The sequence below is a fragment of the Enterobacter cloacae complex sp. P16RS2 genome, from assembly GCF_014982155.1.
In the GTDB taxonomy this organism is placed as follows: Bacteria; Pseudomonadota; Gammaproteobacteria; order Enterobacterales; family Enterobacteriaceae; genus Enterobacter; species Enterobacter cloacae_M.
Genome location: NZ_JADCKW010000015.1, coordinates 1 through 114843 on the forward strand (window position 1 = coordinate 1; position 114843 = coordinate 114843).

The 114843-nt window shown below is 56.7% G+C and carries 112 protein-coding genes (1 of these 112 only partly in view); 54 read left to right on the forward strand and 58 right to left on the reverse strand.

Annotated features, from left to right (window positions below; genetic code table 11):
* Positions 1-136 precede the first annotated feature (136 nt).
* Positions 137-1090, forward strand: a complete 954-nt coding sequence (locus INF68_RS11175) for a nickel/cobalt transporter (protein WP_109846201.1) — start codon at positions 137-139, stop codon at positions 1088-1090.
* 33 nt (positions 1091-1123) lie between these two features.
* On the opposite strand, the gene proP is transcribed toward INF68_RS11175, so the two are convergent.
* Positions 1124-2626 carry a glycine betaine/L-proline transporter ProP gene (proP, locus tag INF68_RS11180; protein ID WP_045355283.1) on the reverse strand — a complete coding sequence of 501 codons (1503 nt, stop codon included), beginning with the start codon at positions 2624-2626 and terminating at the stop codon, positions 1124-1126.
* A gap of 648 nt (positions 2627-3274) precedes the next feature.
* Between proP and kdgT the strand changes: the two genes are divergently transcribed.
* A complete protein-coding gene (gene kdgT, locus INF68_RS11185) occupies positions 3275-4267 on the forward strand; it encodes a 2-keto-3-deoxygluconate transporter (protein WP_126787103.1) in 993 nt (330 codons plus the stop codon).
* Between the two features lie 44 nt (positions 4268-4311).
* Here the strand turns inward: kdgT and INF68_RS11190 are convergent, their stop codons facing one another.
* Both INF68_RS11190 and crfC read right to left on the reverse strand, forming a co-directional pair.
* On the reverse strand, positions 4312-5187 hold the full coding sequence (locus INF68_RS11190) for a diguanylate cyclase regulator RdcB family protein (RefSeq protein WP_126787104.1): 876 nt from the start codon (positions 5185-5187) through the stop codon (positions 4312-4314).
* The gene (gene crfC / locus INF68_RS11195) at positions 5184-7529 is read right to left on the reverse strand and encodes a clamp-binding protein CrfC (RefSeq protein ID WP_126787105.1); all 2346 of its coding nucleotides are present in this window, start codon (positions 7527-7529) and stop codon (positions 5184-5186) included. Before crfC ends, INF68_RS11190 begins: the two co-directional genes overlap by 4 nt.
* Before the next feature lie 595 nt (positions 7530-8124).
* On the opposite strand from crfC, the gene INF68_RS11200 reads away from it, so the two are divergent.
* From INF68_RS11200 to phnP, 16 genes are all read left to right on the forward strand, one after another.
* Entirely contained in the window at positions 8125-8460 is a 336-nt protein-coding gene (locus INF68_RS11200) for a zinc ribbon domain-containing protein YjdM (protein ID WP_023310096.1), read from the forward strand.
* Between the two features lie 80 nt (positions 8461-8540).
* Complete coding sequence (yjdN, locus tag INF68_RS11205; protein WP_033144440.1) at positions 8541-8978, forward strand: VOC family metalloprotein YjdN; 438 nt, start codon at positions 8541-8543, stop codon at positions 8976-8978.
* Between the two features lie 136 nt (positions 8979-9114).
* On the forward strand, positions 9115-9903 hold the full coding sequence (phnC, locus tag INF68_RS11210; protein WP_109846206.1) for a phosphonate ABC transporter ATP-binding protein: 789 nt from the start codon (positions 9115-9117) through the stop codon (positions 9901-9903).
* 24 nt (positions 9904-9927) lie between these two features.
* A complete protein-coding gene (phnD, locus tag INF68_RS11215; RefSeq protein ID WP_109846207.1) occupies positions 9928-10944 on the forward strand; it encodes a phosphonate ABC transporter substrate-binding protein in 1017 nt (338 codons plus the stop codon).
* Positions 10945-11060: 116 nt separating this feature from the next.
* Positions 11061-11840 (forward strand): phosphonate ABC transporter, permease protein PhnE, encoded by a 780-nt coding sequence (gene phnE, locus INF68_RS11220; RefSeq protein ID WP_023334213.1) that lies wholly within the window; start codon positions 11061-11063, stop codon positions 11838-11840.
* Positions 11841-11860: 20 nt separating this feature from the next.
* The gene (gene phnF / locus INF68_RS11225) at positions 11861-12586 is read left to right on the forward strand and encodes a phosphonate metabolism transcriptional regulator PhnF (protein ID WP_023310091.1); all 726 of its coding nucleotides are present in this window, start codon (positions 11861-11863) and stop codon (positions 12584-12586) included.
* On the forward strand, positions 12587-13039 hold the full coding sequence (gene phnG, locus INF68_RS11230; protein ID WP_109846208.1) for a phosphonate C-P lyase system protein PhnG: 453 nt from the start codon (positions 12587-12589) through the stop codon (positions 13037-13039).
* A complete protein-coding gene (gene phnH, locus INF68_RS11235) occupies positions 13036-13620 on the forward strand; it encodes a phosphonate C-P lyase system protein PhnH (RefSeq protein ID WP_109846209.1) in 585 nt (194 codons plus the stop codon). The genes phnG and phnH overlap by 4 nt, the downstream gene beginning before the upstream one ends.
* On the forward strand, positions 13620-14684 hold the full coding sequence (locus INF68_RS11240) for a carbon-phosphorus lyase complex subunit PhnI (protein WP_126787106.1): 1065 nt from the start codon (positions 13620-13622) through the stop codon (positions 14682-14684). The genes phnH and INF68_RS11240 overlap by 1 nt, the downstream gene beginning before the upstream one ends.
* On the forward strand, positions 14677-15522 hold the full coding sequence (gene phnJ / locus INF68_RS11245; RefSeq protein ID WP_023310087.1) for an alpha-D-ribose 1-methylphosphonate 5-phosphate C-P-lyase PhnJ: 846 nt from the start codon (positions 14677-14679) through the stop codon (positions 15520-15522). The genes INF68_RS11240 and phnJ overlap by 8 nt, the downstream gene beginning before the upstream one ends.
* A complete protein-coding gene (phnK, locus tag INF68_RS11250; protein ID WP_126787107.1) occupies positions 15519-16274 on the forward strand; it encodes a phosphonate C-P lyase system protein PhnK in 756 nt (251 codons plus the stop codon). The genes phnJ and phnK overlap by 4 nt, the downstream gene beginning before the upstream one ends.
* 9 nt (positions 16275-16283) lie before the next feature.
* Positions 16284-16964 (forward strand): phosphonate C-P lyase system protein PhnL, encoded by a 681-nt coding sequence (gene phnL / locus INF68_RS11255; protein ID WP_109846211.1) that lies wholly within the window; start codon positions 16284-16286, stop codon positions 16962-16964.
* Positions 16961-18097 carry an alpha-D-ribose 1-methylphosphonate 5-triphosphate diphosphatase gene (phnM, locus tag INF68_RS11260; RefSeq protein WP_109846212.1) on the forward strand — a complete coding sequence of 379 codons (1137 nt, stop codon included), beginning with the start codon at positions 16961-16963 and terminating at the stop codon, positions 18095-18097. Before phnL ends, phnM begins: the two co-directional genes overlap by 4 nt.
* Positions 18094-18645, forward strand: a complete 552-nt coding sequence (gene phnN, locus INF68_RS11265; protein WP_115504024.1) for a ribose 1,5-bisphosphokinase — start codon at positions 18094-18096, stop codon at positions 18643-18645. The genes phnM and phnN overlap by 4 nt, the downstream gene beginning before the upstream one ends.
* The gene (gene phnO / locus INF68_RS11270) at positions 18638-19072 is read left to right on the forward strand and encodes an aminoalkylphosphonate N-acetyltransferase (protein WP_024906746.1); all 435 of its coding nucleotides are present in this window, start codon (positions 18638-18640) and stop codon (positions 19070-19072) included. The genes phnN and phnO overlap by 8 nt, the downstream gene beginning before the upstream one ends.
* A gap of 9 nt (positions 19073-19081) precedes the next feature.
* The gene (gene phnP, locus INF68_RS11275) at positions 19082-19840 is read left to right on the forward strand and encodes a phosphonate metabolism protein PhnP (protein WP_045355270.1); all 759 of its coding nucleotides are present in this window, start codon (positions 19082-19084) and stop codon (positions 19838-19840) included.
* A 52-nt stretch (positions 19841-19892) separates the two neighbouring features.
* On the opposite strand, the gene yjdP is transcribed toward phnP, so the two are convergent.
* A complete protein-coding gene (gene yjdP, locus INF68_RS11280; RefSeq protein WP_033144428.1) occupies positions 19893-20216 on the reverse strand; it encodes a DDRRRQL repeat protein YjdP in 324 nt (107 codons plus the stop codon).
* A 69-nt stretch (positions 20217-20285) separates the two neighbouring features.
* A complete protein-coding gene (locus INF68_RS11285; RefSeq protein ID WP_126787108.1) occupies positions 20286-22568 on the reverse strand; it encodes an ATP-binding protein in 2283 nt (760 codons plus the stop codon).
* Positions 22569-22749: 181 nt separating this feature from the next.
* Between INF68_RS11285 and INF68_RS11290 the strand changes: the two genes are divergently transcribed.
* The 7 genes from INF68_RS11290 to lpxO all read left to right on the forward strand — a co-directional run bounded on the left by INF68_RS11290 (position 22750) and on the right by lpxO (position 29976).
* Positions 22750-24270, forward strand: a complete 1521-nt coding sequence (locus INF68_RS11290; protein WP_126787109.1) for a sugar ABC transporter ATP-binding protein — start codon at positions 22750-22752, stop codon at positions 24268-24270.
* The gene (locus INF68_RS11295; protein ID WP_048030254.1) at positions 24267-25262 is read left to right on the forward strand and encodes a ribose ABC transporter permease; all 996 of its coding nucleotides are present in this window, start codon (positions 24267-24269) and stop codon (positions 25260-25262) included. The genes INF68_RS11290 and INF68_RS11295 overlap by 4 nt, the downstream gene beginning before the upstream one ends.
* Before the next feature lie 32 nt (positions 25263-25294).
* Positions 25295-26236 (forward strand): ABC transporter substrate-binding protein, encoded by a 942-nt coding sequence (locus INF68_RS11300; protein ID WP_021242935.1) that lies wholly within the window; start codon positions 25295-25297, stop codon positions 26234-26236.
* 126 nt (positions 26237-26362) lie between these two features.
* On the forward strand, positions 26363-27049 hold the full coding sequence (locus INF68_RS11305) for a D-lyxose/D-mannose family sugar isomerase (RefSeq protein WP_047653084.1): 687 nt from the start codon (positions 26363-26365) through the stop codon (positions 27047-27049).
* A 10-nt stretch (positions 27050-27059) separates the two neighbouring features.
* Positions 27060-27920 carry a ketose 1,6-bisphosphate aldolase gene (locus INF68_RS11310; RefSeq protein WP_109846215.1) on the forward strand — a complete coding sequence of 287 codons (861 nt, stop codon included), beginning with the start codon at positions 27060-27062 and terminating at the stop codon, positions 27918-27920.
* The gene (locus INF68_RS11315) at positions 27920-28924 is read left to right on the forward strand and encodes a carbohydrate kinase family protein (protein ID WP_126787110.1); all 1005 of its coding nucleotides are present in this window, start codon (positions 27920-27922) and stop codon (positions 28922-28924) included. Before INF68_RS11310 ends, INF68_RS11315 begins: the two co-directional genes overlap by 1 nt.
* Before the next feature lie 143 nt (positions 28925-29067).
* Entirely contained in the window at positions 29068-29976 is a 909-nt protein-coding gene (gene lpxO, locus INF68_RS11320) for a lipid A hydroxylase LpxO (protein ID WP_126787111.1), read from the forward strand.
* Between the two features lie 3 nt (positions 29977-29979).
* Here the strand turns inward: lpxO and INF68_RS11325 are convergent, their stop codons facing one another.
* Positions 29980-30711: a response regulator gene (locus INF68_RS11325; RefSeq protein WP_126787112.1), complete on the reverse strand. Its 732-nt coding sequence runs from the start codon at positions 30709-30711 to the stop codon at positions 29980-29982.
* A gap of 256 nt (positions 30712-30967) precedes the next feature.
* Here INF68_RS11325 and fdhF point away from each other — a divergent pair, with 256 nt between their 5' ends.
* The 4 genes from fdhF (at position 30968) to INF68_RS11345 (ending at position 35832) form a co-directional block, all read left to right on the forward strand.
* Entirely contained in the window at positions 30968-33115 is a 2148-nt protein-coding gene (gene fdhF, locus INF68_RS11330) for a formate dehydrogenase subunit alpha (RefSeq protein ID WP_126787113.1), read from the forward strand.
* 297 nt (positions 33116-33412) lie between these two features.
* Positions 33413-34782, forward strand: a protein-coding gene (locus INF68_RS11335; RefSeq protein ID WP_085949440.1) for an IS3-like element ISKpn8 family transposase whose coding sequence is annotated in 2 segments (ribosomal slippage) — positions 33413-33893 and positions 33893-34782 — 1371 coding nt in all. Because the reading frame shifts where the segments join, the coding sequence is not laid out codon by codon here.
* A gap of 101 nt (positions 34783-34883) precedes the next feature.
* Complete coding sequence (locus INF68_RS11340) at positions 34884-35036, forward strand: Hok/Gef family protein (RefSeq protein ID WP_023299102.1); 153 nt, start codon at positions 34884-34886, stop codon at positions 35034-35036.
* Between the two features lie 121 nt (positions 35037-35157).
* Positions 35158-35832: a tetratricopeptide repeat protein gene (locus INF68_RS11345; RefSeq protein ID WP_126787114.1), complete on the forward strand. Its 675-nt coding sequence runs from the start codon at positions 35158-35160 to the stop codon at positions 35830-35832.
* A gap of 80 nt (positions 35833-35912) precedes the next feature.
* Here the strand turns inward: INF68_RS11345 and gltP are convergent, their stop codons facing one another.
* On the reverse strand, positions 35913-37226 hold the full coding sequence (gltP, locus tag INF68_RS11350) for a glutamate/aspartate:proton symporter GltP (protein ID WP_023310067.1): 1314 nt from the start codon (positions 37224-37226) through the stop codon (positions 35913-35915).
* Positions 37227-37649: 423 nt separating this feature from the next.
* Between gltP and acs the strand changes: the two genes are divergently transcribed.
* The 3 genes from acs (at position 37650) to actP (ending at position 41704) form a co-directional block, all read left to right on the forward strand.
* Positions 37650-39608 carry an acetate--CoA ligase gene (gene acs, locus INF68_RS11355; RefSeq protein ID WP_126787115.1) on the forward strand — a complete coding sequence of 653 codons (1959 nt, stop codon included), beginning with the start codon at positions 37650-37652 and terminating at the stop codon, positions 39606-39608.
* A 135-nt stretch (positions 39609-39743) separates the two neighbouring features.
* Complete coding sequence (locus INF68_RS11360) at positions 39744-40058, forward strand: DUF485 domain-containing protein (protein ID WP_023310065.1); 315 nt, start codon at positions 39744-39746, stop codon at positions 40056-40058.
* The gene (gene actP, locus INF68_RS11365; protein WP_032662568.1) at positions 40055-41704 is read left to right on the forward strand and encodes a cation/acetate symporter ActP; all 1650 of its coding nucleotides are present in this window, start codon (positions 40055-40057) and stop codon (positions 41702-41704) included. Before INF68_RS11360 ends, actP begins: the two co-directional genes overlap by 4 nt.
* A gap of 32 nt (positions 41705-41736) precedes the next feature.
* On the opposite strand, the gene INF68_RS11370 is transcribed toward actP, so the two are convergent.
* Both INF68_RS11370 and INF68_RS11375 read right to left on the reverse strand, forming a co-directional pair.
* Positions 41737-42426 (reverse strand): LrgB family protein, encoded by a 690-nt coding sequence (locus INF68_RS11370; RefSeq protein WP_023310063.1) that lies wholly within the window; start codon positions 42424-42426, stop codon positions 41737-41739.
* Positions 42419-42829, reverse strand: coding sequence for a CidA/LrgA family protein (locus INF68_RS11375; protein WP_021242769.1), 411 nt, complete (start codon positions 42827-42829; stop codon positions 42419-42421). The genes INF68_RS11370 and INF68_RS11375 overlap by 8 nt, the downstream gene beginning before the upstream one ends.
* A gap of 102 nt (positions 42830-42931) precedes the next feature.
* On the opposite strand from INF68_RS11375, the gene INF68_RS11380 reads away from it, so the two are divergent.
* Entirely contained in the window at positions 42932-43813 is an 882-nt protein-coding gene (locus INF68_RS11380) for a LysR family transcriptional regulator (protein WP_126787116.1), read from the forward strand.
* A gap of 509 nt (positions 43814-44322) precedes the next feature.
* Here INF68_RS11380 and INF68_RS11385 read toward each other — a convergent pair.
* The 4 genes from INF68_RS11385 to soxR all read right to left on the reverse strand — a co-directional run bounded on the left by INF68_RS11385 (position 44323) and on the right by soxR (position 49187).
* On the reverse strand, positions 44323-45969 hold the full coding sequence (locus tag INF68_RS11385; protein ID WP_023310060.1) for a Na+/H+ antiporter: 1647 nt from the start codon (positions 45967-45969) through the stop codon (positions 44323-44325).
* 150 nt (positions 45970-46119) lie between these two features.
* Positions 46120-47469, reverse strand: coding sequence for a guanine/hypoxanthine transporter GhxP (ghxP, locus tag INF68_RS11390; protein WP_023310059.1), 1350 nt, complete (start codon positions 47467-47469; stop codon positions 46120-46122).
* A 294-nt stretch (positions 47470-47763) separates the two neighbouring features.
* Complete coding sequence (locus tag INF68_RS11395; RefSeq protein WP_126787117.1) at positions 47764-48435, reverse strand: glutathione S-transferase family protein; 672 nt, start codon at positions 48433-48435, stop codon at positions 47764-47766.
* 293 nt (positions 48436-48728) lie between these two features.
* Entirely contained in the window at positions 48729-49187 is a 459-nt protein-coding gene (gene soxR / locus INF68_RS11400; protein ID WP_023331806.1) for a redox-sensitive transcriptional activator SoxR, read from the reverse strand.
* Positions 49188-49285: 98 nt separating this feature from the next.
* Here soxR and soxS point away from each other — a divergent pair, with 98 nt between their 5' ends.
* Complete coding sequence (gene soxS, locus INF68_RS11405; protein WP_013095071.1) at positions 49286-49612, forward strand: superoxide response transcriptional regulator SoxS; 327 nt, start codon at positions 49286-49288, stop codon at positions 49610-49612.
* Positions 49613-49618: 6 nt separating this feature from the next.
* On the opposite strand, the gene INF68_RS11410 is transcribed toward soxS, so the two are convergent.
* Positions 49619-51184 (reverse strand): EAL domain-containing protein, encoded by a 1566-nt coding sequence (locus INF68_RS11410; RefSeq protein WP_032662576.1) that lies wholly within the window; start codon positions 51182-51184, stop codon positions 49619-49621.
* Positions 51185-51830: 646 nt separating this feature from the next.
* Here INF68_RS11410 and INF68_RS11415 point away from each other — a divergent pair.
* Entirely contained in the window at positions 51831-52112 is a 282-nt protein-coding gene (locus INF68_RS11415) for a YjcB family protein (RefSeq protein ID WP_109846226.1), read from the forward strand.
* Between the two features lie 62 nt (positions 52113-52174).
* On the opposite strand, the gene ssb1 is transcribed toward INF68_RS11415, so the two are convergent.
* Positions 52175-52705, reverse strand: coding sequence for a single-stranded DNA-binding protein SSB1 (ssb1, locus tag INF68_RS11420; protein ID WP_023310055.1), 531 nt, complete (start codon positions 52703-52705; stop codon positions 52175-52177).
* Between the two features lie 251 nt (positions 52706-52956).
* Between ssb1 and uvrA the strand changes: the two genes are divergently transcribed.
* Positions 52957-55779 carry an excinuclease ABC subunit UvrA gene (gene uvrA, locus INF68_RS11425; RefSeq protein WP_042718374.1) on the forward strand — a complete coding sequence of 941 codons (2823 nt, stop codon included), beginning with the start codon at positions 52957-52959 and terminating at the stop codon, positions 55777-55779.
* A gap of 3 nt (positions 55780-55782) precedes the next feature.
* Here the strand turns inward: uvrA and INF68_RS11430 are convergent, their stop codons facing one another.
* The 4 genes from INF68_RS11430 to tyrB form a co-directional block, all read right to left on the reverse strand.
* On the reverse strand, positions 55783-56136 hold the full coding sequence (locus INF68_RS11430) for an MmcQ/YjbR family DNA-binding protein (RefSeq protein WP_023310053.1): 354 nt from the start codon (positions 56134-56136) through the stop codon (positions 55783-55785).
* 2 nt (positions 56137-56138) lie between these two features.
* Positions 56139-56555, reverse strand: a complete 417-nt coding sequence (locus INF68_RS11435) for a secondary thiamine-phosphate synthase enzyme YjbQ (protein WP_023310052.1) — start codon at positions 56553-56555, stop codon at positions 56139-56141.
* Positions 56556-56668: 113 nt separating this feature from the next.
* Positions 56669-57382 carry an acid phosphatase AphA gene (gene aphA, locus INF68_RS11440; RefSeq protein ID WP_032662578.1) on the reverse strand — a complete coding sequence of 238 codons (714 nt, stop codon included), beginning with the start codon at positions 57380-57382 and terminating at the stop codon, positions 56669-56671.
* A gap of 319 nt (positions 57383-57701) precedes the next feature.
* Positions 57702-58895, reverse strand: a complete 1194-nt coding sequence (tyrB, locus tag INF68_RS11445; protein WP_126787118.1) for an aromatic amino acid transaminase — start codon at positions 58893-58895, stop codon at positions 57702-57704.
* 206 nt (positions 58896-59101) lie between these two features.
* Between tyrB and INF68_RS11450 the strand changes: the two genes are divergently transcribed.
* The 6 genes from INF68_RS11450 (at position 59102) to INF68_RS11475 (ending at position 62041) form a co-directional block, all read left to right on the forward strand.
* Positions 59102-59659, forward strand: a complete 558-nt coding sequence (locus INF68_RS11450; protein ID WP_063408997.1) for a DUF2589 domain-containing protein — start codon at positions 59102-59104, stop codon at positions 59657-59659.
* A 74-nt stretch (positions 59660-59733) separates the two neighbouring features.
* The gene (locus INF68_RS11455; RefSeq protein WP_109846230.1) at positions 59734-60327 is read left to right on the forward strand and encodes a DUF2589 domain-containing protein; all 594 of its coding nucleotides are present in this window, start codon (positions 59734-59736) and stop codon (positions 60325-60327) included.
* Entirely contained in the window at positions 60327-60776 is a 450-nt protein-coding gene (locus INF68_RS11460; RefSeq protein ID WP_047059578.1) for a lysozyme, read from the forward strand. The genes INF68_RS11455 and INF68_RS11460 overlap by 1 nt, the downstream gene beginning before the upstream one ends.
* An 18-nt stretch (positions 60777-60794) precedes the next feature.
* Positions 60795-61277 (forward strand): ribonuclease domain-containing protein, encoded by a 483-nt coding sequence (locus tag INF68_RS11465; protein WP_109846232.1) that lies wholly within the window; start codon positions 60795-60797, stop codon positions 61275-61277.
* Positions 61278-61342: 65 nt separating this feature from the next.
* Positions 61343-61750, forward strand: a complete 408-nt coding sequence (locus tag INF68_RS11470) for a hypothetical protein (RefSeq protein WP_126787119.1) — start codon at positions 61343-61345, stop codon at positions 61748-61750.
* Positions 61751-62041, forward strand: coding sequence for a hypothetical protein (locus INF68_RS11475; protein ID WP_032662594.1), 291 nt, complete (start codon positions 61751-61753; stop codon positions 62039-62041).
* Between the two features lie 86 nt (positions 62042-62127).
* Here the strand turns inward: INF68_RS11475 and INF68_RS11480 are convergent, their stop codons facing one another.
* Positions 62128-62721 (reverse strand): response regulator transcription factor, encoded by a 594-nt coding sequence (locus tag INF68_RS11480; protein ID WP_233441382.1) that lies wholly within the window; start codon positions 62719-62721, stop codon positions 62128-62130.
* 316 nt (positions 62722-63037) lie between these two features.
* On the opposite strand from INF68_RS11480, the gene INF68_RS11485 reads away from it, so the two are divergent.
* Complete coding sequence (locus tag INF68_RS11485; RefSeq protein WP_126787121.1) at positions 63038-64168, forward strand: hypothetical protein; 1131 nt, start codon at positions 63038-63040, stop codon at positions 64166-64168.
* Between the two features lie 51 nt (positions 64169-64219).
* Here INF68_RS11485 and alr read toward each other — a convergent pair whose 3' ends face one another.
* Together alr and dnaB are read right to left on the reverse strand one after the other, a co-directional pair.
* A complete protein-coding gene (gene alr / locus INF68_RS11490) occupies positions 64220-65299 on the reverse strand; it encodes an alanine racemase (RefSeq protein ID WP_029740224.1) in 1080 nt (359 codons plus the stop codon).
* 16 nt (positions 65300-65315) lie between these two features.
* Positions 65316-66728: a replicative DNA helicase gene (dnaB, locus tag INF68_RS11495; RefSeq protein WP_023310046.1), complete on the reverse strand. Its 1413-nt coding sequence runs from the start codon at positions 66726-66728 to the stop codon at positions 65316-65318.
* Between the two features lie 66 nt (positions 66729-66794).
* Here dnaB and INF68_RS11500 point away from each other — a divergent pair, with 66 nt between their 5' ends.
* A complete protein-coding gene (locus tag INF68_RS11500) occupies positions 66795-67778 on the forward strand; it encodes a quinone oxidoreductase (RefSeq protein WP_126787122.1) in 984 nt (327 codons plus the stop codon).
* A 184-nt stretch (positions 67779-67962) separates the two neighbouring features.
* On the opposite strand, the gene pspG is transcribed toward INF68_RS11500, so the two are convergent.
* The 4 genes from pspG to INF68_RS11520 form a co-directional block, all read right to left on the reverse strand.
* Positions 67963-68205 (reverse strand): envelope stress response protein PspG, encoded by a 243-nt coding sequence (pspG, locus tag INF68_RS11505; RefSeq protein WP_023310044.1) that lies wholly within the window; start codon positions 68203-68205, stop codon positions 67963-67965.
* A gap of 136 nt (positions 68206-68341) precedes the next feature.
* A complete protein-coding gene (gene dusA, locus INF68_RS11510) occupies positions 68342-69337 on the reverse strand; it encodes a tRNA dihydrouridine(20/20a) synthase DusA (RefSeq protein ID WP_109846238.1) in 996 nt (331 codons plus the stop codon).
* A gap of 82 nt (positions 69338-69419) precedes the next feature.
* Positions 69420-70730 carry a conjugal transfer protein TraF gene (locus INF68_RS11515; RefSeq protein WP_126787123.1) on the reverse strand — a complete coding sequence of 437 codons (1311 nt, stop codon included), beginning with the start codon at positions 70728-70730 and terminating at the stop codon, positions 69420-69422.
* 172 nt (positions 70731-70902) lie between these two features.
* Positions 70903-71391: a cupin domain-containing protein gene (locus INF68_RS11520; RefSeq protein WP_023310041.1), complete on the reverse strand. Its 489-nt coding sequence runs from the start codon at positions 71389-71391 to the stop codon at positions 70903-70905.
* A 115-nt stretch (positions 71392-71506) separates the two neighbouring features.
* Here INF68_RS11520 and zur point away from each other — a divergent pair, with 115 nt between their 5' ends.
* Positions 71507-72019, forward strand: coding sequence for a zinc uptake transcriptional repressor Zur (zur, locus tag INF68_RS11525; RefSeq protein WP_109846239.1), 513 nt, complete (start codon positions 71507-71509; stop codon positions 72017-72019).
* A 69-nt stretch (positions 72020-72088) separates the two neighbouring features.
* Here zur and INF68_RS11530 read toward each other — a convergent pair whose 3' ends face one another.
* The 4 genes from INF68_RS11530 to INF68_RS11545 form a co-directional block, all read right to left on the reverse strand.
* On the reverse strand, positions 72089-72298 hold the full coding sequence (locus INF68_RS11530) for a CsbD family protein (protein ID WP_014830284.1): 210 nt from the start codon (positions 72296-72298) through the stop codon (positions 72089-72091).
* Between the two features lie 120 nt (positions 72299-72418).
* The gene (gene dinF, locus INF68_RS11535; protein WP_126787125.1) at positions 72419-73756 is read right to left on the reverse strand and encodes an MATE family efflux transporter DinF; all 1338 of its coding nucleotides are present in this window, start codon (positions 73754-73756) and stop codon (positions 72419-72421) included.
* Between the two features lie 63 nt (positions 73757-73819).
* Complete coding sequence (lexA, locus tag INF68_RS11540) at positions 73820-74428, reverse strand: transcriptional repressor LexA (protein WP_045909165.1); 609 nt, start codon at positions 74426-74428, stop codon at positions 73820-73822.
* 108 nt (positions 74429-74536) lie between these two features.
* Positions 74537-74905: a diacylglycerol kinase gene (locus INF68_RS11545; protein ID WP_023334158.1), complete on the reverse strand. Its 369-nt coding sequence runs from the start codon at positions 74903-74905 to the stop codon at positions 74537-74539.
* A gap of 154 nt (positions 74906-75059) precedes the next feature.
* Here INF68_RS11545 and plsB point away from each other — a divergent pair, with 154 nt between their 5' ends.
* Positions 75060-77480, forward strand: coding sequence for a glycerol-3-phosphate 1-O-acyltransferase PlsB (gene plsB / locus INF68_RS11550; protein WP_109846241.1), 2421 nt, complete (start codon positions 75060-75062; stop codon positions 77478-77480).
* 118 nt (positions 77481-77598) lie between these two features.
* On the opposite strand, the gene gntU is transcribed toward plsB, so the two are convergent.
* The 5 genes from gntU to INF68_RS11575 all read right to left on the reverse strand — a co-directional run bounded on the left by gntU (position 77599) and on the right by INF68_RS11575 (position 82550).
* On the reverse strand, positions 77599-78939 hold the full coding sequence (gntU, locus tag INF68_RS11555) for a gluconate transporter (RefSeq protein ID WP_010436459.1): 1341 nt from the start codon (positions 78937-78939) through the stop codon (positions 77599-77601).
* A gap of 3 nt (positions 78940-78942) precedes the next feature.
* Entirely contained in the window at positions 78943-79470 is a 528-nt protein-coding gene (gntK, locus tag INF68_RS11560; RefSeq protein WP_008503362.1) for a gluconokinase, read from the reverse strand.
* 126 nt (positions 79471-79596) lie between these two features.
* Positions 79597-80592 (reverse strand): gluconate operon transcriptional repressor GntR, encoded by a 996-nt coding sequence (gntR, locus tag INF68_RS11565; RefSeq protein WP_021242747.1) that lies wholly within the window; start codon positions 80590-80592, stop codon positions 79597-79599.
* A gap of 101 nt (positions 80593-80693) precedes the next feature.
* A complete protein-coding gene (locus INF68_RS11570) occupies positions 80694-81389 on the reverse strand; it encodes a pirin family protein (protein ID WP_003861565.1) in 696 nt (231 codons plus the stop codon).
* 123 nt (positions 81390-81512) lie between these two features.
* Complete coding sequence (locus tag INF68_RS11575) at positions 81513-82550, reverse strand: oxidoreductase (protein WP_126787126.1); 1038 nt, start codon at positions 82548-82550, stop codon at positions 81513-81515.
* A 256-nt stretch (positions 82551-82806) separates the two neighbouring features.
* On the opposite strand from INF68_RS11575, the gene yhhY reads away from it, so the two are divergent.
* Complete coding sequence (gene yhhY / locus INF68_RS11580; protein WP_032664702.1) at positions 82807-83295, forward strand: N-acetyltransferase; 489 nt, start codon at positions 82807-82809, stop codon at positions 83293-83295.
* Positions 83296-83383: 88 nt separating this feature from the next.
* On the opposite strand, the gene ggt is transcribed toward yhhY, so the two are convergent.
* The gene (ggt, locus tag INF68_RS11585; protein WP_185874203.1) at positions 83384-85129 is read right to left on the reverse strand and encodes a gamma-glutamyltransferase; all 1746 of its coding nucleotides are present in this window, start codon (positions 85127-85129) and stop codon (positions 83384-83386) included.
* 123 nt (positions 85130-85252) lie between these two features.
* Here ggt and INF68_RS11590 point away from each other — a divergent pair, with 123 nt between their 5' ends.
* Complete coding sequence (locus INF68_RS11590; RefSeq protein ID WP_126787127.1) at positions 85253-85630, forward strand: DUF2756 family protein; 378 nt, start codon at positions 85253-85255, stop codon at positions 85628-85630.
* On the opposite strand, the gene ugpQ is transcribed toward INF68_RS11590, so the two are convergent.
* The 10 genes from ugpQ to livK form a co-directional block, all read right to left on the reverse strand.
* Positions 85614-86360: a glycerophosphodiester phosphodiesterase gene (gene ugpQ, locus INF68_RS11595; RefSeq protein WP_126787128.1), complete on the reverse strand. Its 747-nt coding sequence runs from the start codon at positions 86358-86360 to the stop codon at positions 85614-85616. The two genes, INF68_RS11590 and ugpQ, sit on opposite strands and share 17 nt — an antisense overlap.
* A complete protein-coding gene (locus tag INF68_RS11600) occupies positions 86357-87427 on the reverse strand; it encodes a sn-glycerol-3-phosphate import ATP-binding protein UgpC (protein ID WP_063440725.1) in 1071 nt (356 codons plus the stop codon). The genes ugpQ and INF68_RS11600 overlap by 4 nt, the downstream gene beginning before the upstream one ends.
* Before the next feature lies 1 nt (position 87428).
* Positions 87429-88274, reverse strand: coding sequence for a sn-glycerol-3-phosphate ABC transporter permease UgpE (gene ugpE / locus INF68_RS11605; protein ID WP_109846244.1), 846 nt, complete (start codon positions 88272-88274; stop codon positions 87429-87431).
* A complete protein-coding gene (ugpA, locus tag INF68_RS11610; RefSeq protein ID WP_023310026.1) occupies positions 88271-89158 on the reverse strand; it encodes a sn-glycerol-3-phosphate ABC transporter permease UgpA in 888 nt (295 codons plus the stop codon). The genes ugpE and ugpA overlap by 4 nt, the downstream gene beginning before the upstream one ends.
* Before the next feature lie 120 nt (positions 89159-89278).
* Positions 89279-90595 carry a sn-glycerol-3-phosphate ABC transporter substrate-binding protein UgpB gene (gene ugpB, locus INF68_RS11615; RefSeq protein WP_126787129.1) on the reverse strand — a complete coding sequence of 439 codons (1317 nt, stop codon included), beginning with the start codon at positions 90593-90595 and terminating at the stop codon, positions 89279-89281.
* 439 nt (positions 90596-91034) lie between these two features.
* Positions 91035-91748 (reverse strand): high-affinity branched-chain amino acid ABC transporter ATP-binding protein LivF, encoded by a 714-nt coding sequence (gene livF / locus INF68_RS11620; protein WP_126787130.1) that lies wholly within the window; start codon positions 91746-91748, stop codon positions 91035-91037.
* A gap of 1 nt (position 91749) precedes the next feature.
* Positions 91750-92517 carry a high-affinity branched-chain amino acid ABC transporter ATP-binding protein LivG gene (gene livG, locus INF68_RS11625; protein ID WP_023310024.1) on the reverse strand — a complete coding sequence of 256 codons (768 nt, stop codon included), beginning with the start codon at positions 92515-92517 and terminating at the stop codon, positions 91750-91752.
* Positions 92514-93791 carry a branched chain amino acid ABC transporter permease LivM gene (gene livM, locus INF68_RS11630; protein ID WP_126787131.1) on the reverse strand — a complete coding sequence of 426 codons (1278 nt, stop codon included), beginning with the start codon at positions 93789-93791 and terminating at the stop codon, positions 92514-92516. Before livM ends, livG begins: the two co-directional genes overlap by 4 nt.
* Complete coding sequence (gene livH, locus INF68_RS11635) at positions 93788-94714, reverse strand: high-affinity branched-chain amino acid ABC transporter permease LivH (RefSeq protein ID WP_008500099.1); 927 nt, start codon at positions 94712-94714, stop codon at positions 93788-93790. Before livH ends, livM begins: the two co-directional genes overlap by 4 nt.
* Before the next feature lie 46 nt (positions 94715-94760).
* Complete coding sequence (gene livK, locus INF68_RS11640; protein WP_039264148.1) at positions 94761-95870, reverse strand: high-affinity branched-chain amino acid ABC transporter substrate-binding protein LivK; 1110 nt, start codon at positions 95868-95870, stop codon at positions 94761-94763.
* A 424-nt stretch (positions 95871-96294) separates the two neighbouring features.
* Between livK and panM the strand changes: the two genes are divergently transcribed.
* The gene (gene panM, locus INF68_RS11645; RefSeq protein ID WP_121426223.1) at positions 96295-96684 is read left to right on the forward strand and encodes an aspartate 1-decarboxylase autocleavage activator PanM; all 390 of its coding nucleotides are present in this window, start codon (positions 96295-96297) and stop codon (positions 96682-96684) included.
* Positions 96685-96793: 109 nt separating this feature from the next.
* Here the strand turns inward: panM and livJ are convergent, their stop codons facing one another.
* The 6 genes from livJ to ftsY all read right to left on the reverse strand — a co-directional run bounded on the left by livJ (position 96794) and on the right by ftsY (position 103779).
* Positions 96794-97894, reverse strand: a complete 1101-nt coding sequence (livJ, locus tag INF68_RS11650) for a branched chain amino acid ABC transporter substrate-binding protein LivJ (protein ID WP_146198314.1) — start codon at positions 97892-97894, stop codon at positions 96794-96796.
* Positions 97895-98091: 197 nt separating this feature from the next.
* Complete coding sequence (locus INF68_RS11655; RefSeq protein WP_193525320.1) at positions 98092-99357, reverse strand: 4-aminobutyrate--2-oxoglutarate transaminase; 1266 nt, start codon at positions 99355-99357, stop codon at positions 98092-98094.
* A 136-nt stretch (positions 99358-99493) separates the two neighbouring features.
* Positions 99494-100351, reverse strand: coding sequence for an RNA polymerase sigma factor RpoH (gene rpoH, locus INF68_RS11660; protein WP_023310018.1), 858 nt, complete (start codon positions 100349-100351; stop codon positions 99494-99496).
* 251 nt (positions 100352-100602) lie between these two features.
* A complete protein-coding gene (gene ftsX, locus INF68_RS11665; RefSeq protein WP_126787133.1) occupies positions 100603-101658 on the reverse strand; it encodes a permease-like cell division protein FtsX in 1056 nt (351 codons plus the stop codon).
* Positions 101645-102316, reverse strand: a complete 672-nt coding sequence (ftsE, locus tag INF68_RS11670; RefSeq protein ID WP_023310016.1) for a cell division ATP-binding protein FtsE — start codon at positions 102314-102316, stop codon at positions 101645-101647. The genes ftsX and ftsE overlap by 14 nt, the downstream gene beginning before the upstream one ends.
* Positions 102317-102318: 2 nt before the next feature.
* The gene (gene ftsY, locus INF68_RS11675; RefSeq protein ID WP_045355222.1) at positions 102319-103779 is read right to left on the reverse strand and encodes a signal recognition particle-docking protein FtsY; all 1461 of its coding nucleotides are present in this window, start codon (positions 103777-103779) and stop codon (positions 102319-102321) included.
* Between the two features lie 127 nt (positions 103780-103906).
* Here ftsY and rsmD point away from each other — a divergent pair, with 127 nt between their 5' ends.
* Both rsmD and INF68_RS11685 read left to right on the forward strand, forming a co-directional pair.
* Positions 103907-104509: a 16S rRNA (guanine(966)-N(2))-methyltransferase gene (gene rsmD, locus INF68_RS11680; protein WP_109846250.1), complete on the forward strand. Its 603-nt coding sequence runs from the start codon at positions 103907-103909 to the stop codon at positions 104507-104509.
* Positions 104493-104774, forward strand: a complete 282-nt coding sequence (locus tag INF68_RS11685) for a DUF1145 family protein (protein WP_010436509.1) — start codon at positions 104493-104495, stop codon at positions 104772-104774. Before rsmD ends, INF68_RS11685 begins: the two co-directional genes overlap by 17 nt.
* A 95-nt stretch (positions 104775-104869) precedes the next feature.
* Here the strand turns inward: INF68_RS11685 and INF68_RS11690 are convergent, their stop codons facing one another.
* Positions 104870-105229, reverse strand: a complete 360-nt coding sequence (locus INF68_RS11690) for a DUF2500 domain-containing protein (protein WP_109846251.1) — start codon at positions 105227-105229, stop codon at positions 104870-104872.
* A gap of 129 nt (positions 105230-105358) precedes the next feature.
* Here INF68_RS11690 and INF68_RS11695 point away from each other — a divergent pair, with 129 nt between their 5' ends.
* A complete protein-coding gene (locus tag INF68_RS11695; protein ID WP_023310011.1) occupies positions 105359-105985 on the forward strand; it encodes a lysoplasmalogenase in 627 nt (208 codons plus the stop codon).
* Positions 105986-106061: 76 nt separating this feature from the next.
* On the forward strand, positions 106062-108233 hold the full coding sequence (gene zntA / locus INF68_RS11700; protein ID WP_126787134.1) for a Zn(II)/Cd(II)/Pb(II) translocating P-type ATPase ZntA: 2172 nt from the start codon (positions 106062-106064) through the stop codon (positions 108231-108233).
* Positions 108234-108320: 87 nt separating this feature from the next.
* Here zntA and ubiA read toward each other — a convergent pair whose 3' ends face one another.
* The 5 genes from ubiA to malK all read right to left on the reverse strand — a co-directional run bounded on the left by ubiA (position 108321) and on the right by malK (position 113440).
* Entirely contained in the window at positions 108321-109190 is an 870-nt protein-coding gene (gene ubiA, locus INF68_RS11705) for a 4-hydroxybenzoate octaprenyltransferase (protein WP_032662636.1), read from the reverse strand.
* Between the two features lie 12 nt (positions 109191-109202).
* On the reverse strand, positions 109203-109700 hold the full coding sequence (ubiC, locus tag INF68_RS11710) for a chorismate lyase (RefSeq protein WP_045355219.1): 498 nt from the start codon (positions 109698-109700) through the stop codon (positions 109203-109205).
* A 180-nt stretch (positions 109701-109880) separates the two neighbouring features.
* Positions 109881-110834, reverse strand: a complete 954-nt coding sequence (malM, locus tag INF68_RS11715; RefSeq protein ID WP_045355218.1) for a maltose operon protein MalM — start codon at positions 110832-110834, stop codon at positions 109881-109883.
* Between the two features lie 114 nt (positions 110835-110948).
* Positions 110949-112259 (reverse strand): maltoporin, encoded by a 1311-nt coding sequence (locus INF68_RS11720; RefSeq protein WP_023310006.1) that lies wholly within the window; start codon positions 112257-112259, stop codon positions 110949-110951.
* Positions 112260-112330: 71 nt separating this feature from the next.
* Positions 112331-113440, reverse strand: a complete 1110-nt coding sequence (malK, locus tag INF68_RS11725) for a maltose/maltodextrin ABC transporter ATP-binding protein MalK (protein ID WP_023310005.1) — start codon at positions 113438-113440, stop codon at positions 112331-112333.
* Positions 113441-113810: 370 nt separating this feature from the next.
* Between malK and malE the strand changes: the two genes are divergently transcribed.
* Positions 113811-114843 carry the 5' portion of a maltose/maltodextrin ABC transporter substrate-binding protein MalE gene (malE, locus tag INF68_RS11730; RefSeq protein ID WP_126787135.1) on the forward strand. The gene runs 158 nt beyond the window's last position, so only the first 1033 of its 1191 coding nucleotides appear in the window; its start codon is at positions 113811-113813; its stop codon lies off the right edge, out of view.

Sequence of the window (114843 nt, forward strand, 5' to 3'; positions counted from 1 at the left end):
GCAAAACCCCGCCTTATACCCTTTTATGCACAAAGTTATCCACAATCATGAGCGGATCGCGATGCGATCCCACGAATTGAGCGAGAAGATCAACTATACTAGCGGCAAATATTCTCCTCAGTGCAGGCCCACCCTCATGACCACACAACGCCTCGCCCGCGACTGGCGTCTCCCTACAGCAGGGGTGATGCTGCTGGCACTCCTCTTTGCCGGTTTTACCCTGCATGCGCACTGGAACGCCTTTATCCAGTGGTGCCTCGCCACGCAAATTACGCTGCACCGCTATCTGGTGATGTATCTGCTGCAGCTTAATAACCACCAGTACAGCGGCGGATTATGGCTGTTAACGGGGGCTTTCCTTTATGGTGTCCTTCACGCCATCGGACCCGGGCACGGAAAGTTCATCGTGACGACCTATCTGACCACCAATAAGGAAAGCGAGCTGGCCGCCCGGGTTGTCCCCTTCCTGGGTAGCCTGATGCAGGGCGTCAGCGCCATTCTGTTTGTCTTTATTCTGGCGGTGGGGTTTAACCTCGCCTCGGGGGATATCAGTACCAGCCGCTGGTACGTGGAGAAGATAAGCGCTGTGCTTATTGGCGCATTTGGTGCATTCGTTATTTACCGGGCGCTGAAGAGCCTGCGCCCGCGCAGGATGACTATCTCCGCCATCAAGCCTCTTCATCAGCACGATGAACACTGTGGCTGCGGCCATCACGGCGTAGGTACAGACCTGACGCAGGGCGACTGGAAAACCCGTCTGGGCGTGATTCTGGCAATTGGCGCACGCCCGTGCAGCGGGGCGATCATGATTCTGATGTTTTCGAACGCGCTGGGCATTGTCACCTGGGGAGTGGCCGCGGTCATGACCATGTCTTTGGGCACCGCACTTTCCATTGTGGGGCTTTCCCTGGCTGTACGGTACGCCCGTGAGCGCACGGTGACCTGGTTCGGAGAAAGCGCCTCACTAAGATGGCTGGTGCCAGCAGTCAAAATAGCCGGAGGGATAGTCCTGATCCTGTTTGCGACGGTGCTGTTCCTGACGGTGATCCCCGTCAGCGCCAATGGCGACTACATCGCTGCCGGATGCTAATAAAAGAAAACCCGCCGTTGGCGGGTTTCTTTATTACTCGTTGATGCGTGGATGCTGGTCCACCAGTCGGGAGCGTTTTTTCTGCAGCTCTTCAATCTCTGCGTCAATATCCTCAATCTTCTGCTCTACGTTATCGTAGTGCTCGCGCAGGATCTCTTTCGCTTCCTGGATGTCAGACGCCGCAGGCGTTGCGCCTTTCAGAGGGCGATTCGCCGTCTCCTTCATGGTAAGACCGGTAATCAGACCAATCACCGCAATCACCATCAGGTAATAAGCCGGCATCATCAGGTTCTGCGTGCTCTCGACCAGCGAGGCGGCAAGCGTCGGGGTCAGACCGGCAATCAGCACCGAGATGTTAAAGGCCGCGGCCAGCGCGCTGTAGCGAATATGCGTCGGGAACATCGCGGGCAACGTTGAGGCCATCACCCCGATAAAGCAGTTAAGGATCACCGCCAGCATCAGCAGACCGGCAAAAATCAGCCCCAGCACATCACTGTTAATCAGAATGAATGCCGGAATTGCCAGAGCAAACAGCGCAACGCTTCCCAGAATAATGAACGGTCGACGACCAAAACGGTCACTCAACAGACCCATAATCGGCTGCACAAACAGCATACCCACCATGATGGCGATAATAATCAGCACACCGTGATCTTCCGAGTAGTGCAGGTTATGCGACAGATAGCTCGGCATGTAGGTCAAGAGCATGTAGTAGGTCACGTTGGTCGAAATCACCAGACCAATACAGGTCAGCAGGCTGCGCCAGTGTTTAGTGGCAATCTCTTTGAACGACACCTTCGGACCATCCTGCAGCCCTTCGCGGTCACCCTGCTCAAGTTTATCGACGTGCTGCTGGAAGGCAGGCGTCTCTTCCAGCGCATGACGCAGGTAGAGGCCAATAATCCCCAGCGGCAATGCCAGGAAGAACGGAATACGCCAGCCCCAGTCGAGGAAGTTATCTTCACCCACCACGGTTGAAATCAACACCACGACGCCCGCCCCCAGGACAAACCCGGCAATCGAGCCGAAGTCCAGCCAGCTTCCCATAAAACCGCGCTTACGGTCCGGGGAATACTCGGCGACGAAGATCGAGGCACCGGTATATTCACCGCCTACAGAGAAGCCCTGCGCCATCTTACAAATCAGCAAGAGAATGGGTGCCCAAATGCCGATGGTGGCGTAAGACGGTATAAGGCCGATACAGAATGTACTGATCGACATAATGACGATGGTGATGGCCAGGATCTTCTGACGACCATATTTATCGCCGAGCATACCGAAGAACAGACCGCCCAGCGGGCGAATCAGGAAGGGAACGGAGAACGTACCCAGTGCGGCGATCATCTGCAGGCTGGGATCGGCCCCGGGGAAAAACACTTTACCTAACGCATAGGCCACAAAGCCGTAGACACCAAAATCGAACCATTCCATCGCATTACCGAGCGAGGCTGCGGTAATGGCTTTACGCAGCTTTGCGTCATCAATAATGGTGACGTCGCGAAGCGTGATGGGTTTAATCTTTTTCCTTCTCAGCATAGCTATCCTCGTTGACTCGGCCCTGTCTGTTTCACAGTCCAGTTAGCGTTCTGTGAACCATGGGATCCGCTCCATGCGAATCGCCTTATTCAAGCGTAGCAGGTTTACTTACATTGACGTTTTACGTCGATACAACCGAACCTGTTGACGCCTGCCTGGGCAGTTAATGACCTTTTTACCCTACCAGCGTTTATATTTGTGATCAACTTCACACATATTTTCGCGTCTCGTCAACTCAGTCCAATTTTTGTCAAGGAGTGCAAATAAGCACTTCCTTACCCCACCTAAAGGACATCCTCCCGCGCGTCATTATTTCTTTCTTAACGGAAAAACAAACCACGTTAATTCACATCAGGTTTACATAAATTTTCATCAACAGGAACCGACCTCAGGTTTTACATTGAATATGTGATGGATATAACTAAAACAGTGTTTTATTTTCATTGAATCAATATTCCAATGATCGCATCATAAATCCGAATTCAGCGTTTTATGTGTTTAAGAAAAAGGTTAATTGAGAGCACGCATTTAATTTTGTTGCAGGGCTTTCGAAAAAACACCGCAAGCAATACGAGCAATCTATTGAATTTATTGACTAATTTCTAACACCTATCACCCGTCCTGCGGGTTCCGATGTGAGGTTTGTCTATGAAGATTAAAGCCACGATAGAACGTATACCCGGCGGCATGATGCTGGTTCCGCTGGTGCTGGGCGCCATCCTGAATACTCTTGCTCCCGATACCGGAGCCTATTTCGGTGGTTTCACAAAAGGCATGATAACAGGCACGGTTCCCATTCTTGCCGTCTGGTTTTTTTGTATCGGCGCATCCATTAATTTGCGGGCAACGGGGACAGTATTACGGAAATCCGGGACGCTGGTGATAACCAAAATAGCGGTAGCCTGGGCGGTGGCAATGATATGCGCGATGTTCATTCCGGAGAATGGAATTCAGACCGGGTTCTTTGCGGGTTTATCGGTCCTGGCGATTGTCTCGGCAATGGATATGACCAACGGCGGATTGTACGCCAGCCTGATGAACCAGTACGGAACGAAAGAAGAGTCCGGCGCATTTGTGCTGATGTCTCTGGAGTCCGGCCCATTGATGACGATGCTGATCCTGGGGTCTGCTGGCCTGGCCTCGTTTGAACCGCACCACTTTGTCGGCGCAATCCTGCCCTTCCTGGTCGGTTTCGCCCTTGGCAATCTCGACCGCGATCTGCGTGATTTCTTCAGCAAAGCCACGCCGGTGCTAATCCCGTTCTTCGGTTTCGCACTGGGGAACACCATCAACCTGAAGGTCATTCTCGATACCGGCCTGCTGGGCATTGTGCTGGGTGTCGCCGTGATCGTCATCACCGGTATTCCGCTGATTATTGCCGACCGCGTAATCGGAGGAGGAAACGGCACGGCCGGTGTCGCCGCCTCTTCAGCCGCGGGGGCTGCTGTTGCAAACCCGGTGATTATCGCCCAAATTAACCCGGCCTTCGAACCGGTCGCCGCTTCAGCGACGGCGCTGGTTGCCGCGAGCGTAATTGTCACCGCGATTCTGGTCCCCATCATCACGGCGCTGTATGCGAAACGCTACGGGAATATGCAAGTGTCCCTGCCTGAACCAAAGCCGATAGAAATGAATCATTAACACACCGCACCATTCCCTCTCCCAACGGGGAGAGGGTGAGGGATTTACCCAAAAATCTCTTCCACCATCCCGTCCACCAGCCGTTTTGCCGAACAAAGCCTCGGCATACCCAGCGCGACGGTCTGCCAGTTTTGCGTCACTGACCAGCTCACCGGATGTTGATCCGCCTGACACCAGTCCCCCAGCCAGCCCAGCATGTCTTTATGATCGATTAAACCCGGAGAGGCTGGCGTTGTCAGCCACTGGTGATAGAAATGGCGGGTCGTGGGGGACGCATTGATGCCCTGTGCCAGATAGTTAGCCGCCATGCTGCGCAGGTTATCCTTAAGCATTGCCGCCACATCTTCATTCGCGAGGCGGCATGCGTCACCAAATGCCCCCCAGCGCAGCTCTTCCAGGACGATAAAACAACGCCCGGCCAGCGACCAGCCATCATAATGCCCGGCCCGCCAGCGGGTAAAAATCTGCTCGCTGTGCTCACCCGCCTGCACCGTCAGCCCGCGCTGGGTTAGCGCCTTCTCTTTATATGCGGTGCGTTGGGTAAAATGAGAGGCGAGTTCAGCGTACTGCTGCATCAGCCCCGGGGACTGCTGGGCGCGCGGGTGAGTCTGCTGGCGCAAAGCAATCAGTTTCTCTGCCATCAGCGTCAGCGCGAGATGACCCGGGTCAAGCATGCCGGCCAGTTTTTCCGCCAGCCCCAGGCGCAGCGCTGCATTTTCATTGAGCATACCCGCCATCGCCCAGGGGCGTAGCCGGGTATGCGTCATGATTTCCTGAGTCAAACGCTCACGAAACTGAAGCTGTTGTGGTCCCAGGTGAGGATGGCGCGCCGCGTCCACTCCCTGCACCAGATCGACCATAAATTTTGGATTAATACACTCCAGCGTTCGCCCGGGACCGTCCAGTAGTGGTGTTGTCATGGTTGCTCTGCCGCGAATAGAGTTTGAATATCATCGCGTAACAGTCGGGTATCTTCCTGTATCCACGTCGCAGTCGTAATACTTTGCTTCAACAGCTGGCAGAGCGCTCGGGTTGAATGCTCATTCTGTTGACGTACTGCGAGGCTATCACGCAAGCTTTCCTGTAACCCGGTCAGGCACAGCGAAAATTCTGCAAAGAACGTCGCCATTCCTGCCGTAACAGAGACATCGACCTGCGCGGACAAAGCTTTACGTATTTGTTCACAAAACAGCTCAATATGTTGCTTAAATTTGTCATGCAGCTGCGCAATATCGATAACATAGCGCGTGCGCGTTTCCACATACTCATCCCAGCCCCAGCCCGGATTATTGAGCCAGCGAGAGACCGTTTCTCGCATGCTGCTCCCGCCTGATGACGGGCCTGCCTGGCTGTCATCCTGCGCTATCGCATCGTTAAACAGCCCCCGCGTATTGAAGTTGAGCTGGTGAGCCTGAAACGCCGGGAAACTGATTCGCGCCCGAAAACCCGCATGGCTCAGATGCTCTTTAATACGCGTTTCGATGGGGCGCATGGCCTCGTTCAGGGAACGCGCCAGCGTAGATTCAAGCTGGTCGAAGCGTAACGCCAGCTCCCGGCAGATTTTCGTCTGTTCATCCAGCATCACCCGTTCGCAGGAGGAGCGGATTTTACTCAGCGCGATCTGCGCCTTCCCTTCATCGTCCAGAACCAGTTGCTTCAGCTCGTCACCGTGAGGGTTCTGCCGATCGATGCCTGCCAAATCAAGAATATGCTGAGCGCTGAACACCTCGCCAATCGCCTGGTTAAGCGCGATTTTTTGCGCTCCCATAAAGTCCGCGGTGGCGTTCAGCGCCTCCTCAACTTCATGTTTCACCTCATCACTCACCACGCTCTGACGTGTCTGGAGAAGCGCCATGTCCTCTTCCAGACGTGCGATATTCAGTTCCAGCGCCTCAAAGGCAACCGTCAGCCCCTGATAGCGGAAGTCGAGGTACTCCCGGGCATTTTGTGCGTAGTTGAGCAGCTTGTGCGAGGCCGAACGCAGCGCGTAAAGCGAGGAATTGGCATAGGCGGCGTAGATCAGCTTGCGTATCGGTTGTTCGAAAAGCGAATCTTCCCAGAGCAAATCGGCAGCATGACGAATATGGTCGATATCGTCCAGGTCCTCCGTACGCCAGCGCCGCCCAAGCGCCGCTTCGGCAAAGTCCTGCACCCAGGGTTGCTCCTGATGATCCGGCAATTGTCCGTGGTTACTCATCTCGTAGCGAGCGCGGTTTGCCAGATAGGCCCACATGGACGAAACGGGGTAGATCTGGCCAGGCGAAATATTGCCTTTCATTAAGGTGCCGGAGATCATCGCCCGGATCTGCTCTTCATCGTCGCTATTGCGATCTTTCTGATCGAACTTATTGACCAGCGCATACAGCGGCACGGATTTTCCCGCCGCAGAAATGGCCTGGCGGACTTCTTCATCAGAGATAGATTTAAGCTGGGTATAATCCATCACGGCCAGCACCGCCGACGCGCGGGACAACTGCTCGCTGAGCATTTTTTGCAGATGCGGCTGTCCGGCCTCATTCGGCCCGGGCGTATCGAGCAGAGTCAGCTGTCCGAGGTGAGCATCCAGACCCGCAAGATGCACGAACTCCACTTCAATCACCGGAATATGTTCGATGGCGGCGTATTCAGAGAAGGGAAACTCCACGCCTAACGCCTGGGAAAGTCTCACCAGGTCGTTGAGGCTTTTCAGACAATAAAATATCGGCTGCGCGCCCAGGTGATGCTTCTCAAAAGCCTCTCCTTTTTCAATGCGCTCCAGCAGCGTATTCATGTCTTTATCAATTTCCAGATGCTGAGCGAGCTTTCCGCGATCGTAATCGCATAGCTTTTTCTGTAGCAGTTGGATCAATTCATCAATGGGCGAGGCATGTGAGAAATGCAGCACCGGCTCCTTCTGACCCGGCGTGTGGCGAATCAGAGTAGGGAGCGCCGTCATCGGACGATTGCGGTTCGGCAACACTTCGGTCCCCACAATCGCATTAATGGTCGTCGATTTCCCCGCTTTCATAGTGCCCACAATAGCCAGGACCATTTCCAGCCGGGTTATTTTTCGTAATTCATTATTCAGCATCGCCTGCTGCGCGTCGACACCGCGCGCACTAAAATGCAAAGGTAAAACGTTGTTCTTTTCACCCGTAATAGCAGCCGCGGTGCTCTCCAGCATCGCAGTCGGCATTGATTTCAAGGTATCAAGGTTTTGCAGGGCGAGCTGTAACAAACGCTCAGCTTCCTGGCTTAATTCAAAAATGGTCTGTGTGTGCATGATAAAAGCCTTTCCTTAACGCAAATTTATTACTTTTATTAAGCCACTGGTATTAATTATGTTGTTCAGGCTTATATGATTACGTGTGGAAAACATGTTCGCCGAAATATAACTGATTGATGATAATCAGAAATATTTCGCTATCCTTGCATGGCGTGTATAGCTCCCCTCCTGGCCTGACGGCCAAAGGAAAAAAGCGTAGCCCAATTTTAAGAAACTTCAGGATATATCATCATTATTTACCCACCTAAAAAGAGAGGTAATACGCCCCTGCCAAAAGATATGGATGGCAGCGAAGTCAGGAGATAAATAACGATGTGTCGCTTCACCTTATCCGAAATGAAGGAGCGTAGCAATTTGCTGCAATAAAATATTCGATATATTTAGCGTCATTTCTTCCCAACGTGTTAATGAGGTAAGCATCGCTTAACTGACTGACAGGAAGTGTCACTCCCGATAGGCTTTTTGCATTTTTTTAATTCACAATGTCACCGACAAACGTGTGGATTTGCGCTATACTTGCCGCCTTTTTCGGCACGCTGCCGTCATTTAGCTGGCACTTTCCAGCGCGTTTACACTTTTTGAGGATACCGATATGTCACTCCCACACTGCCCAAAATGCAATTCTGAATACACCTATGAAGATAATGGCATGTTCATCTGCCCGGAATGCGCTCACGAATGGAACGATGCCGAACCATCACACGATGCTGATGCACTTGTCGTCAAAGATGCGAACGGCAATCTGCTGGCGGACGGCGACAGCGTAACCGTGATTAAAGATCTGAAAGTGAAAGGCAGTTCTTCCATGCTGAAGATCGGCACCAAAGTGAAGAATATCCGTCTGGTTGAAGGCGATCATAATATCGACTGCAAAATTGACGGCTTCGGTCCGATGAAGCTGAAATCAGAGTTCGTGAAAAAGAACTGATTTACCCGCCCGGTGGCGCTTCGCTTACCGGGTTTTCGGGAACTACACTTAACGAGCTTTTCTTACGTGAGGTAAAGATTATGCCGTTAAGTCCCTACATCTCGTTCGCCGGCAATTGTGCAGAAGCCACTTCTTTCTACCAGCAAGCCGTCGGCGCAGAGCTTCTCTATAAAATCACCTTCGGCGAAATGCCAAAAAGCGATAACAGCGAAGAAGGCTGTCCGTCCGGTATGCAATTTCCGGATTCGGCTATCGCTCACTCCAACGTCCGCATTGCGGGCAGCGATATCATGATGAGCGACGGGATGCCGCCGGGCAGCAACGCGCAGTACGCGGGCTTCACGCTGGTACTCGACACTCAGGACGTTAATGAAGGCAAGCGCTGGTTCGACAACCTCGCCGCGGGCGGGAATATCGACATGGCCTGGCAGGAAACCTTCTGGGCACACGGTTTCGGTAAAGTCACCGATAAATACGGCGTGCCGTGGATGATTAACGTCGTTAAGCAACAGCACTAATTTTCGGGCGGTGGGCGGTCTGCCTCCGCCTGTCATCAAACTCCGCTCAACTCTTCAAACTCCCGCAACCCAGACTTAACCCAAATGTCACATTGATGCGCCAGCATGAGGCCACATTTATCGTGAGGCCCAGCACATGCAAACCGTCATCCGCGTCGAGAAACTGAGCAAGACCTTCAATCACAATAAGGCTCTGCATGCCGTTGATCTGACCGTCCAGCAGGGCGACATGGTGGCGCTTCTCGGGCCTTCTGGCTCGGGTAAATCTACCCTACTGCGTCATTTAAGCGGCCTTATCACCTGCGATAAAACGCCGGAAAGCCACGTCGAGCTGCTGGGCAATACCGTGCAGCGCGCGGGGCGTCTCGCCAGCGATATCCGCAAGAGCCGCGCCCAGACGGGCTACATCTTCCAGCAGTTCAACCTGGTGAACCGCCTGACGGTGCTGGAGAACGTCCTGATTGGCGCGCTCGGCAGCACCCCGTTCTGGCGCACCTGTCTGCGCTGGTTCTCTCCTTCGCAAAAACAGGAAGCCTTGCAGGCGCTGACCCGCGTCGGCATGGCGCATTTTGCCCACCAGCGCGTCTCCACCCTGTCCGGTGGACAACAGCAGCGCGTAGCGATTGCCCGCGCCCTAATGCAAAAAGCGCAAATCATTCTCGCTGACGAACCCATTGCCTCGCTGGACCCGGAGTCCGCCCGCATCGTGATGGAAACCCTGCGCGACATTAACCAGAACGACGGCATCACCGTGGTGGTCACGCTGCATCAGGTGGATTACGCCCTGCGCTACTGCGAACGCATTGTCGCCCTGCGTCAGGGACATGTGTTCTTTGATGGCGCGAGCCATCAGTTTGATAACGAACGTTTTGACCATCTCTACCGCAGCATTAACCGCGTCGAAGAGAACGCGCAGGCTGCTTAATTAAACCCGATCCGAGGAAAGTACATGAGCTACAAAGCCGTTGCCGCGCTGGCCTTTACCAGCATGTTCAGCCTCAGCACCCTGTTAAGCCCGGCGTATGCACAAGAGCAGGAAAAAGCGCTGAACTTCGGCATTATTTCGACGGAATCACAGCAGAACCTGAAGCCTCAGTGGGAACCCTTCCTGAAAGATATGGAAACCAGGCTGGGAATCAAAGTGAACGCCTTCTTCGCCCCGGACTACGCGGGCATCATCCAGGGGATGCGCTTTAATAAAGTGGACATCGCCTGGTACGGCAACCTCTCCGCAATGGAAGCGGTGGACCGCGCGAACGGTCAGGTATTTGCCCAGACCGTTGCGGCAGATGGCTCCCCGGGCTACTGGAGCGTGCTGATCGTCAACAAAGACAGCCCGATCAACAACCTCAACGACATGCTCGCCAAACGCAAAGAGCTGACCTTCGGCAACGGCGACCCGAACTCCACCTCCGGCTACCTTGTCCCCGGCTACTACGTCTTCGCCAAAAACAACGCCTCCGCCAGCGACTTCAAGCGCACGGTGAACGCCAGCCATGAAACCAACGCTCTGGCCGTGGCCAACAAGCAGGTGGACGTTGCTACCAACAACACCGAGAACCTCGACAAGCTGAAAACTTCCGCGCCGGACAAGCTGAAAGAGATCAAGGTCATCTGGAAGTCGCCGCTGATCCCGGGCGACCCGATCGTCTGGCGTAAAAACCTCTCCGAGAGCACCAAGGACAAGGTTTACGACTTCTTCATGACCTATGGCAAAACGCCGGAAGAGAAAGCGGTCCTGGAACGTCTTGGCTGGGCACCGTTCCGCCCGTCAAGCGACCTGCAGCTGGTCCCGATTCGCCAGCTGGCGCTGTTTAAAGAGATGCAGGGCGTGAAGGACAACAAAGGGCTGAAGGACGACGAGAAGACCAGCAAAGTGGCCGCAATTGAGGCGCAGCTGGAAGACCTCGATCGCCTGACCGCCGCGCTCGGTGCGATGACGAGCGTGAATAAAGCGGTGCAGTAGTGCCTTTCTCCCTCTCCCCGTGGGAGAGGGCCGGGGTGAGGGCATCAGCGCGGACATTTCCCCCTCACCCTAACCCTCTCCCTCAGGGAGAGGGGGCTAAACCCAAAGGAGCCAACATGCAAACCATCACCCTACCGCCGCCTAAGCGCAGCTGGTTCTCGCTCATAAGCTGGGCCATCCTGCTGGCGGTGCTGGTTATCTCCTGGAAGGGCGCGGAAATGGATCCGCTGCTGCTCTTCAAAGACGCGGGCAACATGGCGACCTTCGCCGCCGACTTCTTCCCGCCGGACTTCAGCCAGTGGCAGGACTATCTCAGCGAAATGGCGGTCACCCTGCAAATCGCCGTCTGGGGCACCGCCCTTGCCGTCGTTCTCTCCATTCCGTTTGGCCTGATGAGCGCCGAAAACATCGTGCCGTGGTGGGTATACCAGCCGATGCGTCGCCTGATGGACGCCTGTCGCGCCATCAATGAAATGGTCTTTGCGATGCTGTTCGTGGTCGCCGTTGGCCTGGGTCCGTTCGCGGGCGTCATGGCGCTGTTCATCCACACCACCGGCGTGCTCTCCAAGCTGCTTTCTGAAGCGGTCGAAGCCATCGAGCCCGGCCCGGTGGAAGGCATCCGCGCAACGGGCGCCAACAAAATCGAAGAGATCCTCTACGGCGTCCTGCCGCAGGTCATGCCACTCCTGATCTCCTACTCCCTGTACCGCTTTGAGTCCAACGTCCGCTCCGCGACGGTGGTCGGCATGGTGGGCGCAGGCGGGATTGGCGTCACCCTGTGGGAAGCGATTCGCGGTTTCCAGTTCCAGCAAACCTGCGCCCTGATGGTGCTCATCATCGTCACCGTCAGCCTGCTGGATTTCCTCTCTCAACGTTTGCGTAAGCACTTCATCTGAGAAGCGAGGCTTTGTTTTCTATGCACTTATCCAGACATCCGACCAGCTACCCCACCCGCTGGCAAGAGATTGCCGCAAAGCTCGAAGTGGAGTTGCGCACGCACTACCGCTGCGGAGACTACCTGCCCGCCGAGCAGCAGCTTGCCGACCGCTATGAAGTGAACCGCCACACCCTGCGTCGCGCCATTGACCAGCTGGTCGAGCGCGGCTGGGTCCAGCGCCGTCAGGGCGTGGGCGTGCTGGTGCTGATGCGCCCGTTCGACTACCCGCTGAACGCCCAGGCGCGCTTTAGCCAGAACCTGCTGGATCAGGGCAGCCACCCGACCAGCGAAAAGCTGCTCTCGGTATTGCGTCCGGCCTCCAGCCACGTGGCGGATGCGCTGGGTATTCAGGAGGGCGACGACGTCATTCACCTGCGCACCCTGCGTCGCGTTAACGGCGTGGCGGTATGCCAGATAGACCACTACTTTGCGGACCTCGCCCTCTGGCCCGTGCTCCAGCATTTCTCCAGCGGCTCGCTGCATGATTTTCTTCAGGATGCGACCGGCATTGCGCTCAAGCGCACCCAGACGCGCATCAGCGCCCGTCGCGCGCAGGCGAAAGAGAGCAAGGTTCTCGAAATCCCCAATATGGCCCCGCTGCTCTGCGTACGCACCCTCAACCACCGTGACGGCGAGATCAACGCGACGGAATACTCCGTCAGCCTGACCCGCGCCGACATGATCGAATTCACCATGGAGCACTGAATGCACTTCGACACCGCAACCCGACAGCGCTGGATGCGCGTGCTGGCCCAAAGCCAGCCTGCCGCGCTCTCTGCCCGCATGAGCGCCCTTAGTCTGGCACCTGATTACGACACCCTTCGCGCCCCGGAGATCGGCCTCGTTCAGATCCAGGCGCGCATGGGCGGCACCGGCGAGCGCTTTTTCGCCGGAGACGCCACCCTCACCCGCGCAGCGATCCGTCTGAACAGCGGCACGCTGGGCTACAGCTACGTGCTCGGGCGTGATAAAGCCCACGCCGAGCGCTGCGCGGTGATCGACGCGCTTTTACAGGAACAACCTTATTTCCAGACGTTAATGGAAATCCTTATTGCCCCGCTGGAAGCCGACCGCGCCGCGCGCATTGCCGCGCGTCAGGCCGAAGTGAATACCAGCCGGGTCGACTTCTTTACGCTCGTTCGCGGAGACAACGCATGACGCTTCAACCTGCTTTTACCCTGGCCGTCCAGGATGCCCAACACAGTTTTCGTCGCCTGCTGAAGGCGATGAGCGAGCCGGGCACGATCGTCTCGCTGCACCAGCTCTCCCAGGGCTGGCTGCCGCTGAACCTGGCGACCACCAGCGTGCTGCTGACGCTTGCCGATAACGACACCCCGGTGTGGCTTTCGGGCGCGCTGTCGAACGATATCGCCAGCCAGAACCTGCGTTTTCACACCAGCGCTCCGCTGGTCGATCAGCCCCAGCAGGCGGTTTTTGCCGTGGCTGACGAGCAAATCAGCCATGAGCAATTGAACGCCCTGAGCGAAGGCAGCGCCGTCGCCCCGGAAACCAGCGCCACGCTGATCCTGCAGGTCTCCAGCCTGAGCGGCGGCCGCATGCTGCGCCTCACGGGGGCGGGCATCGCCGACGAACGCATGGTCGCACCGCAGCTGCCGGAGTGCATCATTCACGAGCTGACCGAGCGCCCGCACCCGTTCCCGCTGGGCATTGACCTGATCCTGACCTGCGGCGAGCGCCTGCTGGCAATCCCGCGGACCACCCACGTGGAGGTGTGCTGATGTACGTTGCCGTCAAGGGGGGCGAGAAGGCCATCGCCGCCGCCCATGCGCTACAGACGCACAGACGACGGGGTGATGAACGGCTTCCCGAGCTGAGCGTCGCCCAGATTGAACAGCAGCTAAACCTCGCGGTCGACCGGGTGATGACCGAAGGCGGCATCGCCGACCGCGAGCTGGCGGCGCTGGCCCTGAAGCAGGCCAGCGGCGACAACGTGGAAGCCATCTTCCTGCTGCGCGCCTACCGCACCACGCTTGCCAGACTGGCGGTAAGCGAGCCGGTGAACACGGCGGAGATGCGCCTGGAACGCCGCATTTCTGCCGTTTATAAAGACGTTCCCGGCGGCCAGCTGCTTGGCCCCACGTACGACTACACCCACCGCCTGCTGGATTTTACCCTGCTGGCGAACGGCGAAGCGCCGACGCTCAGCACCTCCGATGCCGAACAGGAACCGTCTCCGCACGTCTTCAGCCTGCTGGCAAAACAGGGCCCGGCGAAGGCGGAAGAAGATTCTGGCGCGCAGCCGGATGACATCACCCGCACGCCGCCGGTTTACCCGTGCTCGCGCTCGTCCCGCCTGCAGCAGCTGATGCGCGGCGACGAAGGCTATCTGCTGGCGCTGGCCTACTCCACCCAGCGCGGCTACGGGCGCAACCACCCGTTTGCAGCCGAAATTCGCAGCGGCTACATCGACGTCGAGATCGTACCGGAAGAGCTGGGTTTTGCGGTGAACGTCGGCGAACTGCTGATGACCGAATGTGAAATGGTCAACGGTTTCGTCGCCCCGGAAGACGAAGACCCGCACTTTACCCGCGGCTACGGGCTGGTATTCGGCATGGGCGAGCGCAAGGCCATGGCAATGGCGCTGGTCGACCGCGCACTCCAGGCGCCGGACTACGGCGAGCACGTTGCAGGCCCGGCGCAGGACGAAGAGTTCGTGCTGGCCCACGCGGATAACGTTGAGGCCGCCGGTTTTGTCTCGCACCTCAAGCTGCCGCACTACGTCGATTTCCAGGCCGAACTGGAACTGCTGAAACGCCTGCAACGGGAGCGCAAAAATGGCTAACTTAAGCGGCTACAACTTTGCCTATCTGGATGAGCAAACCAAACGCATGATCCGCCGCGCCATCTTAAAAGCGGTGGCCATTCCGGGCTATCAGGTGCCGTTCGGCGGCCGCGAAATGCCGATGCCCTACGGCTGGGGCACGGGAGGTATTCAGATCACAGCCAGCGTGATAGGCGAGGCGGACGTGCTGAAGGTCATCGACCAGGGCGCCGACGACACCACCAACGCCGTGTCGATCCGCAGCTTCTTCCAGCGCGTCACCGGCGTCAATACCACCGAAAAAACCGAAGACGCCACGCTGATCCAGACCCGACACCGCATCCCGGAAACCCCGCTCACTGAAGATCAGATTTTGATTTTCCAGGTGCCGATCCCGGAGCCGCTGCGCTTTATCGAGCCGCGCGAAACGGAAACCCGCACCATGCACGCGCTGGAAGAGTACGGCGTCATGCAGGTGAAGCTGTATGAGGACATCGCCCGCTTCGGCCATATCGCCACCACCTACGCCTACCCGGTGAAGGTGAACGGGCGCTACGTGATGGACCCGTCGCCAATCCCAAAATTCGATAACCCGAAGATGGACATGATGCCCGCCCTGCAGCTTTTCGGCGCCGGGCGCGAAAAACGCATCTACGCCGTTCCGCCTTATACGCGTGTCGAAAGCCTGGATTTCGACGATCACCCGTTTACGGTGCAGGAGTGGGACGAGCCGTGCGCCATCTGCGGATCCAAACACAGCTATCTGGACGAAGTGGTGCTGGACGATACGGGCAAACGGATGTTTGTCTGCTCCGACACCGATTACTGCCGCCAACAGAGCGAGGCGAACGGCCAATGAAACCGCTGCTTTCGGTTAATAACCTGACTCACCTGTATGCGCCGGGCAAAGGCTTTAGCGACGTATCGTTCGAGCTGTGGCCGGGCGAGGTGCTGGGGATCGTCGGCGAGTCCGGCTCCGGCAAAACGACCCTGCTGAAGTCCATCTCCGCGCGCCTGACGCCGCAGAACGGCGACATTTTGTATGAGGGCGCCTCGCTGTACGGCATGAGCGAGGCCGAGCGCCGCCGCCTGCTGCGCACCGAGTGGGGCGTGGTGCATCAGCACCCGATGGACGGCCTGCGCCGTCAGGTCTCCGCCGGGGGCAACATCGGCGAACGCCTGATGGCTACCGGCGCGCGCCACTACGGCAACATCCGCGCCACCGCCCAGCACTGGCTGATCGATGTGGAAATCCCCGCCTCACGCATCGACGACCTGCCGACAACCTTCTCCGGCGGGATGCAGCAGCGCCTGCAGATTGCGCGCAACCTGGTCACCCATCCGAAGCTGGTGTTTATGGATGAACCCACCGGCGGGCTGGACGTCTCCGTGCAGGCGCGCCTGCTCGATCTGCTGCGCGGCCTGGTGGTGGATCTGAACCTCGCGGTGGTGATTGTCACCCACGATTTAGGCGTTGCGCGCCTGCTGGCGGACCGTCTTCTGGTAATGAAGCAGGGCCAAGTGGTGGAAAGTGGGTTAACCGACCGGGTGCTCGACGATCCGCACCATCCGTACACCCAGCTGCTGGTGTCGTCCGTATTGCAGAATTAAGAGGCCAACATGATCCGCGTAGAAAACGTAAGTAAGACCTTTGTGCTCCACCAGCAAAACGGCGTGCGCCTGCCGGTGCTGCAAAATGCCTCTCTGGAGGTCAGCCGCGGTGAATGCGTGGTGCTGCACGGCCATTCCGGCAGCGGAAAATCCACCCTGCTGCGCTCCCTGTACGCTAACTACCTCCCGGACGAAGGCCACATCCGCATTCGCCACAACGATGAGTGGGTCGATCTAATGCAGGCCCCCGCGCGTAAAGTGCTGGAAGTGCGCCGCACGACGATCGGCTGGGTGAGCCAGTTTCTGCGGGTGATCCCGCGGATCTCCGCCCTGGACGTGGTGATGCAGCCCCTGCTGGATCTCGGCGTGCCGCGCGAAGCCTGTGCCGCCAAAGCCGCCAGCCTGCTGACGCGCCTCAACGTGCCGGAGCGTCTGTGGCACCTCGCTCCGTCGACCTTTTCCGGCGGCGAGCAGCAGCGCGTCAATATCGCCCGCGGATTTATCGTCGATTACCCGATTTTACTTCTGGATGAACCCACCGCCTCGCTCGACGGTAAAAACAGCGCCGCCGTGGTGGAGCTGATCGAACAGGCCAAAGCGCGCGGCGCGGCGATCGTCGGGATCTTCCACGACGACGCCGTACGCAGCCGCGTGGCGGACAGATTGCACCCGATGGGGACAAACGCATGATTATCAATAACGTCAGGCTGGTGCTGGAAAATGAAGTCGTTAATGGCTCGGTTGAAGTTCATGAAGGCGTTATTCGCGCCTTTGCCGAAACCCAGAGCCGTACTCCTGAAGCGATGGACGGTGAAGGCGGCTGGCTGCTGCCGGGGCTGATTGAGCTTCATACCGATAATCTGGACAAATTCTTCACCCCGCGCCCGAAGGTCGACTGGCCCGCCCATTCGGCGATGAGCAGCCACGACGCGCTGATGGTCGCCAGCGGCATCACCACCGTGCTGGACGCGGTGGCGATTGGTGACGTGCGCGACGGCGGCGACCGCCTGGAGAATCTCGAGAAGATGATCAACGCCGTGGAGGAGACGCAAAAACGCGGCCTCAACCGCGCCGAGCACCGTCTCCACCTGCGCTGCGAGCTGCCGCACCACACCACCCTGCCGCTGTTTGAAAAGCTGGTCGGACGCGAGCCGGTCTCGCTGGTCTCCCTGATGGACCACTCGCCGGGGCAGCGCCAGTTCGCCAACATTGAAAAGTATCGCGAATACTATCAGGGCAAATATTCTCTCAGCGATGCCGAGATGGCGCGCTACGAGGAAGAGCAGTTGGCGCTTGCGGCGCAGTGGTCGCAGCCAAACCGTCTCAGGATTGCCGCGATGTGTCGGGACCGCAATATCGCGCTGGCCAGCCATGACGACGCCACGCACGATCACGTGTGTGAATCCCACCAGCTTGGTAGCGTGATCGCCGAATTTCCCACCACGTTTGAAGCAGCGGAAGCCTCCCGCAGGCACGGTATGAACGTGCTGATGGGCGCGCCAAATATCGTGCGCGGCGGATCGCACTCCGGCAACGTGGCGGCAAGCAAGCTCGCTTCCCTCGGCCTGCTGGATATCCTCTCGTCCGACTACTACCCCGCCAGCCTGCTGGATGCGGCGTTCCGGGTTGCCGACGACGAGAACAACACCTTTACGCTGCCGCAGGCGATTCGACTGGTGACGAAAAACCCGGCCTCGGCGCTTAATCTTCAGGATCGCGGGGAAATCGCCGAGGGTAAACGCGCGGATCTGGTACTCGCCCACCGCAAGGGCGAGCACGTTCACATCGACCACGTCTGGCGTCAGGGAAAAAGGGTGTTCTGATGGGAAGGCTCATCTGGTTAATGGGGCCCTCCGGCTCCGGTAAAGACAGCCTGCTGTCCGCCTTACGGCAGCGGGAACATCCGCAGCTGCTGGTCGCGCACCGCTATATTACCCGCGCGGCCAATGCAGGGAGTGAAAACCATATCGCCCTGAGCGAGCAGGAGTTTTTTACCCGCGCCGGGCAAAACCTGCTGGCGCTGAGCTGGCACGCCAACGGCTTTTACTATGGCGTGGGCATCGAAATCGACCTCTGGCTGCACGCGGGTTTTGACGTGCTGGTTAACGGCTCGCGTGCGCATCTGCCACAAGCGCGCGCCCGCTATGAGGCGGCCCTGCTGCCGGTCTGTCTGCAGGTTTCGCCGGACGTCCTGCGCAGCCGGTTGCAGAACCGGGGGCGTGAATCAGCCCGTGAAATCGATCTGCGGCTTGAGCGCGCGGCCCGCTATGCCCCGTCCGACTGCCACATCCTCAATAACGACGGAAGTTTGCTACAGTCAGTCGATACCTTTTTATCGCTTATCCGTCAGAAGGAGAAACAGCATGCCTGACTGCCAGCTTCGCCCCGCCACCGCCGACGATGCGCAGATTGTTTACGCCCTTATCTGCGAACTGAAGCAGGCAGAGTTCGACCATCAGGCGTTCCACGCCGGATTTCTTGCCAACCTTCAGGATCACAATATGCGCTACCAGCTTGCCGAGCTGGGCGGACATGTTGTCGGCATGATCGGCCTGCATATGCAGTTTCACCTCCATCACGCGCGCTGGATCGGCGAGATCCAGGAGCTGGTGGTGATGCCGCAGGCGCGAGGGTTAAAGGTCGGAAGTCAGCTGCTGGCCTGGGCGGAAGAGGTAGCGCGACAGGCCGGCGCGGAGCTGACCGAACTTTCCACCAGCGTGAAGCGCACCGACGCGCACCGTTTTTACGTTCGTGAAGGATACACGCAGAGCCATTTCCGATTCACCAAACCGCTGTAGAGGTGCGCTATGAGTCTGACCATCACGTTGACGGGAACGGGTGGCGCCCAGCTGGTGCCGGTCTTTGGCTGCGACTGCGCGGCCTGCCGCCGGGCGCGCCTGCAGGACAACTATCGCCGTCGCCCGTGCAGCGCGGTGGTGAAATTCAACGATGCCGTCACCCTGCTGGATGCCGGTATTCCGCACCTGATGGACGACTGGCCGGCGGGCAGCTTCCAGCAGTTTTTGCTCACCCATTACCATATGGATCACGTTCAGGGGCTGTTCCCCTTGCGCTGGGGCGTGGGGGCGACGATCCCGGTTTACGGTCCGCCGGACGACGCCGGATGCGACGACCTGTTTAAGCACCCCGGCATTCTGGATTTCAGCCACAGGGTCGAACCGTTTGTGATGTTTGAGCTTCAGGGTTTGCGGGTCACGCCGCTGCCGCTCAACCATTCGAAACTGACCTTCGGGTATTTGCTGGAATCGGCCCACAGCCGCGTGGCCTGGCTTTCCGATACCGCCGGATTGCCGGAAAAAACGGTGAAGTTCCTGCTCAACAACCAGCCGCAGGCAATAATTATCGACTGCAGCCATGAACCGCGCGAGGAAACGCCGCGAAACCATTGCGACTTAAATACCGTGATTGCGTTAAACGAGATAATTGGCTGCCCGCAGGTGATCCTGACGCACATCAGCCATCAGTTTGACGTGTGGATGATGGATAACCCGCTGCCGCAGGGCATAGAAGCGGGCTATGACGGGATGGTGCTGGTGCTGGATTAGGTTTTCTCCCTCTCCCGTGGGAGAGGGTTGGGGTGAGGGCAACAGGCCGCACTTAGCCTCGATCGTAATCGTCTTCTAACCTGCGCTCATCTTCTTCTAACCGACGGCGATCGTCATCCAGCTGACGCTGACGTTCATCTAAACGGCGGCGTCTGTCTTCAAGCTGCCGACGACGATCGTCGTACTGTCGACTGTCGATTTGACGGCTGCGGTCATAACGATCGTCGTCGTCATTGCTGCGGCTGCTGCTGGGGTTATAGGCATCGTTGATCGCCTGCTGAATGTTGCCAATAGCATCATCAACAATATCGGCATGAGCCAGTTGGCTGGTGAGTGACAGCAGACCGAATAACAGAGCAGTTGAGTAACGTTTCATAAGGCCAGACTCGCAGGTGAACTGGCCTTACGATAATGAACGGCGGGAAGCCGGGGTAGCGGAGGAATCTCAAATTACCATAACCTTGCGCAGCGCCTGCGCCAGCTGCACCCGCGTAAACGGCTTACGCAGTAGCTGGACGTCCGGCAGCTGAGGGTTATGCGCGGGCCGTAAATCCTGGCCGCTGATCAGCAGTACAGGAAGCTGCGGATAATGGCTGCGCACATGGTTAATCACCTCGGCGCCGCTGAGGCTGCCGGGCAGCATCAGGTCGCTGATAAACATGCCAATATCCGGTGAAGCCTCCAGCATATTCAGCGCCTGTTCGCCGTTGTCCGCTTCCAGCGTCAGGTAGCCGAGCTGATGCAGCTGCTCGCACAGGGTTTGCCGAACATCAGCTTCGTCTTCCAGCACCAGCACCAGCCGCTCGCTATCGACGGAGGCGGTAGCTGACAGCGCTTCATCGTCTGCAGCGGCGGGCAGCACGGAGCGCGGGAGGTGAAGCCGAACGGTCGTTCCCTGCCCCGGCGCGCTTTCAATCTCCACGCGCCCCCCGGACTGGCGGACAAAGCCGTAGACCATCGACAGGCCTAACCCGCTTCCGCTTCCGGTCTGCTTGGTGGTGAAGAACGGTTCAAAGACCCGGGATTTCACCTCCTGCGACATGCCGCTGCCGCGGTCAATCACCTCCAGCGCCACCATATCCTGCCTGCGCCCGTCGCTGCGGGTGACGCGCTGATTCCAGGTCCGGATTTTAATCACCCCGCTTTGCCCTTCCATCGCATCGCGCGCGTTCATCACCAGGTTGATGATGGCGTTTTCCAGCTGGCTAACGTCAATCCACGCGGGCCATGCCGGGGTTTGCGCTTCAATCTCCAGGCTCAGGGTGGCAGGCAGGGAGTGGCGCATCAGTTCCCTGAGGTTCTCCAGCAGCGGCAGCATCTCTACCGCATGCGGCGTCAGGGACTGCTTGCGGGAAAATGCCAGCAGGCGCTGCGTCAGTAAGGCACCACGCTCGGCCGCCTTCAGCGCCCGGGTAATGCGCGGCGCGTCTTTCGATTCGGGGTCGGTGAGCTCAAGGCTGCCGATGATCACCGCCAGCAGGTTGTTAAAATCATGCGCCAGCCCGCCGGTCAGCTGTCCAACCGCCTTCATCTTCTGGCTGTGCAGCAGCGCCTCTTCCAGCCCCTGACGCTCAACGCGGTCGATCTCCATCTGCGTGGTTTTCTCTTTCAGCAGGCGCGTGGTGTGCTCAAGCGAGGCGGTATTGCGGGCAAAAACGTTAAACGCGCGCGCCAGCTCGCCCAGCTCATCGCGCCGCTGGAGGGCGGGAACGGACACGTCCTGTTCGCCGTGAGCAAGGCGCGACATCGCCCGGGAAATGGCCGTCAGGTTAGAGGCCAGATTGCGGTAGATATACCAGCAGGCGCACCCGGTGATGATCAGCGCCAGCACGGCGAAGAAGCTGATAAACACGCTGATGGACTGCAGCTCGTGATGGCTCTGGGCAGTGCGAAGCCGGGAGGCCTGCGCCACCTGCCCGACGTACTGATTAATGTCGCTGTTGAGGATCGCCACCAGCGCCTTGATGTGGAACATATACCAGCTTATCGCCAGATCGCTCTCTTCCAGCTGCTTCGACAGCGGGGCGAGCTTGCCTAACTCGGCATTAAAATCTGGCAGAACCCCTTTCACGACCGGCTGTACGGCGCTACGGGGCAGCGCTGCGGCCACGGCGTCCAGCTGCTGAACGGTCGCGCGCGGCGAAGGAGTGTCGATGGCGGCGGCGATCAGCCGGTCCATCTCCATCAGCTGCTGCGCATCCGGTACGTTGCTGTCGTAACGGCGGTTGATGTCCTGAAGATGACGCAGGTAGCTCTGGCTTTGATACAGCGAGCTCAGCAGCGCGTTACGCTCCAGATGGCGGCGCTGTCCGCGCTCAAGCATCTCCGTCACGCTCTGCTGTAGCTCATTGCTTCGTTGAATAATGCGCGCCACCAGCGCCGGCTCCTGCTGCGCCAGCGGCGCATCCGCAAGCTGTTCCAGCGAGCGGCGCAGCGCCATTTGCGTCTGCTTAAGGCGCTCGGCTTCGCCTTTGTACTCCAGCGCCCCGACGACCTGTGAAAGCCGCACCGCCGCCGTCGCCACGTTGGCGGTATCGCGGGCCAGGTTCATGCTTCCGGTCATATCGTCCAGCGTTTGCTGCTGAACCTGCTCCTGGATTTGACTGGCGTGACGAAAGCCAAGCACCGCCACGCCGCTCACCATCAGCGTCACGGCGACCACCAGCAGATTAAAAATCAGCAGTCGGCCTCGGGCGCTGGCGAAAAAGGGCGGACGGCGTGATGGCATGGGTTTGGGCTCCTGAGCGGTTTGGTGCCCTCACCCTGGCCCTCTCCCACCGGGAGAGGGAAAAGGAAAATGTGATGGCGATTAGCTATTCATAACTATGACAAATATGAACAGCTTCTGACATTTTGCATTTACGCACCTGTGATGAAGTGCAGATATCGGCATTCGCAGGAGATCCGCCATGAGCAGAACCCCGGTATTGGAGATGCGCAGCATTGCCAAAACGTTTGGCAGTTTCCACGCGCTCAAGGGTGTGGATTTGACGGTCTTTCCCGGAGAGATCCACGCGCTGATGGGCGAAAACGGCGCGGGAAAAAGCACGCTGATGAAAATCCTCGCGGGAGCCTATACCGCCACCAGCGGTGAAATCCTGATCGACGGTCAGCCGTTTCACATTAAAGGGCCGAAAGATGCTCTGGCCGCAGGCATCACCCTGATTTATCAGGAGATGCAGCTCGCGCCCAATCTGACCGTTGCCGAAAACATCTTCCTCGGCAGCGAGCTGTCGCGCGGCGGGATGGTGCAGCGCAAAGAGATGGCTGCCCAGGCGCAGGCGGTGATTGACCGTCTCGGCGCACAGTTCAACGCCACCGATCTGGTCATGAAGTTAACCATCGCCGAACAGCAGCAGGTGGAGATCGCCCGCGCGCTGCACCGCAACAGCCGCATTCTGGTGATGGATGAACCCACCGCCGCCCTCTCCTCGCGGGAAACGCATCGTCTGTTCGAACTGATTTTGCGCCTGCGCGATGAAGGAATGGCAATCATCTATATCAGCCACCGCATGGCGGAAGTGTATGAACTCTCTGACCGCGTCAGCGTTCTGCGTGACGGGCAGTACGTCGGCAGCCTGACGCGCGACAAGCTGAATGCCTCCGAGCTGGTGCGCATGATGGTGGGCCGCCCGTTAAGCGACCTGTTCAACAAAGAGCGTGATATCCCCCTCGGCAGCCCGCGCCTCAACGTCCACCACCTCACCGACGCTAAAAAAGTACAGCCGTGCAGTTTACAGGTGCGTTCCGGCGAAATCGTCGGGCTGGCGGGGCTGGTCGGGGCCGGACGGTCCGAGCTGGCGCAGCTTATCTTCGGCGTGCGTAAAGCCACCGGCGGCATGATTGAGGTCGACGGCGAGCCGGTGGTGATCCACTCCCCGCGTGCGGCCATCGAAAACGGCATCGGTTTTCTCACCGAAAATCGCAAGGAGCAGGGGCTGTTTCTGGAGCTGGCGGCGCAGGAGAACATCACCATGGCGACGCTGGAACGCGATGCCACCTTCGGCATGCTAAACCGTAAAAAAGCCCAGTCGATTTCCGATGACGCCATTGCCCTGCTCAACATCCGCGTGCCGCATTCGCAGGTGCGCGCGGGCGGGCTCTCGGGCGGCAACCAGCAAAAGCTGCTGATCTCCCGCTGGGTGGCCATCGGTCCGCGCATTCTGATTCTGGACGAACCCACGCGCGGCGTGGACGTCGGCGCGAAAAGCGAGATCTACCGCATCATGAACCAGATGGCGCGCAAAGGGGTGGCGATCCTGATGATCTCCAGCGAGCTGCCGGAAGTGGTGGGCATGAGCGACCGGGTGTACGTGATGCGGGAAGGCAGCATTGCGGGTGAACTCCACGGGCGCGACATCTCTCAGGAAAACATTATGACGCTGGCAACCGGCGTGAGCGACACTCATCATCAGGCGGTGCAATCATGACAACTCCAACCCATCCGCAGCAGGTGGCGAAATCCGCCTCCGCCAAAAAAATGCTGATGAGCGATCTGATGCAAACGGTCGGTATTTTGCCAATTCTTATCCTGATTGTGGCGGTATTTGGCTTTATTGCCCCGAACTTCTTTACCGAGAGCAACCTGCTCAACATTACCCGTCAGGCGTCGATCAACATCGTGCTGGCGGCGGGAATGACCTTCATTATCCTCACCGGCGGGATTGACCTCTCCGTGGGGTCGATTCTCGGCACCACGGCGGTAGCCGCGATGGTGGTATCGCTCATTCCTGAATTCGCCGGGCTGTCCATTCCGGCCGCGCTGATGCTCGGCATGGTGCTGGGCCTGTTTAACGGCGCGCTGGTGGCCTTTGCCGGGCTGCCGCCCTTTATCGTCACGCTCGGCACCTACACGGCGCTGCGCGGCGCGGCATACCTGCTTGCCGACGGCACGACGGTCATTAACTCGAACATCAACTTCGAGTGGATCGGCAATAACTATCTCGGCCCAATTCCCTGGCTGGTGGTGATCGCCCTGGCGGTCATCGTGGTGTGCTGGTTCATCCTGCGCCGCACCACGCTCGGCGTACATATCTATGCAGTGGGCGGCAACATGCAGGCGGCGCGACTGACCGGCATCAAGGTCTGGCTGGTGCTGCTGTTCGTGTATGGCATGAGCGGCCTGCTCTCCGGGCTCGGCGGCGTGATGAGCGCCTCGCGCCTCTACAGCGCCAACGGCAACCTCGGCACGGGCTACGAGCTGGATGCGATTGCGGCGGTGATCCTTGGCGGCACCAGCTTCGTCGGCGGGATCGGCACGATCACCGGCACGCTGGTCGGCGCCCTGATCATCGCCACCCTCAACAACGGCATGACGCTGATGGGCGTCTCCTACTTCTGGCAGCTGGTGATCAAAGGGGCGGTGATCATCATAGCGGTGCTGATCGACAAATACCGTACCCGACACCATCAAAGTGCATAACAACAACACCCTACAGCTTCGAGGAAAACCATATGCGTTTGAAACCGTTAGTGACCGCGCTCTGTGCTGGCGCGCTGCTTGCCGCAACGCCGTTTGCGCAGGCAAAAGATCTGAAGTCCATCGGCGTGACGGTGGGCGATCTGGCCAACCCGTTCTTCGTGCAGATCACCAAAGGTGCCGAGCTGGAAGCGCGCAAGCTGGCGGGGGATAACGTCAAGGTGACGCTGGTCTCCAGCGGGTACGATCTGGGCCAGCAGGTGGCGCAGATCGACAACTTCATCGCCGCGAAAGTGGACATGATCATCCTCAACGCCGCGGACTCCAAAGGGATTGGCCCGGCGGTGAAGCGCGCGAAGGACGCCGGGATCGTGGTCGTGGCGGTTGACGTCGCGGCGGAAGGGGCTGATGCGACCATCACCTCCGATAACACCCAGGCGGGTGAGATGGCCTGTAAGTACATTACCGACCGCCTGAAAGGGAAAGGCAACGTGGTGATCATCAACGGACCGCCGGTCTCAGCGGTGCAAAACCGCGTGGAAGGTTGCCAGACGGAGTTCAAAAAACATCCGGATATCAAGGTGCTCTCGGATAACCAGAACGCCAAAGGCAGTCGTGAAGGCGGTCTGGAAGTTATGACCTCCCTGCTGGCGGCCAATCCGAAGATCGACGGCGTGTTTGCGATTAACGATCCGACCGCGATCGGCGCCGATCTGGCCGCGAAACAGGCGCAGCGCAATGAGTTCTTTATCGTTGGCGTGGATGGTTCACCGGACGGTGAGGAAGCGCTGAAGCGCGAAAACTCGCTGTTTGTGGCGACCCCGGCGCAGGATCCGCAGGTGATGGCGGCAAAAGCGGTGGAGATCGGCTATGACATTCTACAGGGCAAACCTGCGCCGAAAGCGCCTGTGCTGATCCCGGTGACGATGATCGATAAAAAGAACGTCGGTACCTATAAGGGCTGGACGGTTAAGTAACCTCGGTGCGGCCTGATGCCCTCACCCTAACCCTCTCCCACAGGGAGAGGGAACTTACTCCCCCTCTCCCTCAAGGGAGAGGGCCGGGTGAGTGCTAAGGTTTTGCAAAAAAAGCCAGGAGTCCCCATGAAACGCTCCGACATCAATGAAATTCTCGGCCACACGCGGCAGTTCTTTTCCATGCACGACGTACATCTCCCGCCGTTTGCCAGCTTCCCGCCCACAAAATGGCAGCAGCTTGACCAGGCCGCCTGGCAGGAAGTGTTCGACCTCAAGCTCGGCTGGGACGTGACGGCGTTCGGCGGCAACAGCTTTGCCGCTGAGGGCCTGACGCTGTTTACCCTGCGCAACGGTTCGCCCAACGGCGTGCCTTATGAAAAGTGCTATGCCGAAAAAATTATGCACGTGCGTGACGGCCAGGTGACGCCGATGCATTTTCACTGGCGCAAGCGGGAAGACATCATCAACCGGGGCGGCGGGAATCTGATTATTGAGTTATGGAATGCCGGGGCGCATGAAGAGACGGAAAACACCGACGTGACGGTCACCGTCGACGGCTGTCGTCAGACCCACGCGCCCGGCAGCCAGCTGCGCCTCATGCCAGGGGAAAGCATCTGTCTGACACCCACTCTGTACCACAGCTTCTGGGGCGAACGCGGCTTCGGCGACGTGCTGGTTGGGGAGGTGTCATCGGTAAACGACGACGAGCACGACAACCACTTTTTGCAGCCCGTAGCCCGCTATAACAACATCGAAGAAGACGAACCGGCGCTGCTGGTGCTGTGCAACGAGTACAACCTGTTCCGGATATAAGGAGTAAATGATGCCATTGATCTCTCTTGCCGACGGTCTGGAGCACGCCAGGGCGCATCGCTATGCGCTGGGCGCGTTTAACGTGCTCGACTCCCACTTCCTGCGCGCGTTGTTCGCCGCCGCGAAGCAGGAACGCTCGCCGTTTATCATCAACATCGCCGAAGTGCATTTTAAGTACGTCTCCCTGGATTCGCTTGTCGAAGCGGTTAAGTTCGAAGCCGCCCGTCACGATATTCCCGTGGTGCTCAACCTCGACCACGGCCTGCATTTCGAGGCGGTGGTGCGCGCCCTGCGCTTAGGGTTCAGCTCGGTGATGTTCGATGGCTCTACGCTGAGCTATGAGGAGAACATTCGCCAGACGCGGGAGGTGGTGAAGATGTGCCACGCGGTCGGCGTGTCGGTGGAAGCGGAGCTGGGCGCGGTCGGTGGCGATGAAGGCGGCGCGCTGTACGGGCATGCGGATGAAGCGTTCTTTACCAACCCGCAGCTGGCGCGCGAATTTGTCGATTCAACCGGCATCGACGCGCTGGCGGTTGCCATCGGCAACGCGCACGGCAAATACAAGGGCGAGCCGAAACTCGATTTCCCACGCCTGGACGCCATTCGCCAGCAGACGGGGCTGCCGCTGGTTTTACACGGCGGCTCCGGGATTAGCGATGCCGACTTCCGCCGCGCCATCGAGCTCGGCATACATAAAATCAACTTCTACACCGGCATGTCGCAGGCCGCACTCGCCGCCGTTGAGCAGCGCATGGCGAACCGCCAGCCGCTGTACGATGAGTTTGCCGAGCTGCTGCTGGGGATAGAAGAGGCGATTACCGATACGGTCGCCGAACAGATGCGCATCTTCGGCAGCGCGGGGCAGGCATAATGGAACGCAAAGGCATCATCGCCGCAGGCAACATGCTGGTGGATCACGTGCATCAGATCGTGCAGTGGCCGGAGCGCGGCTGGCTGGCGGAAATCACCCACAGCGAACGCTCAACCGGCGGCGCGCCGCTCAACGTGCTGCTGACGCTGGCAAAAATGCACGTTGGCCTGCCGCTGCAGGCAGTGGGGCTGATTGGTGAAGATGCCGACGGGGACTACATTCTGGCGATGCTCGACCAGTACCACGTCAACCGCCAGCGCGTGCAGCGCACCACCTTTGCCCCGACCTCCATGTCGCAGGTCATGACCGATCCCAGCGGACAGCGCACCTTCTTCCACTCGCCGGGCGCCAACCGCCTGCTGGATCTTCCCGCCTTCGATCGCTTAGACGGATCGATGAAGATCTTCCATCTCGGCTACCTGCTGCTGCTCGACAGCCTGGATATGCCCGATGACGAGTTTGGCACCCGCAGCGCGCGCCTGCTGGCGCAGATGCGCGACCAGGGGTATGAAACGTCGCTCGATCTGGTGTCCCGCAAGGGCGACCCGCGCTATCAGCCGCTGGTACTCCCTGCCCTGCGCCACCTTGATTATCTGGTGATTAACGAGCTGGAAGCCGGGGAGTTTAGCGGACTGGAGATGCGCGACGCCGACGATGCGCTGAATATCGCCCATATCGCCGATGCCGCGACGCAGCTGCTGGCGGCAGGCGTGCGTCAGCGGGTGGTGATCCACTGTCCGGAAGGCGCATGGGGTGAAGCGCCGGGTGAGCAAGGCCGCTGGATCCCATCATGGCTACTGGAGCAGAAAAAGATTGTCGGCAGCGTCGGCGCGGGCGATGCGTTTTGCGCAGGCTTTTTATACGGCTGCCATGAATCGCTCCCGCTCACGGAGAGCATTTATCTGGCACACGCCTGCGCGCGAGCAAGCCTGCTGGCCGCCAACGCGATTGACGGCGCGAAAACGCTGGCCGAGCTGCAGGCGTTTATTCGCGAGAGCACTTAATTTAACAAAAATTGCGATTTTTCATTACAGTTCTATGAATTTTATATCCCCGAACTACACTCTCTCCATCTGGCATATTCGGCGTGGGCAGCACTCTGTCCGCACGCTTTTCCGAAATGAGATAGAAAGAGGACAAGGGAAAAATGTTCGCAGCCATCATCATCGGTATTTTCATTATCAGCGTTATTTATGCGCATTCACGCGGCAAAGAAAAACAGACGCTTTCTCGTCAGCTCTTTGACCATTCGACGTTCATGGCCCCCATTAATATGTTTATGACGTCGTTTTCTTCCCTGCCCGCCAGGCAGCCTTTCTTTGAAACAGAGCGCTTCCCGGAATTAAATAAGCTGACGGAAAACTGGCTGGTTATTCGCGAAGAGGCGCTGCGTTTGCAGCATCATATTAAGGCGGCGGAAAATAATAACGACGCTGGCTTTAACACCTTTTTTAAACGCGGCTGGAAACGTTTTTACCTGAAATGGTATGCCGATGCCCATCCCTCCGCGCAGTCTTTATGCCCGGTGACGACCCGGCTGGTAAGTGAAATCCCTTCAGTGAAAGCGGCCATGTTTGCCGAGCTGCCGGCGGGGGCGAAGCTTGGCAAGCACCGGGACCCGTACGCGGGCTCGGTTCGTTACCATCTGGGCTTATTCACACCGAATGACGACCGCTGCTTTATTGAAGTCGACGGGCAGCGCCACAGCTGGCGGGATGGTGAAGCCGTTATTTTTGATGAGACTTACGTCCACTGGGCAGAGAATAAATCGGATCAAACGCGCATTATTCTCTTCTGCGATATTGAGCGTCCGATGAAATGGCGCTGGGCGCAGGCGGTTAACCATTGGTTGGGGACCACGCTGATGTCTGCAGCCAGCTCACCGAATGACGAGAATGACAGCATCGGCGGTATAAACCGCATCTTTAAATACGTTCATGCAGGCCGCGAGCGGGGGCAGCGTCTGAAAAAAAGAAACCGTAAGGCCTATTACGCCCTCAAGTATCTGTGCATCATCGCAATTTTTGCCGCCATCATTGTTCCGGCGATAACGTAAGCCTTATGCCGCCTGTTCGGGCCGACTCACATCGGTAGCAAACACGTAACCCAGCCCGCGGATAGTTTTGATGAGCGCAGGCTGATGCGGGTTAGCCTCAATCTTCCGGCGCAGGCGCATGATCAGCACGTCAATCGTGCGGTCGAACACGTCCGCGCTTTCGCTGTGGGTCAGCTCAAGCAGCCGGTCACGACTCAGCACCCGACGGGCATTTTGCGTGAGCGCCAGCAGCAGGCCGTACTCGCCCTGGGTTAAGGGGACAGGGTTACGCTGCGGATCGCTCAGCTCACAGCGGGTGGTATCGAGCGTCCATCCGTTAAAAGCAATGCCCGCTACGGGCGCTGCGGGGACTTCCGCCGCCAGTACGCCGGTACGGCGCAATACCGCTTTAACGCGGGCGACCACCACGCGCGGGTTGAACGGTTTGCCAATATAATCGTCGGCCCCCATCTCCAGCCCCACCACCACGTCTGACTCACTGCCCAGCCCGGTTAACATGATCACCGGTAGCGCCGGGCGCTGCTTTTGCAGCTGCAGCAAAACCTGTAAGCCGTTGATATCCGGCAGCATCATATCCAGCAGCACCAGTGCAATATTCGGATCCTGCTGTACCTGCCGCAGTGCATCCTGGCCGTTATGGCAGGCAAGCACGCTAAAGACGTGCTCGCTCAGCACGTCCTGAAGCAGTTCGCAGACTGCCGTATCGTCATCAACCACCAGGATCGCCGGTTTCATCGTATGCTTCCGTCAGGGGATTATGTTAAGTCTGAACCATTCTGCCGTCTGCTCCAGTCAAATGGTTTTTTCAGTGACGGAAATTCAACCCATGTCACATCCGCTGCCCTGTCGACACGTCAATTTTGACGATTGGCTGCTTTTTGTCAGGGTTTTCACCGCGGAGGGACCGTAAAGTCAGGGCATACCCATACAAAAAACATGGCATAGAAGCTGCATAGTGGGTGCGAATGATTCGATTAACTGGAGCAGACTGATGAAAAAAGTCGTCACGGTTTGCCCTTATTGTGCCTCAGGTTGCAAGATCCACCTGGTGGTCGATAACGGCAAAATCGTCCGGGCAGAGGCCGCACAGGGGAAAACCAACCAGGGCACGCTATGCCTGAAAGGTTACTACGGCTGGGATTTTATTAACGATACCCAAATCCTCACCCCGCGCCTGAAAACCCCTATGATCCGCCGCGAGCGCGGCGGCAAGCTGGAAGCCGTCTCCTGGAGCGAGGCGCTGGATTACGTCGCCACGCGTCTGAGCGCCATCAAGGCCAAGTATGGCCCGGATGCGATTCAGACCACCGGCTCTTCACGCGGGACGGGGAATGAAACCAACTATGTGATGCAAAAATTCGCGCGCGCCGTTATTGGAACCAATAACGTCGACTGCTGCGCTCGCGTTTGACACGGCCCATCGGTTGCAGGTCTGCACCAGTCGGTCGGTAACGGCGCAATGAGTAATGCCATCAACGAGATAGATAACACCGATCTCGTCTTCATTTTTGGCTATAACCCGGCGGATTCTCACCCTATCGTCGCGAACCACGTTATTCGCGCTAAGCAGAACGGGGCGAAAATCATCGTCTGCGATCCGCGCAAAATTGAAACCGCGCGCATTGCGGATATGCACATCGCGTTGAAAAACGGCTCGAACATCGCGCTATTGAACGCAATGGGGCACGTCATTATTGAGGAGAACCTGTACGACCAGGCATTTGTCGCGACCCGTACGGAAGGTTTTGAAGAGTATCGGAAAATTGTCGAAGGCTATACGCCAGAGTCGGTGGAAACAATCACCGGCGTCGGCGCGCAGGAGATCCGCCAGGCGGCACGGATGTATGCCGGGGCGAAAACCGCCGCCATCCTGTGGGGAATGGGCGTGACCCAGTTCTATCAGGGCGTGGAAACCGTACGTTCCCTGACCAGCCTCGCGATGCTGACCGGCAATCTGGGTAAAGCGCACGTCGGCGTCAACCCGGTACGTGGGCAGAATAACGTCCAGGGCGCCTGCGATATGGGCGCGCTGCCGGACACCTACCCGGGCTACCAGTACGTGAAGTTCCCGGAAAACCGCGAGAAATTCGCGAAGGCCTGGGGCGTGGAAAGCCTGCCGGAACACACCGGATATCGCATCAGCGAGCTGCCGCACCGCGCGGCGCACGGCGAGGTGCGTGCGGCCTACATCATGGGCGAAGATCCGCTTCAGACCGACGCCGAGCTCTCTGCAGTGCGTAAAGGGTTTGAGGATCTGGAGCTGGTGATTGTCCAGGATATCTTCATGACCAAAACCGCGGCGGCGGCGGATGTCATTTTACCGTCGACCTCCTGGGGCGAGCATGAAGGCGTCTACACGGCGGCCGACCGCGGCTTCCAGCGCTTCTTCAAGGCGGTCGAGCCGAAGTGGGATCTGAAAACGGACTGGCAGATTATCAGCGAAATCGCCACCCGTATGGGCTACCCGATGCACTACAACAACACCCAGGAGATCTGGGACGAGTTGCGCAGCCTGTGTCCGGACTTCTACGGCGCCACCTATGAAAAAATGGGTGAGCTGGGATATATCCAGTGGCCGTGCCGGGATGAGTCGGAGGCCGACCAGGGGACGTCATACCTCTTTAAAGAGAAGTTCGACACCCCGAACGGGCTGGCGCAATTCTTCACCTGCGACTGGGTCGCGCCGATCGATAAACTCACCGACGAGTATCCGATGGTGCTCTCCACCGTGCGTGAAGTGGGCCACTACTCCTGTCGTTCGATGACGGGTAACTGCGCCGCGCTGGCGGCGCTGGCGGACGAACCGGGCTACGCGCAAATCAACACCGCCGACGCAGCGCGCCTCGGCATTGAGGATGAAGCGCTGGTGTGGGTGAACTCGCGCAAAGGCCGGATCATTACCCGTGCGCAGGTCAGCGACCGTCCGAACAAAGGGGCGGTCTATATGACCTACCAGTGGTGGATTGGCGCCTGTAACGAGCTGGTCACGGAGAACTTAAGCCCGATAACCAAAACGCCGGAGTATAAATACTGCGCCGTACGCGTGGAGCCGATTGCGGATCAGCACGCAGCGGAACAGTACGTCATCGACGAATATAACAAGCTGAAAGCCCGACTGCGAGAAAGCGCAATGGGTTGAAGCCGTTAATTCATCAGTGAATAAAGGGAGTGAGATATTCACTCCCTTTTTATTTCCGATTAACTCATCAAATATATCAATTATTAATCTGGAAAGCGGCTCGCAGAAATAATGTAATTCTCGCGAAAAAGAATTACATCTTTGCATTTTAATTCAGAGGGATAAGATGTGCGGCGGGTGCTTAAGACTTTCTGTCTTGAGCATTGTTGAGGGACAGAAAGTAGAAAGCCCCGGGAAATTTTCATTTACCTGTACTGCACCCATTTTGTTGGACGATGAAATGGAATAGTCCCTGATATGTCAAAGCCAAAATACCCCTTCGAAAAGCGCCTTGAAGTCGTGAATCACTACTTCACAACTGATGATGGTTACAGGATCATCTCTGCACGTTTTGGTGTGCCTCGAACCCAGGTCAGGACGTGGGTTGCCCTCTATGAAAAACATGGAGAAAAAGGTTTAATTCCCAAACCTAAAGGCGTTAGTGCTGATCCAGAGTTGCGCATTAAGGTCGTGAAAGCCGTGACCGAGCAGCAGATGTCCCTCAATCAGGCTGCTGCTCACTTTATGCTTGCTGGTAGTGGTTCTGTAGCCAAGTGGCTGAAAGTCTATGAGGAGCACGGAGAAGCTGGTTTACGCGCACTCAAGATCGGCACCAAAAGAAACATTACAATGTCAGTTGATCCAGAAAAAGCGGCGTTAGCATTGGAGCTGTCGAAAGACCGACGTATTGAGGATCTTGAAAGACAAGTTCGATTCCTTGAAATGCGGCTTACGTATCTAAAAAAGCTGAAAGCCTTAGCTCATCCCGCGAAAAAGTGAAAGTACTCAACGAGCTAAGGCAGTTTTACCCTCTTGATGAGCTTCTCAAGGCAGCGGAGATACCGCGCAGTACGTTTTATTACCATCTAAAGGCTCTCAGCAAGCCTGATAAGTATGCGGATGTTAAAAAGCGTATTGGTGAGATTTATCACGAGAATAAAGGTCGTTACGGATACCGTAGGGTAACGTTGTCTCTCCATCGAGACGGGGAACGGATTAACCATAAAGCCGTTCAGCGCCTGATGGGAACCCTCTCGCTTAAGGCAGCGATTAAGGTCAAGCGATACAGCTCCTACAGAGGAGAGGTAGGGCAAACCGCCCCCAATGTTCTCCAAAGGGATTTCAAGGCTACACGGCCAAACGAGAAGTGGGTTACCGACGTTACTGAATTTGCAGTCAATGGGCGAAAGCTGTATTTGTCTCCAGTAATAGATCTCTTCAACAACGAAGTTATTTCTTACAGCCTGTCGGAAAGACCTGTGATGAACATGGTCGAGAATATGCTCGATCAGGCATTCAAAAAGCTTAAGCCTCACGAGCATCCTATTCTGCACTCTGACCAGGGATGGCAGTATCGTATGAGAAGGTATCAAAACATCCTTAAAGAACAAGGCATTACACAGAGCATGTCCAGAAAAGGCAATTGTCTGGATAATGCAGTCGTGGAATGTTTCTTTGGAACCTTAAAGTCGGAGTGTTTTTATCTTGACGAGTTCAGTAATATAAGCGAACTGAAGGATGCTGTTACGGAATATATTGACTACTACAACAGCAGAAGAATTAGCCTGAAATTAAAAGGTCTGAGTCCAATTGAATATCGAACCCAGACCTATGTGCCTCGTGTTTAACTGTCCAACTTTTTGGGGTCAGTACAACCCGAGGCTACTCCCTCAACTCCGAACAAGTTGAGAGTAGCCTCTTATTCTTTTTTTGACAAGGAGTAAAAGGCATGACGCCATTAAAAACTGCGTTAGGCATCGTCTTTATTATTTGCCTGACGATAGTGATCTTTACCTTTATTACTCGAGGTAAGCTATGCGAGTTTTCAATAAAGAGTGAGCATCAGGAGGTGGCGGCTAAATTAGCCTGTAACGCAGGCTAACCTCTACGGGCGGAACCACTGTTCCGCCCGACTTGCAGGATGCTGAGGTCTTAATGCACCCATTTTTTTCTTCTGTCGCCGCGATTATACTGCGCGGCGTGTACCCCGATGATAAGAACCTATGAAACATATTTTTCTGTTGTTGTTACTTTTTACATCGCTTGTCCGTGCCGACGAGATTGGCAGCCAGTACAAAGAACAGGCTGAAGCGGGTGACGCCCGTGCCCAGTATTATTTGGCCGATACATACTTTAGCTCCGGTGACAGCAAGCAGGCCGCGCTGTGGGCCGAGAAAGCCGCTAAAGGTGGCGATGTCGACGCCATGGGACTGCTCTCGCAAATCCTCTTTACCCAGGGAAATTATGCGCAAGCTAAGGCGCTGGCGCAGCAGGCAACCATCGCAGGCAGCAAACGCGGCACGATCATGCTGGCGCGCGTGCTGGTCAACACTCAGGCAGGTAAAACTGACTATCCTCAGGCTATCAAACTGCTGCAAACGGCGGCCGAAGATATCGACAACGACTCTGCGGTAGATGCGCAAATGCTGCTGGGGCTGATTTATGCCAACGGCGTTGAAGTGGCCCAGGACGACGTGCAGGCCGCCTCGTGGTTCAAGCGAAGTTCAGCCCTTTCGCGTACCGGCTACGCCGAGTACTGGGCAGGGATGTTGTTCAGGCAGGGTGAGAAAGGCTTTATCACGCCCAATAAACAGAAAGCGCTGTACTGGTTGAACCTGAGCTGTACTGAAGGGTTTGATACGGGATGTGAAGAGTTTGATGCGCTGAGCGGAGAGTAAAGTGCCGGGTGGCGGCTTCGCCTTACCCGGCCTACAAAATCCGTAGGCCCGGTAAGCGCAGCGCCACCGGGCTTAGGATGTTACTGGTCGGCCGTCTTATCAAAACGACCCAGCACCTCGCGTTCATACGCCAGCGCTTTTTTACGATCGAACTTGTGTTCCCACTTGGCGATAACCAGCACCGCCAGCGCATTACCCACCACGTTCAGCGCCGTACGCGCCATGTCGAGGATACGGTCCACGCCCGCGATAAAGGCCAGGCCTTCCAGCGGAATACCGACGCTGCCCAGCGTCGCCAGCAGCACCACGAACGAAACGCCCGGTACGCCTGCAATACCTTTGGACGTCACCATCAGCGTCAGCACCAGCACGATCTCCTGCCACAGCGACAGGTCAATGCCGTACAGCTGCGCAATAAAGATAGCGGCGATGCTCTGGTACAGCGTCGAACCGTCCAGGTTAAAGGAGTAGCCGGTCGGTACCACGAAGCTGGTAATAGAGGCAGGCGCGCCGTAGGCTTCCATCTTCTCAATGATGCGCGGCAGCACGCTCTCAGAACTTGCCGTGGAGTACGCCAGAATCAGCTCATCTTTCAGGATGCGAATCAGGATCCAGATGCTCAGCCCGCACAGACGCGCCACAATCCCCAGCACCACCAGCGCGAAGAACAGAATGGCGAAGTGAACCAGGAGCACCAGCTTCGCCAGCGGCCACAGGGAGGCAAAACCGAAGTTCGCCACGGTCACCGCGATAAGCGCAAACACCCCTACCGGCGCGTAACGCATCACCATGTGGGTCACTTTGAACATGGTTTCGGAGATAGAGCGGAACACGGTCACCAGCGGCTCACGGTGCGTCGCCGGCAGGGAAGAGAGCCCCAGACCAAACAGCACAGAGAAGAAGATGATAGGCAGCATCTCGCCCTTCGCCATCGACGCCACGATGTTGGTCGGCACCAGCGACAGGATAGTGCCCATCAGGCCATGCGCATGGCTCTGCACGTCAGCGGTCGTACTTTGGTATTTCGAAATATCCACCGTGGCCAGCTGCGACATATCGATCCCGGAACCCGGCTGGAACACGTTCGCCAGCGTGATACCGAGGATAATCGCAACCGTAGTGATCACTTCGAAATAGATAATGGTTTTCGCACCAATACGGCCTAACTGCTTCGCATCGCCGACGCCCGCAATACCGACCACCAGCGTCGAGATCACAATCGGTACCACAATCATCTTGATCAGATGAATAAAGATATCCCCTGCCGGAGAGAGCAGGTTCGCAATCAGCCATTCGCGGCTGTCGCTATGATAGTGGAGGTAACTGCCCAGCAAGATGCCCAGCACAAGGGCGATTAAGATCTGCCAGGCAAGGCTGACTTTAACGTTTTTCATAGAAACTGACTTCCTCAATGAAGCACCTTATTCACTCAAACTGCATGAACAGGGAGACATACTGAAAGGGTATGAATTGTGTTGCGTTGGTTTATGGGATTTTTTAACGCGGCGTATGAGTATCATTTGCGCGACCTGTTGCGCAAGCCTTAAAGAACGACGCGTTTCACTCATAAAAGCGACGATGACGTGAGTTTGTTCTAATTCTGATAAATAACCTTTTGTTATAAAAACGCTTTTTTAAACATAAATGTGAATAATCGTCAGCATCAATTATTTTCCTTCAAAGTTTCATTCGCTCATTTTTCATACTCTTCAAACAATGCGTGATCTGTAGCCCAAATAATAAACAAAGCTTGTAAAGCCCCTACAATTAACGTTTTTGCGACATATTATTAACATCTTACAAGGAGAAAAAAAGCCATGAGCCAAATACATAAACACGACATTCCCGCAAATATTGCGGACCGTTGCCTGATCACCCCGGAGCAGTACCACGAGAAATATCAGCAGTCTGTCACCTCCCCGGACACCTTCTGGGGTGAGCAGGGCCATATCCTGGACTGGATCAAACCTTATCAGAAGGTGAAGAACACCTCCTTTGCACCCGGCAATGTCTCCATTAAATGGTATGAAGATGGCACCCTGAACCTGGCGGCGAACTGCCTTGACCGTCACCTTGCCGAGCGCGGGAATGAGACGGCCATCATCTGGGAAGGCGATGACGCCTCGCAAAGCAAACATATTACGTACAAAGAGCTGCACCGCGACGTGTGCCGCTTCGCCAATGTCCTGCTGGAAAAGGGCATTAAAAAAGGCGATGTGGTTGCTATCTATATGCCGATGGTGCCGGAAGCGGCGGTGGCCATGCTGGCCTGTGCGCGTATCGGCGCAATTCACTCGGTGATTTTCGGCGGGTTCTCGCCAGAGGCGGTTGCGGGCCGTATTGTCGATTCCAGTTCAAAACTGGTGATCACCGCCGATGAAGGCGTGCGAGCCGGGCGCGGAATCCCACTGAAGAAAAACGTCGACGAAGCGCTGAAAAACCCGAACGTCAAAACGGTCAGTAACGTCATCGTCCTTAAGCGTACCGGCGGCAAAATCGACTGGAACGAGGGGCGCGACCTGTGGTGGAGCGACCTGATCGAGAACGCGAGCGACCAGCATCAACCGGAAGAGATGAACGCAGAAGATCCGCTGTTCATTCTTTATACCTCCGGCTCCACCGGTAAGCCGAAAGGCGTGCTGCACACCACCGGCGGCTATCTGGTCTATGCGGCCACCACCTTCAAATACGTCTTCGACTACCATCCGGGCGACATCTACTGGTGTACCGCCGACGTGGGCTGGGTTACCGGACACAGCTACCTGCTGTACGGCCCGCTGGCCTGTGGCGCAACAACGCTGATGTTTGAGGGCGTACCAAACTGGCCGACCCCGGCGCGTATGTGTCAGGTGGTCGACAAACACCAGGTCAACATTCTCTACACCGCGCCAACGGCGATCCGCGCATTAATGGCGGAAGGCGATAAAGCCATCGAAGGCACTGACCGCTCTTCATTGCGCATCCTCGGTTCCGTGGGTGAGCCAATCAACCCGGAAGCCTGGGAGTGGTACTGGAAGAAAATCGGCAACGAGAAATGCCCGGTGATGGACACCTGGTGGCAGACCGAAACCGGCGGCTTCATGATCACTCCGATGCCGGGCGCCACGCAGCTGAAGGCCGGTTCCGCAACCCGTCCATTCTTCGGCGTGCAGCCTGCGCTGGTGGATAACGAAGGCAACCCGCTGGAAGGCGCCACCGAAGGCAACCTGGTGATCACTGACTCCTGGCCGGGTCAGGCGCGTACCCTGTTCGGCGATCACGATCGCTTCGAGCAGACCTACTTCTCGACCTTTAAAAACATGTACTTCAGCGGCGACGGCGCGCGTCGTGACGAAGATGGCTATTACTGGATAACCGGGCGCGTGGACGACGTGCTGAACGTCTCCGGCCACCGTCTGGGCACCGCTGAGATTGAATCGGCGCTGGTGTCGCATCCGAAGATTGCCGAAGCGGCGGTTGTGGGCATTCCGCACAACATCAAAGGCCAGGCGATTTACGCCTATGTCACCCTGAACCACGGCGAAGAGCCGTCGCCTGAGCTCTACGCTGAGGTGCGCAACTGGGTGCGTAAAGAGATTGGCCCGCTGGCGACGCCGGACGTGCTGCACTGGACCGACTCGCTGCCGAAAACCCGTTCCGGCAAAATTATGCGTCGTATCTTGCGCAAAATCGCGGCAGGAGACACCAGCAACCTCGGTGATACCTCAACGCTCGCGGATCCTGGCGTGGTGGAAAAACTGCTCGAAGAGAAGCAGGCCATCGCGATGCCTTCCTAGTGTTTTCTCCCTCTCCCTGTGGGAGAGGGCTGGGGTGAGGGCATCAGACCGCACCTTCCTCCCCTCACCCTAACCCTCTCCCCAAAGGGGAGAGGGGACTAAAAACAAACCTACCTTACCTTTGGAGACTCTGTGATGAATAACGATATTTGTCAGCAGATAGAGAATAGTGCGCACTACAGGGAGCTCGTCGATAAGCGGCAACGGTTTGCCTTCATCCTTTCCATCATCATGCTGGTTATCTACGTCGGCTTTATTCTGCTGATCGCCTTTGCCCCGCACTGGCTGGGCACCCCTCTGCACGAGGGGACCAGCGTGACGCGCGGTATTCCGATTGGTATTGGCGTGATTGTGATTTCATTCTTGCTGACAGGCGTCTACGTCTGGCGCGCGAACGGTGAATTCGATCGACTTAATAAAGCGGTACTGCAAGAGGTAAAAGCATCATGAAGAGAGTTCTGACGGCGCTCGCCGCCACGCTTCCCTTTGCCGCCCACGCGGCGGATGCCATTACCGGCGAGGTCCAGCGCCAGCCAACCAACTGGCAGGCCATAGTGATGTTCCTGATTTTCGTCCTGCTGACGCTGTACATCACCTACTGGGCGTCGAAACGCGTGCGCTCCCGTAACGATTACTACACCGCAGGCGGCAACATTACCGGCTTCCAGAACGGGCTGGCGATTGCGGGTGACTTTATGTCCGCCGCCTCTTTCCTGGGGATCTCCGCGCTGGTCTACACCTCCGGCTATGACGGCCTGATCTACTCCCTCGGCTTCCTCGTCGGCTGGCCGATCATCCTGTTCCTGATTGCCGAACGCTTGCGCAACCTGGGACGCTACACCTTCGCTGACGTGGCCTCCTATCGCCTGAAGCAGGGTCCGATTCGCACCCTCTCCGCCTGCGGTTCGCTGGTGGTGGTGGCGCTGTACCTGATTGCGCAGATGGTGGGCGCGGGTAAATTGATCGAACTGCTGTTCGGCCTGAACTACCACATCGCGGTGGTGCTGGTTGGCGTGCTGATGGTGATGTACGTCCTGTTCGGCGGCATGCTGGCAACCACCTGGGTGCAGATCATCAAAGCCGTTCTGCTGCTGTTCGGCGCCAGCTTTATGGCCTTTATGGTGATGAAGCACGTCGGGTTCAGCTTCAATAACCTGTTCACCGAAGCGATGGCGGTCCACCCGAAAGGGGAAGCGATCATGAGCCCGGGCGGGCTGGTGAAAGACCCGATATCCGCGCTCTCGCTCGGTCTCGGCCTGATGTTCGGTACTGCGGGCCTGCCGCATATCCTGATGCGTTTCTTCACCGTGAGCGATGCGCGTGAAGCGCGCAAGAGCGTCTTTTACGCCACCGGTTTCATGGGTTACTTCTATATCCTCACCTTTATCATCGGCTTTGGCGCGATCATGCTGGTGGGGGCGAACCCGGCGTTTAAAGACGCGGCGGGCGCGCTGATTGGCGGTAACAACATGGCGGCGGTGCACCTGGCCGATGCGGTGGGCGGTAACCTGTTCCTCGGCTTTATCTCCGCCGTGGCCTTCGCCACCATTCTTGCGGTGGTTGCAGGGCTGACGCTGGCAGGCGCGTCTGCGGTATCGCATGACCTCTACGCCAACGTATTCCGCAAAGGCGCGAGCGAGCGCGACGAGCTGAAGGTCTCGAAAATCACCGTGCTGGTGCTGGGCGTGGTGGCGATTCTGTTAGGCATTCTGTTTGAGAAGCAGAACATCGCCTTTATGGTGGGGCTGGCCTTCTCGATTGCGGCAAGCTGTAACTTCCCGATCATCCTGCTCTCCATGTACTGGTCGAAGCTGACCACCCGTGGCGCGATGATTGGCGGCTGGCTGGGGCTGCTGACGGCGGTGATCCTGATGATTCTGGGCCCGACCATCTGGGTGCAGATACTCGGTCACGCAAGCGCTATCTTCCCGTATGAATACCCGGCGCTGTTCTCGATCGCCGTGGCGTTTATCGGCATCTGGTTCTTCTCGGCCACCGACAATTCGCCGGAGGGTAACCTGGAGCGTGAGAAATTCCGCGCCCAGTTTATCCGCTCGCAAACCGGCCTTGGCGTTGAGCAGGGCCGCGCGCACTAAGCCTTTCTCCCCGGCCGTTCTTGCCGGGGAGCTTAAAACATCACCCACGCCACCAGCGGCGCAATCAGCACCATTACCACGCCCGAAAGCATCATCACCAGGCTCGCGACAACGCCCTCCTGCTGGCCCAGCTCATACGAACGTGCCGTGCCCGCCCCGTGCGACGCCGCGCCAAACCCCGCGCCTTTCGCCATCCCTTCCCGGATAGAAAGCCGCAGAAAGAGCATATCCCCGACGGCCATCCCAAAGACGCCCGTCACCACCACAAACAGCGCCACCAGATCCGGTTGCCCGCCGAGCGGTTTAGCGGCCGCCAGCGCAAACGGCGTGGTTACCGAACGCACCGCCAGGCTGCGCTGAATTTCATCGGGCAGCGTAAATAGCCGCGCCAGCCAGACGGAGCTGCACACCGCCACCACCGTGGCGGTGATTACACCCGCGCTGAGCGACATCCAGTGGCGTTTGATAATGGCGAGGTTGTCGTAAACGGGGACGGCAAAAGCGATGGTCGCCGGGCCGAGCAGCCACAGCAGCCAGTGGGATTCGCCAATGTAGTTCTGCCAGGAGATGTGGCCGAAGACCAGCATCAGCACCAGCAGGATCGGCGTGAAGACCAGCGGCATCAGCGGCAGGGCATGAAAGCGGCGATAGAGCCGCTTGTTGGCGAAGTAGATCGCCAGCGTCGCAATCAGGCACAAGACGCTGATCTGAAAGTTAGTCATGTTTATGCCTGCTGATTTCAAAGCGATACACTTTATCCACCACCCAGGCGGTCGCCCCCAGCACCATCAGCGTACTCAGCGCGATAACCGCAAAGATTCGCCAGCCGTCCACCATCAGCAGCTGCGCATAGTTCACCACCGCCACCACCGCCGGAACAAAGAACAGCAGCATCTCCGCCAGCAGCCAGCGCGCCCCGGCGCGCACCCAGTTAAGGGGGATCACGCGGCACAGAATAAGCGTCAGCATCAGCAGCATCCCGACAAGATTGGCGGGCAGCGGCAGATGCAGCCAGCCGACAAGATATTCCGCGAAAACAAACAGTCCCGCGTAGAGCAGTACCTGCACCGGGACCTGGAGTCGTTGCACAACGGCAGGCGTAACACGGCTTAACGCCACGGCCATGGGGGTTTTCCTCAAAAATGAGACGAGGCGCCAGTATAGAGAGCGCACGGTATGGACTGAAATGAATTAAAATCATCAAAGGTATAGTTTCGAGGAATAATCATGGACATAAGAACGCTGCGCTATTTTGTCGAAGTGGTTCGTCAGCAAAGTTTTACCCGCGCAGCGGAGAAGTTGTTTGTTACCCAGCCCACCATCAGCAAGATGCTGAAAAACCTCGAAGATGAACTGAACTGTACCCTGCTGATCCGCGACGGGCGCAAGCTGCTGCTGACCGACACCGGACGCGTGGTGTTCGAACGCGGGCTGGCGATTCTGGCGGAGTTTCGCCAGCTGGAAGCTGAGCTGGGCGATATCAATCATCTGAAGAAAGGTGTCCTTCGCCTCGGCATTCCGCCAATGGTGGGGATGATGATGGCCGGACCGATTAGCCTGTTTCGCCAGCGTTATCCCGGCGTTGAGCTGAAGATTTCGGAGTTTGGTGGGTTAACCGTCCAGCAGGCCGTCACCAACGGCGAGCTCGACGTGGCAATGACCGCCCTTCCCGTTGAGGAAGAGAGCGGTCTGGCGACGCTTCCGCTCTTTAGCCACCCGCTGTGCGTGCTGGTTCCCCGCTCCGGCGACTGGCTGAAGTTAGACTCGGTGAGACCTGAACTGCTCGGCGAGCACCCTCTGCTGATCTACAACGAAGACTTCGCTCTCAGCCGCCAGCTGATGACGCTGTTTAACCAGCATAACGTCAAGCCGCGCATAGCGGTGCGCAGCGGACAGTGGGATTTCCTGGCGGCGATGGTGCAGGCCGGCGTGGGGATTGCCATTCTGCCGCAGCCGATTTGCGAACGTCTGGATAAAAACACGCTGCGCTGGATCCCGCTGGAGAGCGACCTGCACTGGCAGCTGGGGATGATCTGGCGTGAAGGGGTGTATTTATCGCAGAGCGCGCAGGCGTGGCTGCAGTGTTGTGAGGGGTTTTGGGTGCCCTAACCCTCTCCCACAGGGCTGAGGAATCTCCAGTAATTTTTTACTTGAAGCGATGAAAACTTCTTCTGCAAAATTAATGACTTACAGCGACACCCTAGTCCGGCTGTAAATCGCCGAAGCGTTTCCGTAAGGCCGGGGCGAGGCGCAGGGATGCGCCGAGAGGGCGTGGCCTGCAGGGATGCAGGCTCATGCCCGACCCGATAGCCTGAAGGAATAAGCTGAGGGCACCGCGAAGCGGCGATTTACCGCCGGGAGCCCGGGTCGCCAGGGTGGTGGCGATTGAGCCACCCTGGCACGTTCACCGGTCATGTCGTTACAGAGTAGCAAGGAACATAAAGTGAACGGAATGACCTCCACAGCCGTATGTTCCCCCTCACCCCAGCCCTCTCCCTCAAGGGAGAGGGGGTCGTCCGTGCAGGCATTATTTTGTGGGAAACCCTCAGCCCACAAGGAGAGGGAACCGATCGAGCACGTAGGCCCGGTAAGCGCAGCGCCACCGGGCAAAAACAGCGCTACTGATTCTCTATCAACAGCGCTTCCAGCAGGTCCAGATCGTGCAGCAGCTTTTGCAGCGTTTCGTTGCTGATCTGGCGCGTGGCGCGCAGATGGTACAGCTCGGCGCGCTCTGAGCGCAGCGCCGCCAGGCGGAACCGACGCTCCAGGTTTTCCTCCTGCAGCGAGCTTTCCACATCGTTACGCCCGTCCGCGCGGCGGCGCAGGTTACCAATCACGCGGGAACTGACTTCCGTCAGCAGCTGATTGTCGATGTTCTCTTCCGCATCCGCGGCCAGACGCTCTTCCATCTTCTGAATCGCGACAATTGCCACTTCGGCGGTGGCCGCCCGGGCAATACGCTCCTCTTTATGCTGCTGGGTCGAATCACCGGCATCAATATGCTGGAGTAAAATAGGCAGCATAATCACGCCGACAAACAGTGAGAAGAGAATCACGCCCGCCGCCAGGAAGACCAGCTCGTAGCGCGCCGGGAAGACGTCGCCCGTGGGCAGCAGCAGCGGAATGGAGAGTACACCGGCAAGGGTGATCGCCCCGCGTACGCCCGCAAAAGAGGCGATCAGCAGCTCACGCGTTGTCCACGAGCCGAACTCCATCGGCTTTTTCTTCAGGAAACGTACGCTGAAGTTTTTCATCGTCCACAGCCAACCGAAACGCACCAGCATCAGCGCCATGTAGATCAGCACGATGTCGGTAAACAGCATCCAGACTTCAACGTTCGGATCGGCCTCCGCCGCCACCAGCGAGGATTCCATAATGCCCGGCAGCTGCAGGCCCAACAGCAGGAACACCATGCCGTTAAAGACAAATTCCAGCATGGCCCAGGTGCTGTTGGCACGCAGACGCATGGCCAGCGGCGCGCGGCGCATTACGCCGGAACGGGTAATGGTCATTCCCGCCGCAACCGCTGCCAGAATGCCCGACACGCCGATATGTTCGGCAATCAGATAAGAGGCAAACGGCAGCAGGAACAGCAGTACGATCTGCGTTGCGGGTTCATCGCCGCCCCAGCGGCTGAGGAAGCGCAATGAGCGGCCGTACAGCCAGCTCACCACGAAGCCTGCGAGAATACCGCCAATCGCCACCTTGAAGAATTCCAGCGTCGCGCCGCCGACGGTAAAGACCATCGTGCCCATCGCAACGGCCACGGCAAACTTCAGGGCAACCAGGCCGGAGGCGTCGTTCATCAGCGCCTCACCCTGTAAAATCCCCATGATTTTCTTCGGAATACGGCCTTCACCCACAATGCCGGACAGCGCCACGGCATCGGTTGGCGACAGCACGGCGGCCAGCGCGAAAGCCGGTATTAATGGAATACCCGGAACCGCCCAGTAGATCAGAAAACCAATCCCGACGACGGTGACCACCACCAGCGCCAGCGCCAGGCCGAAGATCTCGCGCCCATGCTCAAGGAATTCTCGCGTGGGCGTTTTCCAGCCATCGGCAAATAGCAGCGGCGGAATAAACAGCACGAGGAACAGTTCGGGGTCAAATTCCACGTGGAGGCCAAACGTCGGCCACGCCAGCAGCGCGCCGATGGCAATTTGCATTAATGGCAGGGGGACCTGAAAGGGCAGTACGCGTGTAACCACCCCGGATAGCGAGACCACAAGGGTCATGATGAGTATTGTGAAGAAGATTTCCATGCGTTCCCTGTTTGCTGTGTTGCTTATGTACTCCGGAAGGCGTCGTGCCTTTTATTCTATCTTCTCCAGAGTAACGCAAAAGGCAACAGGATGAGTCCTGAAAATAAAAACGGGCGGCCTGAGCCACCCGTTTTCGCATCAATGGACAACTTAGATTGCCCAGCCGCCCGCGTAGAACGCCACCAGCGCAACGGCGATAATCACGGTGCCAACGTTCAGCTTGCGCCATTCACCGGAAACCAGACGACCAATCACCAGCGACGCGAAGCCAATCATAATGCCGGTCACGATGTTACAGGTCAGGACGATGAAGACCGCGGTGATCAGGCCAGACATGGCGTCCACGAAATCCGCAAAGTCGATTTTCGCCACGTTGCTCAGCATCAGCAGGCCAACGTACATCAGCGCTGGCGCGGTCGCATACGCCGGAACCAGATAGGAGAGCGGAGAGAGGAACAGGATCAGCATGAACAGCACGCCGACGGTGATCGCCGTCAGGCCGGTTTTACCGCCTGCCGCCGTACCCGCTGCGGACTCGATGTACACCGCCGCAGGCGCCGCGCCCACCAGACCAGAGAAGACGCTGCTCAGGGAGTCAGTGGTCAGCGCTTTGCCGCCGTCAATAATCTGACCGTCTTTATCCAGCAGGTTCGCCTGACCGGCCACCGCACGAATGGTACCGGTCGCGTCAAACACGGCGGTCATGACCAGCGCCAGCACGCTTGGCAGGATCACCGGGTTCAGCGCGCCAACGATATCCAGGCTGCCAATCAGGGAGTTGCCTTTGTCATCGCTTAGCGACGGCATGGCGAAGATACCGGAGAAGTGTACGGTTGGATCGAAAATCAGGCCGACGATGGATACACCGATAATGGTCAGCAGAATGCCGCCCGGGACTTTCAGTTTTTCCAGACCGATAATCACCGCCAGGCCGATCAGCGACATAATCACCGGGAAGCTGGCGAAGTGGCCCAGCGCCACCGGCAGACCGTCCAGCGGGTTCTTGATGACCAGACCGACGCCGTTGGCGGCGATCAACAACAGGAACAGGCCGATACCGATGCCGGTACCGTGCGCCACGCCCTGCGGCAGGTTGCGCAAAATCCAGCTACGGATGCCGGTCGCCGAAATCACGGTAAACAGCACACCCATCAGGAACACGGCACCCAGCGCAACCGGTACGCTGATGTGCTGTCCCAGCACCAGGCTGAACGCGGTAAACGCGGTCAGAGAGATGGCGCAACCAATCGCCAGCGGCAGGTTCGCCCACAGGCCCATCACGATGGAGCCCACGCCGGCCACGAGGCAGGTCGCCACAAAGACGGCCGCTGGCGGGAAGCCTGCTTTGCCCAGCATGCCCGGCACAACGATGACGGAATAAACCATCGCCAGAAACGTTGTCAAACCGGCAACAATTTCCTGGCGCACGGTGCTGCCGCGGGCCGAAATTTTAAACATGGCGTCAAGTGAACCGCCAGTACGCGCAGATGGCGTAGACATAGAAAACATCCCCTGAGAGTTTTTTAGGAAGTCCGTAAGCGAGGTGGAGACGCCACTGCCAGCTGAACGTCAAATCCTTGTGTTGCGTTTGTGACGAAAGGGCGTCACAAAAAAAGCAAACGTTTAGCTCCGCGCTTACAAACGGGTGGTCAAATTAAGGCAAACGATTATCTAGCGTAATCCCCGCCCTTTTCAACTGAACTTTCTCGTTTTTCGCTAAAATTCACTTATGACGCTGAAGAAATAAACAGAGGATGCGCAAACGTTATCGTCTATGCGCAATTTGTTTACATTTCAGTCCTCACCGGGAATAGATAACGGTCCACCTTGTTCCAGGGTTCTTTGCCAGCCAGGGCTGTTCTCAACTTTTGCCTTCCATGCCTGAATATGCGGCAGATTAGCGATACCGCCGCGCGCCAGCAGGGCAAAGATCGGGAAGCTCATCTGGATATCGGCCATGCTGAGCGAATCCCCGGCAAACCAGCTGTTTTCGGCAAGATGTGATTCAATAAAGCGCGCATGGGTCTCCAGCTGGCGGTTGAGATACGCTTTCTGCACCCCCTGCCCCAGCGCTTTGCCCAGGGTTCTGATACCAAACGGCACCGGCGGCTTGCCGAGGCTGTTGAAGACCAGCTTCATTAACAGCAGCGGCATCAGCGATCCTTCGGCGTAATGCAGCCAGAAGCGGTATTGCACCTTATGCGCCGGATCTAAAGGCTTAAGGCGTGACTCGGGATCGTACGTTTCCTGCAGGTACTCCAGGATGGCGCCCGACTCTGCAAGGATCAGTCCGTTATCTTCGATAACCGGTGATTTACCCAACGGATGCACCTTTTTGAGAGCCTCCGGCGCCAGCATGTTCTTTTCGCGTTGGTAGTGGACGATCTCATAAGGCAGGCCGAGTTCTTCCAGCGCCCAGATCGCGCGGTGCGAGCGCGACTGGTTAAGGTGGTGTACCGTGAGCATGGCTTTCTCCTGTTATTCATACTTTTTAACTATAGAAAATTGAACAACACCGCGAAAAAAATTCGTCTAAAAAACGGTCAATGAGGCTGGCGAAAAAACGGGTCTTGCATAGAATTAAAGTGTCAGCACAATCCGGAACCTCCCCAACCAGCTCGACACTGAGGGGTGCTGATGTCGGGGGAAACCCTCCCGTGAACCAGCGGGATAGAGTGAAAGACAAAGACCGGGAAAAACTAAAGCGCCCTTATGTGGCGCTTTAGTTCTTTATTATGCTTTTTGCCGGCCGCACAATCTCAATCCTCTTCCAGCAACCGCGCCCCCGTCCCCTGCTCGCCCAGCCTGTCGCCGGGGTTACGCAACGGACAATCGCTACGCGACAGGCAGCCGCAGCCGATGCAGCCATCCAGCTCGTCACGCAGCGCGACCAGCGTATGGATACGCCGGTCCAGCTCTTCACGCCACTGGGACGACAGCTCTTTCCACTCTTTCGGGCTAAGCGTATGCCCTTCCGGCAGCACGCCAAACGCCTCGCCGATTGTGGCCAGGGGGATTCCGATTCGTTGCGCAATTTTGATAATCGCCACGTAGCGGAGCACGTCGCGGGTATAGCGGCGCTGGTTGCCGCCGTTGCGGATGCTTTTAATTAACCCTTTGCTTTCATAGAAGTGGAGCGCCGATACCGCAACGCCGCTTCGCTTTGCCACTTCGCCGGGGGTTAACAGCGCTTTAATGCGCGGCAATCTCTTTTCCATAAAACCTCTTTACCTCAAGTTAACTTGAGGAATTATACTCCCCCGCAGAGAAAACGACGAATTAACCGAGATAGTTGTATCTACAGAGGGGCAACCTTATGTCGCATCAGCAGATTATTCAGACGCTTATTGAATGGATTGATGAACATATCGACCAACCGTTGAACATTGATGTGGTCGCTAAAAAGTCGGGCTATTCGAAATGGTATTTACAGAGAATGTTCCGCACGGTCATGCATCAGACGCTGGGCGAGTACATTCGCCAGCGCAGACTGCTGCTGGCGGCGCAGGCGCTACGCTCCACGCAGCGGCCCATTTTTGATATCGCGATGGACCTTGGCTATGTGTCGCAACAAACCTTTTCCCGCGTGTTTCGCCGCGAGTTTGACCGCACGCCGAGCGACTATCGCCACCAGTTGAATTAATCACCCTCAGTGCAAAGGCTGCTGCTGCCAGGTCATAAATTCCTGGGGCGGCATCGCTTTCGCGAAGTGCCATCCCTGACAAAACTGGACGCCGCGCTTCAACAGCCAGCTCACCTGCTCTGCCGTCTCTACCCCTTCCGCAATGGTTTTCAGCCGCAGGCTTTGCGCCATCTCGATAATATGCTCGGCGATCAGGTGGCTGGTACTGTTAGTCGTTAAGGTATCGATAAACGATTTATCGATTTTCAGAATATCCACGTTCAGCGAGTAGAGGTTGTGCAGGTTTGAGTAGCCGGTACCAAAATCATCGATCGCGACTTCATAACCCGCCTGACGGAAAGCCTGAATCACCGGGGTGGTTTTTGGCACATCGATAAAACCGCGCTCCGTCACTTCTATTTTGATTTGCTGCGCACGGACGGCGTAGTGGCGGGCCTTGTCGGAAATCATGGCGATCAGCCGCGAGGAGTGGAAGTCCGTGGCCGACAGGTTAATCGAAATATAGAGATGCGGATGCTCGGCCAGGAAATGACCCAGATCGTTGAACACCTCCTCAACGACATAGTCCGTAATCCGCTCGCTCATTCCCTCACTTTCCGCCAGCGGGATAAACTCAGCCGGGCTCATCACCTGCCCGTTAAAGCCAGGCCAGCGTAACAGCGCCTCCGCGCCCACACACTGGTTATTCTTAATATCAATAATCGGCTGATAGTGGACGCAAAGCTGTCGTTTGTTCAGCGCGCGGTGCAGTAAGCGCCCCGGCGAATTAAGCTCACGATGGGTACGGGACCATACCAGCAAAATAATAATGCTGCAGATCATGCCCAGCGGCAGCGTCAACGTCGCCTGGTGATAAAGCGTTTCATAAAAGCGTTTATTTGATGTCGAGACAATGGCCGCAATCGGTCTTTTGGGAGATGTTACGATCGTATAAAAGCGGTTATCTTTTTGAAATACCGATTCCTTATCCCGAATCATCGAATTTAATAAAGAAACATTGGCTTTCTGGCTGACGGAAAAGAAAGCATTGGTTACCGTGTCGTACACACCCCAGGAGAGAGAATGATCCGCGGACATGACTTCGCTGTATGAAAGCGGATTGACGACAACCACATAATTTCCGCGCTGCATATATGTCATTTTATAGCCAGTATAAAATGGGGTGTCGCGATAATAATAGATAGCGACGTCAGGTTTACGCGTGTAATTAGCGACAGGAATGGCGTAGGGGTGATCCGGTGTAAAAACGGTCGAACAAAGAAAATTCTGACCTTCAGCGTAAATTAAATCGGCGACAAACAGGCGGCCACGAACAACGTTCAGCATATATTGACGGTGTCCCGGCGTGCAAAGCTCGCCCTGATATTTTACCGCCTCGTCCCTGGCCAGCTCAACCTGTTGAATAACCAGCTCTGTTTTGTCTAAAGCCAGTTCAGCAAATGTGCGTAGCTGGGCGCTTGTTTCAGAAACGGCTCGTAGCTGGGCAAACCATAGCGCAAGCATCACCGGCAGCATAACTACCATGATGATCCCTACCACCCTGAGCATTTTGCGCCGCGCGCTACGATTCATTTCCCGCCCTATATCCCTGCATGTTGTACGCCTGTAGTAATGAAGGCCGGATGCTTTGTTAAACAGGTGATTACGTTGCATGAATCATGCGAAGTTAGCAACTGACTTTTAGTATTAAAAATCTTAAATTTCGTTATGCCGATAATATTTTCCCGTAAGTTAAACTGTAAGTATTCGTTCCGTTTCAATTAAGGAAAATAATTATCCAGCCCGTTAGGGCTGACGGGAAGATAACACAACAGACGAGCGTTGATTAAGCCAAACGTCTGACAGCATGAAAAAAGTACAACTTCATCGGGACGTTTTATGCTATTTGCTCGGAGGCATTGTGTTCGTTGATTTATAAATAGTCAGCCTTCACCACAATATTTTCAGGATTGGGTGAGAATAACGTCCCTCTTATAAAAACCGAATTTGCGGTATCACCACCTGCCCGATGTGCGTTTCCGGCACGCTGTGTGCCCACCTCCTCGTGCGCCGAAGGCCGAACCAACCCGCACAATCGCCTTTTCTGAAGAATAAAATCCTCTTTTTTGATCGCTCAGACACTGGCGAATAAATCAACAAATGTGATATAGTTCACACATATTTTGTAACGAGAAACACCGTTTCATTCAGTTCGTCTGTTTTGTAGAGGATGGGTTTTATGGCAACCATTACTACCAGCATGGTTCTCCTGCGCTGGCCTTTGTTGAGTGCGGTACTGATGTTTTTAGCCAGCACGCTGAATATTCAGTTTCGTAAATCTGACTATGCGGGTCTTGCTGTTATCAGCACCCTGCTGGGGCTGGTTGCGGCCTGCTGGTTTGCAACGGGTCTGCTTGGCATTACCCTGCTGGATATCGCCGCCGTCTGGGAAAATATTAAAGTGGTGATGGTTGAGGCGATGAGCCACACGCCGCCAGACTGGCCGATGGTGATAACCTGATCCCTGACGGAATAAAAAAACCCAGACGATAGTCTGGGTTTTTTGTTTTCAGCACGCGGAAATCAGAACGGAATGTCGTCGTCGAAATCCATTGGCGGTTCGTTAGACGGCGCCGGAGCAGACTGCTGCTGCGGACGAGACTGCGCGCCGCCGCTGAACTGGTTGCCGCCCTGCGGCTGCTGAGGCTGACCCCAACCGCCCTGCTGCTGGCTCTGACCGCCGCCAGCCGGTGCGCCACCGCCCTGACGGCCACCCAGCATCTGCATAGTACCGCCCACGTTGACCACGACTTCCGTGGTGTACTTCTCAGCACCGGACTGATCGGTCCATTTGCGGGTACGCAGCTGGCCTTCGATATAGACCTGAGAACCTTTACGCAGATACTCACCGGCCACTTCGGCCAGTTTGCCAAACAGCACAACGCGGTGCCATTCGGTCTGCTCTTTCATCTCACCGGTCGCTTTATCACGCCAGGATTCGGAAGTAGCCAGCGTAATGTTGGCAACTGCGCCACCACTCGGCATGTAGCGTACTTCCGGGTCCTGGCCCAGATTACCGACGAGAATCACCTTGTTTACGCCTCTGCTGGCCATGTTCGTGTCTCCTGAATACGTTTCTTAATAGTGTAAACGCGCGAGTGTACCATTTCCACGCGGCAATTTGCATAGTTGCGTAGTCGGTTCAGAAATCTCTCGCGGACTCGGCATTGTTACACAGCTAATCAGAAAATGCATTCCAATACTGTATATTCAAACAGGTCAAATTGTGTCATAATTAGCCGTTTCTGACAGCCGTTTGTCCTTCAAACAAATCAGGCAATCCGTGTTCCAACCGGGAAAGGTGAATGGATAAGATCGAAGTTCGGGGCGCCCGCACCCACAATCTCAAGAATATCAACCTCATAATCCCTCGCGACAAACTCATTGTCGTGACCGGGCTTTCGGGGTCTGGCAAATCCTCACTGGCTTTCGACACTTTGTATGCCGAAGGACAGCGTCGTTACGTTGAATCGCTCTCTGCGTACGCGCGTCAGTTCCTGTCGCTGATGGAAAAACCGGATGTCGACCACATTGAAGGGTTGTCTCCTGCTATCTCTATTGAGCAGAAGTCCACCTCGCATAACCCGCGTTCAACGGTCGGTACCATTACCGAAATTCATGACTACCTGCGTCTGCTGTATGCCCGCGTGGGCGAGCCGCGCTGCCCGGACCACGACGTCCCGCTGGCGGCCCAGACCGTCAGCCAGATGGTGGATAACGTGCTGTCGCAGCCGGAAGGCAAACGCCTGATGCTGCTGGCGCCGATCATTAAAGAGCGAAAAGGCGAACACACCAAAACGCTGGAAAACCTGGCAAGCCAGGGCTATATCCGCGCCCGTATCGACGGCGAAGTGTGCGACCTGTCCGATCCGCCAAAGCTGGAGCTGCAGAAGAAGCACACCATCGAAGTGGTGATTGACCGCTTTAAGGTGCGCGACGATCTCGCCACGCGCCTGGCGGAATCCTTTGAAACGGCGCTGGAACTCTCTGGCGGCACGGCCGTGGTCTCCGACATGGACGACCCAAAAGCGGAAGAGCTGCTCTTCTCCGCCAACTTCGCCTGCCCGATTTGCGGCTACAGCATGCGCGAGCTGGAACCGCGCCTGTTCTCATTCAACAACCCGGCGGGCGCGTGTCCGACCTGTGACGGCCTGGGCGTCCAGCAGTATTTCGACCCGGACCGCGTGATTCAGAACCCGGAACTGTCGCTGGCGGGCGGCGCCATTCGCGGCTGGGACAAGCGTAACTTCTACTACTTCCAGATGCTGAAATCGCTGGCAGAGCACTACAAGTTCGACGTTGAAGCGCCGTGGGCGAGCCTGAGCCCGAACGTGCACAAAGTGATCCTGTTCGGTTCCGGCAAAGAGAACATCGAGTTCAAGTATATGAACGATCGCGGCGATACCTCCGTGCGTCGCCACCCGTTCGAAGGGGTGCTGCACAACATGGAGCGCCGCTACAAAGAGACCGAATCCAGCGCGGTGCGCGAGGAGCTGGCAAAGTTCATCAGCAACCGCTCCTGCGCCACCTGTGAGGGTACGCGTCTGCGTCGCGAAGCGCGCCACGTGTTTGTGGAAAACACCGCGCTGCCGACCATCTCAGACATGAGCATCGGTCACGCGATGGACTTCTTCAACAACCTGAAGCTCTCCGGCCAGCGCGCGAAAATTGCCGAAAAAGTGCTGAAAGAGATCGGCGATCGCCTGAAGTTCCTGGTGAACGTTGGCCTGAACTACCTGACGCTTTCCCGCTCGGCTGAAACGCTCTCCGGTGGTGAAGCGCAGCGTATTCGTCTGGCCAGCCAGATTGGCGCGGGCTTAGTCGGCGTGATGTACGTGCTGGATGAGCCGTCCATCGGCCTGCACCAGCGCGACAACGAGCGCCTGCTCGGGACGCTGGTTCACCTGCGCAACCTCGGCAACACGGTAATTGTGGTCGAGCACGATGAAGATGCGATCCGCGCGGCTGACCACGTCATCGACATTGGCCCAGGCGCTGGCGTACACGGCGGCCAGGTGGTCGCGGAAGGGACGCTGAAGGACATCATGGCGGTGCCCGAATCGCTGACCGGCCAGTACATGAGCGGCAAGCGCAAGATTGAAGTGCCGAAACAGCGCGTAGCGGCAGATCCGGAAAAAGTGCTGAAGCTGACCGGCGCGCGCGGCAACAACCTGAAAGACGTCACCCTGACGCTGCCGGTTGGCCTGTTTACCTGCATCACCGGCGTGTCCGGTTCCGGTAAATCGACGCTGATCAACGATACGCTGTTCCCGATTGCGCAGACGGCGCTGAACGGCGCGACGCTGGCCGAGCCTGCACCGTACCGCGACATTCAGGGGCTGGAGCATTTCGATAAAGTTATCGATATCGACCAGAGCCCGATTGGCCGTACGCCGCGCTCTAACCCGGCAACCTATACCGGTGTTTTCACGCCGGTGCGTGAACTGTTTGCCGGTGTGCCGGAGGCGCGCTCACGCGGGTATACGCCAGGACGTTTCAGCTTTAACGTGCGCGGTGGCCGCTGCGAAGCGTGCCAGGGCGATGGCGTGATCAAGGTTGAGATGCACTTCCTGCCGGATATCTACGTGCCGTGCGACCAGTGCAAAGGCAAACGCTATAACCGCGAAACGCTGGAGATTAAGTACAAGGGCAAGACCATCCACGAAGTGCTGGACATGACCATCGAAGAGGCGCGCGAGTTCTTTGACGCCGTCCCTGCGCTGGCACGTAAGCTGCAGACGCTGATGGACGTAGGCCTGACCTACATTCGTCTGGGACAGTCCGCAACCACGCTGTCCGGCGGTGAAGCGCAGCGCGTGAAGCTGGCGCGTGAGCTGTCAAAACGCGGCACCGGTCAGACGCTCTACATTCTGGACGAGCCGACTACGGGCCTGCACTTTGCCGACATCCAGCAGCTGCTCGAGGTTCTGCATCAGCTGCGCGATCAGGGCAACACTATCGTGGTCATCGAACATAACCTGGACGTGATTAAAACCGCGGACTGGATTGTCGATCTCGGCCCGGAAGGCGGCAGCGGCGGCGGTGAAATCCTCGTCTCCGGTACGCCAGAGACCGTTGCAGAGTGCGAAGCCTCGCACACCGCGCGCTTCCTTAAACCGTTGCTGTAATTGTCACACGGAGAGTTGCTGTCGGGTGGTTTCCGGCAGCAGCTCAACCGCCTGCTGATAGGACGCATCCACCAGGTAGTAGATCTGTGAGCCTGGAATCGATCCATCCAGATAGACGGTGCTCCAGTGCGCCTTATTGAGGTGCTTGCTCGGCCTCACGTCATCATGCTGTTGACGTAGCAAATCCGCCAGTTCAGGGCTGGTTTTCAGCGATGCCGCCGGACGGCCTTCCACCTCTTTCACCATAGCAAACAGGACATCTCCCACTTTAATCTGCGTGGCTTTCCAGTCGCTATGAACGCTCTGCTCCGCGCCAGGCTTGCTCATGCAGTACTGAAGTATCTCCGAAATTGTCATCTTTATTCCCCTTGTAGCGTGGCGATAATTTTACGCGAACCACCGTGAATGCGATGCTCTCCCAGCCAGATCCCCTGCCACGTTCCCAACAGCAGCCGCCCGTTGTGAACCGGCAGCATCAACGATACGCCCAGCAGGGAGGATTTAATATGCGAAGGCATATCGTCCGCCCCCTCATAGTCATGCTCGTAAGGCGCGTTGTCCGGGACGCTCTTCAAAAAATGGTGCTCCATATCGGACCGGACGGTGGGATCGCAATTTTCATTAAGCGTGAGAGAGGCGGACGTGTGCTGAAGCAGCAGATGCAGCAAACCCGTTTTCACCCGCGACAGGTCGCGGAGTTGACCGATGACTTCATCCGTCACCAGGTGAAATCCGCGTGGTTTAGCGCTTAAGGTCAGGGTCTGTTGGTACCACATGTGCTGCTCCGTGATGAAAGATGAATCTTTCTAAGTGTGCAGCAAGAAGACGAAAGGTAAAACCCGCAGCAGCGAGATTTGATTAAAAAAGAGTCAAACCCGCTGCCATGTACTTAATACTCCGAATTGACGATCACCTCTTCGCCAAACTTTCCGGCCATCGGAAGCGGTCGATAGGTCGAGTTAGAGGCGCGCAACACCCTGATCCCTCTGGCTCCCACGTCATGCGCGGCGGTGATGTCGTTATCCGAATCGCCGTAGAATACTTTGATATTTTTCTTTTCCAGCCACTGGGTTTTGGTGTTTTGCCCTTCTTTGTCACCGGCAAAAATGACCGGATTCATGCTGGTCGCCGGGATCTGGAAATCATCCTGCAGCGTTTTAGAGACGGTTTCGGTTTTGGTCTGACTGCGGCCGGTGACAAAGTAGATGCTGTCACCGCGCTTCACGTGCATAGCAATAAGCGCACGGGCAACCTCTTTCGGGATGCTGAATTCGTCCCAACCGTTATTCATTTTTTCCCAGAATTCCGGGTTCTTCAGATACGCTTCGCTGTCGGGTGAATACGTTTTCTTCCCGCGCCAGAAGCCGGGGCTTGAGAACAGCACGGTATCGTCAATGTCAAAACCCACGGCCATTGGCGCACGGCCGATCAGGCTGTTTTCGATTTGGGCCACGGAAACCCAGTGAATGGGCGCCTGCTCGGCGAGAATGGCGGCGGTGGTGCCGGTGTAAAGCGGCGTCGGGGCAGAAGCTCGCGCGACGACGGCGCTATTAAGCGAGAACAATAAGCAGGCGGCGCTGAGCGCCAGTGTGATCTTGCGCATATTTTCCCCTGAACATTCAGTTTGTTATCGTTTTAATTTGAGTAGATGGTCAAAAAACTATCCGACCATAACCCCAGCGGGAGGTGAAGGGAAGGAGTTTTTGCTTATGAAGCTGAATAAAAAGAAGACGATCACAAAGCGCCGGGCAAGGTTTTTGTGCGGCCAGATGCCCTCACCCCAGCCCTCTCCCATAGGGAGAGGGAGAACACCCAGCCCGTAGGCCCGGTAAGCGAAGCGCCACCGGGCAAGGTTTTGTGCGGCCAGATGCCCTCACCCCGCCCCTCTCCTACAGGGAGAGGGGGAAGCGAATAGTAAGTACTTACATTACAGCAGCAAAGGCCTGCGCCACGCGATGAACGTTGCTGGCATTCAAACCCGCTACGCACATACGGCCGCTGGCGATCAGGTAAACGCCGAACTCTTCGCGCAGGCGATCGACCTGCGCCGCGCTCAGTCCGGTATAGCTGAACATCCCGCGCTGCTTGAGCAGATAGTCGAAGTTATGCCCCGGCACGGCCTCTTTCAGCACGTTAACCAGCTCCTGACGCATGGACAGGATGCGCTTACGCATCGCTTCCACTTCGGCAAGCCAGGACGCTTTCAGCTGTTCGTCGCCGAGAACCGTCGCCACCACCTGCGCACCAAAGTTTGGCGGGCTGGAGTAAATACGGCGCACCGTCGCCTTCAGCTGGCCGAGCACGCGACCCGCCGCTTCGGCGTCTTCACAGACCACGGACAGACCGCCAACGCGTTCACCGTACAGGGAGAAGATTTTAGAGAAGGAGTTGCTGACCAGCGCTGGCAGACCTGCGCTGGCCACGGCGCGGATGGCGTAAGCATCTTCTTCCATGCCCGCGCCAAAGCCCTGGTAGGCAATGTCGAGGAACGGAATCAGGTCGCGGGCCTTCAGTACCTCAATCACCGCATCCCACTGGGCGTTGGTGAGATCTGCCCCGGTCGGGTTATGGCAGCATGGATGCAGCAGCACAATGCTGCGCGCCGGCAGCGTGTTCAGTTTTTCCAGCAGCGCTTCAACGCGCACGCCGTTCGTTTCGCTGTCGAACCACGGATAGGTCGCCACTTTGAAACCTGCGCCCTCGAAGATAGCAACGTGGTTTTCCCACGTCGGGTCACTGACCCACACGCCTGAATCCGGGAAGTATTTTTTCAGGAAGTCTGCACCCACTTTCAGCGCACCCGAGCCGCCCAGCGTCTGGATGGTCGCCACGCGTTTTTGCGCGAGCACCGCGTGATCGGCACCGAATAACAGCGGAGCGATGGTGTTGCGGTAGGCGTTTAACCCTTCCATCGGCAGATAAAGAGAAGCACCGTGTGGAACAGCGTTCAGACGCGCTTCGGCTTCGGCAACGGCTTTTAATTGAGGAATGATGCCATCCTCGTTGTAATACAGACCGATGCTGAGGTTCACTTTGTCGCTGCGAGGATCTTCTTTGAAACGCTCCATTAAGGAGAGGATAGGGTCGCCGGCATAGGCGTCAACTTTCTGAAACACGCGATGGTTCTCCGGAATTCGATGAGGCAGGGATTTCAACAATAAACCGGAATATCACTCAACACCACCCCTGAAGATTATCCTGCGATCGGCATAGGTTTTTTGCGTCCTCTCGCCATGCCATTTACCCAATATTTTCCCCTTCTCGCTTTCCGTAATGTGGCTCCTGCGCAACCGCGCATTCACTGATTCAAGGAGTTCACATCATGGATTCACAATTTATTGGTTCAGTTATTAACGCCCTGCCGCTGGAACATATGATCGGCGGTCCGCTGCAGGCGATGATCAAAGCACAGGTCCAGGCGAGCAAGTCCTATACCGACTTCCTGCTCTCCGTCTGTATTAAAGACGGCAAAGCTGTCGCGATCGAGTTTGACTACGACGAAACCGTGGTAGACGAACAGGGGGTCAATAAAGGCAGCGTGACCCGCAAGATGAGTATTCCGCTCCTGGCGGCGGTCACCCACCCCATCATCTGCATCGAGGACGGCACCATCGACTTTGAGCTTGAAGTGAGCCAGAGCGAAGCCAGTTCCAGCAGCACCGAAGCGGAGGCTTCCGTGGAAGCGTCCATCGGCTGGGGCGTTTTCAAAGCGAAAATGACCGGCAAGGTCTCCCACAAATCGGAGCAGACCCGTTCGACCGATACACGCGCGAAATATTCCATTCATACCCAGATTAAACGCCAGGAGCCTCCTGAAGCTCTGCAGCGCGTGATTGATTACCTGACCAACGCCAAAACCAAGCCTGTCGCCGCGCAATAATCTTCCACGCCGCGACATACGTGCGATTCCGTAACGCAGGGGCTACCCGGGTAGCCCTTTTCCAGGAGCGAAATATGTCTTTTAAAAAATGGCTGCGCGGCGGCAAGGATGAGGAGCCGGAAAACAAGACGGGCAAAGAGGATGAAGGCACGCCGCCGACACAGGAAAACACGCCTCCAGCCGATATTCCCGGCGTGCCGATCTCGCTTGAAGATATCACGCGCGGGATGCAGTACGCGGCCACTGCGGCCAACGAACTGATTGCTCAGCAGTATATGAAGGCGCTGGATCCCTTTTTCGAACCCGCAGAAGACGGTTCGTTAATTCCACGCACGGTACAGCTGGCGCTGGATGAAAAGCACTACTTTGACCTGCCCTTAGTCGCGCTTTCGACACCGCGCGGGCTGATGCTGGAAAAGATGAAGGTCAACCTGACGATCCGCACGGAAGGCATGCAGGCGCCTTCCCGCCAGTCCGGTGAAAACGAATTTGGCCGCTTTCACGTCAGCCTTTCGCCTTCCAGCGATAACAAAGGCGGGCGTGACAGCCGCCACGTCGATGTAGAGATGCAATTTACCGCACTTGAGCCACCGGAAAGCGTCATGCGTTTGATTGACGAATACACCAACAAGGTGATTCCCCGCCCGAAAGCAGAGGAGACTCCGTAATGCAAAAACAACCAGAACGTACAGGTGACAAGGGCATTCAGCTTATTTGCCAGTTTGAAGGGCTGAGGCTGGAGCGTTATCGCGATGCCGTAGGTTTATGGACCATCGGTTACGGCCATTTGATCCTCAAAGAGGAGATGGAAAAGCTCACCAAAATTACCACCGGCGAAGCCAAAGATCTGCTGCGCAAAGATCTGAAACGCACCGAGGACGGCGTGAAAAAACTGCTGAACAACGCTTCGACACAGAACCAATTCGACGCGCTGGTTTCGTTCGCCTTCAACCTTGGCGTGGGCAATTTAAAGAAATCCACGCTGCTCAAAAAATTCAACGCAGGCGATATCCAGGGCGCCGCACTGCAGTTCAAAAGCTGGAATAAGGCAGGCGGTAAGGTTTTGACCGGGCTTACCCGACGCCGCGAGGCGGAAATGAAGCTATTTCTTAGTTAATTCAACAGGAAAATTACAATGAAACCACTATCCATAGTGAAAATGGCCGTACTGTCTGTTTCGTTATTCAACGTGTTACAGGCAACTGCCGCCATGCCAACCTGCGAAGAGGAAATAAAGGAAGCCAACGCCTTTTTATCTTCTCAGGGTATGGTGCCCGTCAATAACGTGACCGATCTGGCTACAACGCTTCGTCATATAAAAAATTTTGGGCGCCTGCCCGACCGCTATATTACCTCGGATGAGGCTAAACGCCTCGGCTGGTCGGGAAGTGAAAGCGAATCGCTTTGGGGTCTTAAACCCACCAATCAAAAATGGATCGGTGGCGATAAATACAGCCATCGCGCTCTTCCTGTCAGTCAGCCCTGGCTTAGCGCGGATGTCGATGTCGTGAAGGGGTATCGCTCTCCCAAGCGTCTGATTTACAGCCTGTCAGGGCAACAGCGCTTTATTACAACCGATAAGTATCAGCATATTGTTGAGCTGGATCCCTGCCAATAATAAGCGCCCGTTACGATAATAAATCCCCTTTTCCGAGGGGATTTATCCTTGCAGAGGATGAACGTATGTCTGACATCTATCTCCCGACCCTCATCAGTGAAGCCTTGCTGGCTTTTTCAGGTTTATTTGGCGGCGTCAGTATCTCGTTTTTCTGGCAACCGCAGCGATTGCACCAGCACAGCCGATTTATGGCAGGCATTATTTTTGGTGGAATCAGCATGGGCGCGGCCGTCGCATTAGGTGGATTAGCAGCCCGCTGGTTAAAGATAGACCTTAATCAGGCCGATATCACGCTTGGTTTAGGGTATATCCTCGGGGCAATGAGTAATGGCCTGATCGTCTGGCTGGCAAACTTTTTTCGCCGGCATGAACAACGCGATATTTTTGATGTTGCAAGCGTCATCAAAAGTAAAGTCAGACATGAATCACTTCCTCCGCCTGATTTAACCCACAACAAACCCGATGGAGAATAAATGCTTAACATAATGAATGGCTGGGTGCTTCCCTTTATTATCTTCGTCGACCTGATAACATCGCTGCTGATTTTGTTTGCCGCCTATAGCCGAAGAGTCCATGCCCTGCCGGTAATGTGTAAAATTGGCTTAGCCGCCCTCGCCTTTGGTTTTTTTGGTGAGAGCAGCTTAAACATGAAATTTATTCTTACCGGTGCTGATATACTGAGTGACAGCTTTCCATTCTGGCTATTGCAGGACTTCGGAACGCTGGTGGTGGTGATATATTATTTCAAATCTCAGTACCGTTAAAAAAAACAAAGCGCAACAGAGGTCTGTCTGTTGCGCTTTTCACTTAACGCATTTTGACTGCAGCCCTTCGCTTTGCTGGAAATCGACTAATTAGACATATATTTAAAATAGAGCATTGCGGCCTGTGTCCGATTGTTGACCTGTAATCGGTGAAAGATGGATTCAAGATGTACTTTGACCGTACCTGCACTGATATTCAATTGCCGGCTGATCTGCTTATTTGTTCCTCCATTCGCCAGCAGCTTAAGAACTTCCTTCTGCCGACGACTCAGGGAGTAGATCGGCAACCCGCCAGCGGATTGATCTCGCTGGACCACGGCTTGCTCCGGAAAACAGACCACCCCCGAGGAGACCATGCAAAGTATCTGGCTGATTTTCTCGGCGGGGAGATCCTTGGTAAAAATGCCCTTAATGCTTTGGCGGATGTAGAAGTTGAATATCTTATCCGTCGTTTTTCGTAACATCACCACGATCGGTAGCTCAGGCCAGTTTGTCATCAAATTAGTGATAAAATCACGGCACTTCATTTCACCATCCAGCAAAATAATGCCGACCGGCATAGAGGTTAAAATTGCGTGTGCATCTTCAAAATTGTTCGCTGCAAAAACAGTGCATTCCGGCATTACGCGTTCCAGCTCTGTTTTCATACCGTGAATGAAGATCGGTAACTCATCGATCATTAATATATTCATCGTAGCATAACCCCGTGTGAAATCTATTTTCTTAAGTTATTCAACCCACTTATTCCGAAATTAAGTATGCGTGCTATTACAAAACTGTAAAAACAGCATTCGGCATAAGGCAAACGTCATATACCCAAAGCAAAAGTTAAGCAGTACTACACATTAAACATAGCGATGTTTAATTAAGAACGATCTTATCGTTATCAAAAATAGCCTGGGCTTAATAGCATATTCCCCGAAAAATTGCTGACACATATTATTTAACTGCACGCGTGCCATCCACCTACATATTAATATTTCAATGAGGTCATTTATGACAATACTAACAGTATATTTCTGTGGTACTGGATCTAATAAATTTGATGAGTCTCATGCTAATTACTGGAACGGCGAGCTCATCTCTTCTCTGGCAGCCAATAACAAGGGTAAAGAGTTCGCCGAATGGGTCATTCTTGATGGCCCGGGGAGCGGCAATCTACAAAGCGATGAGCTTTGGGTCAAAAGCGGAGAATATTCTCAGCTTCGCGCCCAGCTTCTGGGCAGCGGCTGGAATGAGAATGTTCAGCATGCGATTAATATTATCAAAGGCCACGTTGACTGGCAGCGTGAGAAGCTCACAAAAGAAAACTATGAGCAGCTTAAAAAGGCGGGCGTGCCGATTCAGGACGTTGAGGTTACCGGTTCCTTTTGGTGGCGCAAATATGACTATGGCGATCGTAAAGTGACACAGCAGGCGCTGCAGCAGCAAATCATCAAAACCTTCCGTCAGGGTCAGATCCTACCCACTCAGGTGAACCTTGTTGGGTGGAGCCGGGGCGGAATTAGCTGTCATATGCTTGCCAATGCAATGCTTGCCGATCCCCTTTTAACGACGATTCCGGTGAATATTTTTGTGGTCGATCCGGTTCCGGGTATGGGTAATTTCCAGGCGGACAAAGTCACTCTGGGCAGCAACGTTAAGGAGTATGTGGCTTTCTATGCCAGACATGAGCGATCAAAAGGTTTCTCGTGCGTCATTCCACAGACCGATAGCACGACAAAAGTACATATTTATCCCATGTCTGGTCGCCACGCTACGCTGGTGGGGAATGCTTCGGCCAATGGGAATAGCGGGGAAAAAGTGGTCCATGAGCCCGGCACGATCGTGCGTCATTTTGCAGAAGTTTGTCTGCAAAGATGGGGCGTCACGCTGGATAAAAAGCTCAATCTGGATGGAGTGCAGCTGCTGGAATTGCACCAGTCCATTCAGCGTAACGCTCCGCTATTCGCCGAGATGCAAAAAACGGTGTACACCATTTCGGAAAACGATGGAGGGGAGCGCTATGTCTCGCTGGGCAGCACTGGAAAACGTTTCTCGTCCATCCAGGGTTCGCGCTTCAGTCCGGAGTCAGGGCTCGCGTCGGATTATTTGACTAATCAGGCGATCTATAACGTGTTGAAATAAGAGTTACGCGTCCAACGGCAGCTTATGCCGTTGGACTACTCTATGCGAGTCTCAGTCGATGTACTTCATCGCCACCCTTGACGTCAGGCGCGTGATAAGTTCGTAAGCACTCACTTTCGTAATTTCAGCAATGCGTTCAACGGGCAGACCTTCGCCCCACATCACGACATCGTCGCCGGGCTTATCCTGGGCTTCAGGCCCCAGATCGACACAAATCATGTCCATCGCCACGCGGCCAACAATCTTCACCTCGCGACCGTTGACCAGAACCGGCGTGCCCGAAGGCGCGGCGCGCGGATAGCCGTCACCATAGCCCATCGCCACCACGCCGAGACGGGTATCACGCTCGCTGGTCCAGGTACCGCCGTAGCCCACCGGCTCGCCCGCTTTATGGTCACGCACGGCAATCAGGTTAGAGACCAGCGACATGACCGGCTGGAAGCCAAAGTCCGGCCCCCAGGGTTTGTTCTCCAGCGGCGACACGCCGTAGAGAATAATGCCCGGTCGCGCCCAGTCGAAATGCGACTGCGGCCACAGCAGAATACCGCCGGATGCCGCAATCGAGCGCATACCCGGCTTGCCTTCGCAGAAGGTGTTAAAGATATCTAGCTGCCGCTCGGTCGCTCCGCACTCGGGCTCATCGGCGCGGGCGAAGTGGCTGACGATATTCACCGGCTGGCGCACGTTTTTGCACCGGCATAAACGCTGATAAAACGCTTCCGCGCTTTCCGGACGCACGCCCAGACGGTGCATGCCCGTGTCGAGCTTCATCCAGACGGTCACCGGCTCGCTCAGTTCGGCGGTTTCGAGTGCGGTTAGCTGTTCTTCGTTATGTACCGCCGTGTGCAGATGCTGGTCAGCAATGGTCGGCAGATCGCTGGCTTCGAAAAAGCCTTCGAGGAGCAGTATGGGTTGAGTAATACCGCCCGCGCGCAGGCGGAGGGCTTCTTCAAGACGGGCGACGCCAAAGGCGTCGGCATCGGGGAGCGTTCGCGCGGTCTCAAGAAGACCGTGTCCGTAAGCGTTCGCTTTCACGACTGCAACGAGCTTGCTGGCAGGCGCCAGTTCACGCAGACGTTGCAGGTTGTGTCGCAGAGCGCGGCGGTTAATAACAACAGTTGCCGCTTGCATTTAAATTCCTTAGAAATTACTCATCATCATATTGAGGACCGGCATAGTTGTCGAAACGCGACCACTGTCCGTTAAAGGTCAGACGCACCGTCCCGATTGGGCCGTTACGTTGTTTACCAATAATAATTTCGGCGATCCCTTTCAGGTCGCTGTTCTCGTGATAAACCTCATCACGGTAGATGAACATGATTAAGTCGGCATCCTGCTCGATGGAGCCGGACTCACGCAGGTCAGAGTTGACCGGGCGCTTGTCGGCGCGTTGTTCCAGAGAGCGGTTCAGCTGCGACAGCGCGACTACCGGTACGTGCAGCTCTTTGGCTAACGCCTTGAGCGAGCGGGAAATCTCCGCAATTTCAAGCGTACGGTTGTCGGAAAGCGACGGGACGCGCATCAGCTGAAGGTAGTCGATCATGATGAGACCGATGCCACCGTGTTCACGGGCGATACGGCGCGCGCGGGAGCGCACTTCCGTCGGCGTCAGGCCGGACGAGTCATCGATATAGATGTTACGTTTTTCCAGCAGAATGCCCATGGTGCCGGAGATGCGCGCCCAGTCTTCATCATCGAGCTGGCCGGTACGAATGCGGGTCTGATCCACGCGCGACAGCGACGCCAGAGAACGCATCATAATCTGCTCGGAGGGCATCTCAAGGCTGAAGATAAGTACCGGCTTATCCTGCAACATCGCCGCGTTTTCGACGAGGTTCATCGCAAAGGTAGTTTTCCCCATCGACGGACGCGCGGCGACGATAATCAAATCCGACGGCTGCAGGCCGGCAGTTTTCTTGTTCAAATCGTCATAGCCGGTGTTTACCCCGGTCACACCGTCGTGCGGCTGCTGGAACAGCTGTTCAATACGGGCAACGGTGGCGTCGAGGACATCGGCGATGTTTTTTGGGCCTTCGTCTTTATTGGCGCGGCTTTCGGCGATTTTAAAGACACGGGATTCAGCGAGGTCGAGCAGGTCTTCGCTGGTGCGCCCCTGCGGATCAAAACCGGCCTCGGCGATCTCATTCGCCACCGAGATCATCTCGCGAACGACGGCTCGTTCGCGCACGATATCGGCATAAGCGCTGATGTTCGCCGCACTAGGCGTGTTTTTTGACAGTTCCGCCAGATAGGCAAACCCGCCGCAGCTGTCGAGCTGGCCAAGACGCTCCAGCGATTCCGCGAGCGTGATCAGGTCGATCGGACTGCCCGATTCCTGCAGGCGCGCCATTTCAGTAAAGATGTGGCGGTGCGGGCGGGTGTAGAAATCTTCCGCTACGACGCGCTCGGCGACGTCGTCCCAGCGCTCGTTATCCAGCATTAAACCGCCCAACACCGACTGTTCCGCTTCAATCGAGTGCGGCGGGACCTTTAACCCTGCGACCTGGAAATCACGCTCGCGAGGTTCAGTCTGTTTGTTGAAGGGTTTGTTTCCTGCCATAGTGAATGGAGTTACCGAGATAAAGAGTGGGTCGAAAGATTACCATATTTTTCTTACGGAGGGAGCATGGCAACGCGCATTGAATTCCAGAAACACGGTGGGCCAGACGTACTCAAAGCGGTGGAGTTTACCCCCACCGCGCCTGGCGAAAACGAAGTGCAGGTTGAAAACAAAGCCATAGGCATAAACTACATCGACACCTATATTCGCGGCGGTCTCTACCCGCCGCCGTCAATGCCGAGCGGCCTGGGCACCGAGGCGGCCGGTGTCGTCGTCAAAGTGGGCAGCGCGGTTAAGCATATTAAAGAGGGCGACCGCGTAGTGTACGCGCAGTCTGCGCTGGGCGCTTACAGCTCCGTTCACAACGTTCCGGCGGATAAAGCCGCCCTGCTGCCTAACGCTATCTCTTTTGAGCAGGCGGCGGCCTCGTTCCTGAAAGGTCTGACGGTTTATTACCTGCTGCGCAAAACATATGAAATTAAGCCCGACGAGCAGTTCCTGTTCCATGCCGCAGCGGGTGGCGTCGGGCTCATCGCCTGTCAGTGGGCAAAGGCACTGGGCGCGAAGCTGATCGGCACCGTCGGAAATGCACAAAAAGCGCAGCGCGCGCTGCAGGCGGGCGCCTGGCAGGTGATTAACTACCGTGAAGAGAGCATTGTTGAGCGGCTGAAGGAGATCACCAGCGGCAAAAAAGTGCGCGTGGTGTATGACTCGGTGGGGAAAGACACGTGGGAAGCGTCGCTGGATTGTCTGCAGCGCCGTGGTCTGATGGTCAGCTTCGGCAATTCGTCAGGCGCGGTAACCGGCGTTAACCTCGGTATTCTGAATCAGAAAGGTTCGCTGTATGTGACTCGCCCTTCCCTGCAAGGATACATCACCAACCGGGAAGAACTTGAGGAAGCCAGCAACGAGCTGTTCTCGCTGATCGCCAGCGGCGTCATCAAAGTGGATGTGGCAGAGGCGCAGAAATTCGCGCTGACCGATGCGCAGCGCGCGCATGAGGTGCTGGAGAGCCGGGCGACGCAGGGGTCGAGCTTGTTGATTCCCTGAGTCCCAAAAAGAAATTGGGCTTCCCGCGGGAAGCCCTTTCTTTTTTTAGTTCGGCTGTATGTAGGGTACAGCTCGATGAATTCTTTAACGGCAGTCATAGTGACAGATTCGATAACTAAATCCTATTCTGTTCTAAGCCATGCCGCCGGAAAAGTTACAAGTATGTGACGAACCCCTCAATACCTTAGTAACGGAAGCGGTTATTGCGCTGATAACTGGGCACTTTTGGCGCTTTAATCGCCCGAATCACCCACACAACCGCAATGGCCAGCAGTAGCCACGGCAGCAGTTTGATCGTCAGCGCAAACAGTCCGCCAATAAACATGACCACCGTCGCCACCACGATAGCCGCCAGAATGCCGAGCAGCGAAACGCCTGTCGCTAACAGCATGACAAAAAAGCCAATCACAAAAAGTAGTTCCAGCATGGTGCTCTCCCACGAGTTCCCGAGTAATGCAGTAAGCATTACAAGAATCATGCCAGCATTAACCTGTTGTTATTAAAGCAAAACGCCCCGCGAACGTTCGCAGGGCGTGGTGAATTTGACGAACTTTTAGCGAAAGTTATCGCTTGTCTGCCACCAGTCGCAGCGCATGTTCCAGCACCTCAATATCGGCTCCGGCTTTATGCGCATTCTCGCTCAGGTAGCGGCGCCACTGGCGCGCGCCCGGAATACCCTGGAACAGGCCAAGCATATGGCGGGTGATATGGCCGAGATACGTGCCATTGCTCAACTCGCGCTCAATGTAAGGGTACATCGCACGCACGACGGCAATCGGATCGGTGTCCGCACCTTCGATGCCAAAGATTTCGCGATCGACCGTCGCCAGAATGCCCGGGTTCTGATACGCCTCGCGCCCGACCATCACGCCATCCACATGTTCCAGATGCGCTTTGGCCTCTTCCAGCGACTTGATGCCACCGTTGATGGACATCGTCAGGTGCGGGAAGTCACGCTTCAGTTGATATACGCGCGGATAGTCCAGCGGCGGGATCTCACGGTTCTCTTTCGGGCTGAGGCCGGAGAGCCAGGCTTTTCGCGCGTGGATGATAAACATCTCGCATTCGCCTTTCCCGGATACCGTGCTGATAAAGTCGCACAGGAACTCGTAGCTGTCCTGGTCGTCAATGCCGATACGGGTTTTGACCGTGACCGGAATGGAGACCACATCGCGCATCGCCTTGATACAGTCCGCTACCAGTTGCGCATTCCCCATCAGACAGGCGCCAAACATACCGTTTTGCACGCGGTCGGACGGGCAGCCAACGTTAAGGTTGATCTCGTCGTAGCCGCGTTCTTCTGCCAGCTTCGCGCACTGCGCCAGCGCGGCCGGATCGCTGCCGCCCAGCTGCAGGGCAACCGGATGCTCTTCTTCGCTATAGGCCAGATAGTCGCCCTTCCCGTGAATGATTGCGCCCGTGGTCACCATTTCGGTGTACAGCAGCGTATGGCGGGAGAGCTGGCGCAGGAAGTAGCGGCAGTGTCTGTCCGTCCAGTCGAGCATCGGCGCAATGGAGAAACGGTGTGCAGGGAAAGCGGTCTGTAATTCTGACGACATGGCGAAGTTTTAAGCATCTGGTGGAAAAGGGGCGCTACTATAGCACAAAGAAAAGCCGGAGGCGCAGCGCCTCCGGTGGACTTTAGAACGTCATGCTCAACTGAGCCCCGGCGCCCCAGGTTTCGTCCTCGCCGTACAGGCCCATCAGGTCAACATGAACGGTGCTGAACGGTGCGAAACCGACACCACCGGTAAAGACGTTGCTGTCGTTACCCTTCACGTCCGCGCGATAACCCGCACGCACCGCCAGCCAGCTGAGCGGCGTAACCTCGGCACCGACGCCAACGTACTGCGACGTATCTTCGCTCTTGAAGCCTTTGGTTTCGGTTAAATCGCCATCGGCGGTCAGCGTCACCAGGTCGTTGTGCCAAGCGGCACCGGCGGTCACCAGCGGACGGATCTGATAGGTGTCTTTATAGCTCACCACTTCTCCCGTACGGCCGTTGCGGATACGGATATCTTTGGTGTCGATATCGCGAGACATCAGGTTTTGGCCGCTCACGCCAACGGTCCAGTGTTCGCCGAAATCAGCCGCAATACCGGCATCGACGTTAAAGCCCGTGTCTTCCGTGCGGTAGCGGCTGTCGTTCCACTTGTTACTGTCGTAATCGTAGATTGACGTGGTGTAGTTATAGACCCAGGTTTTTTGCAGTTTTGGCGTCACGCCCACGGAAACCGGGACGCCGCCGAGGTCAAACTGACGGGCAACGGCAACACCATAGTCGGACACAATCGCCGCCCGGCCAGACGCCGTTGAGTTGAGATTTTTAGTGATCTGATCCGTGCCGTTCAGCGCAGCGTCCAGGGCAACACCGGCAGCCACCACTTTGCTTTGTTGAATACCGCGCAGATAATCAATATCTTGCTGATCGATAGACGAGCTCACCCGGCCATGGGCATAGCCTTTCGCCATAAAGGCCACGGAAAGCACATCGTTAGGGATACTCACGGCAAGCCCTGCACCTGCCGTCGCGCGTGCGGTTTTACCCTTGAGATAGTCCAGTTCATCAGCCAGATCTTTGGCCGCGCCCTGGAACTGATTAATGGAACTTAACGGATTGGTAATAATGTCTCCTGGCGTGAGGTCGTCAACCACATCCTTATAGTGATTGATTTTGTCGTTGATGGTATCTATCTCGTCCTGAAGATTGTCCTCATCCGTCACCTGTACGCCAACGGACGGCAAAATGACCGTCACATCATCGTCCGGTTTTGCCTTTGCCAGCAACGCGGGGTTGATTAACGCCCCGCTACCATAGCTCCCAGCCGCAACGCCGGTACCACCCATTGCGTCACTCCGTGATTCTGTCCAGGTATTGGCTGCTCCCGCCTGATTTGCCATAAACAAGGAAACAGCGATACTAACCACCGAAAATTTAAAATTTTTTTTCACAGTATGCCCGTTATAGTCTGTTATGAAATAACCCCTGTCTGTTATCACCCAAACAGGAACGAACTATTGCTGTGAATAAGTAGTAAAAGACCCGCTATTTCTATCCCTAAGTAAAACTTCCTTACGGCCTGTTGTATTTTGTGACGACCCTCAATATTTATAGAAGAGGAAATTATTTTTTCCCAGGTTTTCCATCATGCGGTCCAAAAAACTGGGGCGGGTGGTCTACCCAGCGATCCTCACGGGTAGCGGCATAAACGGGGTTGAGCGGATAGTAGATGCGGTTGTGCTTCTTATTTGCCTCGCCAACGACCAGTAACCGCACCTCTTCGTCCGTGTTGTTGATAAAGGTATGGCAAATACCGGTTCCGGCAGGAAACCCCACGCTGTCGCCCGGTTCAAGTTTCCATAAATAGCCATTAATCCACGCTTCTGGATGACCTTCGAGCACATAAACGAACTCTTCTTCATCGCTTTCCGCATGCGGATAGGACGTCCTGCGCCCGGGCGGTAAACGCTCATGATGGATACCAATGCGCCCGAGCCCAAGCTTGCGAGCCAACGGGGCGCCGATAGAAAATCGCTCATCGCTATCTGGATAGGTCGAATCATCCGCGCCTTCTACGTCGCGCCAGTGCCGAATACAGTCAGGTTTTTTCATTGTTTATTTCCCGGTTTGTAATTGGTCAGGTATAGCACAGACTGGCGGATCTCGGCGTTTTTACCAGAACATGATAAAGTGAGGGTTTTCCGTCCTATAACATCCGGGGTGCTAAATGGATAAGTCCACAAAAGAGCTGTTAGCGCAGGCCGAAAAGCTGTGTGCGCAACGCAATGTGCGCCTGACTCCGCAGCGCCTTGAAGTCCTACGTCTGATGAGCCTGCAGCAGGGTGCCATCAGCGCCTACGATCTGCTCGACCTGCTGCGCGAAAGCGAGCCGCAGGCGAAACCACCGACCGTGTATCGCGCCCTGGATTTCCTGCTGGAACAAGGATTCGTGCATAAAGTTGAGTCCACAAACAGCTACGTGTTGTGCCATCTGTTCGATCAGCCCACCCACACATCAGCAATGTTTATCTGTGACCGCTGCGGCGTGGTGAAAGAAGAAGCTGCGGAAGGCGTGGAAGATATTATGCATACGCTGGCGGCGAAAATGGGTTTTGCCCTGCGTCATAACGTGATTGAAGCGCACGGGCTGTGCTCTGCCTGCGTGGAAGTGGAAGCCTGTCGTCATCAGGGCGAATGTCAGCACGACCACTCTATTCTTGTGAAGAAAAAACCGCGTTAACGGCAAAAGAAAAGGCGGCACATGGCCGCCCTTAGGGTGTACTTCCTTGTACTTGCGGGTATAGCCCGGTTACCAGCGGTAGTCGTTGCGTTTTTCCCAGTCGCCCACTTCTTTTTCCGCCTGATCTTTCGCGTAGCCGTAACGTTCCTGAATTTTACCGACAAGCTGATCGCGTTTACCTTCAATGACGGTCATATCGTCATCAGTCAGCTTACCCCACTGTTCTTTCGCTTTACCTTTGAACTGCTTCCAGTTGCCGCCGATTTCGTCTTTATTCATCATCGTGTCCTCTTAGTTAAGCGTCGGGTCGTAACGTCCGTTACGTTCTTTTCTGCTGGACGTGATAATTATTGTAGTTAAGGATTCGGCAGTTGATTTCATATTCGGAATCTTTAACCGTCACGATATATCGTGACGTGGAGGGAACCAGGTATCGTTTTGCCAGTGGCGGTGCCAGATAAAAGCCAGCGATATCCCTCTCAGCGAGAGGAAAACGGCCAGGGCCAGCCACAAACCGTGATTACCCAGCCAGGGAAGCGTCAGCAGCGTCAGGCCAAACCCGGCCGCAGCGACCGCCATGCTGTTACGCATTTCCGCTCCGCGCGTCGCACCAATAAACATGCCATCCAGCAGATAACACCAGACGCCGACCACCGGTAAGATGACTTGCCAGATGAGATAGTGACTCGCCAGCTCGCGCAGCGCAGGAAGAGACGTAAGCAACGCGACGATTTGCTCACCAAAGCAGGCATAAACCAGGCCGAACGCCAGCGCCACCAGCCCAGACTGGCGGCAGGCTGCCCGCCAGACGTCCCGCAGCTGCCCGCTTTCGCGCGCGCCGTACGCCTGCCCGGAATGCGCTTCTACCGCATAGGCAAATCCGTCCAGCGCGTAGGCGGTAAAGGTCAGCAGCGTCATCAATACCGCGTTGACCGCAACGATTTCTGGCCCCAGTCGCGCCCCGAAAACCGTCAGCGCGCCGAAGCAGAGCTGAAGCAGCAGCGAGCGCAGCATGATGTCACGATTGAGCGCCAGCAGCCTACGGATATTGCCGCGCCACGCGGTTTTGAGCAGCGCCAGGGAGATGCCGCGCATCGTCAGCACGCGCCAGACCATCCACAGGCCAATAATAAAGGTTCCGTACTCGGCAATCGCCGTCGCCAGCGCCGCGCCCCGCACGTTCATATGCAGGCCCATTACCAGCCAGACATCCAGCACAATGTTGAGAAGGTTGCCTACCACCAGCAAAATCACTGGCGCACGGGCGTACTGCACGCCCAATAGCCACCCCAGCAGAACCAGGTTTGCCAGCGAGGCGGGCGCGCTGAGCCAGCGGATTTCAAGGAAACGTCGCGCCTGAGCCAGTACCGCCTCGCTGCCGCCGACAACATGGAGCGCAAGGTCGATCAGGGGCGTACGAAATAAAACGATTAACACCCCCGCGCCAAGCGCAAGGATCAGCGGCTGGACCAGCGCGCGCGCCAGACGCAGCGGATCTTTTGCACCATAAGCCTGGGCCGTGAGCCCGGTGGTGCTCATGCGCAAAAAGAGCAGCAGCATAAACAGGAAACTGGTTGCCGTCGCGCCAATCGCCACGCCGCCAAGATAAACAGGCGAATCAAGATGACCAATAACGGCAGTATCGACCAAACCCAGCAAGGGCACGGTGATATTGGAGAAAATCATCGGCAGAGCAAGACGCCACAATGCCTTATCGGATGCCGTCAGCAGTGACATGAAAAATACCGGGAGTGTGGAATGAAGCAGGCTACAGCAGCGCCATAGCCTGTCAGGAAGAGATTATAGCCATTCACCGTTGCGAATGACCCCAACCGCCAGTCCTTCGATAGAGAAGTTCTGTTCGCGGAGATCGACCACAATGGGTGAAAACTCGCTGTTTTCAGGCAGCAGCTGAACGCTGTTACCCTGTTTTTTCAGACGTTTGACGGTCACTTCGTCATCAATGCGCGCCACAACCACCTGGCCGTTACGCACATCCTGCGTTTTGTGCACCGCAAGCAGATCGCCGTCAAGAATACCGATGTCTTTCATCGACATACCGCTGACGCGCAGCAGGAAATCAGCGCTCGGTTTGAACATGCCAGGATCGACCTGGTAGTGGCCTTCAATATGCTGCTGTGCCAGTAAAGGCTCACCGGCAGCAACACGGCCTATCAGCGGAATGCCCGTCTCTTCTTCCACCAGCAGGCGGATACCGCGTGACGCGCCTGAAACAATCTCAATCACGCCTTTACGCGCCAGCGCTTTCAGGTGTTCTTCGGCAGCATTCGGAGAACGGAAACCCAGACGCTGCGCGATTTCCGCACGCGTGGGTGGCATACCCGTCTGGCCGATATGATCCCGGATGAGATCAAACACCTCTTGCTGCCTGGTCGTTAACGCTTTCATTCCGCCCCCTGGGTGTATATACAGTTATGCTGTGAGTATATACAGTCAAAGGCGATTTTGGAACCAAAAACTGCACAAAAAACCAGGGACTTAATTATTCCTCGAGGCTCATCGGAAATGTGACCAAAGCAGCGTGACCCAGGTGATAACTGCAGTGATAATCGCCAGCAACACGGCAGCAGAGCCCATGTCTTTTGCGCGGCCAGAAAGCTCGTGGAAATCTGAACCAATGCGATCGACAACGGCCTCAATAGCGCTATTAAGAATTTCCACTATCATCACCAGAAGTACGGAACCGATAAGAAGTACGCGGGTAATAGCATCAACATCAAGGAAACAGGCGATGATCACCGCGATGATTGCGGCGACACCCTCCTGGCGAAAGGCAGCTTCGTTGATCCACGCGGCACGGAAACCTTTCCATGAATAGCCGGCGGCTTTGATGATACGCGTTAACCCAGTGGTATTATTGGCCATTAAAAGAACCTTTTATGAAAAAAAGCGTCAGTAACAGGAACTGTAGCGCGTTTCGCTACAGCCTGAAGTATGACGGGTAACAACAGAAATTTTGCGCGCTTTCTGTTATCCTTGCGCCGCAATTGCATTATTAACCAGAGGCTTTACATCGTTTATGTCCGGCTGGCCACGAATTTACTACAAATTACTTAATTTACCATTAAGCATCCTGGTAAAAAGCAAGTCTATCCCAGCAGAACCCGCGCTGGAATTGGGGCTCGATACTTCGCGTCCTATTATGTACGTTTTGCCTTATAACTCGAAGGCAGACTTACTGACGCTTCGCGCCCAGTGTCTGGCGCATGACTTACCTGACCCGCTTGAACCGCTTGAAGTTGACGGTACACTGCTGCCGCGCCACGTGTTCATTCACGGTGGACCGCGCGTGTTTACCTACTACACGCCAAAAGAAGAGTCCATCAAGCTGTTCCACGACTATCTCGACCTGCACCGCAGCAACCCCGATCTGGATGTGCAGATGGTGCCGGTGTCGGTGATGTTTGGTCGTCGTCCGGGCCGTGAAAAAGGTGAAGAGAACCCGCCGCTGCGCATGCTTAACGGCATCCAGAAGTTCTTCGCGGTCTCCTGGCTGGGACGCGACAGCTTTGTGCGTTTCTCCCCTTCCGTTTCGCTGCGTCGAATGGCGGACGAGCACGGTACCGACAAGATCATCGCGCAAAAACTGGCGCGCGTGGCGCGTATGCACTTCGCCCGCCAGCGCCTGGCTGCCGTAGGGCCGCGTCTCCCGGCGCGTCAGGACCTGTTCAACAAGCTGCTGGCCTCCAAAGCGATTGCTCGCGCCGTTGAAGACGAAGCGCGCAGCAAGAAAATATCGCATGAGAAAGCCCAGCAGAACGCCATTGCGCTGATGGAAGAGATTGCAGCGAACTTCTCATACGAGATGATCCGCCTGTCCGATCGTATTCTCGGTTTTACCTGGAACCGCCTCTACCAGGGCATCAACGTTCATAACGCCGAGCGCGTACGCCAGCTGGCGCATGATGGCCATGAGATTGTCTATGTTCCCTGCCACCGCAGCCACATGGACTACCTGCTTCTTTCCTACGTGCTCTATCACCAGGGGCTGGTACCTCCGCACATTGCTGCCGGTATCAACCTGAATTTCTGGCCAGCAGGTCCGATTTTCCGCCGCCTGGGCGCGTTCTTTATCCGTCGCACCTTCAAGGGCAACAAGCTCTACTCTACCGTGTTCCGCGAATATCTGGGCGAGCTGTTCAGCCGCGGCTATTCCGTTGAGTACTTCGTGGAGGGCGGTCGTTCCCGTACCGGACGTCTGCTCGATCCGAAGACCGGCACGCTGTCGATGACCATTCAGGCGATGCTGCGCGGAGGAACCCGTCCAATCACGCTGGTGCCAATCTACATTGGCTATGAGCACGTGATGGAAGTGGGCACGTACGCCAAAGAACTGCGCGGTGCGACCAAAGAGAAAGAGAGCCTGCCACAGATGCTGCGCGGCTTGAGCAAGCTACGCAATCTCGGTCAGGGCTACGTGAACTTCGGCGAACCGATGCCGCTGATGACGTATCTGAACCATCACGTTCCCGAGTGGCGCGAGTCCATCGATCCTATCGAAGCGATTCGTCCGGCCTGGCTGACGCCAACCGTCAACGGCATCGCGTCCGAGCTGATGGTGCGCATTAACAACGCCGGTGCGGCAAACGCCATGAACCTGTGCTGTACGGCGCTTCTGGCTTCGCGTCAGCGCTCGCTGACCCGCGAGCAGCTCACGGAGCAGCTGGATTGCTATCTGGACATGATGCGCAACGTGCCGTATTCCGTTGATTCAACCGTGCCTTCTGCTACCGCCAGTGAGCTTATCGATCACGCGCTGCAGATGAACAAGTTTGAAGTCGAAAAGGACACGATCGGCGACATCATCATTCTGCCGCGCGAGCAGGCAGTGCTGATGACCTACTACCGCAACAACATCACCCATATGCTGATGCTGCCGTCGCTCATGGCGGCTATCATCACCCAGCATCGCCGTATTTCGCGTCAGGAGCTATTGCGTCACGTTGAGACGCTCTATCCGATGCTGAAAGCGGAGCTGTTCCTGCGCTGGAGCAAGGATGAACTGGCGGGCGAACTGGACAAACTGACGGAAGAACTGCGTCGTCAGGGGCTAATCACCGTCTCAAACGACGAGCTGCACATCAATCCGTCGCGTTCCCGTACCCTGCAACTGCTGGCGGCCGGCGCGCGCGAAACGCTGCAGCGCTACGCCATTACGTTCTGGCTGCTGAGTGCGAACCCGTCTATTAACCGCGGTACGCTGGAGAAAGAGAGCCGGACGCTGGCACAGCGCCTGTCCGTTCTGCACGGCATTAACGCCCCGGAGTTCTTCGACAAAGCGGTCTTCAGCTCTCTGGTCCTGACGCTGCGTGACGAAGGCTACATCAGCGATACGGGCGATGCCGAGCCGGAAGAGACGCTGAAGGTGTACCAGATGCTGGCAGAACTGATCACCTCGGATGTGCGTTTGACGATTGAGAGCGCGACGCAGGACGAGTGATGTGAAAAAGCCGGGTGGTGGTTTCACCTGACCCGGCCTGGCGTTCTGCATAATATAAAGGCCCGGTAAGCGCTAACGCTACCGGGCCTTATTTTTGAGCCTTGTTAAATCACCGGATTCAGCTCAGCAACGTAAAGGCTATCATCCCGACAATCGCACCCGTCGTACCGAGGATGGTTTCCATCAGCGTCCAGGTTTTAAGGGTTTGCGCTTCGGTAGCGCCGGTAAATTTCCCGAACAGCCAGAAACCCGCGTCGTTAACGTGAGAGACCACAATCGAACCGCCCGCGATACAGATAGACAGCGCGGCCATCTGCGCACCGGAGTAGTTCAGTTGTTCAATCACCGGCATCACCAGACCCACGGCGGTTAAGCACGCCACTGTTGCGGAACCCTGGATGATACGCACCGCCGCAGCAAGCACGAAGCAGGTGACCGCAATCGGCAGGCCCATCCCAGTCAGCGCTTCGCCCAGAGCCGGGCCCACGCCGGAATCCACCAGCACCTGCTTGAACACGCCGCCGGCGCCGATCACCAGCAGGATAATGCCCGCCGGCTGCAGCGCGGCACCGCAGATCTCCATCACCCGGTCTTTTGGCATCCCCTGACGCATTGCCAGGCCGTAAATCGCCACCAGACAGGCCACCAGGATCGCCGTGAACGGGTGGCCGATAAACTCAAACCATTCGTAGGCGCTGGAACCCACCGGCACAAAGCGCGCGGCGATGGTTTTCAGACCCACGAGAACCAGCGGGAGCAGGATCAGCGACAGGCTGAAGCCGAAGGACGGCATTTTGCCCTCGCCCAGGTGCGGCTCGGTGATGTCGTCCGGAATATGCAGCTCAACGTAACGGCTGATGAAGTTGCCCCACAGCGGGCCGGCAATAATCATCCCCGGAATTGCCGCGCACAGGCCAATCAGGATCATCCAGCCAAAGTCGGCGTGCATCTGGGATGCCAGCAGCATCGGCGCAGGCCCCGGCAGCAGAAACGCTGCTGCCGCCGCCACGCCCGCAAACAGCGGAATGACCAGCTTCACGAGGTTAGTACCGGTATGGCGCGCCATGGAGAACGCGACGCTTATCAGCAGCACAACGGCCACTTCGAAGAACAGCGGCAGCGCGCAAATCAGGCCCGCCAGACCAATCGCGTAGTGCGCGCGGCTGTGGCCGAAGGATTTCAACATCTTGACGGCAATCTGGTCGACCGCCCCCGTCTCGTGCAAAATCTTGCCAAACATCGCGCCCAGCGCGACCACAATCGCCAGGAAGCCCAGCGTGCCGCCCATCCCTTTTTCCATCGTCGCGGCGATCTTGTCGAGCGGCATACCGGAAAAGAGACCTGCACCTATAGAAACCACCATCAAAGCAACAAAAGCGTGCATACGCGCCTTCATCACTAAAAACAGCAGCAGCAACACGGAACCCACTGCTGTCAAAACTAGCGTTAATGTACTCAAAACTTACTGCCTTTTATTGATGACCTCGATGGTGCTGGCAACAACACCCTCCAGTGACTGATCGATATCAACCACTAAGACGTCTTTCTCGTCTTCACCCGGCTCCTGCAGCGCTTCGAACTGCGTCACTAGCATCTGGGTTTTGAAGAAGTGACCTTTACGCGCCTTCAGACGGCTTTCAATCACCTCGAAATCCCCTTTCAGGTAGATGAAAGAGAGGTTCGGGTTGCCGTCGCGCAGCAGGTCGCGGTAGGTTTTTTTCAGCGCGGAACAGACGATCAGGGAGACTTTGTTGGTGCGCTGCATCGCGAACGCGGCGTCATTCAGCGCCTGCAACCACGGTTTGCGGTCGTCATCGTTCAGCGGCTCGCCGGAGGCCATTTTCATGATGTTGCTGCGCGGATGGAGGAAGTCGCCATCAAGAAACGCAGCCTGGAGTTGATGCGCCACTTCGCTGGCTACGGCTGATTTCCCGCTACCGGAAACGCCCATCAGGACGTAGACGTGGTGATCGTGATTAGTCGTGCTCAAAGGGTGTCCCTCAGTCAATTGTTACGGGTAACAGTTATCGGTAACATTGTCCTGCCGGGGCAAAAGAGAAGCAATATCCAAACGTGCGCGAAGTGAATAAGTGTGAGCTACTTCAAATTTGTCAGTTCAAATAGATCCACCCGGTGACAAGGTGAAACCTAAATCTAACATTTTTGGGGTAACCGTCTCGCCACGAATGCGCGCCAGCAGGCGTTCTGCGCCAATGCGGCCCATACGTTCACGCGGGGTCAGGACGCTTGCCAGACGCGGCTCCATCACCTGGCCGATGTCGTGGCCGTGGAAACCGGCAATTGCCATATCATCCGGGATCTTGAGCCCCAGACGCTGACACTCAAACGCCGCGCCGACCGCAAGGTCATCGTTGGTGCAGAAAATACCGTCCAGTTGCGGATACTCGCGTCGTGCCTGACGCATCAGCTCAATACCCGACGTATAGGAAGAGGACTGCTCCACCATTACGCTGTAGGGGGTTAAGTTCGCGTCGAGCATCGCCTGCTCGTATCCCTTCTGTTTGATGATAGTACGTTCATCAAGACGCGCACCCAGATAGGCGATATGACGATGACCGCGAGCGATGATGGCCGCCGTCATCTGGCGCGCCGCTTCGAAGTTATCGAACCCCACGGCGATATCGAGGCACGGCGACTGGCTGTCCATCAGCTCCACCACCGGGATACCGGCCACTTCGATCATTTTGAGCGTGCGGGCAGTGTGGGTACGTTCCGTTAAAATCAGGCCGTCGATGTTCCAGGAAAGCATCGATTCAAGACGTTCCTCTTCCAGCTCCGGCTTGTACCCGTAGTGTGCAAGCATGGTCTGATAGCCAAAAGCATCGGTTACGCTTTCAATGCCGCGCAAAACTTCGGCGAAAACCTGGTTGGTCAAGGAAGGAAGCAGGACGCCCACCGCACGGCTGGTCGCATTGGAGAGAATATCGGGCGCGCGGTTGGGGATATAACCCAGTTCATCAAGGGCAGCGGCAATCTTGCCACGTAACGCCACGGAAACCTGCTCCGGGTTACGTAAAAAACGGCTGACCGTCATTTTGGTCACACCGACGCGATCGGCGACATCCTGAAGTACGGGGCGTTTCTTTTTCATCGTCCTGAGAAATCTTGAAGTGAGAGATTTGCTCAGTTTATCACGGACAAAGCCCATCCTTCCCCTGTCAAAGGGAAGGATGGGCATTTATTTATGATTTATTACACCGGCGGCAGGTCAAACAGCAGAATTTCACTTTCGCTGTCGGCATGCACGGAGAGCGCCTGCTCATCCCAGACGGCCAGACCATCGGCGGTTGTCGCTTTGGTGCCGTTGATGGACACTTCACCTTTCACCACCTGGATCCAGACGCGGCGGTTGGCGGCAATCTGGTGCACAGACTGTTCGTCTTTCGCCAGCGCCCAGCGGTACAGCTCCATATCCTGATGCACCTTCAGGGAACCTTCACGCGCATCCGGGGACAGCACCAGCTGTTTGCCCTGTTTTGCGTCGAAGCGGCGCTGCTCGTAGCGCGGCGTGATGCCGGTCTCTTCTGGAATGATCCAGATTTGATACAGGTGCAGTTTTTCCGTTTTGCTCGGGTTGTACTCGGAATGACGCACCCCGGTACCCGCGCTCATAATCTGGAACTCGCCCGCCGGAACCTGCTCTTTGTTACCCATGCTGTCCTGGTGCTCAACCGCCCCTTCCAGCACATAGGTCAGGATTTCCATGTCTTTGTGCGGGTGGGTACCGAAGCCCTGGCCTGCATCAATCACGTCGTCGTTAATCACGCGCAGTGCGGAGAAACCCATGAAGTTTGGGTCGTAGTAGTCGGCAAACGAGAATGAATGCCATGAGTCCAGCCAGCCATGATTCGCGTGACCACGTTCGTTTGCTTTGCGTAAGTAGATCATTGTTTTCACCCTCAGTTCGTTTCGATGGAGTAAGTGTGGACGCAAACCGCCCTGGATCATAGAGGGTGAAAATTGACTCCTCTGTTCAAAAATTATGAATAAGGGAAGAGGAGCCGTTTTTGCTTATTTCGCGAGGGTTACCGTGGCAGGAGAAGCCTGCTCGAAGGCCCGCTCGAGGATTTCCAGGTTGGCCAGAACGTCAGATTCCTTGACGTAATTCGGCGCGCCGATTGTGAGAGTTTCATACAGCGCATCGTAGACGCGGCCATAGTCGCCAATTTCCGGTTTTAACTCTTCTCTCACCGTCACGCCCTCATCGTTCACGTACTCCAGCATGCCCACGGAATCATCCGCCGCAAAGCCCGGCTCACCCGGCATGATGTTGGCCTTCAGGCTGGTCTCCTGCTGGTCGATGCCGTACTTGATGAACGAGCCTCGGGTGCCGTGAACGATAAATTTCGGATAGTCGATTTTTACCAGATGACTGGTTTTGACGATGGCCTTCAGGTCGCCGTAGAACAGCTGCGCTTCAAAGGTGTCGTCCGGGTTGGCTTTATTACGCAGGCTGCGGATGTCGTATGCGACATGATCCGGTCGGCCAAAAAGGGAGATGATCTGGTCCATGGTATGCACGCCCAGACCATAGAACGAGCCGTCCTGCGGCAGGCCGGGTTGGGTTTCCGCTACCGGACGGTAGTAATCGAAGTGGCTTTCGATTTCCACAATGTCGCCCAGCTTGCCGCTTTCAATCGCCTTTTTCGCCGTCAGGAAGCAGCTGTCAAAGCGACGGTTCTGATACGGCGTAACGGTCAGGCCTTTACTTTTCGCCAGCGCGAACAGCTCTTTTGCTTCGGCGATGGTCGGGGTGAACGGTTTTTCCACCAGCACGTTTTTGCCCGCTTCCAGCGCGCGTTTCGCGTAGTCGAAGTGGCTGTCGGCGTGCGTGCAGACGACAACCAGTTTGACCTGCGGGTCGTTAAGCACGTCATCCAGATCGCTGGTGAAATGAATATGAGAATACTGCGGGGATTGCTCTTCCGGCTTCGCGCGGCGGCGGAAGACGTGCGCGACGTGCCAGCTGTCTTTACGGTTGAGAACATACGGCAGGTGGTAGCGGGTCGTACTTTTACCAAATCCAATAAATGCGCAATGTAGTGTCATGGCTCAGTCCTTTTGGAAGGTTACTGAGTCTAACCATAACAAAAAAAAAGCCAGCTAAAAGCTGGCTAAAGTAATACTGGAAGCAATGTGAGCAATGTCGTGCTTTCAGGTTCCCGTAGGGGTCTTCCTGAATGCAGAGCAATAATAATCATTCTCATTCGCACTTGTCCAATACTTTTTGCAAAAAATAGCGGTTGACTCAAATTTTAAAGTCATTGATGTTGGAAGGGACGTTTAACTGACTGAGGAACAAGGAATGAGTGAGATAGTGATACGCCATGCGGAACCGAAAGATTATGACGCCATTCGTCAGATCCACGCCCAGCCGGAGGTGTACCACAACACACTACAGGTTCCTCATCCGTCTGAGCAAATGTGGCAAGAACGACTCACCGACCAGCCCGGCATTAAGCAACTGGTCGCCTGTATAGACGGTCATGTCGCCGGGCATCTGTGCATCGCCGTCGCGCAACGCCCACGCCGCAGCCATGTGGCTGATTTTGGGATTTGTGTCGGTGCGCAGTGGCAAAACCGGGGCGTTGCCAGCGCGCTGATGCGCACCATGATTGATATGTGCGATAACTGGCTGCGCGTTGACCGCATTGAGCTGACGGTATTTGTCGATAACGAACCGGCGATTGCGGTGTACAAAAAACACGGGTTCGAAATTGAAGGCACCGGCAAACGCTATGCCCTGCGCAACGGCGAGTATGTGGATGCGTATTACATGGCGCGAATGAAGTAGTTTGTTGCCCTCACCCTAACCCTCTCCCACCGGGAGAGGGAATGAAAAACGTAGGCCGGGTAAGGTGAAGCCGCCACCCGGCAAACCATCAATACCCCGCCGACAAATCATCCACCGACCGCGGATCCGACGCGCCAAACAGCGCCCCATCCGGCCCGACCATAATGCTCTGGGTGCTGCCCATCGCCTCCTTCACCGCCACCTTCTGCCCGCGCTGTTCAAGCAGCTTGATGGTGTCCGGGCTAAAGCCCTTCTCCACGCGCAGCTCGTCCGGCAGCCACTGGTGATGGAAACGCGGAGCGTTGGTCGCTTCGGCGACGTTCATTCCAAAGTCGATGCTGTTCACCACCATCTGCAGCACGGTGGTGATAATACGGCTCCCGCCAGGGCTGCCGGTTACCAGCCAGGTTTTCCCGTCTTTCACGACAATGGTGGGCGACATAGACGATAGCGGACGCTTCTTCGGCCCGACGGCGTTTGCATCACCGCCCACCAGCCCGTAGACGTTCGGCACGCCCGGTTTGGCAGAGAAGTCATCCATCTCGTTGTTCAGCAGAATACCGCTGTTGCCCGCCACAATCCCGGTGCCGAAGGTGGTGTTGAGCGTGTACGTCACCGCCACCGCGTTACCGTCTTTATCCACCACCGAGAAGTGTGTGGTCTGGTTGCTTTCATACGGCGCCAGCTTGCCGGGGCGGATCTCGCTCGACGGTTTAGCCTTGTTGATGTCGATCTGATCGGCAATAGATTTGGCATACGCCTTGTTGGTCAGCGCCTGCCATGGCACCTTCACGAAGTCCGGATCGCCGAGATATTCCGAACGGTCCGCGTAAGCGCGTTTTTCCGCTTCCGCCATCACCTGCATGGCATCCGCGCTGCCGAAGCCGAACTTGTGCATATCGAAGTTTTCGAGAATATTGAGGATCTGCACGATGTGGATCCCGCCGGAAGACGGCGGCGGCATGGAGAAGACCTCGTATCCGCGATAGGTGCCGCTAATCGGCTCGCGCTCCACCGCCTTGTATTCTGCCAGATCCGCTTTGGTGATGAGCCCGCCGTTCTTCTGCATCTCTTCGGCAATCTGGTCGGCAATTGCCCCTTTGTAGAAGGCGTCCGGACCGTGCTCCGCAATCAGCTCCAGGCTTTTGGCGAGGTTCTTCTGCACCAGCTTATCGCCCTTCTTCAGTGGCTCACCGTCTTTCCAGAAAATGGCCTTGCTGTTTTCGTGATTCGGAATGACTTCGCTGCCGTAGGTCTTGAGGTCGTCCGCCAGCGCATCGTTTACCACAAAGCCGTCGCGCGCCAGCTTGATGGCAGGCTGAACCACCTTGTTCAGCGGCATCGTGCCGTATTTTTCCAGCGCCAGCGAGAAGCCCGCAACGGTGCCCGGCGTGCCGGTGGCGAGGTGCGAAGTCAGGGATTTTTTGCTGTCAGGGTTACCCTGATCGTCGAGGAACATATCGCGGGACGCCTGAGAAGGCGCCATTTCTCGGAAATCGATAGCGGTGGTTTTGCCGTCTTTGGTGCGCAGCATCATAAAACCGCCGCCGCCCAGGTTCCCCGCCTGCGGATGCGTTACCGCCAGCGCATAGCCGACGGCGACCGCTGCATCCACCGCGTTACCGCCCTGCCTGAGAATGTCGACGCCCACGCGGGTCGCCAGTGCATCCACGGATGCCACCATCCCGTGGGTTGCCCGCACGGGATGAAAAACATCTTCCTCCACGCCGTAAGAGACCGGAGGCGCCGCTGGCGGGTTGGCCGCCACGCTAAATGTACCGCCTGCCATCAGCGCGGCGATGGCGACCCAGCGCAAAAACGTTGGTTTCATCATTATTGTTCTCCAGGTGAAGGGATCCATATTCCCCGCTTAAGCCTGGTTCACAACTCCTAAAAAATCATCGTCATGGTGAAATCGGGGTAAACTTAAGAGAGACCTCAAAAGGAGGAAATGACAATGAAACGCTTGATGATTCTTGCGGCGCTGATCCCGTTTGCCGCGCTCGCACAGCCGCTTAACACCATGAACAACCCAAACCAGCAGGGTTATGTCATCCCGAGCCAGCAGCGTATGCAGACCGAGATGATGAGTCAGCAACAGCAGCAGAAAGGGATGCTTAATCAGCAGCTTAAAACGCAGACCCAGATGCAGCAGCAAAGCCTGCAAAATCAGATGAACGCCAACACCCAGCGCGTGCAGCAGGGGCAGGTGCGCGAGCAGCCGCTGCCGAATAAAAACGGCGGGATGCTAGGAGGAATGACGTCGTCAGGCAGCGGACAGCAGCACATGCTGCCGCCGCAGTCGAATGGCAGTATGCTTAATCCGCAGAACTAAAATCCGGGCCGATCAGGTCGATTGCATCGGTACAGATGCTGTCCACGCCCCAGCGCAGCAGTTCGGCTGCGCGCTGGGGTTTGTTAACCGTGTAGACCAGAATATGCAGGTCCGCGTCCTTCAGCATCTTCACCCGCGCCTCATCCAGCAGCCTGTGGTTGAGATGGATAGAAACGCACGCTAAGCGTGTCGTCAGCTCGCGCCAGTCCTCGCGCCACTCGTCAAGCAGAAGCCCGCGCGGCAGATCCGGCACGGCCGCCTGTGCCGCTTCCAGGGCGTCAATTTCAAACGAGGAGAGCAGCGGCGCGGTCATCCCTTCCCACAGTTCGCGTGCGGCCAGGGCAATCACTTTGCCGGTCAGCGGCCCGGTGCCGGTGGTCGGTTTGATTTCGATATTGGCCATCATGCCATGCTGGCGACAGCGATCGGCCACTTCCGCCAGCAGCGGCAGCGGTTCGCCTTTGAATTCGCCGCTGTACCAGCTTCCTGCGTCCACCTTCAGTAGATCGCGCCACGGCAGCTCGCCCGCCACGCCCCAGCCGTTGCTGGTGCGTTCGAGGTTATCGTCATGCAGCAGGAAAATTTCGCCGTCTTTCGACAGCTTGGCGTCGAACTCGATCATCGTGTGACCGTAGCGCGCGCCGACGTCAATTGCCGCCAGGGTGTTCTCCGGCGCCAGCTTACCGCCGCCCCGGTGGGCGACGACGTGGGGATAAGGCCAGTTGCTCATACTCGTTGTCCTGTTTCACCGTCAAACAGGTGCAGATGGTTTTCCGGCAGGTGCAGCCACAGCGTGCTGCCTGCTTTCGGACGCTCCTGATGCGCCAGGCGCACCACCATTTTTTGTTCGCCCCAGCGCCCGTGCGCCAGGTTATCTGCACCCAACATCTCCAGCGTGTCCATCACCAGCGGCACGCCGCCGTCCGCCTGAGAGGTTAAACCAATATGTTCCGGGCGGATACCGAGCGTCATCTTACGCCCGGCGTAGCCACGATAGTACCAGTTGATCGGCAATGCCATCCCGCTTTCCAGCTCAAAATGCGTGCCCGTGTTGCTGATACGCCCTTCCAGCAGGTTCATTGCCGGGCTGCCGATAAAGCTCGCCACAAAGCGGGTGGCCGGTTTCTCGTACACTTCCACCGGCGTGCCAATCTGCTCGGCGATGCCTTTGTTCATCACCATTACGCGCTGGGCGAGGGTCATGGCTTCGACCTGATCGTGGGTGACGTACAGAGAGGTGGTTTTCAGACGACGGTGCAGCTGCTGCAGCTCAAGACGCATCTGCACGCGCAGCTTGGCGTCGAGGTTAGACAGCGGCTCGTCGAAGAGGAATACCGCCGGATCGCGCACGATGGCGCGCCCCATTGCCACGCGCTGGCGCTGGCCGCCGGAGAGCTCGCGCGGGCGGCGCTTCAGCAGGCCGTCCAGCTCGAGAATACGCGCCGCCTCTTTCACCCGCTCGTCGATATGGCCTTTGCCCATCCCGCGGATTTTCAGCCCCCAGGCCATGTTCTCTTCCACGCTCATGTGCGGATAGAGAGCGTAGTTCTGGAACACCATCGCAATGCCTCTGTCTTTCGGCTCCATTTCGGTGACGCGCTGGCGGTCAATCCAGATATCCCCGGAGGTCACGCGCTCCAGCCCCGCCACCATGCGCAGCAGGGTGGATTTGCCACAGCCGGACGGGCCGACCATCACGATGAATTCTCCGTCCGCCACGTCGAGCGTCAGCGGCTGAATCACCTGAGTTTTGCCATCCCAGCTTTTGGTTACTGCCTGAAGTTTTAAACCTGCCATCTTATTTCTCGCTATCGACCAGGCCGCGGACAAACGCGCGCTGCATGGCTAAAACAATGACTACGGGTGGGATAAGGGTGAGCAGCATCGCCGCCATCACCTGGTTCCAGAGGGTGGTGCCTTCGCCAGTGGCGATCATGCCTTTGATGCCCGCCACGGCGGTGCCGAGGTTGACGTCCTGAATAATCAGCAGCGGCCACAGGTACTGGTTCCAGCCGTAGATAAAAGTGATCACAAACAGCGCCGCGAGGTTGGTTTTCGACAGCGGCAGCACGATGTCGCGGAAGAAGCGCATCGGCGACGCACCGTCGATACGCGCCGCTTCAATCAGCTCGTCCGGCAGAGTCATAAAGAACTGGCGGAACAGGAAGGTGGCGGTCGCCGAGGCCATCAGCGGCAGGGTTAAGCCCGCGTAGCTGTCGAGCATCTTCAGGTTGGCAATCACCTCCACCGTCGGGAAGATACGCACCTCCACCGGCAGCATCAGCGTGATGAAGATCATCCAGAAGAAGAGATTGCGCAGCGGAAAGCGAAACCAGACGATGGCGAAGGCCGAAAGTATCGACACCGTAATTTTGCCGACCGTAATGCCAAACGCCATGATGAAGCTGTTGAGCATCATCAGCCAGAACGGCGCGCTGTTGGCGCCCACGCCCTGGGTCCAGATGGTCTTCATGTTCTCGAAAAGATGTGTGCCTGGGATCAGCGTCATCGGCGTGTCGAACACCGCTTTGGTGTCCAGCGTGGCGGCGACAAACGCCACGTACAGCGGGAAGAGGATGACGATAATCCCTAAAATCAGCATGGTATGGCTGAAAATCGTCAGCCCGCGACGGTTCTCAATCATTGGTAGCGCACCTTACTTTCGACATAGCGGAACTGCACCACCGTGAGGATGATGACGAGGAACATCAGCACGACGGACTGCGCGGCAGAGGCAGAGAGATCCAGACCCGCAAAGCCTTCGCGGTAGATTTTGTAAATCAGCGTGGTGGTCGCCTGCACCGGGCCGCCTGCGGTCGCCGCGTCGATCACCGGGAAGGTGTCGAAGAAGGCGTATACGAGGTTAACCACCAGCAGGAAGAAACTCACCGGGGCGATCAGCGGCAGCGACAGCCTGAAGAAGCGACGAATGGGCCCTGCGCCGTCAATTGCCGCGGCTTCCACCAGCGAGCGCGGAATGGACTGCAGCGCGGCAAAGAAGAACAGGAAGTTGTAGCTAATCTGCTTCCACACCGAGGCAAACACCACCAGGAACATCGCCTGGCCGCTGTTCTGGGCATGGTTCCAGTCGTAGCCCAATTCGGCCAGGAAGTGGGTAATCAATCCGCGCCCCGGGTTAAACAGGAAGATCCACAGCACGGCGGCGACGGCGGGAGCCACGGCGTAAGGCAGCAGCATCAGGGTTTGATAAATACGGCTGCCGCGCACCACGTAGTCCACCAGCGCGGCGAAAAACAGCGAGGCAACCAGGCCGCTGACGGTCACCAGCGCGCTGAACTTCATCGTCGTCCAGAAGGAGTCCAGGTAGTAGCTGTCGTGGAACAGCGCGGTGAAGTTGTCCAGGCCAACAAACTGGCTGGAAAGCCCGAACGGGTCGACGCTTTGTACCGAGTACCACAGCGCTTCGCCCGCAGGCCAGATAAAGAAGATAACGGTGATGACCAGCTGCGGCGCAACCAGCAGATACGGCAGCCAGCGGGAACGGAACACCGGACGGGATGATGACATTGAGATTTGGTTCCTGGCGATTTCGGTTTTCTCCCTCTCCCTGTGGGAGAGGGTTGGGGTGAGGGCATCAGGCCGCATTAATCCGTAAGCCCGGAACGCTGCGCGTCACCGGGCATTTTTTTACGATTTGGTCGATTGCTCAAAGCGACGCAGCAGCTGATTCCCGCGCTCTACCGCAGAGTCCAGCGCCTGCTGTGGCGTTTTCTTACTGGTCCACACGCTTTCCAGCTCTTCATCCACGATGGTGCGGATCTGCGGCATGTTGCCCAGACGCAGGCCTTTGGTGAACGGCAACGGCGGCTTGTTCAGCATCTGACGCGTCGCAATGTCCGCGCCCGGGTTCTTGCTGTAGAAGCCCTGCTCGCGGGTCAGGTCGTATGCGGCTTTGGTGATCGGCAGGTAGCCGGTCTTCTGGTGCCATTCGGCGGCGTTTTCAGGCTTCGCCAGGAAGTCGAGGAACTCGGCCACCCCTTTGTAGGTGCCCTTGTCTTTACCCTGCATCACCCACAGGCTCGCTCCGCCGATGATGGCGTTCTGCGGCGCGCCCTTCACGTCAGCGTCATACGGCATCATGCCCACGCCGTAGTTGAATTTGGCGTAGTGACGGATATCCGCCAGCGAGCCGGACGAGGCGGTGGTAATGGCGCAGTCGCCGTTGTAGAACTTCTCGGTGGATTCGTCTTTACGCCCGAAGTAGCTGAAGTCGCCCTTCTTGTTCAGATCGGCCAGCAGCGCGATGTGCTTCACCTGCTCCGGCTTGTTGAACTCCAGTACCGCGTCGGTGCCGTCGAAGCCGTTGTTTTTGGTCGCAACCGGCAGGCCGTGCCAGGCGCTGAAGTTTTCAATCTGGATCCAGCCCTGCCAGCCGCTGGCGTAGCCGCACTTCATCCCCGCCGCCTTCAGCTTCGCGGTGTACTCCGCCAGGTCCTGCCAGGTTTTTGGCGGCTGCTCCGGGTCTAAACCGGCTTTTTTGAAGGCGTCTTTGTTGTAGTACAGCACCGGCGTGGAGCTGTTAAACGGCTGGGAAAGCAGGTGGCCGGTTTTGGAATCGGTGTAGTAACCCGCTACGGTCGGCACGAACTGCGACTCGTCGAAGTTGATGCCCGCTTCTTTGAATACTTCATAGACCGGCTTGATGGCTTTGGAGGCCATCATGGTGGCGGTACCCACTTCATAAACCTGCAACAGCGCCGGCGCGTTGCCCGTACGGAAGGCGGCGATGCCCGCGCTCAGGCTCTGCTCGTAGTTACCTTTGTACACCGGCACAATTTTGTAATCCGGATGGGTGTCGTTGAAACGCTGCGCCAGGGAGTCAACTTCTTTACCCAACTCCCCTTCCATGGAATGCCAGAACGGAATGGTGGTCACAGCCATTGCGTTCGTCGCAAAAGCCAGACCCAGTGCCAGACCCAAAGCTGTGTGTCGTAACGATGTCATTGTCATCTCTCTTATTGTGCCGGATGCGCGATATCACGCGTTTTATGCTCGCGAGGTAACATGACATGCTCGAATTACAGAAAAATAACTGTTTGTTTACAGATAAGTGACAGCCAGGCGTCAGGGGGATGATGGTTGTGTGAAGGGGGATGGGGGTTAGGTGCGGTCTGGTGCCCTCACCCCGACCCTCTCCCACGGGGAGAGGGAGCAAACACTAAAAAAGGCAACTTGCGTTGCCTTTTTGCTTTTATCTCGTGCGGTCTGGTGCCCTCACCCCGACCCTCTCCCACGGGGAGAGGGAGCAAACACTAAAAAAGGCAACTTGCGTTGCCTTTTTGCTTTTACCTCGTGCGGTCTGGTGCCCTCACCCCGGCCCTCTCCCACGGGGAGAGGGAGCAAACACTAAAAAAGGCAACTTGCGTTGCCTTTTTGCTTTTACCTATCCGCCCAGATACGCGCTCCGCACCGCCTCGTTCGCCAGCAGCGCGTCGCCGGTATCCTCCAGCACCACGCGACCGTTCTCCAGCACGTAGCCACGGTCGGCGAGCTTCAGCGCCTGGTTGGCGTTCTGCTCGACGAGGAAAATGGTCATCCCCTCTTTGCGCAGCTGCTCAATGGTGTCGAAAATCTGCTGAATGATGATCGGCGCCAGACCGAGCGACGGTTCGTCCAGCAGCAGCAGGCGCGGCTGGCTCATCAGCGCTCGGCCAATCGCCAGCATCTGCTGCTCACCGCCGGACATGGTGCCCGCACGCTGGATGCGGCGCTCCCACAGGCGCGGGAAGAGTTCATATACCCACTTGATGCGGATCTGGTATTCATCGCGGTGAGCGAAGAAACCGCCCATCGCCAGGTTCTCTTCCACCGTCATGCGGGAGAAGACGCGGCGCCCTTCCGGAACAATCGCCACCGCCTCGCGCATGATTCTGGCAGTCTGCCAGTCGGTAATGTCTTTACCATCGAACACAATCCGCCCGCTGGTGGCGCGCGGGTCGCCGCACAGGGTGCCGAGCAGCGTGGTTTTGCCCGCGCCGTTGGCGCCAATCAGGGTCACGATTTCACCCTGATTGATATGCAGGCTGACGTCGTGCAGCGCCTGGATCTTGCCGTAGTGCGCGTTGACCTTGTCGAACGTTAACATCGCTTTTTCCATCTTATGCCTCACCAAGGTATGCGCGGATCACGTCCGGGTTGTTGCGGATCTCTTCCGGCGTGCCGTTTGCCAGCGGCGTGCCCTGGTTTACCACGTAGATACGGTCCGAAATGCCCATCACCAGCTTCATGTCGTGCTCAATCAGCAGGATGGTGGTGTCGTGACTGTCGCGCAGCTCGGCAATCAGTTCGTCCAGCTCTTTGGTCTCTTTCGGATTGAGCCCTGCCGCCGGTTCGTCGAGCATCAGGATTTCCGGCTGCGTCACCATGCAGCGCACAATCTCCAGACGACGCTGGTCACCGTAGGCCAGGTTGCTCGCCTGACGGTTGGCGTGCTGCAGCAGGCCAATTCGGTCGAGCCAGGTGGCGGCGCGATCAAGCGCTTCATCCTGCGCGCGGCGGAAGGCCGGGGTTTTCAGCAGGCCGGAGAACAGCCCGGTTTTCAGCTGCTGATGCTGTGCCACCAGCAGGTTCTCAATCACCGTCATCTCGCGGAACAGACGCACGTGCTGGAAGGTACGCACCACGCCCATGCGGGCAATCTGCTGGCCCGGCAGCCCTTCCAGGTGCTGATCGCGCAGCATGATGGTGCCGCCCGTTGGCTTGTAGAAGCCGGTCAGGCAGTTAAAGACCGTGGTTTTCCCCGCGCCGTTCGGACCAATCAGCGAGACAATCTCTTTCTTGTGCAGATCCAGATTCACGTTGTTGACCGCCAGCAGGCCGCCAAAACGCATCATCAGGCCGTTAACGGATAATAATGGCTGACTCATGCCTGCTCTCCTTTCGCTTGCCCGTTCTTCAGCTTCAGCTGTGGACGGGTCATCGGCAGCAGACCCTGCGGACGCCAGATCATCATCAGCACCATCAAACCACCCAGCATCAGCATGCTGTATTCGTTAAAGTCGCGCATCAGCTCACGCGAGACCACCAGCAGGATGGCCGCGAGGATAACGGCAAACTGCGAGCCCATCCCGCCGAGCACCACAATTGCCAGCACAAAGGCGGATTCGGCGAAGGTGAACGATTCCGGGCTAACGAAGCCCTGACGCGCGGCAAACAGCGTTCCGGCGAAACCGGCAAACGCGGCGCTGATGGTGAACGCGGTCAGCTTGATGCGGGTCGGGTTCAGGCCCAGGGAGCGGCAGGCGATCTCATCTTCACGCAGCGCTTCCCACGCGCGGCCCAGCGGCATGCGCAGCAGGCGGTTAATCACGAACAGGGTGATCACCACCAGCAGCAGCGCCACCAGATAGAGCCAGATCACGCGGTCGGACGGGTCATACTTCACGCCGAAGAAGTTGCTGAAGGTATCCCAGCCGCCTTCGCGGGCGGTACGGCTGAACTCCAGGCCGAAGAAGGTCGGTTTCGGGATCTGGCTGATGCCGTTCGGGCCGCCGGTCACTTCGGTGTTGTTCAGCAGCAGGATACGGACGATTTCACCGAAGCCTAAGGTCACAATCGCCAGGTAGTCACCGCGCAGGCGCAGCACCGGGAAGCCAAGCAGGAAGCCAGCAGCGGCAGAGACCAGCCCCGCCAGCGGCAGGCAGGTCCAGAAGCCGAGACCGTAATAGTGGTTCAGCAGCGCGAAGGTATAAGCGCCGATGGCGTAGAAGCCGCCGTAGCCCAGCACCAGCAGGCCCGAGAGCCCCACGACCACGTTCAGACCGAGGCCGAGAATCACGTAGATCATGGTCAGAGTGGCGATATCCACGGTGCCGCGAGACACCACAAACGGCCACGCCACGGCGGCCACCAGCAGCGCCACGAGGAACAGCTTCTGCTTAACCGTAGAACCGTCGATTGCCGGCAGAACGAATTTCGGCCCGGAGACGTTTTTCAGCGTCTTCTGGAACAGCGGACGCAGCAGCTGGAACAGGAACACGACGGCAGTGCCGATAAACACCCACTGCCAGCGGATGTCGGGGGCGGCGTCCACCACCAGCTTCGTCCCGTCCAGACCTAACTGGACGCCCATAAAGACGCCCGCCAGCACGAAGAACATGGCGGCAGAGAGCAGCGCCATTGCAAAATGCATCGGTTTCATACTTTCTCTACCTCCGGACGGCCCAGAATACCGGTAGGCATCACCAGCAGAACCAGAATCAGCAGGGCAAACGACACCACGTCTTTATATTCCGTGCTCAGGTACGCCGAGGAGAGCGCTTCCGCCACGCCCAGGATCAGGCCACCAATCATCGCGCCCGGAATACTGCCGATACCGCCCAGAACCGCCGCGGTGAAGGCTTTCATCCCGGCCATGAAGCCGATGTACGGGTTGATCACGCCGTAGAACTGGCCGAGCAGCACGCCTGCGACCGCCGCCATCGCGGCGCCAATCACGAAGGTCAGGGCAATCACGCGGTCGGTGTTGATGCCGAGCAAGCTCGCCATCTTCAGGTCTTCCGCGCAGGCGCGGCAGGCGCGTCCCATACGCGAGTAGCGGATGAACAGCGTCAGGGCGAGCATCGCAATAAATGTCACCACCCAGATAACCAGCTGCATGGTGGTGATAGAGGCCGCGAAGTTTTCGCTGGCCCCCACGATCCACTGGCCGTTAAACAGGCTTGGCAGCGCCACGTCGCGCGAACCTTCGGTAAGGCTGACGTAGTTTTGCAGGAAGATCGACATCCCGATCGCGGAAATCAGCGCAATCAGACGCTTGGAGCTGCGCACCGGCCGGTAGGCCACGCGCTCAATGCTCCAGCCGTAGGCGCTGGCTATCACGATCGCGCCGACAAACCCGGCGGCGACCAGCAGCCAGCTACTGTCGATGCCCATCATCATCAGGGCGGCGATAATCATAAAGGAGACGTAGCTACCGATCATGTATACCTCGCCGTGGGCGAAGTTGATCATGCCGATAATGCCGTAAACCATCGTATAGCCGATGGCGATCAGCGCGTAGGTGCTTCCCAGCGTAACGCCGTTAAACATCTGCTGCAGGAAATAGAGAAACTGCTCGGACATATGCAAACCTTTTTATACCCGCCCGTCATGCCGGGCGGTGGGATAATTATTTGGCGGCCGAGGATGAACCATCGGCGTGCCACTTAAAGACACCAAACTCAAATCCCTTCAGATCGCCTTTCTCATCCCAGTTCAGCGGCCCAATCACGGTGTTCGCCCCGTGTGCTTTTAAATCTTTCACCAGATCCAGCGGTTCTTTGCTGCCGGAGCGATCCAGCGCGGTGGCCAGAGACTGTACGGCCGCGTAGGTGATCCAGACGTACGGACCACTCGGATCTTTCTTCTGCGCCTTGAGCGCATCCACGATAGCCTTGTTGGCCGGATCCTGGTCATAGCGTTTTGGCATCGTCACCAGCATGCCTTCGGCAGAATCCCCCGCGATGTTTGACAGGGAGGCATTGCCCACGCCCTCTGGCCCCATAAACTGGGTTTTCAGACCGGTGGCGCGCGCCTGACGCAGCATCTGCCCCATCTCCGGGTAATAGCCGCCGTAGTAAACGAAGTCGATATTCTCTTTTTGCAGACGGGCAATCAGCGCAGAGAAGTCTTTCTCACCGGCGGTAATGCCGTCGAAGAAGACGATGTTTGCGCCGCCTTTTTTCAGACCGTCCTGCACGGAGCGCGCCAGGCCTTCGCCGTACTGCTGTTTGTCATGAATAATGGCAATGCGCTGTGGCTTAACGGTCTCGAGGATGTATTTGGCAGCGGTGGGGCCCTGCGAGGAGTCCAGACCGGCGGTACGCATAATGTGCTGGTAGCCGCGCTGGGTCAGTTCCGGGTTCGTTGCGCCTGGGGTGATCATCAGTATGCCTTCGTCTTCGTAGATATCAGACGCAGGCTGCGTGGAGGATGAGCACAGGTGGCCGATCACATACTGGATACCGTCGTTGACGATTTTGTTGGCGACCGCGACGGCCTGTTTAGGATCGCAGGCGTCGTCATATTCCACGCCCACCAGCTTGTCGCCTTTGATGCCGCCCTTAGCGTTGATGTCTTTGATGGCCTGGCGCGCGCCGTTGAACTCCATGTCACCCCACTGGGCAACAGGGCCGGACATCGCCCCCACTACCGCAACCTTAATGTCGTCTGCCATAGCGGCATGCGAGATCGACAGTGCGACCATCCCCGCGATTAACGTCTTCGCGTTCCTTTTCATCTCTGAATCCCCATTCGTGATGTCGTGTTTATATTTTGTTTTATTATGGTTAAAAAGCATTCTGTACTTTTAATGAACAACGCTATTTTTACCAGTGCCTTTAATGGTTTAGCGCAGTTTTTTGTCAAAAACCAGACTAAAATCTCTATTTTTCAGGCGATTAAGCAAAGATAATATTCTGAAATCAGGCAGAGATAAACAAATAAAAGTGCAGTTTGCAGCATAAAATAACGGTACAAAGCGCCGAATAAATCACTACCGTTCAGGTTAAAATTCTGCTTATTTTTCGATCCATGTGTTTTCAAACTGCCCATCGCGTTGCCAAAAAACTAATCACCTGGTTAATGAGAATAAAAAGAGGAAGCCGCTGGGTGAATAAATTGAGTACACTGCCCCTACTCAATCTGATTTGGACAAGTGGCTAATGAAACTGACTATCGTGCGTCTGGTGACCTTTAGCGACCAGGATCATATCGACCTGGGCAAGATCTGGCCGGAATATTCCCCTTCGTCTCTACGCGTTGATGAGACCCACCGCATTTATGCCGCGCGTTTTAACGAACGCCTGCTGGCTGCGGTTCGCGTAACCCTGAGCGGTACAGAAGGGGCGCTGGACTCGCTGCGCGTGCGTGATGTCACCCGTCGTCGCGGTGTGGGACAGTATTTAATTGAAGAAGTGATCCGCGAAAACCCGAGCGTGACCTCATGGTGGATGGCTGACGTGGGCGTGGAAGACCGCGGCGTGATGGCGGCGTTTATGCAGGCGTTAGGGTTTACGGCGCAGGAGAGCGGGTGGGAGAAGCGCCAGGATTGATTTGTGCGGCCTGATGCGTGCGGTGCGGCCTGATGCCCTCACCCCGGCCCTCTCCCACGGGGAGAGGGAGAAAACATTAAAAAAGGCAACTTACGTTGCCTTTTTGCTTTTATTTGGCGTCTGTCGCCGTGCCGTTCGCATGCCAGTCAAACACGCCGAACTCGAAGCCCTTCAGGTCGCCCTTCGCGTCCCAGGACAGCGGCCCCATGACGGTGTCGACAGTGTTCGCTTTCAGCCAGGTGGCAATCTCAGCCGGATCGGCTGACTGGTTCAGGCCCGCCTGCAGGGACTGCAGCGCCGCGTAGGTGGTCCAGACGAACGCGCCGCTTGGATCCTGTTTCTTCGCCTTGATGGCATCTACGATAGGTTTGTTCGCAGGGACCTGGTCGTAGTTCTTCGGTTTGGTCACCAGCAGGCCTTCGGCTGATTCACCCGCAATGTTAGACAGGGAAACGTTCGCCACGCCTTCCGGGCCCATAAACTGGGTTTTCAGGCCCGCAGCGCGCGCCTGGCGCAGGATCTGGCCCATTTCCGGGTGGTAGCCACCGTAGTAAACGAAATCAATATTCTCTTTCTTCAGACGCGCCACCAGGGTAGAGAAGTCTTTCTCACCGGCGGTGATCCCGTCGAAGAACACCACGTCGGCATTCGCTTTCTTGAGGTTATCCTGCACTGAACGCGCCAGACCTTCACCGTACTGCTGCTTGTCATGAACGATGGCAATGCGCTTCGGCTTCACTTTTTCAACGATGTATTTCGCCGCGGTTGGGCCCTGGTCAGAGTCCAGGCCGGTGGTGCGCAGGGTCAGCTTGTAGCCGCGCGCGGTGAGCTCTGGTGCGGTCGCTGCCGGGGTGATCATCAGAATACCTTCGTCTTCGTAGATGTCAGACGCTGGCTGAGTAGAGGAAGAGCACAGGTGACCAATTACGTATTTGATCCCGTCGTTCACCACTTTGTTCGCGACCGCGACCGCTTGTTTCGGGTCACAGGCATCATCATATTTTACGATCTGCAGTTTTTCGCCTTTGATACCGCCCTTAGCATTAATGTCTGCAACCGCCTGCTCAGCGCCGGTAAATTCCTGGTCGCCGTACTGTGCTACCGGACCGGACATTGCGCCAACAACAGCCACCTTGATGTCTGCCTGTGCCATGGTGCTGAATGCCAACGCGATACATCCTGCCAGTAACGCTTTACCCTTCATGTTCATCCTGAGATTCCCCATTATTATGGTTATTACGATTGTTGTGATGTTGTTGTTCAGCGCTTTATGTCAGTTATAGGTGTGCTGTCCGCGCTTTTTCAGCATACTCTGCTAAAACATACCCGATTTTTATGATTTTGGAATAGCTAATTTGAAATGAATATATGATAAGCCCGGCAGGGATTTTCGCCGGGCATATGGCTTTAACGTGTCAGCGACGCGGAGATAATGTCCAGCGCTTTACGGAATTGCGCTTCAGGAATAGTCAGCGGATAGAGGAAACGAATGACGTTGCCGTAGACGCCGCAGCTCAGCAGCAGGAGCCCTTCCTGCAACGCGCGTTCCTGCACCTGGCGGGTAAACTCCGGCGAAGGCTGACCCGTTTGCGGGTCGTAAAACTCCACCGCCACCATCGAGCCCTGCGCGCGAATGTCAGCGATATACGGGCAACGTTCCTTCGCCTTATTCAGCACTTCCACCAGGTGGTGGCCAAGATGCGCCGAGCGCGTGCAGAGATCCTCTTCATCAATCACGTCGAGCACGGCATGCGCCGCCGCAATCGCCAGCGGGTTTCCGGCGTAGGTACCGCCCAGCCCGCCAGGCGCGGGTGCGTCCATCACCTCCGCACGGCCTGAAACCGCCGAAAGCGGCAACCCTCCTGCCAGGCTTTTCGCCATGGTGATCAGATCGGGCTTAACGCAGTGGTGTTCCATCGAGAACAGCTTGCCGGTACGGGCAAAGCCGCTTTGCACCTCGTCGGCAATCAGCAAAATACCGTGGGTGTCGCACAGGGCGCGCAGCGCCTGCATAAAATCAGCTGGCGCAATGTTGAAACCGCCCTCTCCCTGAACCGGTTCGAGAATAATGGCCGCGACCTGGTCGGGTGCGATATCCGCTTTAAAGATGCGTTCCAGGCTTTTCAACGCTTCCGCCGTGCTGACGCCGTGCAGTTCATTCGGATACTGCGCGTGATACACCGAACCGGGGAACGGGCCAAAGCCGATCTTGTACGGCGCAACTTTGCCGGTCAGCGCCATGGTCATAAAAGTGCGGCCGTGGAACGCGCCGCCAAAGGTGATAAGGCCAGGACGTTTGGTGTACGCCCGGGCAATTTTGACCGCGTTTTCGACCGCCTCTGCCCCCGTGGAGAAGAACGCGGTTTTGGCCGGACCGTCAACGGGCACGCGCTGGTTGATGCGCTCGGCAAGCGCCACATAGCCTTCGTACGGCACAATCTGGTACGCAGTATGGGTAAACGCGTGGAGCTGTTTTTCAATAGCGGAAATGACTTTTGGATGGCGATGGCCGGTATTCAGCACCGCGATCCCGGCGGCGAAGTCGATGTACTCGTTGCCTTCCACGTCCCACACCGTGGCGTTTTCAGCTTTATCAGCATAGAAGTTACACATTACGCCGATGCCGCGCGGCGTCGCCTGTAAACGCCGGTCGTTCAGTTCGTTATTTTTCACCCTGTCCCCCTGAGAAAGTCGCCTGCTTAGCGCATCAGTAAGTGTTTGCCAGGGGGAGGGAATTCGCCAGAGCGGGCGCTAAAAAAACAAAACCCCCAGACTTTCATCCAGGGGTTCTCGGTGTACTTCGCGAAAATTACGCTTCGATAGCGGCGCGAAGTTTTTTCATGGCGTTCTTTTCAAGCTGACGGACACGTTCCGCAGAAACGCCGTAGCGGTCGGCCAGCTCCTGCAGCGTGGACTTGTTGTCTTCGTCCAGCCAGCGGGCGCGGATAATATCCTGACTACGCTCGTCGAGGCCTTCCATCGCATGGGTCAGCTTGTTCGCGGCCTGATCTTCCCAGTTATCCTCTTCGATGCCGTCAGCAAAGTTCGAGGTTTTATCCTGCAGATACAGAACCGGTGCCATCGGCTGGCTGTCAGATGCGTCGTCGTCGGAGGACATATCAAAGGTCATGTCCTGCGCAGCCATACGGGATTCCATCTCACGCACGTCTTTGCTGGTTACGCCCAGCTCGCGCGCCACCATTTCCACTTCATCCTGGTTGAACCAGCCCAGACGCTGCTTGGCTTTACGCAGGTTGAAGAACAGTTTGCGTTGCGCTTTTGTCGTGGCGACTTTCACGATACGCCAGTTGCGCAGCACGTATTCATGAATTTCTGCTTTGATCCAGTGCACAGCGAAGGAGACGAGTCGCACACCCACTTCCGGGTTAAAGCGACGCACAGCCTTCATCAGGCCGATGTTACCTTCCTGAATCAAGTCCGCCTGCGGCAGGCCATAGCCCGCATAGTTACGAGCAATGTGAACAACAAAGCGCAGGTGAGACAGGATCAGCTTTTTCGCTGCTTCCAGATCGCCCTGGTAATGCAGCTTTTCAGCAAGCTCCTTTTCTTCCTCGGCCGTTAACATCGGCCAGGTGTTCGCAGCCCGGATATAAGATTCCAGGTTACCAACAGGGGCTAAAGCTAAAGTTTGCATTTCTTTGGTCATTCATTCCTCTCAATGTTTCTTCTGGTCCTGGTCGTCCCCGTCAGGCAACAACCATGCCAAAGCGTTTGAGCAACGAGATTAGCATTCACTCTTTTATCAGACAGTGATTTTATCCACAAGTTCCAGGTGCAACGGTGAATAAATTACGCACAAATTGTGACATGGAGATGATAACAGGGGAAGCGACAACAGGGACGCTTTCCCTGCAGAGCGAGCATCTCGGTGCAGGGAAAGATTATATCACGCTTTTATTAGTCGGGAGTAAAGTGACGTAAATGTTGAACGGTTGCCAGCCAGGCTGCCAGCCACCCAATCATCGAACAAACCAGCAGCAGCAACAGGCACTCATCGAAGCCTAAGCCACTGATATCAAACTTCGTTCCGAAAACCTGCGCCACTTCAGTGACGGCGGACGAAAGCCGCATAACCAAAATTTCTGACAATATCAGTGAAAGAAATGCACCGGAAAAACCGAGCAGTGCACCGCCGTAAAGGAACGGTCGGAGGATGAAACCATCCGTTGCACCAATCAGTTTCTGCACGTTAATGGTATCGCGACGGGCGAAAATGCTCAGGCGCACGCTGTTACCGATGACGAGGAAGACCGCCGCCACCATCAGCACGCCAATCATCGCCGCGACGCGTCCTACCAGCCCGGTCAGGGCAGAGAGACGCGCAAACCAGCTGTCGTCCATGCGCACTTCATCAATGCCCTTGATGCGCGTGATGCGATCGCGCAGGGTGTTAAGCGAATCGGTCCCCTGGAAATCCAGCTTCGGGATCACCACCGCCACGGCGGGCAGCGGGTTCTCTTCGAGCATATCCAGCGCGCCGCCAAAGCCAGACCAGTTACGGAACTCGCCCAGCGCGTCTTCGCGTGAGAGATAGTTGACCTTCTCCACGCCCTGCTCGGCCTGAATTTGCCCGACCACCTGCGCCGCGGCGTTATCGTCGAGCGCTTTATCCATATAGACCGTGATCTGCGGAGACGGATAATACTGTGAGGCCGCCTGGTTGACGTTTTTATAGACCATATAGCAGACGCTTGGCAGCGTCAGGGAGATGGCGATCACCATCACCGTCAGGAACGTCGCCAGCGGCTTGCTTTTCAGGTCCTGCAGCGCGCCGTGGAAGGCGTAGCGCACCTGCTCGTTAAACACGTTGGTTTTACGGGAGGCCGGTTTTGGCGCGGCCTTCTGGCGCTTCGGCGCATTACGATTGCCGTCACCACCGCCCTGCGGCTTACGGAAACGGTCAAACCGGTTCCCGAACTGCCGAATCTGGTTTATTGCATCACGCTTGTTCACCGTGGCCTCCGTGCAAATGCCCGTCGCTCAGGGTCAGCATGCGGTACGAACGACGGGAAATGAGCCCGATGTCGTGCGTCGCCATCAATACGGTGACTCCTACGCGGTTAAATTCCTCAAACAGACGCAAAATCCCTTCTGAAAGAGCATCGTCCAGGTTACCGGTCGGTTCATCCGCCAGCAGTACGGCAGGCTTGTTCACCACCGCGCGGGCGATGCCCACGCGCTGCTGTTCACCGCCGGAGAGCTGGATCGGGAAGTTCTTCGCTTTGTCCAGCAGCCCGACCTTATCCAGCGCCGCAGAAACGCGACGGCGGATATCGTCATAGCTGGCGCCGGCAATAATCAGCGGAATGGCCACGTTATCGAAAACGGTGCGATCCATCAGCAGGTGGTGATCCTGGAAAATCATGCCGATCTGACGACGCAGGAACGGCACTTCGCGGTTTTTCAGGCGGCTGATCTCATGACCGCCGAAAAAGATTTTCCCGGCGCTTGGCCGCTCGATCCCACAGATAAGCTTGAGCAGGGTACTTTTCCCCGCGCCGGAATGGCCGGTCAGGAATGCCATCTCGCCCGGCTGCAGGTGGAATGTCACCCCCTGCAGCGCTTGTCTCCCACCGAGATAGGCCTTGCTGACGTGTTCAAAGCGAATCATTGTTAGTCCTCTCGGGCAAATAATGCCTCAATAAAGTCGTCCGCCTTAAACGGACGTAAATCCTCAATACGCTCGCCCACACCGATGTAGCGGATAGGGATGCCGAACTGATCGGCCACGGAGAAGATCACCCCGCCTTTCGCGGTGCCGTCCAGCTTGGTCAGCGCGATCCCGGTCAGTCCTACCGCTTCAGTGAACAGCTTCGCCTGGCTGATGGCGTTCTGTCCGGTGCTGGCATCAATGGTCAGCATAATTTCATGCGGCGCGTCTTCGTCCAGCTTCTTCATGACGCGGACGATTTTCTTCAACTCTTCCATCAGGTGCGATTTGTTCTGCAAACGCCCTGCGGTATCGGCAATCAGCACGTCCACGTTGCGCGCCTTCGCCGCCTGGATGGCATCGAAGATCACGGACGCGGAATCCGCGCCGGTATGCTGGGCAATCACCGGAATGTTGTTGCGCTGGCCCCAGACCTGCAGCTGCTCAACCGCTGCCGCACGGAAGGTATCGCCCGCCGCCAGCATCACCGATTTGCCCTGCTGCTCGAACTGGCGCGCCAGCTTGCCGATGGTGGTGGTTTTACCCACGCCGTTCACGCCGACCATCAGAATAACAAATGGCGTTTTGCCTTCAATATTAAGCGGTTCGTCAACTTTTGCGAGAATTTCGCCCATCTCGTCTTTCAGCAGACCGTACAGCGCTTCGGCGTCGCGCAGCTGTTTGCGGCTCGCCCCTTCGGTCAGATTGGCGATGATCTTACGGGTGGTTTCCACGCCGACGTCAGCAATCAGCAGCTGTTCTTCCAGCTCTTCAAAGAGATCGTCGTCGATCTTCTTGCCGCGGAACAGACTGATAAATCCGGAACCTAAGTTTTCTTTGGTTTTGAGCAGGCTGCGCTTCAGGCGCGCGAAGAAACCTTCTTTGGTCGGTTTTTCCTGCTCCTGGACGCTCTCTTCTTCGGCCTGCTCTTCTACCGGCACGACGATGACCGCTTCTTCCGCGGCTTCTGCCGCCAGCGCCTGGGCTTCCAGCTCTTCGTCGGTCAGCTCTGGCTCGAGTGCGGCTTCTTCTTCCACCGCCTCTACAATTTCAACGGTTTCCGCTTCCGCCTGCCACTCTTCGGCAGACACCTCTTCGGCTTTCACCTCTTCCGGCAGCGGCAGCTCTTCATGCTCGATAACGGCCTGTGGCGCTTCGGTAATGTCCTCAACGATAATCGGTTCTGGCTTCTCGCTCTCCTGAACCTGTTCCGTGACCTCAACCACCTCTTGTGCAAAGGATTCAATCTCTTCTTTGCTGTGCGCCGTTTCTTCCGCTTCGACAACCGCGGCGGTTTCTACAGGCGTTTCAGGCTGTGACTGCTCTTCAACGGCTTGTTGCTCTTCGGTTTTCTGTTCTGTTTCTTGCTCTTTTTCACCGAAGCCCAGCCAGGAAAAGAAGCCACGTTTTTTTTGTTTTGCCATCTGCGACTACACTCCTCGCGGCGCTATATACATGGAAGCTAAAAAAATGATGAAATAGTCTAACACTTTACTTAATTGACATCACCGCCCGCAATCGCAGGCCAATTGTTAACAGAGCTTTCCTGAGATGAAGAAACCCAACCGCGCCCCGGCCGGTCAAATTCGTATTATCGGCGGTCAGTGGCGAGGCCGGAAATTACCGGTGCCGGATAGCCCCGGTTTACGCCCTACTACCGACCGCGTGCGCGAGACGCTGTTTAACTGGCTGGCCCCGTCAATGGTAGACGCCCACTGCCTGGACTGCTTCGCCGGAAGCGGCGCGCTGGGGCTTGAAGCGCTGTCGCGCTATGCCGCCAGCGCCACGCTGCTGGAGATGGAGCGCGGCGTTGCGCAGACGCTGCAGCAAAATCTGGCGACGCTAAAGGCGAGCAACGCCAAAGTTGTGAACACCAACACGCTGAGTTTTCTTGCGCAGAAAGGTACGCCGCATAACGTGGTGTTCGTCGATCCGCCGTTCCGTAAGGGGCTGCTGGAAGAGACGTTATCCCTGCTGGAGCAAAACTGCTGGCTGGCGGATGACGCGCTAATTTACGTTGAAAGCGAAGTGGAAAACGGTTTGCCGCCGGTTCCCGCCCACTGGGATCTGCACCGCGAAAAGGTCGCCGGCCAGGTCGCTTATCGTCTTTATCACCGTCAGGCACAAGGAGGCTCCGATGCCGGTACTGATTAACCTGGGACGTTTGCTGATGCTGGGCGTCTGGGCATTTTTGATTTTAAATCTGGTGCACCCGTTCCCGCGCCCGATGAACATTTTCGTTAACGTGGCGCTGATTTTCACGTCGTTCATGCACGCTCTGCAGATGGTGATGCTGAAAAACGGTCTGCCGAAAGACGGCCCGCAGATGACGGGCTGGCAGCAGCTGCGCGTGTTTATTTTCGGCGTGTTTGAACTGCTGGTGTGGATGAAGAAGTTTAAGGCGCAGGTGAAGAAGTAAGGCGCGGCCTGATGCCCTCACCCTAACCCTCTCCCACAGGGAGAGGGAACGATTACACCCTCTCCCTGTGGGAGAGGGCCGGGGTGAGGGGAAAATTACCGCTCCGGTTCAAACCCTTCAAACCGCGACCCTTTGTAGCTCAGCGTTCCTTTCTCCCCCACCGTCAGCTGATGGTACTGATGCGCCTCCAGGCGGAAGGTCATCTCCAGGCCGCCCGTTTCCGGCTTAAAGCTCGCTTCATAGCGCATTGCTGTGCCCGCAGGTGTCACCTGTTGCTGGCGCGAGCGGCGGTCGTTGAGAGGTTTCTCGCGTTTGTTGATCACCTCCACGCGCTTTTGCATCAGCGGCGCGGCATCGTTATCCGCCTTCTCGCGGCGCTGCTGCACGAAACGGAACGAGGCGGCAATGACGATAATCGCCACCACGATAATGAAAAAAAGCGGCATCTTGCTCATTCGACAATCCCATCAGATTTTGCGGAATTCAGGATACCTTGCCTCCCCCGCCATTGCCAAACGCCCGCCCGCGTCACTAAACTGGATCAGAAACTGATTATTCAGACTTAACAGATACAGGGAGTTAATATGCTTTGGTCATTTATCGCTGTCTGTTTTTCCGCATGGCTTTATGTCGATGCGTCCTACCGCGGTCCCACCTGGCAGCGCTGGTTGTTTAAACCGGTCACGCTGTTGCTCCTGCTGCTGCTGGCCTGGCAAGCGCCGATGTTCAACGCCGTCAGCTATCTGGTGCTAGCCGGGCTGTGTGCATCCCTGATTGGCGATGCCTTAACCCTGCTGCCGCGCCAGCGCCTGCTCTACGCCGTTGGGGCGTTCTTCTTGTCGCATCTGCTCTATACCATCTACTTTGCAAGCCAGATGACGCTCTCCTTCTTCTGGCCGCTGCCGCTGGTGCTGCTGGTGATTGGCGCGCTGCTGATTGCGGTGATCTGGTCACGTCTGGAAGAGATGCGTTTGCCGGTCTGTACGTTTATCGCCATGACGCTGGTGATGGTGTGGCTGGCGGGCGAGCTGTGGTTCTTCCGTCCGACCGCTCCGGCGATGTCCGCGTTCTTCGGCGCCGCCCTGCTGCTGATCGGGAATATCGTGTGGCTGGGCAGCCACTATCGCCGCCGCTTCCGGGCGGATAACGCGATAGCCTCCGCCTGTTACTTTGCCGGGCATTTCCTGATTGTGCGTTCGCTGTATATCTAAATAGCGCTTGACTCTGGAGTCGACTCCAGAGTGTATGCTGCGGTTAATGAGAAAATTATCATTGCCGGAGACTGCCATGTCGACTCCAGAAATACCTAAAAAAGTTCCTCAATTCTCGGCACTTAAGCTCAGTCCGGCTCCGTCGAAAGACGACTGCTGCTGCGAAGGCGCGTGCGAAACGCCAACTCAACCCCTTCCTGAAAGTGGCAACCGCTACAGCTGGGTCGTCAACGGAATGGACTGCGCGGCCTGCGCCCGCAAGGTGGAAAACGCCGTCAAGCAGGTGCCGGGCGTGAGTCACGTTCAGGTGCTGTTCGCCACCGAAAAGCTGCTGGTCAGCGCCGATAACGACGTCAGCAAACAGGTTGAAGCCGCCGTCAGCAAGGCGGGCTATACCCTGCGCAGCGAAACGGCGCCCGTTGAAAAAGCCTCCTCCCTGAAAGAAAACCTGCCGCTCATTACCCTCATCATCATGATGGCCCTGAGCTGGGGTCTGGAGCAGATTAACCATCCGTTCGGCAATCTGGCGTTTATCGCCACCACGCTGGTCGGCCTGTTCCCGATTGCCCGTCAGGCGCTGCGCCTGATGAAAAGCGGCAGCTGGTTTGCCATCGAAACGCTGATGAGCGTGGCGGCAATCGGCGCGCTGTTTATTGGCGCGACGGCAGAAGCGGCGATGGTGCTGCTGCTGTTCTTAATCGGCGAACGTCTTGAGGGCTGGGCGGCGAGCCGGGCGCGTAAAGGGGTCAGCGCGCTGATGGCGCTGAAGCCGGAAACCGCCACTCGCGTGATAAACGGCACGCGTGAAACGGTCGCCATCAATACGCTGCGCCCGGGCGACGTGATTGAGGTGGCCGCAGGGGGGCGTCTGCCCGCAGACGGCGCGCTGCTTACCGCCACCGCGAGCTTTGATGAGAGCGCCCTGACCGGGGAATCCATTCCGGTAGAGCGTGCCGCAGGTGAAAAAGTGCCTGCTGGTGCCACCAGCGTTGATCGTCTGGTGCAGCTCACCGTGCTTTCCGAGCCGGGCGACAGCGCCATCGACCGTATCCTGAAGCTGATTGAAGAGGCCGAAGAGCGCCGCGCGCCGGTCGAACGCTTTATCGATCGCTTCAGCCGGATTTATACCCCTGCCATCATGCTGGTTGCCCTGCTGGTCACCGTCGTCCCGCCGCTGTTCTTTGGCGCGCCGTGGGAGGGCTGGATTTATAAAGGGCTGACGCTGCTGCTGATTGGCTGCCCGTGCGCGCTGGTGATTTCCACCCCGGCGGCGATTACCTCAGGTCTTGCGTCGGCGGCGCGTCGCGGGGCGCTGATTAAGGGCGGCGCGGCGCTGGAGCAGCTGAGCCAGGTCCAGCATATCGCCTTCGATAAAACCGGCACGCTGACCGTCGGCAAGCCGCAGGTAACCGGCGTGTATCCGCAGGACATCAGTGAAGATGCGTTGCTTACACTGGCCGCCGCCGTTGAACAGGGCTCCACTCACCCGCTGGCGCAGGCGATTGTGCGTGAAGCGCAGGCGCGCGGGCTGGACATCCCTCCGGCAATCGCCCAGCGGGCGCTGGTCGGGTCAGGGATTGAGGCCACCGTTGAGGGTAAAAAGGTGCTGATTGTCGCTGCGGGCAAGTCTTCTAATCCAGAGGTTGAGGCGTTAGAACAGACCGGACAAACCGTCGTGACCGTCCTGCAGGACGGCGTCGCGAAAGGGATCCTGGCGCTGCGCGATACCCTGCGCGATGACGCCAAAGAAGCCGTGGCGGCGCTGCACAAGCTGGGCGTGCAGGGCGTTATTCTTACCGGCGATAACCCTCGCGCGGCGGCAGCGATTGCCGGTGAGCTGGGGCTGGAGTTTAAAGCCGGACTGTTGCCCGCGGATAAGGTCAGCGCGGTGACGGAAATGAATGCTCAGGCGCCGCTGGCAATGGTCGGTGATGGGATTAACGATGCCCCGGCGATGAAAGCGTCTACCATCGGTATAGCGATGGGCAGCGGCACCGACGTGGCGCTGGAAACGGCTGACGCGGCATTGACGCACAACCGCCTGACCGGGCTGGCGCAGATGATTAGCCTGGCGCGCGCGACGCGGGCCAACATCCGTCAGAACATCGGCATTGCGCTCGGGCTGAAAGGAATTTTCCTCGTGACGACGCTGCTCGGCATGACCGGATTGTGGCTGGCGGTGCTGGCGGATACCGGGGCAACGGTACTGGTGACGGCGAACGCGCTCCGGCTGCTGCGTCGCCGATAAAAAAAGCCCGGTGGCGCTAGCGCTTACCGGGCTTCCATGTCCTGCTAACTCGTAGGTCGGGTAAGGCGAAGCCGCCACCCGACTTTTTTATAAGAAATAGCTCATCGCCAGGCCTAAAAACAGCACCAGACCAACGTAGTTATTGTTCATAAACGCTTTAAAACAGGCGTCACGTTCACGCTTCGCAATCAGCTTTTGCTGATAAGCAAACAGCAGTCCCGCCACCAGCACGGACCAGTAAAACTCCCAGTTCAGCCCGTTCAGGCGACCGATCGCAACCATCAGCGCCAGTACCGCAACCTGCAGGATACCGATAATCAGCTTGTCCTGACGACCAAAGAGGATGGCGGTGGATTTGATGCCAATCTTCAGGTCATCGTCGCGGTCTACCATCGCGTATTGCGTGTCATACGCCACGGCCCAGAGAATGTTCGCCAGGAACATCAGCCAGCAGCTGAGCGGTAAGGACTCACTAACCGCCGCAAACGCCATCGGAATCGACCAGCCAAACGCTGCGCCCAGCACCACCTGAGGCAGGTGGGTATAGCGCTTCATAAACGGATAAACCCAGGCTAACGCCAGCGCCGCAACGGAAAGCAGAATGGTCATGGTGTTGAGGGTTAACACCAGCAGGAAAGAGAGCAGCACCAGAACAATGAACAGCACGCGGGCTTCTTTCCCGGTGACCTGCCCGCTGGGTAACGGACGACCGGCAGTACGCTTAACATGACCGTCGAATTTACGATCGGCATAGTCATTCACCACGCAGCCCGCCGCGCGCATCAGCCAGACGCCGGCAACGAACACGGCCAGGATCCACAGCGGCGGCACGCCCGGCGTGGCGAGCCACAGCGCCCACAGGGTCGGCCACAGCAGCAGTAACGCGCCAATGGGTTTATCGGTACGCATTAAGCGGTGATACGCCAACAGCTTATTCTGCGTCAGGCTCCACTCCATTTTTTCTTCCTCTTAGTACAACGGTGATGCCGGTAAAAAAAGCTCCGTCAGAATTAACGGTTTACCGCTCAGGCGAAGGCGGGAACGACGCCCCCAGAGTTCGGCATCACGACCAATCTCAATAAAATCCCGGGTAAGCTCAGACGAGGTGAAAAGGTAACGCCCCAGCGGCGTTTTCCCCAGACGTTGCAGCGCCAGCTCTGGCCCGGAAAGAGTGGACTCGGGGACCACCGTCCGCCCGGCAAGCCAAGGCTCACCATCAGCACAGAGTAAAATTTCGCGCAGCCAGTAGCGTGGTTCGTGCGGCAGCAGCGGCAGCTCGCTGGCGATCTCATCGCCAGAGACAAACCCTTCCTGAATCAGGGTCACCGTGACCGTTTTACCCTGTTGCTCAAAACGTTTCGTCATGGAATCTTCCAGCAACAACCAGTCCAGTTGCTGCGGATCAAGCGCAGGTATTTGGTCGAAATAGCGCAGCGCACGCAGTTGCGTTAGCGCAGGGTGTGACATGCCAGACTCTCCGATACATAACGTAATGGCATTGTATCGCAGAAACACGGATTGAGGGGGGCCAAACGTTATTTAACGATCACGATCGCAACATGGGCGCAACAGCCTGGCGGCTACGAAAAAAAGTGCGCCCACTCAGGCGCACCAAACTACTAACAAATCAGCACTGTGGGGAAACGGTTACCCCTTGCCTTTTACACTGCTGATAAAGGTGGAACGGGCAGTGGTTGAACCTAAACGTTCGGCTTCATCAAGCAGTTTCAGCGCTTTATCGACATCGCCGCGCTTCACCGCCTGCTTAATGGCGTTGTTGAAGTACTCTTCGGTGTCGTTCAGTACCGGCTCGGCTTTCTTCGCCGGGGCAGGTGCTGCGGTCGCTACCGGTGCGGCTGCCGTGGCAGCTGGCGCGGTATAAACAGGTGCAGCAGTGTTACCTACGGTGACAGGGCCGGTGCCGGAGGAGCCAAACAGCGGGCCGACCAGCACGCTGGACGCATTGTTAGTTGAGACTTTCAGTTTGAGCAGGCCGTCGGTGACGTGGCGCGCTAACGGATCCGGAATATCCGGAACAGAGTTACCCGTTCCTTTGGCGTAGGCTTTTGCCGGATCGATAAGCTTAGTGGTCTGCTGTAGATCTTTTTCAGTCGTGAAAACCAGAACATAAATCTTCTGCTGTCCCAACGCTGGCGTCAGGCGCATTTTTCCTTCCAGACGGTCGGCGCTCATGACGCCAGGCTCCTGGTAGCTAAAGTACTCGCTTGGGAAGAAGGCAGACGGCGTCAGATTCTGATCCAGAATCAGCACGTTCGGTGCAAATACGCTGGTTTGCTTGTTCACTTCGCTGGTCAGCGTCAGGGTTAGCTCACCAATGTTAGCCGGCACGCTGTAGGCGGCAACCGGCCCGGTGATACCCGGTACGTTCAGCTGCTGGCCGCCCGTAGAAAGCTGTGTCGACTGGGTTTTGGATTGATCAACTGGCGTCCACGTCAGCTGCTGGAGGGCCGCCGCCGGGATAGCCGGCGCAGCGCTGGTATTTTGTGGCACGAAATTCACGTCTGCCAGGGAGATGGCCGGAACACAGGCTAACAGCCCCGCAGAGAGGCACAGCGCGACGAGACTTTTCTTCATTTTCATTGTTATTACCTCTGATAGCGTGAGCACTGCGGTGGCCAGGCAATAGCGCGCAGCACCCTAAGGAGAGAGGGGCTTACGCCCCTCTTTTCAGGTCATTACGTCAGGTCTAACGAATTACCACCAGATTTCCATCTGGGCGCCGAAGGTCCATTCATCGTTGTCGCCACGGCTGAAGGTTTTCGCAGAGGTGTCACTGTAAGCCACACCAGAGGTGTAACCCGTGTCGCTGTTGTTTGCGTAACCCCATTTCTCATCCCACTTCGCGTAGGTTGCGAAGACACGGATAGCCGGACGAGACCAGATGCTGTCGCCTGCCTGCCATTGCTGTGCCAGGGTGATTTTGTACTGGCTGTTTTTCTCGTCAGTTCTCTGAGATTTGACGTTGTCGTAGCCCACTTCAAGCAGGGTGCTCATGATTGGCGTCCATTTGAACATCGGACGAACACCCACAGTCCACCACTCGGTACCGTTGTTGTTGTCACGATCGATGTTCTGGTACATACCGACGTACATCAGGTCCCAACGGTCTGCCAGGGTAATTGCACCGTGGTCCAGCACACGCCACATGGAGCCGTCGTTATCAACGCTGCCGCCCTGTGGAATACCTTTACCGTTAGAGGTCATGGAGTCTGTACCGTACTGCAGTACGAACTTGTTGAAGCCCTTCATCATGCTCTGGGTATGTTCAGCAGTGAACAACCAGCCATCTTTAGAAGCGCCTGGCTGCAGGTAGTAGTCGTCAGGAATGTTGGTGTGACCATAGTCAACGCCCAGTTCCAGCGTACCGCCCGGGTTAGTTTCCAGCCCCGCTAAACGCACGTCGAAGACGTCATTTGGTACAACGTTGTCATAAATACGGTCGCCGTTCGCATCACGATCGGCGAAGGTTGCAGAACCGCCTGATTCAGAAGAGCGGGTGGCTGCCAGAGAAAGTTTACCAAAGCCCAGATCGATGTTTTCAATACCGGCACCAGGACCTGAGATGTCCCAGTAGTAGAAGTCGATCATGTGAACGTCATGACGCTGATAGAAACGCTTACCGGCCCAGATGGTGGAGCCTGGCAGCCATTCAATCAGGTTTTTACCCTGCACGTTAGCTTCACGGAAGGCCGGGCTGGTGGATTCCCAGTCGTTCTGCTGAGAAACGGAATACGCTACGTTAGTGTCGAAATAGAAGCTCTTGTCGCCTTCTTTCCACACTTCCTGACCCAGTTTCAATTCCGCATAGGTTTCACATTCGTTACCGAGACGGTATTTACTTTGAGCACCCGTTGCCTGGAAACATTGTTGTTCACCGCCACTCCCGGTCCAGCCAATGCCGGAACGAGCATAACCTTTAAAGTCCACGGCGCCTGCCTGGGCAGACAGGATGCCTGCCGCAACGGCGATTGCCAGAGGGACTTGTTTGCGCAGAGTAATCATCATTCTATCTCCTGAGATCATTGCTTTTCTTTGAACACTTCACCTGTCGGTTTCGTGTCTTCTTTTGGGATTGCTTAAACGCCTGGCTCTTTGTGCAACCGACGACATGCAGTGCCATCCTCACGGAACAGATGGCAACGCTCTGGCGGCAAGCCGATAGCGAATGTGGCACCCTCTTCTACCAACACCACGTCGTTCTGGCGGTAGACCAGGTTCTGACGGATGGCGGGGATCTGGATATGAATCTGTGTTTCGTGACCAAGCTGTTCGACGACCTGAACGTCACCTTCCAGGGTCACATCAGCGATGTGGCTCGGCAGCAGGTGCTCAGGACGAATACCGAGGGACATATTTGCCCCGACCTGTACGTTGGCGCTGTCGACCGGCAGCCAGACCTGCTGGCGGTTTGGCAGCTCCACCTGTACCTGTTCAATGGCTGTCGCGGTCACTTTGACGGGCAGGAAGTTCATCTTTGGCGAGCCAATAAAGCCCGCAACAAAGCGGTCTGCCGGGTAGTGGTAAAGCTCCAGCGGTTTGCCCACCTGCGCCACGCGGCCGGCATCCAGCACCACGATTTTGTCGGCGAGGGTCATCGCTTCCACCTGATCGTGGGTAACGTAAATCATCGTGCGGCCAAGACGCTTGTGCAGACGGGAGATTTCAATACGCATCTGGACGCGCAGGGCGGCATCCAGGTTAGAGAGAGGTTCATCGAGCAGGAACACGCGCGGTTCGGCCACCAGGGTACGGCCAATCGCCACACGCTGACGCTGCCCGCCGGAAAGCGCTTTCGGTTTACGCTCCAGCAGGTGGGCCAGCTGTAACACCTCCGCCACCTGCGTCACGCGCTGGTTAATGACTTCTTTCTTCGCGCCGGCCAGCTTCAGGCCAAAGGACATATTTTCGGCAACGGAAAGGTGTGGATAGAGTGCATAAGACTGGAACACCATGCCTACGCCACGTTCGGCAGGCGGGATGTCGTTCATTCGGGTATCACCAATCAGCAGGTCGCCGCTGGTAATCGTTTCAAGACCGGCAATCATACGCAGCAGAGTAGATTTACCACAGCCTGATGGGCCAACAAACACCACGAATTCGCCTTCGTTGATGTCCAGATTGATGTCTTTCGACACCACAACGTCACCCCAGGCTTTCGTTACATTACGCAGCTGTACGCTCGCCATGCCCTTCTCCCTTCGTTACAACCTGTCACCGACAGAAACATTCAAGATAAGTTCACTATGGGGTATCCATTACTTTCCCGAATCCTCCACCCCCCGCCTTTTTTATGGGGGAGGAGGCGGGAGGATGAGGGAGCAGGCTCTGCGACCGCCGCGGGCGGGCTGAGGCAAAATTCGTGAAGCCGCCTGCAAAATTCGGTGGGTTTTTATGTGCGCCAGCACTCATAACTTAAATTTATGCAACGGAGATCACACAAACGGGGGGTGGGGCGTAGGGGTTGGGAGGATGGAAAGAGGATGTCAAATAAGGAGACTGAGTCACGTTGAACCACCTTATGTATCCACGAGCACATCACCAAAAAGGATGGCAGATATGAATATCAAGACTGGCGCACGCGTTTTCGCATTGTCCGCCCTTGCAGCAATGATGGTTTCCGCCCCAGCGCTCGCCAAAATTGAAGAAGGCAAGCTGGTTATCTGGATTAACGGCGACAAGGGCTATAACGGCCTGACCGAAGTGGGCAAAAAATTCGAAAAAGATACCGGCATCAAAGTTACCGTAGAACACCCGGACAAGCTGGAAGAGAAGTTCCCGCAGGTTGCAGCAACCGGCGACGGCCCGGACATCATCTTCTGGGCGCATGACCGTTTCGGGGGTTACGCGCAGTCTGGCCTGCTGGCAGAAGTGACGCCAGATAAAGCCTTCCAGGACAAGCTGTTCCCGTTCACCTGGGATGCCGTTCGCTATAACGGCAAGCTGATCGCTTACCCTATCGCGGTTGAAGCCCTGTCTCTGATTTACAACAAAGACCTGGTACCAAACCCACCGAAAACCTGGGAAGAGATCCCGAAACTGGATAAAGAGCTGAAGGCGAAAGGTAAATCCGCCCTGATGTTCAACCTGCAAGAGCCGTACTTCACCTGGCCGCTCATTGCTGCCGATGGCGGTTACGCGTTCAAGTTTGAAAACGGCAAATATGACGTGAAAGACGTGGGCGTGGACAACGCTGGCGCGAAAGCGGGTCTGACCTTCCTGGTTGACCTCATCAAGAACAAACATATGAACGCGGATACCGATTACTCCATCGCGGAAGCGGCGTTCAACAAAGGCGAAACCGCGATGACCATCAACGGTCCGTGGGCCTGGACCAACATCGACAAGAGCAAAGTCAACTACGGCGTAGCGCTGCTGCCAACCTTCAAAGGCAAGCCGTCTAAACCGTTCGTTGGCGTGCTGAGCGCGGGCATCAACGCCGCCAGCCCGAACAAAGAGCTGGCGAAAGAGTTCCTGGAAAACTACCTGCTGACCGATCAGGGTCTGGATGAAGTGAACAAGGACAAACCGCTGGGCGCCGTCGCGCTGAAATCCTTCCAGGATCAGCTGGCGAAAGACCCACGTATCGCGG

Coding starts and splice junctions, on each gene's coding strand:
- gltP (WP_023310067.1), bottom strand. CDS start 37,226: ATGAAAAACGTTAAAGTCAGCCTTGCCTGGCAGATCTTAATCGCCCTT.
- INF68_RS11430 (WP_023310053.1), bottom strand. CDS start 56,136: ATGACAATTTCGGAGATACTTCAGTACTGCATGAGCAAGCCTGGCGCG.
- phnH (WP_109846209.1), top strand. CDS start 13,036: ATGACGCTTCAACCTGCTTTTACCCTGGCCGTCCAGGATGCCCAACAC.
- INF68_RS11200 (WP_023310096.1), top strand. CDS start 8,125: ATGTCACTCCCACACTGCCCAAAATGCAATTCTGAATACACCTATGAA.
- zur (WP_109846239.1), top strand. CDS start 71,507: ATGGATAAGTCCACAAAAGAGCTGTTAGCGCAGGCCGAAAAGCTGTGT.
- ugpA (WP_023310026.1), bottom strand. CDS start 89,158: ATGTCATCATCCCGTCCGGTGTTCCGTTCCCGCTGGCTGCCGTATCTG.
- acs (WP_126787115.1), top strand. CDS start 37,650: ATGAGCCAAATACATAAACACGACATTCCCGCAAATATTGCGGACCGT.
- INF68_RS11410 (WP_032662576.1), bottom strand. CDS start 51,184: ATGAATCGTAGCGCGCGGCGCAAAATGCTCAGGGTGGTAGGGATCATC.
- INF68_RS11480 (WP_233441382.1), bottom strand. CDS start 62,721: ATGATCGATGAGTTACCGATCTTCATTCACGGTATGAAAACAGAGCTG.
- livF (WP_126787130.1), bottom strand. CDS start 91,748: ATGGAAAAAGCGATGTTAACGTTCGACAAGGTCAACGCGCACTACGGC.
- ubiA (WP_032662636.1), bottom strand. CDS start 109,190: ATGGAGTGGAGCCTGACGCAGAATAAGCTGTTGGCGTATCACCGCTTA.
- phnO (WP_024906746.1), top strand. CDS start 18,638: ATGCCTGACTGCCAGCTTCGCCCCGCCACCGCCGACGATGCGCAGATT.
- livK (WP_039264148.1), bottom strand. CDS start 95,870: ATGAAAAGGAACGCGAAGACGTTAATCGCGGGGATGGTCGCACTGTCG.
- INF68_RS11340 (WP_023299102.1), top strand. CDS start 34,884: ATGACGCCATTAAAAACTGCGTTAGGCATCGTCTTTATTATTTGCCTG.
- livG (WP_023310024.1), bottom strand. CDS start 92,517: ATGAGTCAGCCATTATTATCCGTTAACGGCCTGATGATGCGTTTTGGC.
- INF68_RS11290 (WP_126787109.1), top strand. CDS start 22,750: ATGAGCAGAACCCCGGTATTGGAGATGCGCAGCATTGCCAAAACGTTT.
- INF68_RS11455 (WP_109846230.1), top strand. CDS start 59,734: ATGTCTTTTAAAAAATGGCTGCGCGGCGGCAAGGATGAGGAGCCGGAA.
- panM (WP_121426223.1), top strand. CDS start 96,295: ATGAAACTGACTATCGTGCGTCTGGTGACCTTTAGCGACCAGGATCAT.
- malM (WP_045355218.1), bottom strand. CDS start 110,834: ATGAAAATGAAGAAAAGTCTCGTCGCGCTGTGCCTCTCTGCGGGGCTG.
- lpxO (WP_126787111.1), top strand. CDS start 29,068: ATGTTCGCAGCCATCATCATCGGTATTTTCATTATCAGCGTTATTTAT.
- INF68_RS11545 (WP_023334158.1), bottom strand. CDS start 74,905: ATGGCCAATAATACCACTGGGTTAACGCGTATCATCAAAGCCGCCGGC.
- dnaB (WP_023310046.1), bottom strand. CDS start 66,728: ATGGCAGGAAACAAACCCTTCAACAAACAGACTGAACCTCGCGAGCGT.
- soxS (WP_013095071.1), top strand. CDS start 49,286: ATGTCGCATCAGCAGATTATTCAGACGCTTATTGAATGGATTGATGAA.
- INF68_RS11485 (WP_126787121.1), top strand. CDS start 63,038: ATGACAATACTAACAGTATATTTCTGTGGTACTGGATCTAATAAATTT.
- phnE (WP_023334213.1), top strand. CDS start 11,061: ATGCAAACCATCACCCTACCGCCGCCTAAGCGCAGCTGGTTCTCGCTC.
- dusA (WP_109846238.1), bottom strand. CDS start 69,337: ATGTCGTCAGAATTACAGACCGCTTTCCCTGCACACCGTTTCTCCATT.
- ghxP (WP_023310059.1), bottom strand. CDS start 47,469: ATGTCTACGCCATCTGCGCGTACTGGCGGTTCACTTGACGCCATGTTT.
- INF68_RS11470 (WP_126787119.1), top strand. CDS start 61,343: ATGTCTGACATCTATCTCCCGACCCTCATCAGTGAAGCCTTGCTGGCT.
- yjdN (WP_033144440.1), top strand. CDS start 8,541: ATGCCGTTAAGTCCCTACATCTCGTTCGCCGGCAATTGTGCAGAAGCC.
- INF68_RS11285 (WP_126787108.1), bottom strand. CDS start 22,568: ATGCCATCACGCCGTCCGCCCTTTTTCGCCAGCGCCCGAGGCCGACTG.
- INF68_RS11465 (WP_109846232.1), top strand. CDS start 60,795: ATGAAACCACTATCCATAGTGAAAATGGCCGTACTGTCTGTTTCGTTA.
- INF68_RS11345 (WP_126787114.1), top strand. CDS start 35,158: ATGAAACATATTTTTCTGTTGTTGTTACTTTTTACATCGCTTGTCCGT.
- INF68_RS11325 (WP_126787112.1), bottom strand. CDS start 30,711: ATGAAACCGGCGATCCTGGTGGTTGATGACGATACGGCAGTCTGCGAA.
- gntR (WP_021242747.1), bottom strand. CDS start 80,592: ATGAAAAAGAAACGCCCCGTACTTCAGGATGTCGCCGATCGCGTCGGT.
- INF68_RS11690 (WP_109846251.1), bottom strand. CDS start 105,229: ATGAGCAAGATGCCGCTTTTTTTCATTATCGTGGTGGCGATTATCGTC.
- kdgT (WP_126787103.1), top strand. CDS start 3,275: ATGAAGATTAAAGCCACGATAGAACGTATACCCGGCGGCATGATGCTG.
- INF68_RS11435 (WP_023310052.1), bottom strand. CDS start 56,555: ATGTGGTACCAACAGACCCTGACCTTAAGCGCTAAACCACGCGGATTT.
- INF68_RS11450 (WP_063408997.1), top strand. CDS start 59,102: ATGGATTCACAATTTATTGGTTCAGTTATTAACGCCCTGCCGCTGGAA.
- livM (WP_126787131.1), bottom strand. CDS start 93,791: ATGAAACCGATGCATTTTGCAATGGCGCTGCTCTCTGCCGCCATGTTC.
- rpoH (WP_023310018.1), bottom strand. CDS start 100,351: ATGACCAAAGAAATGCAAACTTTAGCTTTAGCCCCTGTTGGTAACCTG.
- ggt (WP_185874203.1), bottom strand. CDS start 85,129: ATGATGAAACCAACGTTTTTGCGCTGGGTCGCCATCGCCGCGCTGATG.
- yhhY (WP_032664702.1), top strand. CDS start 82,807: ATGAGTGAGATAGTGATACGCCATGCGGAACCGAAAGATTATGACGCC.
- actP (WP_032662568.1), top strand. CDS start 40,055: ATGAAGAGAGTTCTGACGGCGCTCGCCGCCACGCTTCCCTTTGCCGCC.
- INF68_RS11575 (WP_126787126.1), bottom strand. CDS start 82,550: ATGACACTACATTGCGCATTTATTGGATTTGGTAAAAGTACGACCCGC.
- livJ (WP_146198314.1), bottom strand. CDS start 97,894: ATGAACATGAAGGGTAAAGCGTTACTGGCAGGATGTATCGCGTTGGCA.
- INF68_RS11720 (WP_023310006.1), bottom strand. CDS start 112,259: ATGATGATTACTCTGCGCAAACAAGTCCCTCTGGCAATCGCCGTTGCG.
- phnF (WP_023310091.1), top strand. CDS start 11,861: ATGCACTTATCCAGACATCCGACCAGCTACCCCACCCGCTGGCAAGAG.
- ugpQ (WP_126787128.1), bottom strand. CDS start 86,360: ATGAGCAACTGGCCTTATCCCCACGTCGTCGCCCACCGGGGCGGCGGT.
- ubiC (WP_045355219.1), bottom strand. CDS start 109,700: ATGTCACACCCTGCGCTAACGCAACTGCGTGCGCTGCGCTATTTCGAC.
- INF68_RS11360 (WP_023310065.1), top strand. CDS start 39,744: ATGAATAACGATATTTGTCAGCAGATAGAGAATAGTGCGCACTACAGG.
- aphA (WP_032662578.1), bottom strand. CDS start 57,382: ATGCGCAAGATCACACTGGCGCTCAGCGCCGCCTGCTTATTGTTCTCG.
- INF68_RS11500 (WP_126787122.1), top strand. CDS start 66,795: ATGGCAACGCGCATTGAATTCCAGAAACACGGTGGGCCAGACGTACTC.
- INF68_RS11240 (WP_126787106.1), top strand. CDS start 13,620: ATGTACGTTGCCGTCAAGGGGGGCGAGAAGGCCATCGCCGCCGCCCAT.
- ugpB (WP_126787129.1), bottom strand. CDS start 90,595: ATGACATCGTTACGACACACAGCTTTGGGTCTGGCACTGGGTCTGGCT.
- livH (WP_008500099.1), bottom strand. CDS start 94,714: ATGTCCGAGCAGTTTCTCTATTTCCTGCAGCAGATGTTTAACGGCGTT.
- INF68_RS11375 (WP_021242769.1), bottom strand. CDS start 42,829: ATGGCCGTGGCGTTAAGCCGTGTTACGCCTGCCGTTGTGCAACGACTC.
- INF68_RS11295 (WP_048030254.1), top strand. CDS start 24,267: ATGACAACTCCAACCCATCCGCAGCAGGTGGCGAAATCCGCCTCCGCC.
- soxR (WP_023331806.1), bottom strand. CDS start 49,187: ATGGAAAAGAGATTGCCGCGCATTAAAGCGCTGTTAACCCCCGGCGAA.
- yjdP (WP_033144428.1), bottom strand. CDS start 20,216: ATGAAACGTTACTCAACTGCTCTGTTATTCGGTCTGCTGTCACTCACC.
- phnP (WP_045355270.1), top strand. CDS start 19,082: ATGAGTCTGACCATCACGTTGACGGGAACGGGTGGCGCCCAGCTGGTG.
- pspG (WP_023310044.1), bottom strand. CDS start 68,205: ATGCTGGAACTACTTTTTGTGATTGGCTTTTTTGTCATGCTGTTAGCG.
- INF68_RS11590 (WP_126787127.1), top strand. CDS start 85,253: ATGAAACGCTTGATGATTCTTGCGGCGCTGATCCCGTTTGCCGCGCTC.
- INF68_RS11370 (WP_023310063.1), bottom strand. CDS start 42,426: ATGACTAACTTTCAGATCAGCGTCTTGTGCCTGATTGCGACGCTGGCG.
- malK (WP_023310005.1), bottom strand. CDS start 113,440: ATGGCGAGCGTACAGCTGCGTAATGTAACGAAAGCCTGGGGTGACGTT.
- lexA (WP_045909165.1), bottom strand. CDS start 74,428: ATGAAAGCGTTAACGACCAGGCAGCAAGAGGTGTTTGATCTCATCCGG.
- INF68_RS11385 (WP_023310060.1), bottom strand. CDS start 45,969: ATGGAAATCTTCTTCACAATACTCATCATGACCCTTGTGGTCTCGCTA.
- ugpE (WP_109846244.1), bottom strand. CDS start 88,274: ATGATTGAGAACCGTCGCGGGCTGACGATTTTCAGCCATACCATGCTG.
- ssb1 (WP_023310055.1), bottom strand. CDS start 52,705: ATGGCCAGCAGAGGCGTAAACAAGGTGATTCTCGTCGGTAATCTGGGC.
- phnG (WP_109846208.1), top strand. CDS start 12,587: ATGCACTTCGACACCGCAACCCGACAGCGCTGGATGCGCGTGCTGGCC.
- plsB (WP_109846241.1), top strand. CDS start 75,060: ATGTCCGGCTGGCCACGAATTTACTACAAATTACTTAATTTACCATTA.
- INF68_RS11300 (WP_021242935.1), top strand. CDS start 25,295: ATGCGTTTGAAACCGTTAGTGACCGCGCTCTGTGCTGGCGCGCTGCTT.
- INF68_RS11685 (WP_010436509.1), top strand. CDS start 104,493: ATGCCGGTACTGATTAACCTGGGACGTTTGCTGATGCTGGGCGTCTGG.
- alr (WP_029740224.1), bottom strand. CDS start 65,299: ATGCAAGCGGCAACTGTTGTTATTAACCGCCGCGCTCTGCGACACAAC.
- INF68_RS11380 (WP_126787116.1), top strand. CDS start 42,932: ATGGACATAAGAACGCTGCGCTATTTTGTCGAAGTGGTTCGTCAGCAA.
- proP (WP_045355283.1), bottom strand. CDS start 2,626: ATGCTGAGAAGGAAAAAGATTAAACCCATCACGCTTCGCGACGTCACC.
- phnK (WP_126787107.1), top strand. CDS start 15,519: ATGAAACCGCTGCTTTCGGTTAATAACCTGACTCACCTGTATGCGCCG.
- phnC (WP_109846206.1), top strand. CDS start 9,115: ATGCAAACCGTCATCCGCGTCGAGAAACTGAGCAAGACCTTCAATCAC.
- INF68_RS11570 (WP_003861565.1), bottom strand. CDS start 81,389: ATGATCTACTTACGCAAAGCAAACGAACGTGGTCACGCGAATCATGGC.
- INF68_RS11415 (WP_109846226.1), top strand. CDS start 51,831: ATGGCAACCATTACTACCAGCATGGTTCTCCTGCGCTGGCCTTTGTTG.
- rsmD (WP_109846250.1), top strand. CDS start 103,907: ATGAAGAAACCCAACCGCGCCCCGGCCGGTCAAATTCGTATTATCGGC.
- phnM (WP_109846212.1), top strand. CDS start 16,961: ATGATTATCAATAACGTCAGGCTGGTGCTGGAAAATGAAGTCGTTAAT.
- INF68_RS11600 (WP_063440725.1), bottom strand. CDS start 87,427: ATGGCAGGTTTAAAACTTCAGGCAGTAACCAAAAGCTGGGATGGCAAA.
- uvrA (WP_042718374.1), top strand. CDS start 52,957: ATGGATAAGATCGAAGTTCGGGGCGCCCGCACCCACAATCTCAAGAAT.
- INF68_RS11695 (WP_023310011.1), top strand. CDS start 105,359: ATGCTTTGGTCATTTATCGCTGTCTGTTTTTCCGCATGGCTTTATGTC.
- INF68_RS11395 (WP_126787117.1), bottom strand. CDS start 48,435: ATGCTCACGGTACACCACCTTAACCAGTCGCGCTCGCACCGCGCGATC.
- INF68_RS11310 (WP_109846215.1), top strand. CDS start 27,060: ATGCCATTGATCTCTCTTGCCGACGGTCTGGAGCACGCCAGGGCGCAT.
- phnJ (WP_023310087.1), top strand. CDS start 14,677: ATGGCTAACTTAAGCGGCTACAACTTTGCCTATCTGGATGAGCAAACC.
- INF68_RS11175 (WP_109846201.1), top strand. CDS start 137: ATGACCACACAACGCCTCGCCCGCGACTGGCGTCTCCCTACAGCAGGG.
- phnL (WP_109846211.1), top strand. CDS start 16,284: ATGATCCGCGTAGAAAACGTAAGTAAGACCTTTGTGCTCCACCAGCAA.
- INF68_RS11530 (WP_014830284.1), bottom strand. CDS start 72,298: ATGAATAAAGACGAAATCGGCGGCAACTGGAAGCAGTTCAAAGGTAAA.
- crfC (WP_126787105.1), bottom strand. CDS start 7,529: ATGCACACACAGACCATTTTTGAATTAAGCCAGGAAGCTGAGCGTTTG.
- INF68_RS11190 (WP_126787104.1), bottom strand. CDS start 5,187: ATGACAACACCACTACTGGACGGTCCCGGGCGAACGCTGGAGTGTATT.
- ftsE (WP_023310016.1), bottom strand. CDS start 102,316: ATGATTCGCTTTGAACACGTCAGCAAGGCCTATCTCGGTGGGAGACAA.
- zntA (WP_126787134.1), top strand. CDS start 106,062: ATGTCGACTCCAGAAATACCTAAAAAAGTTCCTCAATTCTCGGCACTT.
- dinF (WP_126787125.1), bottom strand. CDS start 73,756: ATGTCACTGCTGACGGCATCCGATAAGGCATTGTGGCGTCTTGCTCTG.
- INF68_RS11305 (WP_047653084.1), top strand. CDS start 26,363: ATGAAACGCTCCGACATCAATGAAATTCTCGGCCACACGCGGCAGTTC.
- INF68_RS11520 (WP_023310041.1), bottom strand. CDS start 71,391: ATGAAAAAACCTGACTGTATTCGGCACTGGCGCGACGTAGAAGGCGCG.
- INF68_RS11315 (WP_126787110.1), top strand. CDS start 27,920: ATGGAACGCAAAGGCATCATCGCCGCAGGCAACATGCTGGTGGATCAC.
- INF68_RS11460 (WP_047059578.1), top strand. CDS start 60,327: ATGCAAAAACAACCAGAACGTACAGGTGACAAGGGCATTCAGCTTATT.
- INF68_RS11475 (WP_032662594.1), top strand. CDS start 61,751: ATGCTTAACATAATGAATGGCTGGGTGCTTCCCTTTATTATCTTCGTC.
- ftsY (WP_045355222.1), bottom strand. CDS start 103,779: ATGGCAAAACAAAAAAAACGTGGCTTCTTTTCCTGGCTGGGCTTCGGT.
- phnD (WP_109846207.1), top strand. CDS start 9,928: ATGAGCTACAAAGCCGTTGCCGCGCTGGCCTTTACCAGCATGTTCAGC.